Origin of the sequence: Tardisphaera saccharovorans, from assembly GCF_046635845.1 — an archaeon.
Classification (GTDB): domain Archaea; phylum Thermoproteota; class Thermoprotei_A; order Marsarchaeales; family UBA168; genus UBA168.
On sequence record NZ_JAQQXN010000002.1, the window covers coordinates 257,530 to 371,941 of the forward strand.

Annotated in this window: 114 protein-coding genes, 4 tRNA genes and 4 pseudogenes (2 of these 122 running past the window's edge); 86 read left to right on the forward strand and 36 right to left on the reverse strand. The window is 49.6% G+C overall.

Annotated elements, in window-relative coordinates:
• Window positions 1-147, forward strand: the 3' portion of a protein-coding gene (locus tag PRZ02_RS04795; RefSeq protein ID WP_449464697.1) for a class I SAM-dependent methyltransferase. Its footprint begins 627 nt before the window's first position; the window shows 147 of its 774 coding nt (coding positions 628-774); its start codon lies beyond the left edge, outside the window; its stop codon occupies window positions 145-147.
• A 22-nt stretch (window positions 148-169) separates the two neighbouring features.
• On the opposite strand, the pseudogene PRZ02_RS04800 reads toward PRZ02_RS04795, so the two are convergent.
• A pseudogene (locus PRZ02_RS04800) lies at window positions 170-859 on the reverse strand (nucleotidyltransferase family protein); the annotation flags it as partial.
• A 485-nt stretch (window positions 860-1,344) separates the two neighbouring features.
• Window positions 1,345-2,445, reverse strand: a complete 1,101-nt coding sequence (locus PRZ02_RS04805) for an alkaline phosphatase family protein (RefSeq protein WP_449464698.1) — start codon at window positions 2,443-2,445, stop codon at window positions 1,345-1,347.
• Window positions 2,446-3,212: 767 nt separating this feature from the next.
• On the opposite strand from PRZ02_RS04805, the gene pyrH reads away from it, so the two are divergent.
• The 3 genes from pyrH (at window position 3,213) to PRZ02_RS04820 (ending at window position 5,371) form a co-directional block, all read left to right on the forward strand.
• A complete protein-coding gene (gene pyrH, locus PRZ02_RS04810) occupies window positions 3,213-3,890 on the forward strand; it encodes a UMP kinase (RefSeq protein WP_449464699.1) in 678 nt (225 codons plus the stop codon).
• A gap of 54 nt (window positions 3,891-3,944) precedes the next feature.
• A complete protein-coding gene (gene prf1, locus PRZ02_RS04815) occupies window positions 3,945-5,150 on the forward strand; it encodes a peptide chain release factor aRF-1 (protein WP_449464700.1) in 1,206 nt (401 codons plus the stop codon).
• A 148-nt stretch (window positions 5,151-5,298) separates the two neighbouring features.
• Window positions 5,299-5,371: transfer RNA gene (locus PRZ02_RS04820), tRNA-Gln, on the forward strand.
• Window positions 5,372-5,616: 245 nt separating this feature from the next.
• Here PRZ02_RS04820 and PRZ02_RS04825 read toward each other — a convergent pair.
• A tRNA-Leu gene (locus PRZ02_RS04825) sits at window positions 5,617-5,734 on the reverse strand.
• A gap of 54 nt (window positions 5,735-5,788) precedes the next feature.
• Here PRZ02_RS04825 and PRZ02_RS04830 point away from each other — a divergent pair.
• From PRZ02_RS04830 to PRZ02_RS04845, 4 genes are all read left to right on the forward strand, one after another.
• Window positions 5,789-6,907, forward strand: a complete 1,119-nt coding sequence (locus PRZ02_RS04830; protein WP_449464701.1) for a hypothetical protein — start codon at window positions 5,789-5,791, stop codon at window positions 6,905-6,907.
• 45 nt (window positions 6,908-6,952) lie between these two features.
• Window positions 6,953-7,042 (forward strand) — tRNA-Arg (locus tag PRZ02_RS04835).
• A gap of 63 nt (window positions 7,043-7,105) precedes the next feature.
• On the forward strand, window positions 7,106-7,468 hold the full coding sequence (locus PRZ02_RS04840) for a transcriptional regulator (protein ID WP_449464702.1): 363 nt from the start codon (window positions 7,106-7,108) through the stop codon (window positions 7,466-7,468).
• 123 nt (window positions 7,469-7,591) lie between these two features.
• Complete coding sequence (locus tag PRZ02_RS04845) at window positions 7,592-7,867, forward strand: hypothetical protein (protein WP_449461643.1); 276 nt, start codon at window positions 7,592-7,594, stop codon at window positions 7,865-7,867.
• A gap of 1 nt (window position 7,868) precedes the next feature.
• On the opposite strand, the gene PRZ02_RS04850 is transcribed toward PRZ02_RS04845, so the two are convergent.
• Together PRZ02_RS04850 and PRZ02_RS04855 are read right to left on the reverse strand one after the other, a co-directional pair.
• Entirely contained in the window at window positions 7,869-8,168 is a 300-nt protein-coding gene (locus PRZ02_RS04850; protein WP_449464703.1) for a DUF424 family protein, read from the reverse strand.
• A 6-nt stretch (window positions 8,169-8,174) separates the two neighbouring features.
• Window positions 8,175-8,600, reverse strand: coding sequence for a translation initiation factor IF-2 subunit beta (locus tag PRZ02_RS04855; protein ID WP_449464704.1), 426 nt, complete (start codon window positions 8,598-8,600; stop codon window positions 8,175-8,177).
• 78 nt (window positions 8,601-8,678) lie between these two features.
• Here PRZ02_RS04855 and PRZ02_RS04860 point away from each other — a divergent pair, with 78 nt between their 5' ends.
• A complete protein-coding gene (locus PRZ02_RS04860; protein WP_449464705.1) occupies window positions 8,679-9,314 on the forward strand; it encodes a 2,3-bisphosphoglycerate-dependent phosphoglycerate mutase in 636 nt (211 codons plus the stop codon).
• 63 nt (window positions 9,315-9,377) lie between these two features.
• On the opposite strand, the gene PRZ02_RS04865 is transcribed toward PRZ02_RS04860, so the two are convergent.
• From PRZ02_RS04865 to PRZ02_RS04875, 3 genes are all read right to left on the reverse strand, one after another.
• Window positions 9,378-9,453, reverse strand: a tRNA-Arg gene (locus PRZ02_RS04865).
• A gap of 44 nt (window positions 9,454-9,497) precedes the next feature.
• Window positions 9,498-10,697, reverse strand: coding sequence for an FprA family A-type flavoprotein (locus PRZ02_RS04870; protein ID WP_449464706.1), 1,200 nt, complete (start codon window positions 10,695-10,697; stop codon window positions 9,498-9,500).
• 42 nt (window positions 10,698-10,739) lie between these two features.
• A complete protein-coding gene (locus tag PRZ02_RS04875) occupies window positions 10,740-11,933 on the reverse strand; it encodes a nicotinate phosphoribosyltransferase (RefSeq protein WP_449464707.1) in 1,194 nt (397 codons plus the stop codon).
• A 131-nt stretch (window positions 11,934-12,064) separates the two neighbouring features.
• On the opposite strand from PRZ02_RS04875, the gene PRZ02_RS04880 reads away from it, so the two are divergent.
• The 3 genes from PRZ02_RS04880 to rpsJ all read left to right on the forward strand — a co-directional run bounded on the left by PRZ02_RS04880 (window position 12,065) and on the right by rpsJ (window position 14,411).
• Complete coding sequence (locus PRZ02_RS04880) at window positions 12,065-12,688, forward strand: MBL fold metallo-hydrolase (RefSeq protein WP_449464708.1); 624 nt, start codon at window positions 12,065-12,067, stop codon at window positions 12,686-12,688.
• Between the two features lie 89 nt (window positions 12,689-12,777).
• Entirely contained in the window at window positions 12,778-14,103 is a 1,326-nt protein-coding gene (gene tuf / locus PRZ02_RS04885) for a translation elongation factor EF-1 subunit alpha (protein WP_449464709.1), read from the forward strand.
• Complete coding sequence (gene rpsJ, locus PRZ02_RS04890; protein WP_449464710.1) at window positions 14,103-14,411, forward strand: 30S ribosomal protein S10; 309 nt, start codon at window positions 14,103-14,105, stop codon at window positions 14,409-14,411. The genes tuf and rpsJ overlap by 1 nt, the downstream gene beginning before the upstream one ends.
• Before the next feature lie 2 nt (window positions 14,412-14,413).
• On the opposite strand, the gene PRZ02_RS04895 is transcribed toward rpsJ, so the two are convergent.
• Complete coding sequence (locus PRZ02_RS04895; RefSeq protein WP_449464711.1) at window positions 14,414-14,722, reverse strand: hypothetical protein; 309 nt, start codon at window positions 14,720-14,722, stop codon at window positions 14,414-14,416.
• A 77-nt stretch (window positions 14,723-14,799) separates the two neighbouring features.
• Window positions 14,800-16,056 (reverse strand): nickel pincer cofactor biosynthesis protein LarC, encoded by a 1,257-nt coding sequence (larC, locus tag PRZ02_RS04900; RefSeq protein ID WP_449464712.1) that lies wholly within the window; start codon window positions 16,054-16,056, stop codon window positions 14,800-14,802.
• 165 nt (window positions 16,057-16,221) lie between these two features.
• Between larC and larB the strand changes: the two genes are divergently transcribed.
• The 6 genes from larB to PRZ02_RS04930 all read left to right on the forward strand — a co-directional run bounded on the left by larB (window position 16,222) and on the right by PRZ02_RS04930 (window position 23,399).
• Entirely contained in the window at window positions 16,222-16,995 is a 774-nt protein-coding gene (gene larB / locus PRZ02_RS04905) for a nickel pincer cofactor biosynthesis protein LarB (protein ID WP_449464713.1), read from the forward strand.
• 73 nt (window positions 16,996-17,068) lie between these two features.
• Window positions 17,069-18,526, forward strand: a complete 1,458-nt coding sequence (glnA, locus tag PRZ02_RS04910) for a type I glutamate--ammonia ligase (RefSeq protein WP_449464714.1) — start codon at window positions 17,069-17,071, stop codon at window positions 18,524-18,526.
• Window positions 18,527-18,922: 396 nt separating this feature from the next.
• Window positions 18,923-20,113: a cation diffusion facilitator family transporter gene (locus tag PRZ02_RS04915; RefSeq protein ID WP_449464715.1), complete on the forward strand. Its 1,191-nt coding sequence runs from the start codon at window positions 18,923-18,925 to the stop codon at window positions 20,111-20,113.
• A gap of 90 nt (window positions 20,114-20,203) precedes the next feature.
• A complete protein-coding gene (locus PRZ02_RS04920; RefSeq protein WP_449464716.1) occupies window positions 20,204-20,551 on the forward strand; it encodes an Sjogren's syndrome/scleroderma autoantigen 1 family protein in 348 nt (115 codons plus the stop codon).
• A 22-nt stretch (window positions 20,552-20,573) separates the two neighbouring features.
• Window positions 20,574-21,362: a diphthine synthase gene (dph5, locus tag PRZ02_RS04925; RefSeq protein WP_449464717.1), complete on the forward strand. Its 789-nt coding sequence runs from the start codon at window positions 20,574-20,576 to the stop codon at window positions 21,360-21,362.
• 6 nt (window positions 21,363-21,368) lie between these two features.
• Complete coding sequence (locus PRZ02_RS04930; protein ID WP_449464718.1) at window positions 21,369-23,399, forward strand: DEAD/DEAH box helicase; 2,031 nt, start codon at window positions 21,369-21,371, stop codon at window positions 23,397-23,399.
• Between the two features lie 69 nt (window positions 23,400-23,468).
• Here the strand turns inward: PRZ02_RS04930 and rplJ are convergent, their stop codons facing one another.
• The 5 genes from rplJ to PRZ02_RS04955 are packed head-to-tail and all read right to left on the reverse strand — an operon-like array spanning window position 23,469 to window position 26,149.
• Window positions 23,469-24,320: a 50S ribosomal protein L10 gene (gene rplJ, locus PRZ02_RS04935; protein WP_449464719.1), complete on the reverse strand. Its 852-nt coding sequence runs from the start codon at window positions 24,318-24,320 to the stop codon at window positions 23,469-23,471.
• A gap of 2 nt (window positions 24,321-24,322) precedes the next feature.
• Window positions 24,323-24,973 carry a 50S ribosomal protein L1 gene (locus tag PRZ02_RS04940; protein WP_449464720.1) on the reverse strand — a complete coding sequence of 217 codons (651 nt, stop codon included), beginning with the start codon at window positions 24,971-24,973 and terminating at the stop codon, window positions 24,323-24,325.
• Window positions 24,973-25,500 (reverse strand): 50S ribosomal protein L11, encoded by a 528-nt coding sequence (locus PRZ02_RS04945; protein ID WP_449464721.1) that lies wholly within the window; start codon window positions 25,498-25,500, stop codon window positions 24,973-24,975. The genes PRZ02_RS04940 and PRZ02_RS04945 overlap by 1 nt, the downstream gene beginning before the upstream one ends.
• Window positions 25,493-25,981 carry a transcription elongation factor Spt5 gene (locus PRZ02_RS04950; protein ID WP_449464722.1) on the reverse strand — a complete coding sequence of 163 codons (489 nt, stop codon included), beginning with the start codon at window positions 25,979-25,981 and terminating at the stop codon, window positions 25,493-25,495. Before PRZ02_RS04950 ends, PRZ02_RS04945 begins: the two co-directional genes overlap by 8 nt.
• Before the next feature lie 9 nt (window positions 25,982-25,990).
• Window positions 25,991-26,149 (reverse strand): protein translocase SEC61 complex subunit gamma, encoded by a 159-nt coding sequence (locus tag PRZ02_RS04955; protein ID WP_449464723.1) that lies wholly within the window; start codon window positions 26,147-26,149, stop codon window positions 25,991-25,993.
• A gap of 182 nt (window positions 26,150-26,331) precedes the next feature.
• Here PRZ02_RS04955 and PRZ02_RS04960 point away from each other — a divergent pair, with 182 nt between their 5' ends.
• The 3 genes from PRZ02_RS04960 (at window position 26,332) to PRZ02_RS04970 (ending at window position 30,985) form a co-directional block, all read left to right on the forward strand.
• Complete coding sequence (locus PRZ02_RS04960) at window positions 26,332-28,086, forward strand: ATP-dependent DNA ligase (RefSeq protein ID WP_449464724.1); 1,755 nt, start codon at window positions 26,332-26,334, stop codon at window positions 28,084-28,086.
• Between the two features lie 356 nt (window positions 28,087-28,442).
• Complete coding sequence (locus PRZ02_RS04965) at window positions 28,443-29,942, forward strand: type II/IV secretion system ATPase subunit (protein ID WP_449464725.1); 1,500 nt, start codon at window positions 28,443-28,445, stop codon at window positions 29,940-29,942.
• The gene (locus PRZ02_RS04970) at window positions 29,939-30,985 is read left to right on the forward strand and encodes a type II secretion system F family protein (RefSeq protein ID WP_449464726.1); all 1,047 of its coding nucleotides are present in this window, start codon (window positions 29,939-29,941) and stop codon (window positions 30,983-30,985) included. Before PRZ02_RS04965 ends, PRZ02_RS04970 begins: the two co-directional genes overlap by 4 nt.
• Here the strand turns inward: PRZ02_RS04970 and PRZ02_RS04975 are convergent.
• Window positions 30,905-31,585: a hypothetical protein gene (locus PRZ02_RS04975; protein ID WP_449464727.1), complete on the reverse strand. Its 681-nt coding sequence runs from the start codon at window positions 31,583-31,585 to the stop codon at window positions 30,905-30,907. The genes PRZ02_RS04970 and PRZ02_RS04975 overlap by 81 nt on opposite strands.
• 80 nt (window positions 31,586-31,665) lie before the next feature.
• The gene (tmk, locus tag PRZ02_RS04980; RefSeq protein WP_449464728.1) at window positions 31,666-32,289 is read right to left on the reverse strand and encodes a dTMP kinase; all 624 of its coding nucleotides are present in this window, start codon (window positions 32,287-32,289) and stop codon (window positions 31,666-31,668) included.
• 110 nt (window positions 32,290-32,399) lie between these two features.
• On the opposite strand from tmk, the gene PRZ02_RS04985 reads away from it, so the two are divergent.
• The 11 genes from PRZ02_RS04985 to leuS all read left to right on the forward strand — a co-directional run bounded on the left by PRZ02_RS04985 (window position 32,400) and on the right by leuS (window position 45,212).
• Window positions 32,400-32,759, forward strand: a complete 360-nt coding sequence (locus PRZ02_RS04985; protein ID WP_449464729.1) for a hypothetical protein — start codon at window positions 32,400-32,402, stop codon at window positions 32,757-32,759.
• 188 nt (window positions 32,760-32,947) lie between these two features.
• A complete protein-coding gene (rpl12p, locus tag PRZ02_RS04990) occupies window positions 32,948-33,265 on the forward strand; it encodes a 50S ribosomal protein P1 (protein ID WP_449464730.1) in 318 nt (105 codons plus the stop codon).
• A gap of 21 nt (window positions 33,266-33,286) precedes the next feature.
• Entirely contained in the window at window positions 33,287-33,445 is a 159-nt protein-coding gene (rpl39e, locus tag PRZ02_RS04995; protein WP_449464731.1) for a 50S ribosomal protein L39e, read from the forward strand.
• 54 nt (window positions 33,446-33,499) lie between these two features.
• The gene (locus tag PRZ02_RS05000; protein ID WP_449464732.1) at window positions 33,500-34,849 is read left to right on the forward strand and encodes an NfeD family protein; all 1,350 of its coding nucleotides are present in this window, start codon (window positions 33,500-33,502) and stop codon (window positions 34,847-34,849) included.
• Between the two features lie 35 nt (window positions 34,850-34,884).
• Window positions 34,885-35,637, forward strand: a complete 753-nt coding sequence (gene sufC, locus PRZ02_RS05005; RefSeq protein ID WP_449464733.1) for a Fe-S cluster assembly ATPase SufC — start codon at window positions 34,885-34,887, stop codon at window positions 35,635-35,637.
• Entirely contained in the window at window positions 35,600-36,982 is a 1,383-nt protein-coding gene (sufB, locus tag PRZ02_RS05010; RefSeq protein WP_449464734.1) for a Fe-S cluster assembly protein SufB, read from the forward strand. The genes sufC and sufB overlap by 38 nt, the downstream gene beginning before the upstream one ends.
• The gene (locus PRZ02_RS05015) at window positions 36,983-38,101 is read left to right on the forward strand and encodes a SufD family Fe-S cluster assembly protein (RefSeq protein WP_449464735.1); all 1,119 of its coding nucleotides are present in this window, start codon (window positions 36,983-36,985) and stop codon (window positions 38,099-38,101) included.
• On the forward strand, window positions 38,073-39,311 hold the full coding sequence (locus PRZ02_RS05020) for a cysteine desulfurase (protein ID WP_449464736.1): 1,239 nt from the start codon (window positions 38,073-38,075) through the stop codon (window positions 39,309-39,311). Before PRZ02_RS05015 ends, PRZ02_RS05020 begins: the two co-directional genes overlap by 29 nt.
• Window positions 39,304-39,687 (forward strand): Fe-S cluster assembly sulfur transfer protein SufU, encoded by a 384-nt coding sequence (gene sufU / locus PRZ02_RS05025; protein WP_449464737.1) that lies wholly within the window; start codon window positions 39,304-39,306, stop codon window positions 39,685-39,687. The genes PRZ02_RS05020 and sufU overlap by 8 nt, the downstream gene beginning before the upstream one ends.
• 22 nt (window positions 39,688-39,709) lie before the next feature.
• Window positions 39,710-42,406: an alanine--tRNA ligase gene (alaS, locus tag PRZ02_RS05030; RefSeq protein ID WP_449464738.1), complete on the forward strand. Its 2,697-nt coding sequence runs from the start codon at window positions 39,710-39,712 to the stop codon at window positions 42,404-42,406.
• A 16-nt stretch (window positions 42,407-42,422) separates the two neighbouring features.
• Window positions 42,423-45,212, forward strand: a complete 2,790-nt coding sequence (leuS, locus tag PRZ02_RS05035) for a leucine--tRNA ligase (protein WP_449464739.1) — start codon at window positions 42,423-42,425, stop codon at window positions 45,210-45,212.
• A gap of 235 nt (window positions 45,213-45,447) precedes the next feature.
• Here leuS and PRZ02_RS05040 read toward each other — a convergent pair whose 3' ends face one another.
• From PRZ02_RS05040 to PRZ02_RS05050, 3 genes are all read right to left on the reverse strand, one after another.
• On the reverse strand, window positions 45,448-46,131 hold the full coding sequence (locus PRZ02_RS05040) for an HAD family hydrolase (protein ID WP_449464740.1): 684 nt from the start codon (window positions 46,129-46,131) through the stop codon (window positions 45,448-45,450).
• A gap of 42 nt (window positions 46,132-46,173) precedes the next feature.
• Window positions 46,174-46,479 (reverse strand): LSM domain-containing protein, encoded by a 306-nt coding sequence (locus tag PRZ02_RS05045; protein ID WP_449464741.1) that lies wholly within the window; start codon window positions 46,477-46,479, stop codon window positions 46,174-46,176.
• Between the two features lie 82 nt (window positions 46,480-46,561).
• Window positions 46,562-47,254: a DUF357 domain-containing protein gene (locus tag PRZ02_RS05050; RefSeq protein WP_449464742.1), complete on the reverse strand. Its 693-nt coding sequence runs from the start codon at window positions 47,252-47,254 to the stop codon at window positions 46,562-46,564.
• 586 nt (window positions 47,255-47,840) lie between these two features.
• Between PRZ02_RS05050 and PRZ02_RS05055 the strand changes: the two genes are divergently transcribed.
• The 3 genes and pseudogenes from PRZ02_RS05055 to PRZ02_RS05065 form a co-directional block, all read left to right on the forward strand.
• The gene (locus tag PRZ02_RS05055) at window positions 47,841-48,176 is read left to right on the forward strand and encodes a zinc ribbon domain-containing protein (protein WP_449464860.1); all 336 of its coding nucleotides are present in this window, start codon (window positions 47,841-47,843) and stop codon (window positions 48,174-48,176) included.
• A 56-nt stretch (window positions 48,177-48,232) separates the two neighbouring features.
• Window positions 48,233-48,973, forward strand: coding sequence for a type II secretion system F family protein (locus PRZ02_RS05060; protein ID WP_449464743.1), 741 nt, complete (start codon window positions 48,233-48,235; stop codon window positions 48,971-48,973).
• Window positions 48,974-49,035: 62 nt separating this feature from the next.
• A pseudogene (locus PRZ02_RS05065) lies at window positions 49,036-49,302 on the forward strand (UPF0147 family protein); the annotation flags it as partial.
• Between the two features lie 6 nt (window positions 49,303-49,308).
• On the opposite strand, the gene PRZ02_RS05070 reads toward PRZ02_RS05065, so the two are convergent.
• The 4 genes from PRZ02_RS05070 to eno form a co-directional block, all read right to left on the reverse strand.
• The gene (locus PRZ02_RS05070) at window positions 49,309-49,641 is read right to left on the reverse strand and encodes a DNA-binding protein (RefSeq protein ID WP_449464744.1); all 333 of its coding nucleotides are present in this window, start codon (window positions 49,639-49,641) and stop codon (window positions 49,309-49,311) included.
• A gap of 10 nt (window positions 49,642-49,651) precedes the next feature.
• Window positions 49,652-50,119: a 40S ribosomal protein S19 gene (locus tag PRZ02_RS05075; protein ID WP_449464745.1), complete on the reverse strand. Its 468-nt coding sequence runs from the start codon at window positions 50,117-50,119 to the stop codon at window positions 49,652-49,654.
• A gap of 926 nt (window positions 50,120-51,045) precedes the next feature.
• The gene (locus PRZ02_RS05080; RefSeq protein ID WP_449464746.1) at window positions 51,046-51,666 is read right to left on the reverse strand and encodes a hypothetical protein; all 621 of its coding nucleotides are present in this window, start codon (window positions 51,664-51,666) and stop codon (window positions 51,046-51,048) included.
• A gap of 84 nt (window positions 51,667-51,750) precedes the next feature.
• Window positions 51,751-53,031: a phosphopyruvate hydratase gene (gene eno, locus PRZ02_RS05085; protein ID WP_449464747.1), complete on the reverse strand. Its 1,281-nt coding sequence runs from the start codon at window positions 53,029-53,031 to the stop codon at window positions 51,751-51,753.
• A gap of 338 nt (window positions 53,032-53,369) precedes the next feature.
• On the opposite strand from eno, the gene PRZ02_RS05090 reads away from it, so the two are divergent.
• The 3 genes from PRZ02_RS05090 (at window position 53,370) to PRZ02_RS05100 (ending at window position 56,268) form a co-directional block, all read left to right on the forward strand.
• Window positions 53,370-54,434, forward strand: coding sequence for a M24 family metallopeptidase (locus PRZ02_RS05090; RefSeq protein WP_449464748.1), 1,065 nt, complete (start codon window positions 53,370-53,372; stop codon window positions 54,432-54,434).
• An 8-nt stretch (window positions 54,435-54,442) separates the two neighbouring features.
• Entirely contained in the window at window positions 54,443-55,225 is a 783-nt protein-coding gene (gene uppS / locus PRZ02_RS05095) for a polyprenyl diphosphate synthase (RefSeq protein ID WP_449464749.1), read from the forward strand.
• 122 nt (window positions 55,226-55,347) lie between these two features.
• Window positions 55,348-56,268: an SPFH domain-containing protein gene (locus tag PRZ02_RS05100; protein ID WP_449464750.1), complete on the forward strand. Its 921-nt coding sequence runs from the start codon at window positions 55,348-55,350 to the stop codon at window positions 56,266-56,268.
• Here the strand turns inward: PRZ02_RS05100 and PRZ02_RS05105 are convergent.
• On the reverse strand, window positions 56,253-56,711 hold the full coding sequence (locus tag PRZ02_RS05105) for an Lrp/AsnC family transcriptional regulator (protein ID WP_449464751.1): 459 nt from the start codon (window positions 56,709-56,711) through the stop codon (window positions 56,253-56,255). The two genes, PRZ02_RS05100 and PRZ02_RS05105, sit on opposite strands and share 16 nt — an antisense overlap.
• Before the next feature lie 333 nt (window positions 56,712-57,044).
• On the opposite strand from PRZ02_RS05105, the gene PRZ02_RS05110 reads away from it, so the two are divergent.
• The 4 genes from PRZ02_RS05110 (at window position 57,045) to PRZ02_RS05125 (ending at window position 60,835) form a co-directional block, all read left to right on the forward strand.
• Window positions 57,045-57,452, forward strand: a complete 408-nt coding sequence (locus tag PRZ02_RS05110; protein WP_449464752.1) for a hypothetical protein — start codon at window positions 57,045-57,047, stop codon at window positions 57,450-57,452.
• 48 nt (window positions 57,453-57,500) lie between these two features.
• Entirely contained in the window at window positions 57,501-59,213 is a 1,713-nt protein-coding gene (gene glyS, locus PRZ02_RS05115; protein WP_449464753.1) for a glycine--tRNA ligase, read from the forward strand.
• Window positions 59,214-59,252: 39 nt separating this feature from the next.
• The gene (locus PRZ02_RS05120) at window positions 59,253-59,522 is read left to right on the forward strand and encodes a hypothetical protein (RefSeq protein WP_449464754.1); all 270 of its coding nucleotides are present in this window, start codon (window positions 59,253-59,255) and stop codon (window positions 59,520-59,522) included.
• Window positions 59,523-59,611: 89 nt separating this feature from the next.
• Entirely contained in the window at window positions 59,612-60,835 is a 1,224-nt protein-coding gene (locus tag PRZ02_RS05125; RefSeq protein WP_449464755.1) for a phosphoglycerate kinase, read from the forward strand.
• An 88-nt stretch (window positions 60,836-60,923) separates the two neighbouring features.
• On the opposite strand, the gene PRZ02_RS05130 is transcribed toward PRZ02_RS05125, so the two are convergent.
• From PRZ02_RS05130 to PRZ02_RS05145, 4 genes are all read right to left on the reverse strand, one after another.
• Window positions 60,924-61,592, reverse strand: coding sequence for a metallophosphoesterase family protein (locus PRZ02_RS05130; protein ID WP_449464756.1), 669 nt, complete (start codon window positions 61,590-61,592; stop codon window positions 60,924-60,926).
• Window positions 61,593-61,600: 8 nt separating this feature from the next.
• Complete coding sequence (locus tag PRZ02_RS05135; protein WP_449464757.1) at window positions 61,601-61,951, reverse strand: hypothetical protein; 351 nt, start codon at window positions 61,949-61,951, stop codon at window positions 61,601-61,603.
• 99 nt (window positions 61,952-62,050) lie between these two features.
• Complete coding sequence (locus tag PRZ02_RS05140) at window positions 62,051-62,761, reverse strand: HAD family hydrolase (protein WP_449464758.1); 711 nt, start codon at window positions 62,759-62,761, stop codon at window positions 62,051-62,053.
• Window positions 62,758-63,918: a trans-sulfuration enzyme family protein gene (locus PRZ02_RS05145; protein WP_449464759.1), complete on the reverse strand. Its 1,161-nt coding sequence runs from the start codon at window positions 63,916-63,918 to the stop codon at window positions 62,758-62,760. The genes PRZ02_RS05140 and PRZ02_RS05145 overlap by 4 nt, the downstream gene beginning before the upstream one ends.
• Before the next feature lie 345 nt (window positions 63,919-64,263).
• On the opposite strand from PRZ02_RS05145, the gene PRZ02_RS05150 reads away from it, so the two are divergent.
• The 10 genes from PRZ02_RS05150 (at window position 64,264) to PRZ02_RS05195 (ending at window position 75,497) form a co-directional block, all read left to right on the forward strand.
• Window positions 64,264-64,566 (forward strand): translation initiation factor aIF-1A, encoded by a 303-nt coding sequence (locus tag PRZ02_RS05150; protein WP_449464760.1) that lies wholly within the window; start codon window positions 64,264-64,266, stop codon window positions 64,564-64,566.
• Window positions 64,567-64,712: 146 nt separating this feature from the next.
• The gene (locus tag PRZ02_RS05155) at window positions 64,713-64,835 is read left to right on the forward strand and encodes a hypothetical protein (protein ID WP_449464761.1); all 123 of its coding nucleotides are present in this window, start codon (window positions 64,713-64,715) and stop codon (window positions 64,833-64,835) included.
• A gap of 1,074 nt (window positions 64,836-65,909) precedes the next feature.
• Window positions 65,910-66,698, forward strand: coding sequence for a serine protein kinase RIO (locus tag PRZ02_RS05160; protein WP_449464762.1), 789 nt, complete (start codon window positions 65,910-65,912; stop codon window positions 66,696-66,698).
• Window positions 66,677-67,195 carry a KH domain-containing protein gene (locus tag PRZ02_RS05165; protein WP_449464763.1) on the forward strand — a complete coding sequence of 173 codons (519 nt, stop codon included), beginning with the start codon at window positions 66,677-66,679 and terminating at the stop codon, window positions 67,193-67,195. The genes PRZ02_RS05160 and PRZ02_RS05165 overlap by 22 nt, the downstream gene beginning before the upstream one ends.
• Before the next feature lie 40 nt (window positions 67,196-67,235).
• On the forward strand, window positions 67,236-68,825 hold the full coding sequence (locus PRZ02_RS05170; RefSeq protein WP_449464764.1) for a DNA topoisomerase VI subunit B: 1,590 nt from the start codon (window positions 67,236-67,238) through the stop codon (window positions 68,823-68,825).
• Window positions 68,826-68,849: 24 nt separating this feature from the next.
• Window positions 68,850-69,941, forward strand: coding sequence for a DNA topoisomerase IV subunit A (locus PRZ02_RS05175; RefSeq protein ID WP_449464765.1), 1,092 nt, complete (start codon window positions 68,850-68,852; stop codon window positions 69,939-69,941).
• 56 nt (window positions 69,942-69,997) lie between these two features.
• Window positions 69,998-70,615, forward strand: coding sequence for a hypothetical protein (locus PRZ02_RS05180; RefSeq protein ID WP_449464766.1), 618 nt, complete (start codon window positions 69,998-70,000; stop codon window positions 70,613-70,615).
• Between the two features lie 556 nt (window positions 70,616-71,171).
• On the forward strand, window positions 71,172-72,560 hold the full coding sequence (locus PRZ02_RS05185) for an APC family permease (RefSeq protein ID WP_449464767.1): 1,389 nt from the start codon (window positions 71,172-71,174) through the stop codon (window positions 72,558-72,560).
• Complete coding sequence (locus PRZ02_RS05190; RefSeq protein ID WP_449464768.1) at window positions 72,553-73,962, forward strand: amidohydrolase; 1,410 nt, start codon at window positions 72,553-72,555, stop codon at window positions 73,960-73,962. Before PRZ02_RS05185 ends, PRZ02_RS05190 begins: the two co-directional genes overlap by 8 nt.
• Before the next feature lie 128 nt (window positions 73,963-74,090).
• Window positions 74,091-75,497 (forward strand): APC family permease, encoded by a 1,407-nt coding sequence (locus tag PRZ02_RS05195; protein WP_449464769.1) that lies wholly within the window; start codon window positions 74,091-74,093, stop codon window positions 75,495-75,497.
• Between the two features lie 4 nt (window positions 75,498-75,501).
• Here PRZ02_RS05195 and bgaS read toward each other — a convergent pair whose 3' ends face one another.
• A complete protein-coding gene (gene bgaS / locus PRZ02_RS05200) occupies window positions 75,502-76,929 on the reverse strand; it encodes a beta-galactosidase BgaS (RefSeq protein WP_449464861.1) in 1,428 nt (475 codons plus the stop codon).
• A gap of 79 nt (window positions 76,930-77,008) precedes the next feature.
• Here bgaS and PRZ02_RS05205 point away from each other — a divergent pair, with 79 nt between their 5' ends.
• The gene (locus PRZ02_RS05205) at window positions 77,009-77,926 is read left to right on the forward strand and encodes a pyridoxal-phosphate dependent enzyme (RefSeq protein WP_449464770.1); all 918 of its coding nucleotides are present in this window, start codon (window positions 77,009-77,011) and stop codon (window positions 77,924-77,926) included.
• Here the strand turns inward: PRZ02_RS05205 and PRZ02_RS05210 are convergent.
• On the reverse strand, window positions 77,904-78,647 hold the full coding sequence (locus PRZ02_RS05210; RefSeq protein WP_449464771.1) for a DedA family protein: 744 nt from the start codon (window positions 78,645-78,647) through the stop codon (window positions 77,904-77,906). The genes PRZ02_RS05205 and PRZ02_RS05210 overlap by 23 nt on opposite strands.
• 82 nt (window positions 78,648-78,729) lie before the next feature.
• Here PRZ02_RS05210 and PRZ02_RS05215 point away from each other — a divergent pair, with 82 nt between their 5' ends.
• The 5 genes from PRZ02_RS05215 to PRZ02_RS05235 all read left to right on the forward strand — a co-directional run bounded on the left by PRZ02_RS05215 (window position 78,730) and on the right by PRZ02_RS05235 (window position 85,844).
• Window positions 78,730-79,740, forward strand: coding sequence for a hypothetical protein (locus PRZ02_RS05215; RefSeq protein ID WP_449464772.1), 1,011 nt, complete (start codon window positions 78,730-78,732; stop codon window positions 79,738-79,740).
• A gap of 3 nt (window positions 79,741-79,743) precedes the next feature.
• Entirely contained in the window at window positions 79,744-81,288 is a 1,545-nt protein-coding gene (locus PRZ02_RS05220) for an ATP-binding protein (protein WP_449464773.1), read from the forward strand.
• A gap of 714 nt (window positions 81,289-82,002) precedes the next feature.
• Complete coding sequence (locus PRZ02_RS05225) at window positions 82,003-83,229, forward strand: metallophosphoesterase family protein (protein WP_449464774.1); 1,227 nt, start codon at window positions 82,003-82,005, stop codon at window positions 83,227-83,229.
• Window positions 83,226-85,613, forward strand: coding sequence for an AAA family ATPase (locus tag PRZ02_RS05230; protein ID WP_449464775.1), 2,388 nt, complete (start codon window positions 83,226-83,228; stop codon window positions 85,611-85,613). Before PRZ02_RS05225 ends, PRZ02_RS05230 begins: the two co-directional genes overlap by 4 nt.
• A gap of 42 nt (window positions 85,614-85,655) precedes the next feature.
• Entirely contained in the window at window positions 85,656-85,844 is a 189-nt protein-coding gene (locus PRZ02_RS05235) for a hypothetical protein (RefSeq protein WP_449464776.1), read from the forward strand.
• Window positions 85,845-85,903: 59 nt separating this feature from the next.
• On the opposite strand, the gene PRZ02_RS05240 is transcribed toward PRZ02_RS05235, so the two are convergent.
• Together PRZ02_RS05240 and PRZ02_RS05245 are read right to left on the reverse strand one after the other, a co-directional pair.
• Complete coding sequence (locus PRZ02_RS05240) at window positions 85,904-86,659, reverse strand: TatD family hydrolase (RefSeq protein ID WP_449464777.1); 756 nt, start codon at window positions 86,657-86,659, stop codon at window positions 85,904-85,906.
• Window positions 86,656-87,849, reverse strand: coding sequence for a GHMP family kinase ATP-binding protein (locus PRZ02_RS05245; protein WP_449464778.1), 1,194 nt, complete (start codon window positions 87,847-87,849; stop codon window positions 86,656-86,658). The genes PRZ02_RS05240 and PRZ02_RS05245 overlap by 4 nt, the downstream gene beginning before the upstream one ends.
• Window positions 87,850-88,199: 350 nt before the next feature.
• Here PRZ02_RS05245 and ppsA point away from each other — a divergent pair, with 350 nt between their 5' ends.
• The 5 genes from ppsA to PRZ02_RS05270 all read left to right on the forward strand — a co-directional run bounded on the left by ppsA (window position 88,200) and on the right by PRZ02_RS05270 (window position 95,002).
• Window positions 88,200-90,629, forward strand: coding sequence for a phosphoenolpyruvate synthase (gene ppsA, locus PRZ02_RS05250; RefSeq protein WP_449464779.1), 2,430 nt, complete (start codon window positions 88,200-88,202; stop codon window positions 90,627-90,629).
• 93 nt (window positions 90,630-90,722) lie between these two features.
• Window positions 90,723-91,442 carry a hypothetical protein gene (locus tag PRZ02_RS05255; RefSeq protein WP_449464780.1) on the forward strand — a complete coding sequence of 240 codons (720 nt, stop codon included), beginning with the start codon at window positions 90,723-90,725 and terminating at the stop codon, window positions 91,440-91,442.
• Between the two features lie 15 nt (window positions 91,443-91,457).
• Complete coding sequence (locus PRZ02_RS05260) at window positions 91,458-94,190, forward strand: AAA family ATPase (RefSeq protein ID WP_449464781.1); 2,733 nt, start codon at window positions 91,458-91,460, stop codon at window positions 94,188-94,190.
• Window positions 94,187-94,495, forward strand: a complete 309-nt coding sequence (locus PRZ02_RS05265; protein WP_449464782.1) for an acylphosphatase — start codon at window positions 94,187-94,189, stop codon at window positions 94,493-94,495. The genes PRZ02_RS05260 and PRZ02_RS05265 overlap by 4 nt, the downstream gene beginning before the upstream one ends.
• A gap of 105 nt (window positions 94,496-94,600) precedes the next feature.
• Complete coding sequence (locus tag PRZ02_RS05270) at window positions 94,601-95,002, forward strand: GIY-YIG nuclease family protein (protein ID WP_449464783.1); 402 nt, start codon at window positions 94,601-94,603, stop codon at window positions 95,000-95,002.
• On the opposite strand, the gene PRZ02_RS05275 is transcribed toward PRZ02_RS05270, so the two are convergent.
• Together PRZ02_RS05275 and hsp20 are read right to left on the reverse strand one after the other, a co-directional pair.
• The gene (locus tag PRZ02_RS05275) at window positions 94,991-95,386 is read right to left on the reverse strand and encodes an ArsR/SmtB family transcription factor (RefSeq protein ID WP_449464784.1); all 396 of its coding nucleotides are present in this window, start codon (window positions 95,384-95,386) and stop codon (window positions 94,991-94,993) included. The genes PRZ02_RS05270 and PRZ02_RS05275 overlap by 12 nt on opposite strands.
• Window positions 95,387-95,401: 15 nt before the next feature.
• Window positions 95,402-95,938: an archaeal heat shock protein Hsp20 gene (gene hsp20 / locus PRZ02_RS05280; protein ID WP_449464785.1), complete on the reverse strand. Its 537-nt coding sequence runs from the start codon at window positions 95,936-95,938 to the stop codon at window positions 95,402-95,404.
• A gap of 142 nt (window positions 95,939-96,080) precedes the next feature.
• Here hsp20 and PRZ02_RS05285 point away from each other — a divergent pair, with 142 nt between their 5' ends.
• From PRZ02_RS05285 to PRZ02_RS05355, 15 genes and pseudogenes are all read left to right on the forward strand, one after another.
• Entirely contained in the window at window positions 96,081-96,584 is a 504-nt protein-coding gene (locus PRZ02_RS05285) for a hypothetical protein (protein ID WP_449464786.1), read from the forward strand.
• A gap of 249 nt (window positions 96,585-96,833) precedes the next feature.
• Complete coding sequence (locus PRZ02_RS05290) at window positions 96,834-97,337, forward strand: 30S ribosomal protein S13 (protein ID WP_449464787.1); 504 nt, start codon at window positions 96,834-96,836, stop codon at window positions 97,335-97,337.
• Between the two features lie 6 nt (window positions 97,338-97,343).
• Window positions 97,344-97,886 (forward strand): 30S ribosomal protein S4, encoded by a 543-nt coding sequence (locus PRZ02_RS05295; RefSeq protein WP_449464788.1) that lies wholly within the window; start codon window positions 97,344-97,346, stop codon window positions 97,884-97,886.
• Between the two features lie 6 nt (window positions 97,887-97,892).
• The gene (locus PRZ02_RS05300; protein ID WP_449461737.1) at window positions 97,893-98,285 is read left to right on the forward strand and encodes a 30S ribosomal protein S11; all 393 of its coding nucleotides are present in this window, start codon (window positions 97,893-97,895) and stop codon (window positions 98,283-98,285) included.
• Entirely contained in the window at window positions 98,282-99,109 is an 828-nt protein-coding gene (locus PRZ02_RS05305) for a DNA-directed RNA polymerase subunit D (protein ID WP_449464789.1), read from the forward strand. The genes PRZ02_RS05300 and PRZ02_RS05305 overlap by 4 nt, the downstream gene beginning before the upstream one ends.
• The gene (locus PRZ02_RS05310; protein ID WP_449464790.1) at window positions 99,090-99,437 is read left to right on the forward strand and encodes a 50S ribosomal protein L18e; all 348 of its coding nucleotides are present in this window, start codon (window positions 99,090-99,092) and stop codon (window positions 99,435-99,437) included. Before PRZ02_RS05305 ends, PRZ02_RS05310 begins: the two co-directional genes overlap by 20 nt.
• 11 nt (window positions 99,438-99,448) lie before the next feature.
• Window positions 99,449-99,913 carry an uL13 family ribosomal protein gene (locus PRZ02_RS05315; protein ID WP_449464791.1) on the forward strand — a complete coding sequence of 155 codons (465 nt, stop codon included), beginning with the start codon at window positions 99,449-99,451 and terminating at the stop codon, window positions 99,911-99,913.
• A gap of 2 nt (window positions 99,914-99,915) precedes the next feature.
• Window positions 99,916-100,338 carry a 30S ribosomal protein S9 gene (rpsI, locus tag PRZ02_RS05320; RefSeq protein ID WP_449464792.1) on the forward strand — a complete coding sequence of 141 codons (423 nt, stop codon included), beginning with the start codon at window positions 99,916-99,918 and terminating at the stop codon, window positions 100,336-100,338.
• Between the two features lie 9 nt (window positions 100,339-100,347).
• A pseudogene (locus PRZ02_RS05325) lies at window positions 100,348-100,551 on the forward strand (DNA-directed RNA polymerase subunit N); the annotation flags it as partial.
• A gap of 21 nt (window positions 100,552-100,572) precedes the next feature.
• Window positions 100,573-101,223: a 30S ribosomal protein S2 gene (gene rpsB / locus PRZ02_RS05330; RefSeq protein WP_449464793.1), complete on the forward strand. Its 651-nt coding sequence runs from the start codon at window positions 100,573-100,575 to the stop codon at window positions 101,221-101,223.
• On the forward strand, window positions 101,213-102,007 hold the full coding sequence (locus tag PRZ02_RS05335; protein WP_449464794.1) for an isopentenyl phosphate kinase: 795 nt from the start codon (window positions 101,213-101,215) through the stop codon (window positions 102,005-102,007). Before rpsB ends, PRZ02_RS05335 begins: the two co-directional genes overlap by 11 nt.
• Window positions 102,008-102,016: 9 nt before the next feature.
• Window positions 102,017-103,084, forward strand: a complete 1,068-nt coding sequence (gene fni, locus PRZ02_RS05340; RefSeq protein ID WP_449464795.1) for a type 2 isopentenyl-diphosphate Delta-isomerase — start codon at window positions 102,017-102,019, stop codon at window positions 103,082-103,084.
• Between the two features lie 54 nt (window positions 103,085-103,138).
• Window positions 103,139-104,092, forward strand: coding sequence for a polyprenyl synthetase family protein (locus PRZ02_RS05345; protein ID WP_449464796.1), 954 nt, complete (start codon window positions 103,139-103,141; stop codon window positions 104,090-104,092).
• A complete protein-coding gene (locus PRZ02_RS05350) occupies window positions 104,089-105,795 on the forward strand; it encodes a glutamate--tRNA ligase (RefSeq protein ID WP_449464797.1) in 1,707 nt (568 codons plus the stop codon). Before PRZ02_RS05345 ends, PRZ02_RS05350 begins: the two co-directional genes overlap by 4 nt.
• 46 nt (window positions 105,796-105,841) lie before the next feature.
• Window positions 105,842-108,178, forward strand: a complete 2,337-nt coding sequence (locus tag PRZ02_RS05355) for a M1 family metallopeptidase (RefSeq protein ID WP_449464798.1) — start codon at window positions 105,842-105,844, stop codon at window positions 108,176-108,178.
• Here PRZ02_RS05355 and PRZ02_RS05360 read toward each other — a convergent pair.
• A complete protein-coding gene (locus tag PRZ02_RS05360) occupies window positions 108,165-109,262 on the reverse strand; it encodes a hypothetical protein (protein WP_449464799.1) in 1,098 nt (365 codons plus the stop codon). The two genes, PRZ02_RS05355 and PRZ02_RS05360, sit on opposite strands and share 14 nt — an antisense overlap.
• A gap of 115 nt (window positions 109,263-109,377) precedes the next feature.
• Between PRZ02_RS05360 and rpl7ae the strand changes: the two genes are divergently transcribed.
• The 8 genes and pseudogenes from rpl7ae to PRZ02_RS05400 all read left to right on the forward strand — a co-directional run.
• A complete protein-coding gene (gene rpl7ae, locus PRZ02_RS05365) occupies window positions 109,378-109,755 on the forward strand; it encodes a 50S ribosomal protein L7Ae (RefSeq protein ID WP_449464800.1) in 378 nt (125 codons plus the stop codon).
• A gap of 11 nt (window positions 109,756-109,766) precedes the next feature.
• Window positions 109,767-109,982 carry a 30S ribosomal protein S28e gene (locus PRZ02_RS05370; RefSeq protein WP_449461750.1) on the forward strand — a complete coding sequence of 72 codons (216 nt, stop codon included), beginning with the start codon at window positions 109,767-109,769 and terminating at the stop codon, window positions 109,980-109,982.
• Window positions 109,983-109,987: 5 nt separating this feature from the next.
• Window positions 109,988-110,185 carry a 50S ribosomal protein L24e gene (locus PRZ02_RS05375; RefSeq protein WP_449464801.1) on the forward strand — a complete coding sequence of 66 codons (198 nt, stop codon included), beginning with the start codon at window positions 109,988-109,990 and terminating at the stop codon, window positions 110,183-110,185.
• 13 nt (window positions 110,186-110,198) lie between these two features.
• A complete protein-coding gene (gene ndk / locus PRZ02_RS05380) occupies window positions 110,199-110,651 on the forward strand; it encodes a nucleoside-diphosphate kinase (protein WP_449464802.1) in 453 nt (150 codons plus the stop codon).
• Window positions 110,648-112,485 (forward strand): annotated as a pseudogene (gene infB / locus PRZ02_RS05385) (translation initiation factor IF-2). The gene ndk and the pseudogene infB overlap by 4 nt, the downstream one beginning before the upstream one ends.
• Window positions 112,478-112,816 carry a S6e family ribosomal protein gene (locus PRZ02_RS05390; RefSeq protein WP_449464803.1) on the forward strand — a complete coding sequence of 113 codons (339 nt, stop codon included), beginning with the start codon at window positions 112,478-112,480 and terminating at the stop codon, window positions 112,814-112,816. The pseudogene infB and the gene PRZ02_RS05390 overlap by 8 nt, the downstream one beginning before the upstream one ends.
• Before the next feature lie 7 nt (window positions 112,817-112,823).
• The gene (locus PRZ02_RS05395; protein WP_449464804.1) at window positions 112,824-114,065 is read left to right on the forward strand and encodes a translation initiation factor IF-2 subunit gamma; all 1,242 of its coding nucleotides are present in this window, start codon (window positions 112,824-112,826) and stop codon (window positions 114,063-114,065) included.
• A 26-nt stretch (window positions 114,066-114,091) separates the two neighbouring features.
• Window positions 114,092-114,412: the 5' portion of a hypothetical protein gene (locus PRZ02_RS05400; RefSeq protein ID WP_449464805.1), read on the forward strand. The gene runs 27 nt beyond the window's last position; 321 of the gene's 348 nt are visible here — the first part of the coding sequence; it begins with the start codon at window positions 114,092-114,094; the stop codon falls past the right edge of the window.

The following is a 114,412-nucleotide window of genomic DNA, read 5'->3' on the forward strand; positions in this document are numbered from 1 at the left end:
ATTGCCCTGGGGACCGTGTTCAAGTATGTTGGGGTTGTACCGGTTTCGAGTTCGCAGCGGCGATCGCCGCCTTTACGTTATAGCCCTTGGATATTAGGTACGAGATCTCTAGGGCTGTGTGGTATGACTCGGGATTTCCAACGTTGAGCCATACCTCGTCCGGCTCAAGTTCGAACGCAACTACCCTTCCCTCTTTTGCAAGTTTTGAGATGGCGTCAGTTAGCTCGGCCTCACCGGTCCTGCCTGGTTTAACGGAGGATATTACATTCATGGCTTTTCCCGAAAAGGCATATACTGCGGTTAGAACCAGGTTCGAAGGAGGGTTAGGGACCTTTTCCAGCGCTTCGGTGACCTCTATGGTACTACCCGTTCTCCTCCCTATTATCACGCCTCCGCTGCTTGGATGGTCGGTTTCTCTTACTAGCAGCACGGCATCTAATCCCTTGCTTAATTCTTGCCACATAAGTTGGAGAAGGTTTCTTTTGAAAGAGAACGGGACTCCATCATCTGCGTGAACAAAGAAAGGATCGTTCTTGACAAACACGTTGGCTTTTGCTACCGCATCGGCAAATCCCCTTGGCGGATCTTGTTGCACGAAGGTGACTTTTAGTCCCTCGCCTAAAAGATAAGTTATCAGTGGGTCTTTCTTCTCGCCTACCACGATGCAGAGGTCATCTACCCCTGCGGACTGAAGTTGATCTATTATGAGCCTTATTATCGGGACCGCTGAGAGCTTGCCCTCGACGTTCGAAAAAAGCGGTAATAGCCCCTTTGGTATCGCTTTAGTGCTGGGATTCATCCTGCTGCCCTTTCCCGCAGCCGTTATGATTGCCTTCATCTTAATCACTGGAGACTCCATCCTTTAAGGTTGGAGCCAGCAAATGACGTAATCACAATATAAGTATTTTTTGTTTCTCTTTGAAAGTCGAAGCCAAGCCAGTAACGCAAGAAGTCGCAAGCCTAATCGTCATAAAGACGGCCTTTTCCAGGGATACGCGTTGGAGTTTAAACTCGGTGGGAGAAGTGGAACTATCCGTTCCCCTCACGGAAGTGCCACAAACTTGTAAGCTGGAAAGCAGCCCTTACCTTAGCGCTTTTCCACGAAGCGCGAGCAAGGCGCCCGGGAATAATTGCGTCTTCACGCTAGCAAGGTAAGGTACTCATCCCGCAATCCACGTGTGAAAAAAGCTTGCCGATAAACCGGGAAGTTCCATTCGTTAGTACCTGGATAATTCACGCATAAAAGGATAAGGACATGATGGGAAGTCATCAAAAATTCATTATCCATTGCCATAAGGATATCGCAGTTCGTGGGCCATTTACTTGCAGCAAAAACACAATGTTTTATCTTGAGCGAACGAAGAGCGGAACACGCATTTCTTCGGGACTGAGGCCTCCGTGGTGCCCCCGAAAATTGATTGATTCGTTGTTCTCCGTGTATGGGTATATTAACAGCCTCCTTGATTGAGGTAGCACTAACAGGTCCCCTAGCCTTTCCTCGAACTGAGTTTTTTCGCACCCTATAAGCCCCTCTCTTAGAACTTCTTCCTTGGTCATTACGGTGAAGTCAGGAAAGTTTTTATTCAGGTAATCCATTACCTCTTGCGTTTTTCTCGTTTTAAGGAACATTGCCCTCGAATCTCCAAACGGAGGTAACTCTAGGAGTGACATGAGTTCAGCAGGCGGTAGTAGGGCGGGGTCAACCTCCACTTGCCCGTGGTCTGCAGTTCCTAAAACGGTGTAGCCAGAAGTTGAGCCTACTGCCTCGAAAAAGTCAAGCAGATCCTTCACGGCTGAGGCCGTCTCTTGGCTATATGGCCCATAGTGGTGGGATAGCGTATCTACGTAGGGAACGTAAACGTACACGAACTTTCTCTCTTTTTTAGATAGCTGCCTCTGAACCAGCGGGCGCAAATCCCAGAAGTCGTAATAAGGGATAATCGACGAAAATCCGTCATCATCGTAGTTTGACATCGGCGTGTTTGAAACGCTTCTAGGAAGTATGGCAACGGAACTCACGCCTATCTTTGAAAGCTTTCTCCCTAATCTCTCCCCCGGCCCTACGAGCTTCTCATACGACGTTGGGAGTTGCGGCCCGGAGGGATGCGAGAGGCCTAGCATGTTGACAATGCCTCCCATTTCTCTTACAAAAGTTTGAAAGCCTAGCACCCCGTGCTCACACGGTTTTTTTCCCGTGAAAAGCGTTGTGAGTACAGTTGCGGTAGTGGAAGGAAATACCGAGGTTATTTCTTCGTGATCGTTTTTGGCTCCCGCGCTCTCCAGTGTAGATATTCCAAGCGCGTCGAAGAGGAAGAGCACAAGTCCGTCGTTTACCGGTAATTGAAAGTCAAGTGTTTTGCCAGTAGGCGAGTCTCCGAAGAACTCCAGAATCGACTGGCTGAGGTTGTAAAGGCTTCTGCCATCGTATTTCGGTTTGAAAATCATTTTTGAACAGAAGCGCTTGCAATAGCATTTAACGCTATCGGGATTAAGGGAACTCAAGTATTCATTTTGCCGGGGAAGTATTGGTAGCTTCCCTTGTATTTCAATGCTTACGGTAAAATGATCATAACCGCGGTACGCAGATCAGACGGAGCCTATCAGCTTCTCCATATCCAAGCATCTGAAGGCATTTTTATGCCGGCCCTTTAAGGCGGAGATGGCATCTAGAGAAGACATAAGTTGCAAGCTAAGGTCGGGAAGGAAGTTGAATGCGAGACCAATATTAAAAATGGCACCATAAGTGAGACTGTTTACTAACACAACCAAGTTATCAGTATGTTCTTTCCTGAGGGTAACGATGTCCTCTTGCTGCAGATGACAACGGAGGCTATTCGGAAAGAAAATGCATTGAGCTATTAGCGGGACGTTGCGCGACGCTTTGAAGAGGGAGGTCACTTCCCGTTGCGACGGATAAATTCACGAGAACTAGGGGTATATGTTCCCAGCACAGGGGGTTGGGCTAAGTCTGTCGGACGCGGAGCTCACCTACCCTCTTACTCGATTCTTTGTTCGCCAGGGATTTTATCTCAGCCCTCGAGACTTAGAAAGAGGATACATTGTGGAACGCAGGCAGAACGCCTGAGAATACTAACATGTAAATGTAAGCTTATTGAGTAATTCTTTTTCGGCATAGCTGGTTTGGCCCTGCTATGGGGGTCTCTTGTGTGCTTGGGATAGCGTTTTATGCCATAACGCTGATTGGTGTGAAATTGTCCTCTAAGATTGTGCTAAGGCTTGGCGGTTCTATTTTAGCCTCTCCCATAAACGCGCAGTTAGTCAAGAGGTATGCTGAGATAATCAAAGCGCAGCTCTCGCGGGGCGTCTCTATGGGCGTGGTAGTTGGAGGCGGGTCCATGGCTAGGGAATACATTAGGGCAGCAACAGAGCTTGGTCTAGCTAATAGTAAAAAAGACGCCCTTGCCATAAGGATATCCCGTGTTAACGCCGAGCTCTTTAACGACGCACTCGGTGGTAGATTTGGAGTGTCGTTATCTATCAGATCTGCGCTTAGGTCAATATCTAAGCAGGGCTTTGCCGTTATGGGTGGACTCAGGCCTGGAATGACTACCGATTACGTTGCTTTCCTTTTGGCTAAGTCCATGGGAGCAGGCATATTGTTTAAGGCAACCGACCAAGAGGGGATTTACGATGCTGATCCGCGCAAAAATCCAAGCGCGCGCCTAATAAGAAAGATGAGTTATGCTGAGCTAGAAAGTATAGTTGGCAGGGGTTTACACGAGCCGGGCATACACAGCATACTTGACCCGCTTACCGTAAGAGGTCTTCCTGAAACACGCCTTAAGGTGATGGTTTTCAATGGTATGGTGCCTGATAACCTTGATCGTGCTATAAACGGAGAGCCGGTTGGGACCCTTGTTACTCCCTGAGTAAGAGATCTCGCAAGGCTAAAAAACTTCCGGTCTAGAAGAAATAGATGAGAATTGAATAAGGAACAGGTCGAAAGGTATAGGATGCTGAAGTTATTGAGAGACCTCTCCACAAAGGTGGGAAGGGGAACCGAGTTTGTGTCACTTTACATCCCGCCATCGAGGCCGCTTGGTGACGTGTCAGCTAACTTGAGGGAGGAATACGGAACGGCAAATAACATAAAATCGAGGGTCACTAGGAATCACGTGCTAGACGCTTTAGAGAGCATACAGCAAAGGCTAAAGCTGTTTAAGGAAGTCCCACCAAATGGGCTCGTGATATTTTGCGGGGCCGTACCGCAGGGCGAAGCCGCGGGGAGCGAGAAGACCGAGATATTCGTGCTTGAACCTCCTAAGCCGGTTCCGTTCTATTTGTATCGATGTGATAGCAGGTTCTACCTAGACCCGCTTTTGGCCTCGCTAAGCGACGAAAAAAGCTTCGGGCTGATAGCAATAGGAAGGGACGAGGCGGGGCTTGGTGTGGTCAGTGGTAAGGACCTGCGTGTGTTAGACGTGATGACGTCGGGAGTGCCTGGAAAGGTAAGGGTGGGAGGACAATCTGCGAGGAGGTATCAGAGGGTACTTGAGCAGCTTGTGCATGAGTTCTTCGTTCACGTGGCTGAGAGAGCTAACAAGGAGTTCTTAAGCATACCAAACCTGCAAGGCATATTTGTGGGAGGGCCAGGGCCCACAAAGGAGGACTTCATAAAGGAGGGGCTGCTGGATTACAGGTTGAGAGATAAAGTGCTTGAGGTGATAGATTTGGGATACGCTGGAGAAGAGGGGCTGAGAGAGTTGGTCAATAAGATAGCACCAAAGCTTAAGGACGTTGAATACGCGGAGGAAATAGAGGCCTTTGAAGAGCTCAAGCAGATGCTATTTGAGCACCCGGATAAGGTCGCGCTGGGGAAAGACGAAGTTGATAAGGCATTCAAGCAGGGTCTTGTCAAAAAGCTCCTGATCTCTGAGGCGTTTGACGTCCCGTACTTACTTATGAAATGCGATAAGTGCGACTACGAGATATTCGTCAGGGCTTCGGAAAGACCCACCAAGTGCCCGGCGTGCGACGGGGGAATTAGCGTTGTAAAAGAGGAATCTGGGCTAGACCACTATCTGGATTTGGCAATTGAGCAGGGAGCTGAAGTGCAGATCTTCTCCGCGCATAGCGAGAGCGGAGAGCAGTTCCTAAGATCTTATTCTGGTATTGCTGCCTTTCTCTAGCCGGCTAACGTATTGCGGTAATTTGTGAAATAGGTATGGTGACGTTCCTTTGAGAATTATTAGGTTGTTCTCAAAGGGAGGTAGCGAGCATTGGCGTTAATTGATGCAATATGCTTAAAAAAAGCCGTTGGTTTTTGTGTTGCTACATAGCCCGGTGGTGTAGCGGCCAAGCATGGCGGGCTTTGGCCCCGCTGACAGCGGTCCGAATCCGCTCCGGGCTATCCCATTACACGTGCTCCCTTCAACTAATGAATCATTCATCACTTCACGAGGAGCCGAGTTCTCAGCCCGATTTACCTTAAAAAGCTCAGATCGCTGAAGGTCTGGGGACGTTATTAGATCAAGTGAAGTGGAAATGGCTCCATACTCTCCTTAAAACCTATAAAGATTGATAGAGGCGCTTTTAGAATAGGGCGCACTCTAGAACTCGCAGTTTTTTAAGTATCTAAGCCTAAAAAAGTTACGGTGCGGGGAATGGGATTCGAACCCATGTAGGCATAGCCAGTAGGTTACCCATCCAGGCGGATCTTGAGTGTGGGGTTTCGTCCTGCCCACCCCCTTTGACCTGGCTCGGGCATCCCCGCATAATAGGTAACAGAAGTAGGGTAAAACCTTTTTCCTTACCCATTTTCAATACTATGGTAAAAAAAGCAGTTTCGCTTTTAGCTGTCTTGCTGCTTGCAGCAGCCGCGGTAGAGCTGGCATCCGGTTCGGCTCCATCATCAGTCGTAACACCCAATGCGGAGATAACCGCGCTGCACTCTGAGGTAACATTCACGCCCTTTGGAGTTTATGTTAGAGATGGAATATACATAAGGGCCGGTAGCGATGGGCTATCCTATCTTCTTATAGAGGTGCCGAGCGGTACTCACCCGCAGTTTTATGATTTAACCGGATACTTGAAGACCAAGTGGTTAAGCCCAAACATAGCTAACGTGACGCTAAGCTCGACGTTATACGCCAACGAGACGTGGGAGATTTATGCGTCTTACGTTTATTATCCATCTGATCTGCTTTTATCTCCATTCACGTATCACGTTTGGTTGTACAATTCGACGGTCGGCAACCTCACCATCTTTGCTTATTCTCCTGCGTTATCGATAAGCGGAGTTCCGAGTTCTTGGGCTATCGCGAGCTACAAGGGATTGACTCACCAGGAGTTTTACGCCAATGCTAGCGACGTTAATGAGGCTGAGGTCTCATCGCTCGTAATAACTGGCTATGAGAATGACGTTACTGCCTTGGACTTCTTCTTGACTTTCGTAGTTGTGGCGCTTGCCGTAGTTGACGCCTCCCTTTACTACGCATATCGTAGGAGGACCCAGCAAAGCGCCGGACAGGTAGAAGAGCGCCATATAAGCGATAGGACGCGCGACGCCATTTCCTCAATATCGGATCTCGTAAAGGACTTGCTTGAATCAAGGAAGGCCCTTCCGATTAAGAAGGGGGATGTCCAGGCCGTTAACCGTTGGATTAACTCAAGCAAGCAGAAGCTCGAAGCGCTCGATGCCTCATTAGAAAGTCTGCAGGTAAGAGAAAAACGTAAGGGCGACTTAGATGCCATAAAGGAAGCAAGGGACTACCTCCAGATAATAAGCCTTGACCTAAACGGCCTATTTGACCTTGACCTTCGCCTCGCCTCTAAGAAGATATCGCAGCGCACTTACGACGGAATGGAGAAGCAGAGACTTAAGTCCATATACAGGTCGTTGGAAAAGATTAACTCGATTTTGAGCAGAACGGTAGAGGAAGGCTAGCGCCGTTTGTCAGGTAGCTTTTTATGCCTTGACCACGCTAAAAGTGGGCTCGTGGTCTAGTCAGGATATCCGAAAGGTCCTAGAGACGGCGGCCTGCGGAGCCGTTGATCAGGGGTTCAAATCCCCTCGAGCCCGCCTTTAATCGGAGCGGCGTATAACGCTGTAATACTTAAAAAGGAGCGTAATCAATATATTAAGTTGAAAAGCTTGGCGAAGTGTGAGGATTCGGTTAAGTACCTCCTGCCGATAGTGAGGGCTGAGATAGCGAAACAATTGATGCTCAAGTACCTTATGAGCGAAACCGAAGCTGCCAAGCTCCTTGGGGTATCTCAGGCATCCATAAGCCATTACATGAACGGTGAAAGAGGGGGCAAGGAGCACGACATCGTTAAGAAGTGGCGGACAGAAATAGAGAAGTTTGCGTCGAAGGCAGCGGATGACCTAATGGCTCATCACAGCTTAGACGACATATCCGCTGCATACTGCGAGCTTTGCAGGACCGTGGGAATAGGCGAGGCCTTACCGATTGGCGAGACTGAGGAAAAAACTAAGTCCTTTTAACAATGGAGTAGTTTTGTACGCGTAAGAGGAAACGTTTCAACTTAATAAGCTTGATGGGCTTTCTAGACTTGGTTTCTTTCGAAATGCTTATATTATGGGAATATTAGTATCACAGGATAAATCTTGACAAAGATTTTAATAAATGGTAATTGGGTTGACGAGAGCGAAGCTACGAAGCAGATTAAAATACTTACCAAAGGGGAGAGGAAGTTCTTAACTGCGTTGCTTAAAATCGGCGAGCCAAGTACCATAAAGAGGATATCTGAAGTTGCCGGTATGGGTACTGTTTATTGTTACATAGTTTCCAAGAATGTGGAAAAGAAGGGTTTGGTAAAGAGATTTGGAGGAAGAGGAGCCTTATTCGGGCTTACTGAAGAAGGGTATAAAGCAATAACTTAAACTAAGGTTGTGCAATAAGGAGTTGGACATGAAGAATCCCGCAGATGGATCTAGCAGAATCCTTTTTTATTAAGTTCTTAGCTTCGCACGCTTTAACCGCGTCATTACCTAAGATGTTTATTACGTAAGCGGAACGAAATGCGTCTTCGAGCTGGTCTTCGTTGATAAGAGAGCCTCCATAAAACCGGGGGTCCACGAAGAGCGAGGTCTCGCTACAGGAGATTGTTTTTCCCAATATGCTGGCGTCGCATAGCCCTATTACGAGGCCATTCTCCGACTCGTGACGCCCTATGGAGAACAAACGCCATCAGCTCTTCAGTGGGTTCTTAACTGGCGTTTCTGCTCCGCAGGCGAGGCACTTCAAGAAGTAAAGGCGACCTCTTTTCTCCAGTACGGTGTCGGGCCTGCCGCAGACCGGGCAGCGGACGTATTCTTCGTAATATTTCTTTATGAGGGCATCCACCTGTTCCTGGGAAACCTGATTGTTAAGGACAAGCTTGTTTCCCTCGATGGTACCTGCGGCTCCTAACCTCTTGGTGAGATAAAGATAGAGTTGCTGCGGCTCCCTTTGGAACAGATCGCATATTTCCTTGAAGTTCTCGATCTCTGATCTCTTGCGTGTTACAGAAAGTTGAACGTGGGGTACCTCAAACCAATCGCTTTTGGTGCTCTTTTCTGGGAGGTTGTTCATCAATCTCTGCAAAAGCTGCTTGTAGTCGTATTTGTCTACCATAGGTTTAAGCTTGTAGCGGCTTTTAAGCGTGAGCAAGGCCGAAAACCCCATATCCGTGCGATCGATTTTCGTTGAAAAATGGCATATCTATGTTTAATAAGGCATGGAGAATCTCTATGGAACGCTGAAAACAGGTTCACGGGATGGGTTGATGTCCCGCTTACGGACAAGGGCAGAAGTGAGGCCACTCGGGCAGGGGAATTACTAAAAAAAGAAGGAATAAAGTTCGATGTGGCATATACTAGTGTCCTAAGCAGAGCTATTGAGACGCTTGAGCTCTGCCTTAAGAGTATGCAGGTCGATATGCCCATAATAAAGGATGCGCACCTGAATGAGAGGCATTATGGCGATCTGCAGGGATTAAACAAGGCAGAAACGGCAAAGCGGTACGGAGATGAGCAGGTTAGGTTGTGGCGCAGGAGCTACGATGTAGCCCCACCAAACGGTGAAAGTCTAAAGGATACGCAGAAAAGAACTGTGCCTTTCTTTGAGAACTGCATTTTAACCGACATAAAGATGGGCAAAAACGTGTTGGTAGTAGCGCATGGAAACAGCCTAAGATCCATAGTCATGTACTTAGAAAAGATTTCTGAAAAAGACATTCCGCTCCTCGAGATACCAACAGGAGTTCCCATAGTTTACGAGCTGGATTCTGAGGGGAATGTGAAAAGCAAGAAGCTTCTGGAGCGATGGCCTGTACGGTTATCCTCGTAGCGTGAGGGCAGTCTTCTAGGAGTTGCCCCTGTTGACATGGGACTCCCGAAAGGTTAGGGCTCGCGGGCCCGGTGGGATTCGAACCCACTGATACAGGCTTCGAAGGCCTGCGCCCTAATCCATAATGGGCCACGGGCCCGCTTGTAATTTAAACAAAATTTTTATACGTATTGGAAAAGCTACTCACGGTTGCGAGCTTAAAGCTGCAGATATGGAGCTTACTATCCTTTTAAGGTCGTTCTCGGCAATTTTCTCTTTAAAGGTAGCTTGGTCTATAACCTTAAATCCGGCATCCTGCATGGCCTTAAGGTTTCTTTTATCAGCTGTTGAGCTCCATCCGTATGAAGTAAGCAAAACCGTTGGCTTGTTTAGGCCTTTCATCTTCATTGAAAATATGTCAATAAGCTGAGCTATGGAAGGGTGAGGCCCAACCTCATAAGTCGGAGAGGCTATCACTACGACCTTAGCGCCATTAGCTTCGGTCAGCGCGTCCTCTATGTCATCCCTCTTGTTGTCCGTAAAAGCAAACGTTTTGAAGTTCACGCCAGGAAGACTGTCCTTTATCTTTTTTACCACGGACTCTATGGATCCGTACATGGAGGCATAAATGATCACAGCCTTCTTTTCATCTGATTCACCGCGGGCCCATCTCGTGTAAAGCTGTATCACCCTCTCCGGGTTCTTAGACCAGATCAGGCCGTGAGATGGAGCTATGATGGCCGGCTTTATTCCCTCCAGATTTAGCTTTTCTATGTTTTTCAGTAAGTTATCCCTGTAGGATCCTATGACGGTTACCAAGTACTTTTCAGAGTAGCGCTCGTACTCTTTATCCGCTACTTGGTCATCAACTCCGTCAGGAATTGAGTAGGATCCGAACGCGTCGCATGTGAATAGGATCCTTTCCTGCTCGTAATATGTCATCATGGTTTCTGGCCAATGCACCCACGGCGTGTAGATAAATTTGAGCGTTATGTCTGAAAGGGAAAGGCTTTCGTCGTTTTTAAGGGACTTAAACTGGTTTTTAAAGTTGTACTTTGCCCTCAGCAAGCTCTCGGCTATGGGGAACGCTACCACAATCGCGTTTGGGTTTACTTCCGAAAAGGCTTCAAGGGCGCCCGTGTGATCCGGTTCCGCGTGGTTCACCACTACGTAACGGATCTCGGCTGGTTCTACGACCTGCTTCAGCGCCTCCAGGAAAAGATCTGAGTATTTTTGCTTCCATAAATCGATTAGCACCGCGCCATCCTTACTCTTTATAACATACGCGTTGTAGGTGATTCCCTCCGGAATGTGCCAGTTTGCCTCGAAGTACTTGACATCGGTATCGTTAAGCCGTAAAAGGGTCACGGATTTAGAAACGTTCCTTATGATATATGAGGCCATAAATTTACTTCTCATGCGAATAAAAACGTTTATGCTTGCTAGTCATGCGATGAAGCGAACCCTAGGCGCGCCTCTGTTGTGAAGGTCCCTCAAATCCTTGGGCATTGAGAAGAGGGTTTCTATGTTTCTTTTCGTTATGTCGGTAATCGGTTTTTTATCTCTTACTGGTTTTCCATGTAATATGAGTGGCTTTAGTAGTTGCGTCCCTTTAGAAAATTTCGTCCCCTCTGGAACGATATAGTCAATCCACTTCTCGTAGTCCCTGTAAACCTGTTTGGCTCCGCTTATATGGCCGGTTTTCGATATTGGAAAACCATCAACCTCACATATTTTCATGCCGAAGTCTATGGTTGGTGCATCTGTGACGGCGTTGCCAACGCCAAACGCATCAGCATGCTGTGCCAGCTCTTCTAGCTTGTATTCGTTGAGCCCGCCGCTTAGAGTTATCTTTACGTTGAGTCCCATTTGCTTGAGTTCCCAGCGCACTTCTTCAGCTTCCTTGTCCAGATCCCCTGAATCTATGCGGACTCCTTGAAGGTGGCTTCCAAGCGCTTTGGCAGCTATTAGGGCTTCTGCGCGTGGAGTAAAGAACGTATCTATGAGTATGGTGCGAGGGGAATCGGGTGGAGCGTACATGTCGTAAGCGCGAAATGCCTCCTCTTGGTTGAAGGGATGTTCTTTTGTGCTAAAGGCCAGTACCATCGCGTGAGGTATGGTGCCTACGGGTTTTACTCCCAAAAGCCTTGCAGCTAGCACGTTTGAGGTACCGTTGAATCCCCCTTCAAGTGCTGCCTTTTCCTTAGCGAGCGCGGAGGATGGATGCGAGCGCCTTGTCCCAAACGCGAAAAGCGATTTATCTGGCCCGACGGCTAGCCTCATGCGTGCAGCTCTACTTGCCGCGCCCGATGCCTCGCATAGAAAGCCGAGTATTTCTGGTTCGTAGGTCGCAAAGTCGAGGTATCTTCCCTTTATTACCAGTACCGGTTCTTCTGGGAAGAAGACCTCTCCTTCATCTATTGCATAGGCGTCTACTGGGACACCAGTAAGTAGTTCCGTGACATCATCGAGGCCAGACAGAATTCCGAAGTTATAGGGCTCTGGCAGGGCCTTAGTAAAAACTTCCATTGTGACGTAGGGATTTCTTCCAGCACGCCTTAGTACCTGCTCTGTTACCTTGAAGTAGAGATCTGATACCTCGCCTGACTTCAGATCGTTTTCTGTCGGTATGAAAAACATCTTAACTATATATTGATATGATATTTATTTTTTGCGAGGGAAAACGCGTTACTTGCCCCAGCAGCCCTTCTGGCCTTTGGCCCGTTATGTGCAACTAAAAAATTATAAAGCGCGGTGGTAATGAATAACAAATGCAAATAACTTATTTGGGCCATTCCTGCTTCGTCTTACAGAACGCGGGACATAAGCTGATAATAGATCCATATGAAGGAGGAGCCTTTGAGGGATTTAACCTGAGAATAGAGGACTACCCCCAAGCCATAGATGGCGTTGAGGGGGTTGCCGTGACACACCATCATGCCGATCATGATTACGTCAAGCCTTTTTCCGGCGCTAAGGTCTTTGACGGGGTTAAGAGTATAGGGAAGCCGCCCATCGAGCTAATACCGGGATTCACGTTATCCTCTTATCGGACCGACCACGGCCCTGGAAGGGGAGAGTGCTCAGCCATATCTATATTCGTTGAGGGAAAGCGTTTTGTTCACCTTGGAGATACCTCATCATTACCTCCCGAAACGGAAACTCAGGTGAAAGATGCCGACTACCTGATGATTCCTGTTGGAGGGTATTTCACGATGGGGCCTCAAGAAGCAGCTAAGCTCGCTAAGACGCTAAACCCTAGATTTGTGGTGCCAATGCACTATGCCATAAAGGGAAAGAGTTCGCTCGTTCCGCATACGCTGGATGATTTTCTGAAAGCGTCATCGGGGCTAAACGTTTTAATCATAAATCTTGGAGGAAGTAAGACCCTGTGAGAAGTTGGTTTTTTCCATTTGCCATCTTGGATGGAAAACGACTAAGGCTTAAAAGCAGCATCATATAACTTTTGATTGGGTGATAATGTGTGTCTGGGGCCGAATTCCTGAAAAAACCCCACCTTAACTTGGTGGTAATAGGTCATATTGATCACGGCAAATCTACCATAGTGGGAAACCTGCTGTACCTAACCGGGTCGCTGGATCCGAGAGAGATGGCTGAGATCGAGGCTGCAGCGAAAGCCAAAGGAGAAGAGGATAACAAGTTCGCGTGGGTTCTCGACAGGCTTAAGGAAGAAAGGGAACGCGGTATAACGATCGACCTTTCCTTCTGGAGGTTCGAGACTCCGAAGCATTTCTTCACGTTTATTGATGCGCCTGGCCATAGGGATTTCATAAAGAACATGGTGACGGGCACAAGCCAGGCAGATGCCGCAATACTTGTGGTCTCCGCGAAGAAGGGTGAGTACGAGGCCGGAATAGGAGCGACTGGTCAAACCAGGGAGCACGCTTTCTTGGCTAAGACCATGGGAGTTAACCAGATCATCGTTGCCATAAATAAGATGGATGATCCTTCTGTTAACTATTCGCAGCAAAGATATGAGGAAGTAAAGGCCGGCATTAGCAAGCTTCTGTCAATGATAGGTTACAAGATGGATAAGGTGCCGGTGATCCCCGTTTCGGGTTGGAAGGGAGATAACCTTGCGACCAAGAGCACTAATATGCCGTGGTATAATGGTCCAACGCTGGTAGAGGCCCTCGATATGCTTGAGGAGCCACCCAAGCCAATCGACAAGCCACTTAGGCTTCCGATTCAGGACGTTTATACCATTCAGGGCGTTGGGACGGTGCCAGTAGGAAGAGTAGAAACTGGCGTACTTAAGATAGGTGACCGCCTCGTTTTCCTTCCCTCCAACAAGGTGGGTGAGGTCAGAGATATAGAGACCCACCACACAAAGGTAACTCAGGCAATACCTGGTGATAACATAGGCTTTAACGTGAAGGGCCTTAACAGAACCGACATACAAAGGGGAGACGTAGCAGCCAAACTTGACAGCCCAGCTACCGTAGCCAAGGAGTTCACTGCAAGGATATTCGTGCTCTACCACCCCACTTCCTTTGGAGTTGGCTATACACCCGTTGTCCACATTCACACGGCTACCGTTGCTTGCAGGATAGAAGAGATAGTTAACAAGCTGGATCCGAGAACTGGCCAGCCGCTGCCTGAAAAGGCGACGTTCCTAAAGCAGGGCGACAGCGCCATAGTCAGGATGGTGCCGATAAAGCCCATGGTGGTTGAGAAATATCAGGACTTCCCGCCACTAGGAAGGTTCGCTATAAGGGACTCGGGCAGAACCATAGCTGCAGGCATAGTAGTTGACGTGGTACCAGCTCAGATTCAGGTGAAGGCTTGATGGCTCAGAAGGCAAGGGTGAGGCTTTGGAGCGCGAACGTCAGGGACGTGGACTTGGTATGCAACGAGATAAAGGACGTTGCTACCAAGGCAGGCGTTCGCGTTGCGGGCCCCATCTACCTGCCCACTAAATATCTAAAGATAACTACGAGAAGGGCACCAAATGGAGAGGGAACTGATACCTACGATCACTGGGAGATGAGGCTTCACAAGAGGCTAATAGATATAGATGCCGACGAGAGAGTTATGCAAGAAATAATGAGAATCCAAGTGCCTGATTCGGTTTATATAGAGATCCAGTTGACTTGACCTTAACCCTCTTTTGACTTGTTAATAAATAGCTGAACTCCTTTTTGAAGGTCAGGGGTTCCTTTATCGTTGAGCGGCACCTTTGTCATAACGTGAATGTACTTGCCGTCAGCGGTTTCTATGAAGGCCTGCGGGATTTCCACCCCACCAAATTCGTCCTTTTCCCCGTAGTTTGTTAAGAAGTCCCAGTCTTCGTTTAGCTCCTTATATTCGACGTTTAATTGCGTGGCCGCCGTTTGGCATATTTTTTTAGCGTAGGACTTTAGGGCATCCCAATCCGCGGTAACCAATATTATGGCCTTAGGCTCCATTTGAGACAACTAAAGCGGAGGCTTAAAGTCTAGCGTTTTTGAAGGGGCTCAGCTAGGACTTTAGCTCACGAACGTCGCTACCCGGATTCGTCTTCATTGCCCCTTAGGGCTTTGGTCATTACCTCGCTTTGCAGAATTTGAGGCGGTACGCCAAGCTCTGTTGCGATCGTTGCTATCTGATCGAACTCCGGCTTTGCGCTTATCAGTTTGCCCTCCATGTCCCACGCCAGCTTTACGTTTATGTCTTTTCCCCTTAACTTAATGGTTCTCATTGCCCTAGAGGCCACAAACCTATTGACGCCCCAAAACCTAACTCCGAGGGTACCGGTATCGCCCATCAGGGTGAGCGCGAGCTTTCTCTCATCTCCCACCCTTGAGATGGCCCTAATTAGCGTGCCGGGCCTTCCCTTTTTCCTTAAAGAAGGTATCACGTATGCGTCAAGCGCTCCGTTTGCCATCAGGTCGCTTACGGCCTTCCCAACGACCTCGCCGCTTGCGTCATCAATATCGGTCTCCACGATTGACACGCTTTCGGTTTGCGTCGGCGGGTAATCATCTCCTAATATCACGCGCGTGAAAGAAGCCCTGCGGCCCAGGTCCCTCTGGCCAATTCCATAACCCACTTTTTTTGGAGTGAATATAGGGGTCATGCAATTCTTTTCAACCAGCGTTGACAGGATTGCTGCGCCTGTTGGGGTGGTTAGCTCGCCGCTGCCGAAAGGCCCGGGTATGACTGGTAACCCTGTCTGGCTAAGAATGGTTATAGTAGCCGGCGCTGGTGATCCCATTATACCATGCGAAAACTCCATATCTCCTCCTCCCAAAGCTATGGGAGAGGCGCAGTACCTGGTCCCCTCGAACAACTTTAGGTCATCTATGCACATGGCGACGCCTACTATATCTATTATTGTGTCCGCCGAAGAAGCCTCATGAAGTGTGACCTTCTCTCTTAAGCCGTGAACATGAGCTTCCGCGCTTACTAGCTTGTCGAAAGCGGAGAGAGCAAAGGCCTTGGCCTTTTCTCCAAGATTGAACTCCTTGAGGGCCCCGTCTATGGTCTTCCTAAGTATGGCGCTATCTCTTTCCGGGTGTGGAGGTTCTCCTGGCTCATAGACAAGTTCTTCATCAACCGAAACGGTAACCTTTGTACCCATGATCTCCCTGCTACTTGTCTTCTTAACGTCGACTTTTACGGAGCGGACGCCGGGCAGGTTCTTGGAAACGTAGTCAGCCAGCTTTATGATTTTATCTTGGTTAGAGCCAAGATCTAAGAGCGCTCCCAAAAGCATATCGCCTGAGGTTCCAGCTGTAGAGCAATCAAAATACAGTATCATGAACTCAAACGTTTTATTGGCTTTAACGCTTTGCGCATAATTGAGTTGTTGTCGTGCCTGAATTCATGATGCGCCGAGCTCGCATCGTTATGGGGTCACCTGTGTAGGCCATGCAGCCTGACGGATTCAAGCGCATGGCTTTTTAGCGCCTGTCTCACTTTCCAAATGAGAGATATTCTAGAGAGGCTTGCATCAGGGAAGATCGACGTCGATGAGGCCGAAAGGGAAATAAGGCGGCTTTACGTCGATCAGGTGGGAGAAGAGGTAAGGCTAGACCTAGAGCGCGCATGGAGGAGGAAGGTACCCGAAGCCATATTGGCGGAGGGCAAGGATCCAGGGGAAGCAGCAGCCCTTGCCAAGGAGATGGCGAAAGCCGTAGGGTCTGCCATCGTGACAAGGGTAATGGATGAAGATCATCGCAAAGCCATTGAGGGACTAGCTGGCGAATATCAGTTAAAAAAAGGGAAGAGGTGTTTTGTGGTCAGAAGAAGTGGTTACGTCCCTCCAAAAATTGGCCAGAAAATAGGAATATTGGCAGCTGGTACAGCTGATCTTCCTTTGGTTGAGGAAGCCCAGTTCGTTGCTGAGGAAATGGGTTGTGATGTTGAGGTAGCGATTGACGTTGGGATAGCTGGAATTCACAGGCTGTTTGAGCCGCTTAAGAAGATGCTGGATGATGGCGTGGTCGTTCTGATTGTCATAGCGGGAATGGAGGGAGCGCTTCCTGCCGTAGTAGCGTCGCTTGTGGACGTGCCCGTGATAGGGGTGCCTTCGTCCGTGGGATACGGGTACGGCGGTAAGGGGGAGGCAGCTCTGATGTCCATGCTGCAGGCATGTCCCATGGGGGTCTCCGTGGTTAATATAGATGGCGGAGTTGCCGCTGGGGCCTTTGCGGCACTGATTGCAAATAAAATAGCTGAAAAGTGCCGCAACTCATGAAAAATATTCACTAATTAGAGCCAATTTTTGAACCAGTTTCAAAAAAGCTTTTATGCCTTTAATCGCTTACTACATGCCCTATGACGTAAAAGACGGTAGAGTGGTTCCTTTTGTTGCTAGCGTTGATGAAGCGCTTAGATTGGCTAGGTCTGCCAAGTTCGTCGACCTTCAATTTGCCGACATAGCGGGGAGGCTGCAACATGTCACGATTCCCTCCCATGCCCTGAGCGAGGACTCGTTCAGGGTTGGGGTACCCAAGCTTGATGGCTCATCTATAAGGGGCTTTGCGCAAATAGATGAATCAGACATGGTACTTTACCCGGACCCTCAGACCGTTGCGGTCTTGCCTTGGTATCCCCAAGAGCTTTCTACTGTTAGGTTCATATGTGACGTAGGACTTGGCGGCGGCGCTGGTGCGTTTGAAGATGCCCCCAGAAACGTTGCCAAACGCGCGGTTTCATATCTAAGGGATAATGGCTTTACGTCGTACTGGGGGCCCGAGGTCGAGTTCTTCGTGTTTGATCGCGTGACTTGGGATACGCTGCAGCCCTACAGGGGGCAATCTTATGAGATCATTTCGCGCGAAGCACCGTGGTCATCGCAGGGAAGTGGCTATCCCATAAGGTTCAAGGAAGGTTACTACCCTGCGCCGCCGCAAGACACGCTTTACGAGCTCAGAAGCACCGCCGTCTCTTACCTGGAAGACAGGTTTCACGTAGTATGCGATGCACACCACCACGAAGTCTCTACGGCAGGTCAAGGTGAGATAAACATATTTCGTGACGACCTAGTCCCTTCGGCAGACGCTGTGATCAGCATAAAATACGTGGTCAAGAACGTAGCTAAGAACATGGGCATGGTGGCCACGTTTATGCCTAAACCCGTGTTTGGTGACAACGCCTCTGGGATGCACGTCCACATGTCGCTTTGGACCGGAGGCGTCAACGCGTTTTACGACGCGTCTGATAAGTATGCCGAGCTTAGCCAGATTGGTAGATACGCCGTAGGCGGTTTGCTTGAACACGCGAGGTCGTTAGCCGCGATCGTAGCACCAACTACGTCATCCTATAAGAGGCTGGTACCGGGATATGAAGCTCCAGTTTACATGGCATGGAGCAAGTCAAATAGATCAGCCGCCGTTAGGATACCAATTTATCACAACGGAGTCGATCACAGCGGCGAGAAAAGGCTAGAGTTCAGGCCTCCAGATCCATCCTCGAATCCGTATTTTGTGTTTGCGGCAATGGCCGCTGCGGCGATGGATGGCATAAAGAGGAAGATAGATCCAGGAGATCCCGTTGATAAGAACATATACGAGCTCACGGAAGATGAGAGGCGTGAAAAAGGTATTGGCGTGTTACCAGGCAGCCTCAAGGAGGCGGTAGAAGCGTTGCAATCGGACAGCGACTACCTTCTGTCAATATTTGGCAGGAGCCTTATCGATAAGATCATTTACTATGAGCTCAAAGACTATCAGGAAGTGAGCATGAGACCTCATCCGCTTGAGTTTCAGATGTACTTTGATGTGTAAGGCCCGCACTGGCACCTGAGTTTTTTAAACGCAATAAAACTTTTGTCTCGATGATAGTCGATGGGGCGAAAGCCCCCCTTTTAAAGAGCGTAACAGGTCTACTGGAAAGCGGCGCGTTGTCGGATAGCATCTTCCTGCGAAGTGCGACTAAGGCGCTCGCGGCGGCAAGGCGAACAGCCCTTTTGACCGCTGGAGGAGCTGGGAAGCCGAAACCATTAGCTGGGTAGTTCGCACATGTTCTTAGGATCGGGAAAAATGTTTGCGCTTTTAGCTAATTCGTGATACTTGGTGGCGCTTGTTTTTATCGGTATCCTGCTGAAGCATTTGAGAAGCAACTCAATGTCGCATATCTCAGTGTTTAGCTAAACTTATATCGGTAAACCGAAAACACTTGAGTTGTTCGAAGAAGCGAGGAAAAGGACGCTCGTGTCTGCGGTGGTGTTTGCCGCCCTAGCGACAGCCAAATTTGAGAGCGGCGTCTTATTCCACAGCGTGATAATGATTGGCGATGGGATTCATTCATTTTCTGACGTGTTTATGACGATCATGGTTTACCTAGGGTTGCGGGTGGCCGAGCGGCCGGCCTCGGAAAAGTTTCCCTTTGGGTTGTATAAGCTAGAAAACATGGTCTCTTTGGTGGTGGCCGCAGCTATAGGTTTTGCCGCTGTGGAGATAGCAAGGGATTCTTTGAGTTTTATTCATATATCCCAGCCAGCTGTACCCATAATTGTGGAGATAATCTCTGCTGCAGCCAGCTACTCGATAATGGTTTACTTGAATAGAACACCTGGTATAGCATTACCGTCGATGAAAGCTCAGGGCCTTCACGCCTATCAGGATGTCCTATCATCGCTAATAGTTGTGGTAGGGGTCGTCGCGGAGTGGTTATCGATGGTTTTGATTGCTGAAGTCGTCGGAATACTCATAGGAGCTTACATAATGTTTGAGGCCTACAGGATAGCTAAGGACGCCGTTTACACGCTGCTTGATGTTGGGAATGAGGAGATAACCGAGAAAATAAGGGGCGTCGTGTCAGGGATCGAGGGCGTAGTGGGGGTACATGAGATAAGGGTAAGGCAAAGTGGCCCGTTTTACTTTGTAGAGATGCACCTTGAAGCGCCTGCCAATTACTCGGTTCAGGAGGCAGACGCACTAGCCGATAAGGTCGAGGGTGAAATAAAGAGGAGCATTCCCTTGGTTGTTCACGTCAGTATACATGTTGAGCCAGGGTCTTTCCAGGGCAAGTGGATCGTGGCGATTCCCGAGCAACCCGATGGTTCCTTGAGGGGGCATATGGCCACGGTCCCTCTCATAAAGATCGTGGATACCAAGAGCGGCAAGGTGGACGTAATCGACAACCCAGCTTTAGCTGAGACTAGGAGAAAGGGCGTGAGGCTCGCAAAGGAGCTTAAGAACAGGGGTGTCGAAGTGGTGTTGGTTAGGGAAATAGGTGAAGGCATGCTGTCGTCGCTTAAAGGTGAGGGCATGATGGTGCTGTACTCTCCTACATCTAATGAGGCTGAGGCCCTCACTATGTTCAAAAGGGGCGAATTGAAGCCCGCAGAAGCATCTCCAGAGCCAGATTGAATCGTATTATTACATATCTTGGTGAATAGGGAAGGCTAAAGCCATGCTAAGGTCACTGATGCCTTTTTATCTGAGGTGCCTTACTTACATATGGTCAACGACGAAGACATAAAGAGGATGGCGAACCTTCTGAAGTCAGGGGCGACCATGTTAGCCGATACGTGTCCTGTCTGCGGTTCCCCTTTGTTTAGGCTTAGGGATGGGCAAGTGATATGCCCGCACTGCAACAAGCCCGTGGTCTTCGTAAAAGCCGGGCAACAGGAAGCGTCGGCTATGGAACCTTACATCATCGAGAGGGTGAAGGAGGTCCTGCTCAAGAGGCTAAGCGAGGTCTCCGCGGCCCTTGACTCTGATTCAGATAACATGCCCTCTTACGTTTCACTTATCTCGACAATTCTGGACTCTCTTAAGAAGATCAAGGAGTTGGAGGCCTCGTGAGCGGGCGCGTGGGGGTGGCACCATGTTAGTTATAGGTGGCATGGGAGTAGGGGGTCCTGGTAACCTGACCCTATCGTTGCTAGATGCTGTCAGGTCATCTGACCAGGTATTTGCAGAGGCATACACCGATCCAGAGGACATGCTTACCATAAAAAAAGTGGAGGAGCTAACTGGCAAAAAAGTGATAGTGCTCAGCAGAAAGGACCTCGAGGAAGGACAGGGTGACCAGGTATTGGAACCAGCCAAAAAATCCTCAATTTCCCTTCTCGTCTTCGGGGACCCTTTTATATTTACAACGCACCTTGCCCTGAAGCGTAGGGCAGAGCAAATGGGAATTGAGGTCAAAGTAGTTCATGGTATTTCCGTATTATCGCTTGCGCCTTCATGCTCAGGGCTTGATCCTTACCGCTTTGGCCCCCCCGTTACCGTGGTGTATCCCGATGAAAGATACGGCTATTTTCCAGAGACTCCATATGAGGTAATAGCGGATAATCTTTCTCGCGATCTTCACACGCTGGTTCTTCTTGATGTTAAGTACGAGGAGGGCAGGTACATGGGTTTTTCGGAGGCCTTAGGAATTCTTGAGAAGCTGGAAGAAAAGTTAAGTAAGGGAGCTCTGAGAAAGGGAAGGCCGTTGATACTTCTATCGGCCCTTGGGTCGCCAAGAGAAATTGTAAACTGGGTTCGGCTTGGAGACGTTGTTGACGATAAAATTTACAATCTGCCCAAGTCCATAATAGTGCCTGCGAGCATCAAGTTTTACGAGCAAGTGCCTCCAGATTTTCAGCGAATGCTGCATCGAAATGGCTAAAAGCTCATGATCTTAGAGGTCAACGTGGAAGGAGCCGCCAAGCTGCCAGCCTACATAAAGAAGGGTTCGCTTGTACCCAGGGAGTACCAGCTGAACATATACTTGAGCGCCTTACAGGGCAATACCCTTGTGGTCTTGCCCACTGGACTGGGAAAAACGATTATTGCTGCACTTGTAGCGGCTAAGCGCTTTGAACAATATCCCGATGAGAAGATCGTGGTGCTAGCGCCCACGCGCCCCTTGGCCGAGCAACACGCATCAACCTTTGGGAGCCTAATAGAGGCTGATGAGTTGAGGGTACTTACTGGAGAAACGAGCCCTGATGCCAGAAAGTGGCACTGGAATCACTCTCAGTTCATATTCATGACACCGCAAGCGCTCGAGAACGACCTCAGAGATGATAGGTACGATTTAACTGATGTGTCTTTTATGGTTTTTGACGAAGCCCACCACGCAGTTGGCGATTACCCGTATGTGTACATAGCTTCAAGGTACGTCCATGAGGCTAGGCATCCTTTGATTCTTGGACTAACTGCATCTCCTGGATATAACAAGGAGCACCTAGAGGAAATCCTTTCTAATTTACACATAAAAAAAGTGGAAGCCAGAGACGAAAGGAGTGCTGACGTCGCAGCTTACGTCAAGGGGATAACCGAGAAAAGGGTTGTGCTGGAATTGCCGGCCGAGATCTTGCAGGTGGGCAGATTACTAGATCAGATCTCTGAGAAATACATCGAAAGGCTATCGGCGCTTGGCATAAGGTTCAGGGTAAGCAACGTTCCCATAAAGTACCTTTTGGACATTCAAGATAAACTGAGGAAAAAGATAGAGTCGGGTAGCGCGGATTCCACTGACTTTCAGGCATATGGCCTGTTAAATAATATCATCAGGGTGAAGCATGCCAAGTTGCTGGTTGAGGTGGAGGGCGTAAGCAGCGCACTAAGCTATATGGACGAGATGGAAGATGCGGTCGCACAGGTTGGTTCTACTCGCTCGTTGAAGATGCTCGTCAGCGATTGGAACGAAGCGAAGAATAAGCTATTGGAGTTGCGGCGGTCTGGCCTTGAGCACCCAAAGGTTCCAGCGTTGCTCTCTGTGGTATCGGAGGAGCTCTCGAACGCGGGCTCTAAGGTTTTGGTTTTTACCCATTATAGGGAGACTGCAAGGGTGCTTTCCTCGATTCTGGGGAGCGTTAAGGGTGCAAGGCCAGCGCCCTTTCTGGGGCAGGCGAGGAAGGGCGTAGAGAAGGGAATGAGTCAGCGCGATCAGATGCGCGTTTTAGACGACTTCAGAAGTGGTCTAATCAACGTATTGGTGGCCACCCAGGTCGCTGAAGAAGGTCTCGATATAGAAAATTGCGACCTCGTAGTGTTTTATGATAACGTGCCAAGCGCCATAAGGCTAATACAGAGAAGGGGCAGGACCGGCAGAAAAAAAGAGGGTAAAATCGTTATACTAATGGCCAAGGGTACCGCTGACGAGACATATCACTGGATATCCCTAAAGAGGAAAGGAACGATGGGTAGGTTGATATCGGCCAGCGATGGGGAACTGATGATTTCGGAAGGAGGCTCTCAGGCTCCCTTTGCACCGGATGACGGTAAAAAAACAAAAATAAATAAGGGTCTGCTCGATTTTACGGAGGAAATGTCTTCTGGGACAGTGATACTGGATCATCGTCTAGAGGGATCAAGGCTTTCGCAGGCGTTAAAAGGTCTGGGAGTAACTTATTCTCTCAAAGATCTTGGTGGTAATTACGTGAAAGTCAAGGATGTTGTGGTCAGGGTTATGGCTTGTTCAGAGGTCGCTGATTTGCTTTCTTCTGGAGGCCTATTTGAGGAGGCAATATTCATGAAGACGCTTGGAAAACCCATATTCATTGTGGAAGGTATTCCCCCTCTATTGAACAGCGATGAGCCCGGCCCAAGAAGCTCATTGCTTTCGATTGCTGTTAAGTACGGTGTGCCGTTTCTGCCAAGCTCAGGGCCTCAGGATTCTGCCTCTTATATAGCTGCGTGGGCTATGAGAAACGAATAGGATGGTCGCGTAAGCGCACTAAGCCGGAAGAATAAAATAAGACCCAATAATGGGTCTGACCATGAAAAATCAAAGTTTAGCTGAAGTCTTTAAAACCGCTGCTGATGCTGCCGCACGCCTGATGGCTACTTCCATTTCCTTCGGAGAGAAGAACGCACCCGTGCCAGCGAGCGCATATGCCTGTACTGCGGCTTTCTGAAGTATGAGCGGAGCCGTCTCGTCGTTCATTATTTCCGCCTCGACAGCCACTGCTAACGCGTTGAGCTTTGCGCTTACGAGGTCTTTTTCGTACTGCTCGATGCTTATATGGAGTTGTTCTCCTGGTATGAACACTCCATCCCACGCTCCCTTTATTTGGAAGCTTAGAGGTATCGGCTTTATATCGAGGGCCATCAAGAGAGAGGCAGCTGCGGCGCTGGGCTTCTCTTTCACGTGGATTAGCGTGAAGTCCTCGTCGAGTCTTATCATACCCTTGACTATCTTTATCTTTGCTCCCATGTCGGTTAACACGCTTGCAGGCCCTCCAGGCGGTAGGCCGAGGTCACCAGCGGGTATCACGACATCGATTGGCGATGGCATTCCTGGCTTTATCCAATCTGAATCTCTTATCTCATCAATTATCGTTGAAAGGATAAACGGAGATGTGTTGGAAATTATTAAGGCATTAGTTCCCGTCGCAAGGGCTGCCAGCTTCTCTATATCGGGTCTATCGTTTTTGAGAGAAGTGAGGGCCCTTACTACAGTGCTGTTTTTGGCAACTTTTACTTCTGCCAAGCCTCTTAGGCGTGACCTCAATTCTGCGAGCATCTTATCGTTTGCTCCCTGTATCCCTATTATCATGACCGAGTTGTATTTCCTTATTTTTTCTGCTAACTCGGATGCTATTTTTTGCTTTTTAAGTAAGATTTGTTGTGATGGCATTTTTAACCACTTAAGCTTATGGGCTTACCCATGGTAAGCTTTATTATAACAGATCCGATCTCAACCGAGGGGTTCTTGAATTCCCTTCCTACCTCGTTTAAGACCGCAAGGGCGTTTTCCGCGACGTCCTTATCGCTTAGGTCCTCTTCACCTATCTTAACGGAGAAATATGGCTGTTCTCTCATGCGTACCTTGGCCGTCCTTTTTGCTCTCTCTATTAGGTTTGTCATATCTGCATTCGGGGGTATTGGATCCGGCATTTTCCCTCTAGGGCCGAGGAACGGGCCAAGCACTCTACCGACCAGAGGCATGAGTTCGGGCTCGGCAAGGTAATAATCATAGCTTTTCGCAACTTTTCTCGCGGCTTTTTTGTCAGACGCCAAAGCTGCAAGCTCATCCCTTCCCATGGTGAAGGCGGCGCCTGCTTTTTCGGCCATAGCGCGCCTTTCCCCAACCGCGAAGACCGCGACCTCAGTAGACTTAAGTGGATGAGGAAGAATTACCGATTTATTCTGCTTGTACTCTGGCTTTCTGGAATCGAAGTGAGGTAATTTAACGACAAGCTCAAAGCTTTGCTTGAAGTTTCTTGGCTTAGACTCCGCTCTTGCCTTCTTGACGGCCTCAGTAAGTTCCTCTAAAGTAGGTATAGGCATCACCACTTCGCCCTCTCTGCTTCAAGCTCTATCTCGCCTTTGCTTAAAAGCTGATCATATTTGCCAGAGTCAAGATCTGAAATTATCTCCTTTGGTTTCTTTCCCTCGACGGTGAGGCCTACGGACGCGGCTACCCCTAAAACGGTCTTTACCGCAGCTTTGAAGCTCGAAGCGGTGAGCGACTTCGCCTTTTGCTCAGCGATTTTAACAATTGCCTCCATACTTATGTCACCTGCCGTTGCTTCCCCTGCTACTCCGGGCTTCCCAACGCCACTGCTCTTGCCTATCTCGTGAAGCAGAAGGGATGATACCGATGGCTGCCCTACTTCTACTTCAAAGTCCTTGGTACTCATATCTATTATCACTTTGACTGGAACCTTCATCCCGCTGTACTGCTTGGTCAACTCATTGATCTTCGCTACGACCTGTGGTGTTTTTACGCCGGTCGGTCCCAACGCCTGCCCTATGGGAGGGCCTGGAGTTGCCTTTCCCGCGTCGACTCTGAACTTGAAAACCTTCTTAGCCATTTTGAACACCCTCGCTTTCCTTTACAGCCTCAGATGAGATTACCTTTAAGGAATCCGCGGAAACCACGACTGGCATCACATTTGGGGTGCCAATCAAGCTGATTCCAACCTCGCCCTTTGCCTTGTTTATGAATTCAATTTTTCCCCTCATACCCTTGAGAAGACCACCGGTTACCTCAACGAGATATCCCTCCTTGATTTGATCGATTACGGGGGCAGGAACTAGCATCTTTTGCAGCTCATCATCTTTCACGAGACCTTTGATTCTTCCTCTTACGTATCTACTTCCATCAATGAGTCTATCTACAGCGGCGAAGTTAACGGCCTCGACAATAAGATATCCCCTTAAAGATGGGATGCTTGTTATGGATTGAATTTGCGATGCTTCAGTGGAGTTCATCTCCTTGGCTTTTTGGGCGAGTTCGTCTACTGCCTCATCTTCTTTGCCGCGGGCTACCTTAATCGCGTAATTAAACGGCATTAACATCACCTAAAGTGGAAGCGCGGCCATAAGGATGTGAATTAAGAAAGCCAAAACTCCGATTGCAAGAAGTCCTATGAACGTTATTCTCGTGGATAACCAGAACTCCTTGCGAGTAGGCTTTCTTACCAGCTTCATGGTCGTGACTATGTCTTTCCATAGAGACATTCTCTTTTAGACTTGGACGGGCACAATTAAGCTTAGCGAGTGAAAAGCATCGCAAAGGACGAATAAGCCTCAAGGTGCTCAATGGATTTCATTCCCACGTTTTGCTTCTTGATTAGGCCTGCAAAAGGGAAGGGGGATGCCATCCCCATAAGGTTAAAAGTCTATGTCGCAATTAACGCGCGATGCTGTACTCAGAAGTGGCGAGTTTTTACTCGAAGATCGAGTCAACCACTAAAAGGCTTGAGATAACCTCCATTTTGGTTGACATGCTCAAGAGGGCCAGCAAGGATGAGGTTGGTCCGTTGGCTTATCTAACGCTGGGAAAGTTGTATCCCGACTTCGTCGGAATCGAGATAGGACTTGGTGAGAAACTTGTTGAGAGGGCGTTGGCCAAGTCCGTCGGAGTACCTCTGAAAGAAGTTGAGACGCTTTACAAGAAGACCGGAGATCTTGGGCTGGTAGCTGAGCAGATCTTTAAGGCAAAGGCAATACAGCAGCTCGTTCAACCGCAGCCGCCTACAGTAAAAGACGTGTACTTAACGCTGGATAAAATAGCTCGCTCAGCTGGCGGCGGCTCACAGGATGAGAAAATGGGATGGCTTTCGGGTATTTTTGGTGGTCTCACTCCTGTAGGGGCCAAATACTTGGTCAGAACGGTCATGGGAAAGCTGAGGCTTGGAGTTGCGGATATGACCATCTTGGATGCGCTTGCGGAGATCTATGCTGGAGGAGATAGGTCCCTTATAGAAAGGGCGTATAACTTGACCAGTGACATAGGACAGGTGGCCGAGAGCCTTGCTGAGAGCGGATTGGAAGGCATCAAGATGATAAAGCCCACGCCCGGAAAGCCGATTCGGCCAATGCTCGCTGAACGCCTTAAGAGCCCAGAAGAGGTTCTTGCGAAGCTCGGTGGAAAGGCCGCGCTTGAGTATAAGTACGACGGGGAGAGATGCCAGGCGCACATAACCCATGGGAACGTCGAGTTATTTAGCCGCAGGCTGGAGAAGATCACTTCTCAGTTTCCCGACGTTATCTCCTCCATCGCGAAGCATGTTAAGGCATCGGAGGCGATAGTCGAAGGCGAGATAGTTGGCGTTGATCCCAACACTGGAGAATTGATGCCGTTTCAATTACTTATGCACAGAAGAAGGAAGTACGGTGTTGAGGAGGCACTGGAGGAGATCCCTACTAACATATTTCTCTTTGATGTCATGTACTTAAATGGCAATGACCTCACACAGGTTCCATACGTTCAGCGCAGGAAGGCACTTGAGAGTGTGGTCGATACGTCTGGGTCAGTAAAGCTGGCAACGAGGACTTTGGTATCCGATCTTAGTACATTTGAGTCTTTTTTTGAAGAGGCGATAAGCGATGGATGCGAAGGGGTTATGGCTAAGGATATCAGCGATGCATCGGTATACCAAGCTGGCGCCAGAGGGTGGCTTTGGATAAAGTACAAGCGCGATTACAAGAGCGAGCTGGCAGATACGGTAGACTTGGTGATAGTTGGCGCGTTCAATGGGAGGGGAAAGCGCGCAGGGACTTATGGAGCGCTGTTACTTGCAGCATATGATAAGGCCAAGGACGAATTCTGCACTGTCTGCAAGCTGGGCAGCGGCTTTTCGGATGAGGAACTTTTCTCGTTGCCCCAGAAGCTCGGTGATGCAAGGGTAGAACGCAAGCCGGCGCGCGTCGAAAGCCTGCTTCAGCCTGATGTTTGGTTTGAGCCAAAGTACGTCATAGAGGTAAAGGGGGCCGAGATAACGCTTAGTCCAATCCATACTGCCGCTTATGGAAGGATCAAGGAAGGAGCGGGGCTCGCAATAAGGTTTCCGCGCACTACGGGAAAGTGGAGAACAGATAAAGCTCCTGAGGATGCAACCACGACCGATGAGCTGGTGGAAATGTACCAAAGCCAGCTGAAAAAAATCTCATAGTAATAGTTACTTTGTTTTACGTTTTATTGTTCACGAACGGTCCGGGTACCTATATGACGTTGGTTTCCGTTTCTTCGATAGGTAAGGCTAGGCCTTACATGGAGGCCAATTCTTTGTTTAAGGCAAGAGCTCTTGGCGTCTATAGATCCATCCAACGAAGCCACGATGCGTAGCGCGCATTGATTCTTTTGGATAAGGGCCTGGATGTGGTCCTTATATGCCGCTCAATTCTTAATCATCTAGGAGAAGATATGACCATTTGGTGAGACGAAATAGTTCCTTATCGCATGATTCCTGTGGTCTTGTTTGAAAGTATTTGAGCCATAATTTAAATACTACTGCATAATATGCACCGTATGTCTGCTACGGCCTCCAAGAGTTATATCGAGATGTATCCTGTCGAGGCCCCTTACTGTTACGCTGGGATACGCAGAGAGACCTCAACAAACGCCCTGGTTTATGAGGTTGTTGAACCTAGGCTGAGCGAGGAAGACGTGAAAAAGATAGGCATAATAAAGCAGTATCTTCTGGAGGAGTGGGTTGTTCCGCTTGAAGCAATAAGCCTAGATAGAGAGAAAGCAGTTGAACTGCTGAAGACTGCTGTACTGCACGTTATAAAGCGCAACAAGATCAGCGTGCCTGGCAACGTTCTTCAAAAGTATTACTACTACCTAACCAGAGATCTTATAGATTATGGAAAGATAACGCCATTGATCAGGGATGTTAACGTCGAGGATGTAGTTTGCAACGGGACAGCGATTCCCGTCTTCGTGGTTCACAGGAGATATGGGGAGCTTGAAACAAATGTCATATTTAATTCAGAAGAGGAGTTGGATGCCATGGTTGAAAGGCTTGCCTTTATGGCGAACAGGGATATCTCCTTGGCTAAGCCGATAGTGGATGGTATCTTGCCGAATGGCAGTAGGGTGCTAATAACATACAAGAAGGAGGTATCTGGAAGCGGTTCTACTTTCACCATAAGGAACTTTAGGCCAGAGCCTCTTACCATAATTGACCTTATATCGAATAAAGTCCTCGAGCCCAAGGAAGCGGCCTACATATGGGAGCTACTGGAATCAAAGAAATCCGTCGTTGTGATAGGGTCTACGGGGGCCGGAAAAACCACGCTCTTGAATGCCATAATAGACTTAATCGACCCACAGGAAAGGATAGTTACCATAGAGGAGACACCGGAGCTCAGGCTTGAAAGGGAGAACTGGGTATCTCTGCACAGCAAGGGCATAGAGGGAGAGCAATCAAGCATAACCCTTTTTGAGTTGCTTAAGGCGAGCTTAAGGCAGAGACCCGACTACATAGTCGTTGGCGAGATAAGGGGGGAGGAGGCCGTTGTGTTCTTCCAGTCTATAATGACCGGTCACGGTGGGCTAACCACAATTCACGCCGACAGCGTGGATTCTATGATAAACAGGTTGATAAGTCCCCCCATATCAGTGTCTCCATCGCTTATCCCTGCCGTGTCCGCTGTAGTGCACATAAGCCGCATATCGACCCACTCTGGCTTCGTTAGAAGGGTAAGTTCCATAGACGAGATAACAAGCTATGACTTGGCAACAAACAGAGTTCTTTATCAGAACTACGCGACCTGGAATCCGTCTAAGGATATAGTCGAGTATGGTAACAGCGTGGTAATGGAATCTATATCTTCGTCTACTAAGAGGCCGTTAAAGGAGATTTACCTCGAGGTAGATGACAAGGCTGAGATACTCAAGTGGATGGCTAGGACCCACAGAAATACCAGAATGGATGTCATATCGGTTATGCGCGATTATTATGCAAACAAAAAGGAAATAGTCATCAAGGCAAGGTTATCGAATCAATCGGGGCGTTCCCAGTGAAACTTAAAGACTTATTCAAAAAGAAGGTTAACGTTACAATTCAGATAGGAGAGGTTCGCACCCCATCTGAGGCGTCTTCAGGCAAGGTCCCTCCGGACGAGGCCGAGCGGCTAGAAGGAGGTTCCTTGGAAGAGGAGCCTACCCGTGAGGAAATTATCATAAAGAACAAGTCCTTAGTGAGCGCTGGCGCTTGGAGCAGGCGGAACATGGGTTTTCTCTCGATCTTATCGTCGTTGGTGCGTGAGTACGTGCCCGAGCTCAAGAAGGCCGGTATTTACGTTGATGAGCAGGATTTCATGGCCTTTTGGTCGGTACTTATGTTCGTTGGAACCGTGGGAGGTTTCTTCACGGGCTTCGCGGTCTTCTTTTCAATCACCCGTAATTTGGTCAGCGCTTTGGTGCTTGGGACGTCGACAGGGCTTATAGGATTCTCGCTGGGACTCGGAGCTCCCCTTTATTACGTATCGTCTAAGAAATCGTCAAGAAAAGTAGAGTTGGAGGCAGTGCTGCCCTTCATTGTGGAGAGGTTCGCGAGCTACATAGAAGCAGGGGCACCGTTGAAAGAGCTCATAAATTCCTTTAAGGACAGGCACATATATGGCATATGGATAGACGAGATTAACGAGATAAGGAAAGAGATAGACCTCCTAGGAATATCCCCATCTGATGCAATAATGAACGCAGCCAAAAGAAGCCCATCAGACGAGCTTTCCAATTTCTTATCTAGCTTTGTGCTGAGCATGAAGAGCAGTGTGGATCTCAGGCCCTTCATAAATCACGAAAGGGAGAACATAATGAACCAGAAGCGCCTTACGATCGATAAGTTCCTTGAAAACCTAGGAGCGTTGACTGAAAGCGTGATATCCCTGTTCGTCATACTTCCGATTACGATATTGACTATGGGCATGATCGCGGCAACTATCGGCGGAGGGTTCTTTGGACTTAATCCAACGGCGCTTATTTTAGTTACGAGCTTTGTGATAATGCCGCTGATGTTCCTGGTAGCTATGGAAAGCGTGAGCTCGATTACCCCTCGGATGTGAAGGTCGGCGGTTTTCCTTTTCCATCATTCTTGCGATGGTCCAGCGTATCGTGGATATGATCTCCCTTGTTCTTCTCTGATCGTTTATGTTTTTGATTTTTATCTGCGTTATGTTGTTCTCGTTATCGGTGAGTACCTCGTAAGTTAAAGCGCCTCCAGCAGGTAGTTGTCCCTCCTGTTCTCTTTGCTTATCCCTCTTCTCGTAGTCCCCCAGAACTTTATCCAGGAAGAACGACTTAAAAGGAGGGATATCGGGCTTAAGGGCTACCAACAGATCTATCTTCATTTCGTTATCGTGCTGGAATATGGCCGCAACCTTCCTGTCGCCTATGGATATTTGTGCCGTTGGTACCTCGCTGACCTCTTCTTTCGCAGGTTGCGGCACGGGTTCTGGCCTCGCTTCCTTGGGAGGTGTTTTTTCGCTGACTTCGACCGAGCCTTGCTTGGGCTCCTCGGTCTCCACTTGGACGCCTTCTGCTTTCGGGGTCCTGTTGCTTTCCATTACGCTCACCAGTGCTTTAAGCGCCGCTAATTCCTCGTCGAGCTCCTCAATTCTTTTCTTTATCCATGATAACGCCTTCTCCTGGTCGCTGTTTTCCATACGCTATCAACAGTACCCTGGACATAAAAAAGTTGCGTAAGCTCAGTTGATAATACAGGTTAAGCAAGTGCTGCACGACTTCAAGGAGCAGACCTTTCATAGTGAACGTGCCTTTCAGAGAGCTTTTCGGATACAAGGGCCCATATTTTCCGTTGGACGTCCGCGCGGTTTCCCTCTGCATCTATGGGGATTAGCTCACCTTCGCGACAGAGTTGCTCGTATTTTTGCTGAACGCGAGTCTGAAGGGTTTCCTGCTCGGTATATTGAACATGTTTTCTTTTGGTTACGCGTGCCGTTGCCGTCTTAGCGCTAATCCTAAGGAGTATGGCTAGGTCAGGCTTTAGAGCGAAGTCGTTGATGCACTTCACGTAGGCCTCGTCGACCCCCATGGAGCTCTGATATGCTATGCTTGAGTGATAGTAGCGGTCGCATATCACTATTTTGCCTGACTGTAGCGCTGGTCTTATGAGCTTTTCAACGTGATCATAGCGGTCCGCAGCGAAGAGCAGCGCTAGGAGCTTCGCTGGAACTTCCCCTTGTCCTTTGAGCAGTTTTTGTATCAGCCTCCCTATCTGGCCATCTGTTGGTTCATGTGTTAGTATTGTATCGATTCCGTCGCGAAGTAACCTCTTATGAAGTAGTCTCGCCTGCGTGGTCTTTCCGCAGCCGTCAATGCCCTCGATAGTAACAAATAGACCCCTCAACCCATAGTAAGGCCTCCTCGCATAAATGCGTGTTGGTGTGAGCTGCCTCGACTAGCTCCTAAGGGAGCTGACAACTAACCTTTAAAGAGAGTTGCCATCACTTTTTGACGATGGGCAAAAAAGAGGCTGAAGTCCTAAGCGTTGTCACCTATTACCTGAGCTTGGCAGAAAAAAATGCAAAAAAGCCCAATTCTAAGGAGTACGCTCAGAAGGCCTTGCTGCTCTGTGATAGGTTCAACATTCAAAGGCCATATTATCTTAGGCGCGAAGTGTGCCCTGAGTGCGGCTCCGTCTTGGTTCCCTCTGTTACATCGCGGGTAAGGTTAAGACGTGGGAGGGCCGTTACGACCTGTTTATCATGCGGCTACCGCGTGAGCAGAAGCTACCCAAAATTAAGGAAGGAAAAAGATGAGGATGGCATGCGGGCCTTGCCGCGGCGATGCCCACATGCGATGATTTTGATGCAATGATTAAGTGCGTTGTGCCGGATTACCAGCCAAGTGCGATGTCTTAATCTTGTTCTTTGTGCTCTCTTGGTTAGTGTTCCGCGTGAAAGGTTACCTGATAAAGGCCTGTTTTCCATCATGATTTGGGATGACGTCCATAGCTGTATCCATTAAACTTTAATAGTGACGTCCTATTTTCCAGTGACTTAACCATGGAGTATGTATATGCGTCTCTATTGATCCATCAGGCAGGTAAGGAGGTTACCGAGGACAATTTGAAAAAGGTGCTGGAAGCGGCTGGCATACAGGCTGACGACGTAAGGGTTAAGGCGACAGTTGCAGCCCTTAAAAATATAAACATCGATGAAGCGCTCAAGAATGCCACTGCGGTTGCAGCAGCACCAGCTGCAGTTGCGCCACAACCTAAAGTTGAAGAGGCAGCTAAGCCAGCGGAGAAGAAGGAAGAGCCAAAGGAAGAAGAGAAGGAAGAGGAAGAGGCTGCAGAGGGATTAGGGGCCCTCTTTGGATAAGCGCTGGTCGTGGTGAGCCCTTTGGCGAAGAGCAAACCCTTCTCCAGGAAGGCAAGGCTGGCCAAGGCTAACAGGAGAGCCGAACCAGTGCCCATATGGGTCGTGCAAAAAACTGCAGGAAAAGTGAGGCGCACGAGAAGGATGCGGAGCTGGAGGAGGAGCCCTCGCCTAAAGCTGTGATTTTAAGCGTCTGATTTCCAGAAAATCCGTTTAAACGCGCGCGTTTTTACAATTGTGAAGATCGTTTTTGTTTTGGCGATGATGCTCTTATTCGGCGTGTTTTGCTTTGCCGCCTCGGCTATGAGCGTGGGGCAGCAGGTGTATGGTATTAGCATGAACATGGAAATAAACCCTGCATCTCAGGACTACCTTATTAACAACATCAATGTTGCTGAGGCTAGCGGCTACCGCTACTTCATCCTTGAGATCACGACCCCAGGTGGTGATTCATCTAACATGCTTAACATGATTAGTGCCATTGATAACTACGAGAGTAACTATAATGGCACTTTCATAGTTTATGGAATTTCCCCAGGGGTTTTTAGCGCTGGCTCCCTGATATCGGAAGCGGCTAACTACATATATCTTCAAAATGGGTCAAGCTTTGGGGGAGCTTCTCCGATCTTTTCCACGCCGGAGCCAACCTACGTTGTTCAGAAGATAATGGGGGCCTATTCTGAAATGGTGTCATCAGAGGCCGCGCTGCATGGCCGCAATGGAACGGCCGCAGGGATGATGGTTTCGGCTAACGTCAACAAAACAGAAGGCGGGTTGACGTACACATGGCAGCAAGCAATATCCTTACATGTTGTGAATGGCTACGCTAGCAACTTAACTCAGCTGATATCGATGCTGAAATCCGAGGGGATAATTCCCCCGCAGGCAAGCGTTAACATAGTGGGACCTAGCCTAGCGGATCAGTTCAGATACGATCTGAGTAACAGCACGCTTGATGCGTTGCTCCTCGACTTGGGTTTCTTCGCGATACTTATTGATCTTTATCATCCCACCGGAATATTGACGGTAGTAGGTCTCGTTTCATTGGCCCTAGGTCTTTATGGCATGGGGATAGTTGGCGCGTCACCCATAGCCATAATTCTTTTTGCTATAGCGGGAGCTTTCATGTTTCTGGAGCTCAAAGCTGGGCATGGGTTATTTGCGGCATCAGGCGTCATAATATCGTTGGCTGCCCTCCTCATGCTATATGGCGAGGTTGTGATCCCTTCAGTACACGAATCTCCTTCAGCACCCGGGTACTTCTCAAGTCAGCCGGCGTTTACCGTCGTAACGGGAGTGGAGTTTGGGTTTTTAGCGGCCGCGCTGGGGTTTGCCGTTTTCTACCTCGATAAGGTTAGGCAAGCGTTGAGGGCTAAGCCTAAACTCATCGACAATGAGAGACTGATCGGGCTCACGGGAAGGGCTTCAGAGGACTTCCGGGATGGAAAGGGCACGGTGATCGTTAGCTCAGAGGAGTGGTCTGCGATTTCCTCTGACGTTATAAAAAAAGGCGATCGGGTAAGGGTGACTGGTGTAAACGGCATAATCCTTAGGGTGGAAAAGTTAGCGGAGGATTCTGGCGGATAACAGCGTTATACTTAATAGCGTGAGTTATACCTTGAATGATTGAAATGACCCTTGATGTTGAAGACCTTTCCGTCTCAGCAAAAAATGGCAAGGACATACTCAATGGGGTAACTTTCTCTTTACCGGACGGCGGAGTTCACGTTATAATGGGGCCAAACGGATCGGGCAAGTCTACTCTTGCACTGACCTTAGCTGGTTCCCCTGACTTCGTGGTGAAATCTGGAAAAATCGAGTTCGACGGGGTTGACCTACTTTCTTTAGGGGCTGACGAGAGAGCGAAGAAGGGCCTTTTCTTGGCATTTCAGAAGCAGGTGGAGATACCTGGGGTCCCGTTAAAGGATATGATATGGGAGGCGTATAGGGTTCGCTGGAGTGGTCCTGGTAGGCCGTCCATAATAGATTTCAGGAAGAAGTTGTCCGCAACAGCCAGCATGTTGTCATTCCCTGAGACTTTTTTGGAGCGTGGGGTCAATGAGGGATTTTCAGGGGGAGAGGGAAAGAAATCCGAGGTGCTGCAGATGCTCATGCTTCAGCCGAAGCTCGCCATACTCGACGAGGTGGATTCAGGCCTTGACGTTGATTCTTTAAGGGTGGTAGCGGATGCCATAAAGAGGTTTGTGGAAGACGGGCATTCTGCTTTGATAATCACGCATCACTTTGATCTGCTAAATTACATCGAACCCGACGTCGTTTACGTCATGAAAGGCGGGAAAATAGTTGACGAGGGCGATATTACCTTGGCCAGGATAATTGAAAGAGAAGGATATTCGAGATGGGGAGGCGAGTAGGCTGGAAGGGATCACTGAGCTAAAGCACATTAACGAGGAAGTAGTTACGGCTCTCTCTAGAGAAAAAGGAGAGCCGGATTGGATGTTGAAGAAGAGGCTTTACTCCCTTTCGGTATTTGAGAGCAAGCCTATGCCGACCTGGGGTGTCGATCTCAGTGGGCTGGAGCTTGATGACCTCGCCTATTACGTTAAGCCCAGCGTGGAAAAAGCCAGCAGCTTAAGCGATCTTCCCGCTGACCTCAAGAAAACGTTTGATGCCTTAGGCATACCCGAGGCCGAGAGGAACTTCTTGGCTGGAAACGGCATAATGTACCAATCAGAGGTGATCTACGAGCGGATGAAAGATCAGGCGGCAAAGCAGGGCGTTATCTTCATGAGTATGGACGAGGCGGTTAAGAGGTATCCTGACATTATCCAAAAGTACTTCATGACGCGCTGCGTTCCTCCTACTTATCACAAGTTCGCCGCGCTCAACGGAGCCATATGGAGCGGCGGCACCTTCCTCTACGTCCCCAAGGGAGTTAAGGTGAGCATGCCAGTGCAGGTATATTACTTGGTCGATCACCCCTCCATGGGCCAGTTCGAGCACACGATCATAATCGCCGAGGACGATGCCTCCGTGGAGTACATAGAGGGATGTTCTGCGCCAATGTACGTCAAAGGAGGTCTTCACGCGGGAGTTGTCGAGGTATTTGTGGGAAGGAATGCCCGCGTAAGGGTAACTACGATACAGAACTGGAGCAAGAACATGTATAATTTGGGTACCAAGAGGGCCATTGTGGAAGAGGGGGGAAAGATGGAGTGGGTCGAGGCATCTTTGGGGAGCAGGGTCACAATGCTCTATCCAGCGAGCGTGCTAGCTGGAAGGGGAGCAAGGGCAGAGCACTTCTACGTTTCCATGGCCGGAAGTGGACAGGTCCTTGAGGCGGGGGCAAAAGTGGCTCATGCCGCTCCTGACACGTCTGCCTACGTCCTATCTCGCAGCATAAGCAAGGGAAGCGGAAGGGCGATATACCGGGGAGAGGTAAAGGTTAACCCAGGTGCGATGGGTAGTCGTAACTCGGTAAAATGCGATTCGCTCCTCATAAGCGATGATAGCTCTACGGCCACTTTCCCGACCGAAGAGGTCTACGAATCTGATGCAGACGTTTCCCATGAGGCAACCGCGGGAAGGATAGCCGAAGAACAGCTCTTCTACCTCATGAGCAGGGGCTTCTCAGAGGAGGAGGCAAGGGGATTGATAGTCAGGGGATTCATGGAGCCTGTGACCAAGAAGATACCTTTAGAATACGCCGTTGAGTTCAATAAGATAGTCGAAACGGAAGTTAAAAATGAGGTGGCGTGATTGACTGAATATGATGGATTTAGGCTCATGGCGGAAGATCGCTACAGGTCCCTATCTCCCTTGAAGTGGAAGGAGATGAAGGATGGCAGGCTAATATACAGGGAAGAACTAAAATACTCTGATTTCGGTATGGATTTTCCGGAGGGATTTGAGACTCCCGATGAGGGGGGATTTCAGGTAAAGGGAGAAGGTGATTTTGAGGCGGCGCCGCTCTTAAGCAGGGTCCATGATGGTTGGGTAGCCCAACAGCTTCAACGCTTATCCGAAGACAAGGTTGAACTGCTTTCGCTGGCTGGATGGAAACACGGTTACGTCATTGACGTCAAGAACGGTGAGTCAGCTGTTCTTAAGATATCTTTAGTTGACAGGCTGCCATTCAGGCTTGTTTTCAAGGTGGGAAAGGGCTCATCGCTTAGCGCTACGGTAGTCACCCCTTTGGGTATCCTGCACGAAAAAAGCACGAAGCTTGTGGCATCCCGCATCGATGTTGTGTGTGAGCCCGGATCTACTGTGGACCTTGCCTACAAGGCAGGCTCATCACCAGTTGAGTTTACAGGTTTCAGCGCAGATCTCGGGGCTAGTTCATCGTTAAAGCTGGATGCCCTGCACTTAGCTGGGAGTTACGGCAGGCACTTTGGTGAGGTGGTCGTTGGAGAGGGTGCTAGTTTAAGCGCGAGGGTCGCGGAGCTCATTCCTAAATCATCTTTTGGAGATTCCATGTTTAACGTCAGGCATGCCTCTCGGTCAGAAAGCGAAGTTGACATGAGGGCCGCGGTACTTGGCAAAGGGGTGATAAGGGGGCTGACCAGCATACCTAAGGACGCCATTGGGAGCAAAGCAAACTTGCAGGAAAGGGTGATAATGATAGGCAAGGAGGCCAAAGCCATAACTTCTCCCTCGCTTGACATATACGAAAAAGAAGTGCAAGCAAGGCATGGCTCTTGGTCTGGAAGAATCGGAGATAAGGAACTGTTTTACCTTGAGAGCAGAGGACTAAGCGAAAAAGAGGCCGTCTCGCTTTTGATAAGGGGTTTCCTATCGCCCTTCGAAAGGATCGTGCCTCTTGAAGAGGTTTTGGAGGAGATCGTACTTGGTCGAGAGTTCGGAGCTTGTACATAGGATAAGGCACGATTTTCCAATTCTTTCGAGGCTTGAAAACGGGAAGAGGCTTGTTTACCTTGACAGCGCTGCTACTAGCCAGCGCCTGGTGCAGGTGATAAATGCCGTGAAGCACTTTTACGAACAGATGAACTCAAACGTACATAGGGGCCTTTACGAGATGAGCGAGGAGGCAACGCAGGCATACGAGGATGCCAGGTCAAATATAGCCTCTTTTGTTGGTGCCAAACCCGAAGAGCTGGTTTTCACCAGAAACGCTACCGAAGCCCTGAACTTGGTTGCTTATTCGTGGGGAAGGGCCAACGTAAGGGAGGGTGACGTCATAGTAACGACGGAAATGGAACATCATAGCAACTTCTTGCCCTGGAAGTTGCTGGCCACGGAGAAGAACGCTAAGTTGGAAGTGGTGAGGATTACCGATGAAGGCCTGTTGGACAAGGGTTGCCTGGAGGAGAAGCTCAAGCTGGGGCCAAAGATCGTCGCCATAACACATGCCTCTAATGTTCTCGGAACCATCAATGACGCGAAGGCCATAGCCAGAAAGGCAAAGGACGCAGGTGCCGTCTGCGTTTTGGATGGGGCGCAGAGCGTTCCTCATATGCCAGTTAACGTTAAAGAGATTGGCTGCGATTTTATGGCCTTTTCAGGGCATAAGATGCTGGGGCCGATGGGAATAGGCGGCCTTTACGGTAGATATGAGTTACTTGAAGATATGCCTCCGTTTTTGACGGGAGGCGAGATGATCAAAGAGGTTCACATAGGAGAAGTTAACTGGAACGACGTCCCATATAAATTTGAGGCAGGTACACCAAACGTCGAGGGGGCCATAGGGCTATCGGAGGCCGTTAACTACTTGAGAAACCTGGGCATGAACTGGGTTAGGTCTCACGAGAAAGAGCTGACGGCCTACGCTCTTTCCCTTATGGCAAATGAGAGCTCAGTTCACGTTTATGGTCCTCTTGACGCAGAAAAACGGGGAGGCGTTATCTCGTTTAACATCGACAGCGTGCACGCTCATGACGTTGCTCAAATACTTGACACCGAGGGAATTACCATAAGGTCGGGCCATCACTGTGCAATGCCCATCATGGATAGGTACGGCATACCGGCTGCTGCCAGGGCCAGCTTCTACATCTATAACGACAAAGAGGATGTTGAAGCCTTGATTCAGGGTATAAAGAAAGTAAAGAGGGTGTTCTCCGTTGAGTGATGACCTCTATAGAGAGCTCATACTTGACCACTACAGGCATCCAAGTAACTTTGGGCATCTTAAGGACGCGACGGGAAAGTACCGTGATTCAAACAGCAATTGCGGCGACGTAATACAGATGGAGGTTCGCGTTAAGGACGGAAAGATCGATGACGTCATGTTTACAGGAGTAGGATGTGCAGTTTGCATAGCGTCGGCGTCACTTTTAACGGAAAACGTGAAGGGAAAAACCGTAGAAAAGGTTCTTGAGATGGGCGAGCCGGATGTGCTTGGACTTTTAGGCCTTAAGAGCATAACACCGGAAAGGGGAAAGTGTGCGATGTTACCGCTTAAGGTGCTTAAGATGAGCTTGCTCCAGGGACAAAAGCAAGCTTAAGGGTTGCCATCTCTTTAGGGTTATGGACGCCATAGATCCCTCTGAGTTTGAGCTTAGGACGCTTAAGGAAAGGGGTTTCGTTAGGAAGAAGTGCAAGGTTTGTGGGACGTATTTCTGGACAAAGGATCCGAAAAGGGAAACGTGTGGCGAGGCCCCTTGCGATCCTTACACTTTCATGGGGGGTAACAAGTTCAACAGGTCCATGAACGTCAGGGAAATGAGGCAATATTTTTTGAAGTTTTTTGAAGATAGGGGGCACACGATCATAGCCCCTAGGCCTGTAGTTGCCCGCTGGCGGGACGACCTTTACCTAACCAGCGCTAGCATAGTCCTTTTTCAACCATACGTCACAACAGGTCTTATACCTCCTCCTGCGAATCCGCTTGTTGTCTCTCAACCATGCATAAGGTTTGTGGACGTCGATCGTGTTGGGTTGACCGCTGGTAGGCACCTTACAATTTTCGAGATGGGAGGAGCGCACGCTTTCAACCGCCAGGATGACTGGAAATACTGGAAGGATGAAACCGTAGCATATGGTCTGGACTTCTTAGAATCTCTGGGAGTTAGCGAAGATGAAATAACGCTTAAGGAGGACTTCTGGGAAGGCGGAGGAAACGCGGGTCCTGCTTTCGAGGTGATTTACGGCGGTCTTGAGCTGGAGACACTGGTCTTCATGAAGTTCGTGGAGTCTAACGGGAAGTACGTTGAGATGCCTATGAAGATAGTTGATACGGGATATGGAATAGAGCGGTTCTCTTGGGTATCTCAGGGTACGCCCACGGCATTTGAGGCGATATTCCCCAACCTGATAGGGGTGTTTGCCGATAAAGCTGGCCTTACGTTGCCATCAAGCGAAACGCTCGCGATGATGACACGGGCTTCGATTTACGGGTTAGGCGATCCTTCGGTAGCTGACTCGCTTATGGCCAAGGCCATGGGCATGAGTAGCGAAGACTACGCTAAGCAGATAAAACCCTACCAATACCTAGGTGGGCTTTTGGATCACACGAAGACCATAGCTTTCCTGCTGGCTGACGGCGTCATTCCATCAAATGCTGGGGAGGGATACCTTGCTCGGCTAATATTGAGAAGGGCGCTAAGGCTGAAGATGTTGTTATCGATGAAGGTCCCTCTGGAGGAGCTCGTAGCATTGCAGATCAAGGAGTGGTCACCGGACTTCCCGAACCTTCTGAATGAACAGGACCGCGTGCTCGAGCTAGTTAGCATGGAGGAAGAGAAGTACGACGACACGCTAAAGAAGGGACTGGGCGTGCTTGAGAGAAAGATCGCAAGCGTTGGCACGGTAAACGAGGACACGTTGATGAAGCTATATGATTCATACGGTGTGCCGATTGAGTTGATAACCAAGGCGCTTTCAGAAAAGGGGATGCAGGTAAGCGTGCCTGCGGATTTTTACTCAAGACTTGCCGCGCTTCACGCCTCCGCTCCAAGGGGAAGGCTTGGCGAGAAAAGTAGGAGGACGGTGCCGCACGAAGATGCTTTCGTGGGCATGCCAGAAACAAGACCCCTATATTACGAGCGGGATGCTCCCGAGTTCAGCGGCAGGGTTCAGCGTTATGAGAAATTTCCCGACGGAGAGTACATCGTTCTCGATCAAACGGCCTTCTATCCAGAAGGGGGTGGCCAGCCCTCGGATACAGGAGAACTTCTGTGGGACGGAGGAAAGGCCAGAGTGAACAGGGTCTACAAGACGTCCTCCGGGACCATAGTACATGAGGTGACGATAAATGGGAGCCCTCCAACGCCAGGCATTTTAGCCAAAGGGCTCGTAGATTGGGAGAGGAGAAAACAGCTTATGCGCGGGCACACCGGTACTCATCTCCTTCTCGCTGCCGCAAGAAAAGTGCTGGGCGATCATATATGGCAGATGGGAGCTCAAAAAGGAGAAGAAATTAACAGGCTTGACCTCTTGCATTATAAGCCCATATCGAGGGAGCAGATAAGGGAAGTAGAGCGCTTAGCTAACGGCTGGATAATGGATAACTTATCTGTGGAGAAACTTGAGCTTGAGCGGGACATAGCGGAGGCAGCCTATGGATATCAGATATACCAAGGCGGGGTTGTCCCCGGCAAAAGGTTAAGGATCGTGAGGATTGATGACGTTGACGCGGAAGCATGTGGAGGGACGCACGTCAAGAGAACGGGAGACATAGGACTGCTTAAGATCCGCTCCGTTAACAGGATACAGGAATCGGTTTTCAGGTTCGAGTTTTCAGTTGGGTTTGCAGCGCTTAAGTACGTTCAGGATAATGATGAAGCGTTATCAAGGGCAGCTCAGATGGTTGAGGGCAATACCGAAACCCTGTTTGAGAAGCTGGGCAAGCTCACTGAAGAGCTGCATAACAATAGAAAGCAAATAGAATCACTGAAAAATTCATTGGCGAGGGAATATGCGAGCGGGGCTCAGGAACTTAGCGCGCATGGTTTTAGGGCCAAACTCATAAAGTTAAAAGACGATCTTGAACCAAGGGACGTGGCAGTGGAGGCAACAAACCAGTCCGAAGTGGCCATAGTGCTGAGTTCGGACCGCAGGAGGGTGGCCTTGGCCGCTAAGCTCGGAAGCCCTGCATCGGTTGACTTCGCCCTAGAGCCCCTTAAGAAGGCAGGAGGAAAAGGAGGAGGGAGCGCAAAGCTTTTGGAGTTCGTCTTCGAAAAGCCGATCGACGATGAGCTTTTACGCTCCATAGTCGAGAGCTAGTACCGGTGCTTGAATTATGGCTGTGCCAGATTACGAGATCAAGTGGTCTCAGCGCTTCGTCAGCGAGCATGTTTATGAAGCAGATCCCGACGAAAGGCGGAAGTTTTTTGTTACTTTTCCTTTTCCTTATATGGATGGGCCGCTTCATGTGGGGCATGGCTATACCGTGGGTAGGCTAGACGCGCTTGCGAGGTACAAACGGGCTCGTGGGTACAACGTTCTCTTCCCATGGGCTTGGCATTGGACCGGACAGCCCATAGCCGGAGAAGCAAAGAGAATAGCTGAAGGCGACCCCAAGGCGATAAACCCACTGGTTGAAATAGCTGGCGTGAGCATGGATGAGGTTAAGAAGTTTACTGACCCCGTCTATTTGGCAAGGTACTTCACGAAACAGGGCAAGGACACCCTGATAAAGTACGGGGTTTCAATAGATTGGAGAAGGGAGTTCTTCACGACTTCGCATAATCCCGGCTTTAACGCCTTCGTGACTTGGCAATATGACAGGCTTAGGAAGTTGGGCTACGTTGTAAAGGGAACGCATCCCGTGGTTTGGTGCCCTCGGGACCTCAGCCCTGTGGGAGATCACGATAGGCTGCAGGGAGAGGGAGTATCCCCTGAGGAAATGACCGCGATTAAGTTTGAGCTGGTCTCAGGTAAATTCAAGGGAGCGTATCTGGTCGCGGTCACGTTCCGCCCCGAAACGCTTTACGGCGTAACGAACGTTTGGCTTTCGCCAAACGTCGACTACGCTGAACTGGAAGTGCTAGGAGAACGCTGGATTGTGGGTAAAGGCGCAGTTCAGAAGCTCCTTGATCAGGGCTTCTCCGTGGCAGTTTCGGCGACGATACGGGGCGATCAGCTGATAGGCGAGAGCGTGAAGGTGCCGCTGACGGCAAGCGTGGTTCCCGTTCTTCCAGCTACGTTCATTGATCCAGAGTTCGGAACTGCCGTTGTGTTTAGCGTTCCTGCACATGCACCCTTTGACTATCTTGCGCTTAAGGACCTGGGAATGCCGCGGCAGCCAATCTCGGTGATAAAGGTCGAGGGATACGGTGATTATCCTGCGATAGAAGAGTGTGAGAAGGAGGGCATAAGGAGCCAATCGGACCCCCGGGCTGAGGACGCAACAAAAAAAATCTACTCCATTGAGCTCAGAAAGGGAGTAATGGTCGTAGGCGACCTCGCTGGAATGAAGGTTTCAGATGCGCGTAGGGTGGTGTCAGAGAGGCTGAAAAGCGCGAGCCTTGGATTCGCGTTCTACGAGCTTCCCGAGAAGGTGGTGTGCAGGTGCGGTACTACCTGCGACGTTAAAATCCTCCAGGATCAGTGGTTCCTCAAGTACTCGGATCCCGAGCTAAAGGCAAGGGCTCGTAAGGCAATAGAAAACATGAAGTTTTATCCGCCAGCAGCAAGACAGGCCTTTCTAGATGTTCTTGACTGGGTAGGCGATAAACCATGTGCTAGGAGGAGCGGCCTTGGCACTCCTTTGCCTTGGGATTCGGACTGGCTCGTTGAAACCCTAAGCGACTCAACGATTTACATGGCCTACTACACCATATCGAAGTACGTCAACGCGGGGCTTGTCAAGCCCGAGTCCATGACTACTGAGTTTTTTGACTACGTTCTTCTTGGCGAAGGGAACGCCTCCAAAGTTTCTTCGATTACTGGTGTGCCTGTCTCGTTACTAGATCAGATAAGGCATGAGTTTGACTACTGGTATCCCGTAGATATTAGGGCTTCTGGCAAGGACCTGGTGTCTAATCACCTGATTTTCTTCATACTTCAACATGTGGCCATATTTCCGGAAGACAAGTGGCCCAGGGCAATTGCCGTAAACGGCTTTGCATCCATTGAGGGCAACAAGATGTCGAAGTCAAAGGGACTCTTCGTTACGCTTGAAAAAGCAATTGAGAGAAGGGGAAGCGACGCGTTAAGGCTAGCCCTTATAAATTCAGCTGAAGGCATGGATGACCCGGACTTCAAATGGGCTGATGTGGATGCCATGGCAGAGAAGGTCGAGTCATTTCTGAGCTTGGTCAAGCAGGTAATGTCGGATCATGATGGAATGCCTGATGATATGGACCTTTGGATTAAGGCAAAATTCAACAAGACGTTGGAGCAAGTTGCCTCGGCCATGGAAGAGTACAGGACCAGGACAGCCCTTAACTACGCTCTGTTCGAGTTCTGGCTCGACTTCAGATGGTATGCGAGGAGAAGGGTCAGCAAGGGATTATCATCGTACTCAGAGGCAGCGCTTGAGGTCCTGAAGAATTGGACGAGGCTTCTTGAACCGTTCATGCCTTATGCCTCGGAGGAAGCTTGGGAAACGATGGGTGAAAGAGAGCACATAAGCACCCAGCCTTGGCCTCAGTCATTTGCGGTTCCTGATGAGCCAATGGTGTTGGGCAAAGAGGAGTACGTGCAGCGTCTCTTTGAAAGCGCTAAAGAAGTGATGAGCCTATGGGCCAAAAGAGGCAGCAAGGCCAGGTCTTTGGTTATACATCAGAGCGAGACGACGAGGCCCATGCTAGATATAATGACAGGGCGGCTAGGAGCGGAGGCGCTTCCTAAGGAGCAACGTTCGCTTTATAAGAAGCTAATTAATGCCGCATCGCAGCTTGGTCCTAACGAGAAGACCGTGATGGAAAAACTGGCGGCGCAAGAGGATGTGTTGATGAACGAGGCCGCGGCGTTTCTTTCATCGGAACTAGGGATTCCCGTGGTGGTAGGTCGGAAGGGTAAGTTCAGGGTTGGTGATAAGGAATACGTTCCCATTCCCCTAAGGCCGCTTTTTGAGGTGGTTTGATTCAAAGGGTAGTGGAGTTTTTCCCTTATAACTGGAGACCATGTTCGAAGCGTGCCTTATGCCATTACTCAGGCATTCTGCCTATGCATCTTCGGGAGGTTCACGGGGAGGAGCGCGAATATGCGAGTTCATCACACTAATTTGGGATTGAAATGTCGCGTGAGGGTGGCGATGGGATGGCAATAGGCCAAGAGACGCTTGCTTACAAGCCAAATATAAGGGTGTAAGGCGTGGTCTATGATGACGAGGAAGTTATCATATTACATACCCATTCAATTGATGGGGCTATTACGTCTGGATGCTCAGATTCTATAGCTGTAATATCGGATAGTCCAGTCAGGACAGCAATTGATGGTATTGATGCTGCGCGTGCAGCCCTCACGTCTATATCCATATCACCGACGTAGATCGTGCTATCAGGCTTGCAATCCAGTTGCTTCATTAGCTTCAAAAGCATATCGGGATAGGGCTTTTTTCTTTCGACATCATCACCCGAAACCCCGATTATACCCATTTGCTCAAACTCGTACTTGCTCATGAAATACTCTAGTATGATCTTCGGCGCGTTTGTGGCAACGCCGACCTTGAACCCTTGCGCCTTTAGCCGTCTAATGCATCTGAGCGCGCCAGGAAACAGCCTGGCGAACTTGTTTATGTAGTAGAACCTGTAGCTGTAATTCATCCAATCGATCCACTGCTTTTCCTGTTCGGCATCCACGCCATCAAAAACCTCTTGGAATATGTCATGGTAGTTCTTTCCTACGAGTTTTGTTATGCTTGTCTTGTTGACGCCATTTACGTGGTGTATGGTGAAAAAGTCTTCGAGTTGTTTTATGAAAGCAGACTTTGAATCGAGAAGGGTTCCATCCATATCAAATATTATTGCCTTGAAGCCGCCAGCACCTGAGTTTTCGCGCAAGGGGAATTAATCTCCCTTGCGGCAAACATAAGCGTTACGCGTTTATTTCGCGGCTTTGTTAGTTGAGTCCCCCACAATTATGTAAAGTATGTTGTTTCCCCTTATGAGTATTTTACCGAAGGATACCAGCGCGTTACCGTTTTCATCTACTTGAGTGGACTCATCCAGTACGATGTTCATGGTAGGGTCATAATTGTTAAGTATACCCTTGTACTCTTCACCGTCCTTTAGCTTAACGGTAACGGGCGCGTTGAGCGCCTTCTTCAATAGCCTAAGCGGCGTTTCGACATTATTGCGATTTTGTTGATTCCTTTCAGGTTCCTCTTCCCTTATCCTTCTGGATATCAAGCATTACACCTTTTTAATTAAAAGTGGGGAGTTTATAAACATATCAGCGGCCGAGATTGAAACGGTTCATCACCTCAAGGTTTCATGAAACGATTCCCGAGTCATTGCGCGCCCTTATCACTTCCACGATCTTACTTGTGCTTGTTATGAGTCCTGGTGATGTGAAACGCTGGTTGAATCTTATCACTTTCGTGTTGCAACCATAGCTTTTGAGCTTCTGCTCGAGCTCACGTTCATCGTACGGTTGGTCGGGCCCTAGCACAAAGAAGTCCGGCTTAAGATCAGCCACGGTCTTGACGGGATCACCATTCAGCGATCCCAAAATGGCCCTCTTGACTGGTTTTAAGGCGGATACCACGGCAAGCCTTTGTTGCTCTGGTAACATGGGAGTGTGGCCTTTTGCCTTCGTGGCGTTTTTGTCTCTCGAAACTATGACGGTTAGGTCGCCCAAGGATGCAGCAAACTCAAGGAGCTTTATGTGACCTGGATGTATGATATCCCAAGTGCCAGCGGCTGCTACGCTCTTCTCTTGAAGCAGATCTGTCTTCCAGCTTGCGCTAACTGTACCGTTTTCCCTTAGTCCATCTATGATTCCTTCGGCATACGATGAGCATACTATTGAAGATACGTAGTCACCCTTGGCCAGGTAATACTCGGAATCGCTGAGGTACTGTTTTGCCAGCTCAATTGGTTTAATTGGCTCTAGGCCAGGAATTATACCCTTTAAGTTCCTTATGTACCTCTCAGCTCTTTCCCTGACGGCTTCCTCGTCCATACGACTTGGTTGGGAGGGCTATTTAGCCTAACGGGCTGACTGAAGCCTAGCAGTTGTTGAGTGGCGTTTCTCTGTATTGTGGGTTCACTTAAGAGATAAGCTTGGCGTAAACTTTCACTTAACCATTTTAGAAAAGGGACAAAATCCTCGTTCCGTTAGGAAAAAAATGGATATCTTTTGGAGAGATTTTTATAATGAGGCCATTATCATTTATAACGCGATAGGTGCCGTCAAAGTAAAGATCTATCCTGGCAGGGTCCAGAAGGCTTACTTGAAAGGCAACTCAGCGTTGGCGTGGTGGTTGGCGCGCCGAATCCATAAAGAGGGTCGAGAAGAGGCTGAAAAGTACCGCAGAAGTGGTTATTGGTCAGGATAAGATAGGGATAAAAACCCGAGAAAGGACGTAAGAGGGCTCCGAAGAAGCCATGAAGGGTTGCGCAATAAGCGCGAGCTGCTCGATGACGCATTTGGCGCGATAGGCTAGCAGCACGATACCATCAATAGCTGAAGACCTCGACGTTCAGGGAATTGCGCGGAACCATTACCCATCGAAGGCGGTAGGAGATGCCTCATGACATACCTTCAAATGGAAGCTGAACGAAAAGCGAGAAAGCGCAGAAAGGACTTGGTAAAGATGAGCAGGCTTGATCCCTCTTCAAAGGCGTGTTCAAGGTGCGGGCTATCGGGCACTACCCGAAGCTCTCTGACCGCAAGCACAACGCTATGTTTACACTGCGTCTACGGTCTTATGATAGATCGCGACTTGAGTGGCTTGAAGGTGGTCACCTACATCATGAAAAATGAGTGCGACAAAAGTAGGGCGGGCGTGGTCCGAAATCGCTTTACAAAGATGCGACTTTGGAGCTGCGTAGGCTTTACCTGTGCAGGGAGATGCTGGTGGTTCAATAGGTGGTCTTTCTGAAAGGGCAGCGCAGTTCATGGCAAGCTTTATACGGCTGTGAGTCGAAATTTAACGAGATGCTGGCTGCGGTGCTATCAGAAAACTTCGAACTTCTACTTGGCGCGGTGATATTTGCCGTATCGTTTCCTCTTGGAGTGCTTTTCACGCTTATGGATAGGAAAAGGATGTTAATGGATTTTTACTTTTCTACTTATCTCTTTAACGTTGCGCGGGCCATCAGAGGTGGCTCTCCGCTTGTCAAGGCATTCGTAGTAGCTTCAGAGGGTGAGTATGGTCCCTTGAAGCCGGTACTTAAGGCTTTCGTCTCAAGGCTTACCCTTGGTGTTCCACTGCAACATGCCCTTATCTCTTTGTCCTCCGCGCTGAAGAGCAGAATATCGAACTACTCCATAGCATCCATAAAGGATCTTTTGAACTTAACACCGGAAATGCATACGTTTCTTGACGAGCTCGGCACATTTCAGGCTCAATACGTTGAGCTTCAGAGGAGGAGAGAGTCTGAGACTAGGATTCACGTTATAATAACATATGTGGCATTCTTTACGTTTCTGCTTGCAATCGGGGCAACTATAAAGATAACCCCTTATACTACGAGTACTATCCCACTTTTTTCTGAAAAGTCTAGCCTCTCCCCATCGCTTTTTAGGAGCGTGAGCTATTACGTTGCCCTTTCTGAAAGCGTGTTTCTGGGTTTGCTAGCCGGAGAAATAAATAAGGGGAAAGCCACATCCGGTCTTTTGCATGTAGCCGTCATGACGTTGGTGCTCATAGTTTTCTCATACATGTTTCTGTTCTAAAAAAGGGCTAGGGCCGGTGCTATGCTTTTATTCTATGTCTTCTAATCAAAATGTGATGTGGTATGTCCGTCCCTCTGAATGCAGCAGATGCGATTAAGTTATCTATAAAGATTTTGCAGGATATAAGTAATGATATTCATGTCCCGAAGAACATTAGGCGCGCTGTTTTAGATGCAATTGAATATTTGCAGGATACGTCAGTAAGCCCGGGTGTGAGGGCGGCCAACGCTCTTAGTATCCTTGACGAAATATCTCAGGATCCCAACATGCCTACAAGAACCAGGGTGCAGTTTTGGAACGTTGCAAGCATGCTTGAGAAAGTTAAGGACCGATGTTTACTTTTCTTCTATGTGAATAGTGGTGTTTTTTTGTCTAGAAGACAAGTTGTAAAGTAGGGCTTTGAGTTGCTCGTCGCTTACGCGACTTATCCTTCCTTGCTGGTAGAGGGCTATGAGTTGGTTCTCAATAAGTTCCGTGAAGTCAGGTCTAACTATTCTCAGGTTATCAAGCCTGGCTCTTGCATCAGGTTCAAGTATCTCCCTTAGTATGTTGCGCCTCTCTTCCTCTATTTGCTTTTCCTGCGCCTTCTTGCTATAGTAGGAAGAACTCAGGTCTTGAAGCCTCCTTCTTTTGAGTTCGTTTAGTTCCTCGTCATCATCCTCAGCCACGGTTATCACCTCAGAAGGCCCAGTTGTATATTTCCAACCTTGGCTCTTCCTTCTTCATTTTTTCCACGACTCCCCTAGCTACATCGTTTAGCAGGGCTTCCGCGGTGGGTGTGAGAACCTTGGCGTTGCCACTTATGGCTATTAGGCCTGCTTGTTCGAGCTGATCTATTATGATCCTTATGGTCTTTCTGGACCCTCTTGCGACATGGTGGGGTTTTGCCCTGCTTATGATCCTGCCCCCGTACGTGCTTGAGAGCCGGCTGACGCCTAAGGTCGGTTCTTGCGATAGCTTAACGAGCACAGACGCCACGCGCTTATACCACCAGTCTGGGTCCTGTGGCAGTGATTGCTTAAAGGTTGCAGTTTTAGCGTAGTTCGCCCATGCTGGCTGCGTTATTTGCTCAAATGACTTCAGCCTTGTGGCTAGAGGCCCCACCAAATATTGGGATGATACTGCCCTATAGTTCAGCTTCTCCAATCTATTTCAATAAGGTGCTTTGCTTTTAACTTTGTCGTTACGCGTGAAGGTCTTGGTCTTGTGGGTCTTGATTGGAAAGTGAACGATGGGTCCAGTGTTTGGTCTCGGCGTGCCTGCTGGGTATAGTAAAGAATCACGAATTCGTATTTCGCATATATTCATGGCTATGTGCAGTTTGGTGCGCGGCCGTCTACACCAGGGGTTACCGTCGTGAAGGGGGTCAAGTAAGCATTATATCGTGCCAGCTCTTAGATTAAACCTATCAGAAATCTTTCGTAATCATCTTACCGTAAAAGTAAGCTAAGCCCTTAAAAATGGCTTTCGCCTCGGAGGCGGTAAGTCTTGGCATATCGGAGCAAGTGCTTTCATCGTGCGAACCATCTCACAGTTTTCCTTGGCCTAGGAAGCAGCCGAAAATACTTAATTTTTGATTAAGAGCAACGCCCAACATTTTTCAGGTACCCTCGTGCCAGACCATTGCCTGTACTTCTTTTCATGGCGTGGATTATATCTCCGGTCTATTGCAAGTCAGTTCTAACAACCCACGCTGATGCTGTTCATTCGGTGTTTTTCGCCGCTATGGACCTTGTCCTCATTCTTTCCTTCAGCATACCTCCTTCATTAATATTAATAAGCGGTTACGAATAAATATAAATGCTTTGCAAAGATCCTGTTAATAGCTATTATAGTCTGTGTTTCCTTGAGTTATGGGCTTAGACTATTTTAAGCTAAAGGCCTTGAGAAGATCTATCCCGGATATTTGATGCTTCTTGCCTCATCTAAATCTTGCGGGTCATCTCAATCCTGAACAAAGCGCATAATCTAACCCCGAAACTTGACCACATAGCGAAACTTAAACGTAACAGTCCGTTGTTGCTCCGATAATATTGCTTGCAATTACCCAGTAATGCGCCTTGAAGCAAAGCTTAACAGAGGATTGCTGGATTAAACATCCCCAATGATGAGCGTCGGAAAACAGGAATTCGTGACTTATCAGAGTTAGTCTGAGGGGATTTCGAACGATAGATGTAAGCCCTCCCCCTCTTGCCCACGACCGTTATGATCCCTGCGTGCCTCAGTATGTAACATGCTCTTGATCCGGTAGCCGGCGTCATGGAATTGGTCCTCGATAGTTGGAAGCTGGTGAAGTCGCCAGATGGAAGCACAAGAAGTCTCAGTAGGTCCTCACGCGTTTTCAGGGAAACGGTTTTTATGATCTCCGAGGGGATTGTGTCTCTCTTGAATTTTCCCCTTGGCATTACGTATCTTCTTCCTCTTTTTACTCTCGACCAAGTCCTTTTTTCTTTGAGATACATGAGAAGGACTTCAAGGCCATCAGCTGGGAAAAGCCCTGCAAGTCCAGCTAGTTCCCTGAAGATCTTAGCCGTCTGTTTTTTGTAAATGGTTCCGCTTGGCGTTTCCAGTACCGCCTGTATCGGTATTACCAGCTTTACCATGTAGCCCATACCTAGTAGGGCCCTTATCTTCGTCTTCAGCTTATAGGCTTCGCTAAGCTGTATCTCTATTGCTTCGTTCCCCCTTAGCACGTCTATGCGGAAGCTCCCTACACACGCTTCCTTTATGCCCCCTTCTCTCGAAAAAAATTTTGAAGCGATTCGTGAAGGGTGCTCTTAGCTTTTTGATGCAATCGAAGGTCCCGCGTATGGAATTCCAACATCATCCTCTATCTTGAGTAGCCTGTTATACTTTGCTACCCTTTCTCCTCTGGCCGGCGCCCCAGTTTTTATCTGCCCAGTGCCCAGACCCACAGCTAAATCGGCAATGAAATCGTCCGTGGTCTCACCGCTTCTGTGGCTTACCATCACGGAGTAACCGGACTTAATTGCGAGCAGGCCCGCGTTAATTGCCTCCGTTAGTGATCCCACCTGATTGACCTTTAGCAACAGGGCGTTGCACGCTCCTGCATCTATGCCCCTCTTGAGGCGAGCGATTTGTGTGACAAATATGTCATCGCCGACAACCTGAACTGGTTTCACTTGAGCAGTGAACTTGGCGGTAGTTTCAAAGTCGTTTTGCTCAAACGGATCCTCGATGCTCATTATCTTATGTGCTGCTATTACCTGTTTCCAGTAATCCATGAGCTCTTCTTTAGTTAGGAGCCTTCCGTCAATTTTGTACTTTCCGTTGATAAAGAAAGTGCTCGATGCCGCGTCCATGGCAAGCCTTATTTCCTTTCCGTTTGAGTAACCGGCGTCCGCGATTGCGCTTTCCAGCGCGGACAGGGCCTCTTGGGTGTTACCCATAGGCGGCGCAACTCCTCCTTCATCTCCGACGTTCTTGGCTACAGCCCCATACCTCTTTGTTACATACGATCTAAGCGAAACGTAGATTTCGCTGACCGCCTGTAGCGCCTCATGAAATGTCTTAAGCCCAACGGGTACCACCATGAACTCCTGTATCGAGAGATCATTTCCAGCATGCTCTCCACCATTGAGAACATTTGAGAACGGCACCGGTAACAGCGGCTTTCTATCGTAAAGTTTGGATATCCACTCGTGCAATTGCATCCCTTGGGCAAGGGCCGCTGCCCTTGCAACGGCAAGCGAAACTGAGAGTACGGCATTAGCGCCCAGCTTGGATTTGTTGGGCGTGCCGTCTAACGCGATCATGGTATCATCTATTTGCTTTTGCTCCCTGACATCCATGCCCTTTACCTTGGGCCCTATGATCGAGTTCACGTTATCTACGGCTTTTTTAACGCCTAATCCATGAAATGCCGATCCTCCATCTCTGAGTTCGAGCGCTTCGAACTCTCCTTTGGAAGCACCACTGGGCACAGCGGCCACGGCCACAGTACCTCCTTCAGTTCTGACCTCCGTTTCCACGGTTGGATTTGCGCGAGAGTCGAGGATCCATCTGGCTTTAACATCAGCTATAGCGTATTTAGTCATACCTCTTAACCAGCGGCGGTAATTATGCTTTTCTCACGGACAATGGCGACGCCCTGCTTCTGGTGCGATGGTCCCTATGATCGTTGCCAAGGACAGCTAGGCTTAAACGTGGCCGCTCGTAACTCTCATAGGATGAAGGAGACCATTAAGCTTGACATAAATAGTTTGCCTCCATGTTTTACATGCCCGTTCACGATGGAGTGCGAAGAAGGTACAATTCACTCGCCTGAAACATGCACGGTTTTAACTATGTGGCTTTCTAGATCAGAAAAACAAGCTGTTGTCCGCTAACTGGTGGTGTTCGGCCAACGCTTATAAGCGTTGTTCGCTGTAAAGACATGATAGATTTTAAGAAGCGCATTCAAGCGCTGTTCAAAGGAGCTTCTATTGAGTACGCCCTGATCAGTTCTTACGAATCGTTAAGGTATTTTTCAGGCTTTAAGGGGCTTGGCGGAGCCTATCTCCTCCTCAGTGCTGACGGCAGGAGTAGGCTTTACGTGACAGAGCTGGAGGCTCCGGATGCTCAAGACGCTAAGTACGACGAGTTGGTGGTGGTGGAGAAAACCAAGAACTTCCAAGACGAAGTGTTGAGGTCGGTTGGCCAGGAGGCCTCGAAGGGGGTACTAGGCCTAGAAGATGAGAGCGTGACCCTTTCTTTTTATGAGCATATAAGGAAGTACAACGACAAGTGGGCAGGTATTTCACAGGTCATAGAACAACTCAGGTCCATAAAGGACGAAGACGAGCTTAGAAGGATAAGAGGAGCTATAAGCGTGGCCGAAGAGTCATTTAAGGAAGTGCTAGAAGAGGTCAAGCCTGGCGTTACGGAGAATCACGTAGCAGCTGAACTCGAGAAAGCAATGAAGGAACGCGGAGCTGAAGGGGTTGCTTTTCCCACAATAGTTGCCAGTGGCGAGAGGGCAGCTAATCCACATGCAACGTCAAGCAGCAAGAAAATAAGAGATGGCGAGGTAGTGGTCATAGACTTTGGAGCGCAATATGAGGGTTATGACAGCGACTTAACTAGGACGGTCTTCATGGGAGACGTGGGCCAGATGATGAAAAGGTGCTTTGAGGCCGTCCGGGAAACGCAAAACACGTGCTATAACTCGTTGAAAGTGGGGCAGCCTCTCTCAGAAGTTGCCAAGTTAGCCATAACCAATCTGGCGAAATATGGGCTTGACAAGTACTACATACACTCATTGGGCCACGGTATAGGGCTTGACGTTCATGAGTATCCTTACCTCAGCGTAACGTCAAAAGATCACCTCTCGCCTGGCCACGTCTTCACTATAGAGCCCGGGGTTTACATACCGGGCGTGGGAGGTATAAGGATAGAGGACGATTTTTTGGCTGAGGAGAAAGAGGTGAGGCGGTTATCGTCTCTGCCCGTCGTGCCTTAGGTCTTTTTTTGCAGCGTGTCATTACTGGCGTCTTGAGGCCGGTTTACGCGGTATATGAAGACGTTCTCTGGAGAGAGATAAGAGACGGAGCTATGCCGACATCGATCGCCGTCATCCTTGATGGTAATAGGAGATGGGCGACGCTTTTCGGTTTTCCGCCTAATTACGGTCACGAGGCCGGATACAATAAGCTAAAGGAAGCGTTGAACTGGTTTTGGGAAGTTGGCGTAAAGGAGGTCACGATTTACGCGTTGTCAACTGAGAACATATCCAGGAGGCCCAAAGATGAGGTCTCACACCTTTTATCTCTATCCGCCAAGGGGCTTGCGGAGCTGGCAGAAAGTAGAGATGTATTTGAAAAAAGGGTAAAGGTCAAGGTGATAGGTGACTTTTCCTTATTTTCTGAGGATTTATTAAATGCCATAAGGCTTGTTGAGCAGAGGACGGCAAACAACGATGATCGGCTGTTGCAAATAGCCTTGGGGTACGGCGGAAGGGATGAGATCGTCAAAGCTGTGAGGAGTATCGCCTCAAGGGTAGCTAGGGGAGAGTTGTCTCCCGACGATATAGATGAGGAGGTTGTATCCTCCTCGCTTTACACCGCCGGCTCTCACGATCCGGACATGATAATAAGAACTGGAGGCGAGGAGAGGTTGAGCAACTTCCTGCTCTGGCAATCATCTTATTCTGAGCTCGTTTTCTTGGATACCTATTGGCCTCAGTTTCGGAAAATAGACCTCTACAGGGCCATTCGCACGTTTCAAAGGCGCAAGAGGAGGTTTGGTTCGTAGCGTTCTTACAGTTAAGCGAAACTCCATGGTAACCTCTTCAGGGGGATTTTACGTAAGAATCCTGATTCTTACAAACGTTAGGCTTTCAGGAAGCCTTATAATTGCGCGCGAGATTAGCAATTATGATATTTTTTGAACAGGTTGCGGTAGCCTCAGCCTCCGTTATAGCCGCAATAGTCGTTCTGATAATAATTATAATATTTCTTGCTTACTCCATAAGGATAGTTAGGGAGTACGAGAGGTTGGTCGTTTTCAGGTTTGGGAGAGTCATAGGTGAGAAAGGACCTGGCATAGTTTTCATAATACCTTTCGTAGACGTGCCCAAGAAGGTGGACCTCAGGGAACGTTACATAACCGTCCCTCATCAGACATGCATAACGAAAGATAACGCGCCAGTGGACATAGACTTTCTAATATACACGAAAGTGTTTAATGCCACGGATTCTGTGGTTCAAGTGCAAAATTTCGAAGGCGCAGCTACGGGAATAGCCACGACGACCCTTAGGGCTGTCATCGGTGACATCCAGCTGGACGAAATATTGGCGAAAAGAGATACCATAAATGCCATACTGCGGAGCAAGCTGGACGAGGTCACTGCGAGATGGGGAGTTAAGGTATCGAGCGTTGAGATAAGGGAGATAATACCCCCTAAGGATGTTCAGGACGCCATGATCAAGCAGATGTCTGCCGAGAGGAACAGAAGGGCGATAGTCATCGAGGCAGATGGAAAGAAGACGGCAACGATCACCGTAGCTGAAGGCGACAAGCAATCCGAAATATTAAGAGCTGAAGGAGACAAGCAAGCAGCGATACTAAGGGCGGAGGGCCTTGCCACCGCGCTGAAAACGATTTCTGAAGCCGCGAAGACCATCGACGCGAAGACGATGACGCTTCAGTACTTTGACGCACTTAAGCAGCTGGGATCAAGCCCTTCAACTAAGTACATATTCCCGATGGAGTTCGTGACAATGCTTAAGCCCATATCTGACTTCGTGAAGGCCTATACCGAAGAAGGCGAAAAAAGAGATCAATCGTCGACTTGAATGGGAAGCGCTGGCTCTTCCTTGACCACGTTGAGCACCAAGTTCGTCGTGGTCCTTTCAACTCCTTGGAGGGCTAGTACTTTCTTGACGAACTTGTTCAGAGAATTTCTGTCTTTGAATTTCGCTCCTACCATTATGTCAAATTCTCCTGTTATGTCGTAAACTAGGGATACTTCGGGCATGGAAGCCAGCTCTTTTTCGATGTCGACTATACGGGGGCCATTTGCCCTTATCATGATCACCGCGGTGATCTCGTAACCTAGGCTATCCGGGTTAAGGATTGCTGTATATTTCCTTATTATCCCGTTAGTTTCTAAAGACCGAACCCTGTTAAAGATCGTGCTGGCATTTGTGTTTAATTTTTCGGCCATTTCTCTGTAACCCATTTTTCCATTTTCCTGAAGTAGCTCCAGAATTTTTAGGTCGAGCTCATCTACTTCCATACGTGTTACGCAGTCACTCTCTTTTAAGTTTGGCTAAGCTCTCCAAGAGAATGCAACTTGGGCTAGGTAGGAATTCGCGCGCAACTTTGTACGTCAGGGCTTTCCAGAAAGGGAAAACTTTTGAGCGCTCCAAATGCTTACATTATGTCGGATCAGGAGAAAAGGTATTGTCCTTACTGTGGGCATGAACTGCCTCCCGGGCAAATATGGTACTGCCCTTATTGTGGATCATCTTTAAAAAACGCCAAGCTTACTACAGGTTCAGCAACCACAGGTTCACTGATTTCAGGTTTCGATGCAACCCCACGCAGCACAAGAAAAAGGCCTATCGGTGTGCTCGTTATAGGCGTCTTATCGATTTTGACGGGCGTAGTGCTGCTATTCCTCGGCGCGGTTATGCTTGCCATGAGAGTCATGTTAACGCCCTCGTTACTTAACCAGCTTAACTCGCAAGTCCTCTCAACTTACGGTATAACGGTCACCTATTCTGAGATAATGTCGTACTCGCTTTACATGGGTGTCGCGTCTCTGGCGATGTCGGTCTTGATGTTCATGTCGGCCGCAGGGCTACTTACCATGAAGAGATGGGGGCTTGTGCTTTCAATCATAATAGCTGGTTTTATGACCCTGTCCTCACTTCTTTACGTGGTAGTGCTTCTTGATTTTGTCTTTGCTTTCATCTTTTTGGCATCATTAGCGATTCTAGTCTACCTGGTAAGAAGTCGCGCGGTGTTTAGATGATGCTGAGCGCGAGATAAGCATAATTGCGACCGCTTAATTTCAAGAAGGTTGGCGCAACAGGAAGACCTAGATGAGCTTGCTAGAAGGAGAGGCTTCTTTTGGCCGAGTTACGAGATATACGGAGGGGTTGGTGGGCTTTATGATCTTGGACCTAACGGCACTAGCGTGAAGAATCGCATCATTCAGCTCTGGAGAGATCACTTCATAAGGTCGTCGCAGTATCCGATGGTGGAAATAGAGACACCCATGGTAACACCTTATGAGGTCCTAGAGGCCAGTGGGCATGTTGAGTCCTTTACAGACCCGCTCACCATATGTCCAAAGTGCCACAGGGTCTATAGGGCGGATCAGTTAGCGGAGCTTCAGCTCGGTATTAAAACGGAGGGCATGACGATTGAGCAGCTAAACGAGCTTTACTCCAAGGAAACCGTAAAGTGCGAGGCATGCGGGACGAGGCTTGAAAGCGTTCAGTCGTTTAACCTACTGTTTCAGACGTGGATTGGACCGTTTAATTCTGAAAGGGCTTTCCTAAGGCCAGAAACAGCTCAGGGTATATTTACGGCTTTTAAGCGCACGTTTGAGACGGCTCGCAGGAAGCTTCCACTAGGGGTGGCTCAAGTAGGCCGCGTTGCGAGGAACGAGATATCTCCCAGGCAGAGCCTCATAAGAATGAGGGAGTTCACCATAATGGAGTTTGAGTTCTTCTTCGATCCAGAGGATGGCATGGCGCTGCCCAAAGAAGTTGCCGATATCGAGCTCAGGATCAAGCTTTCGTCCGGTCAGCTCTACGTTGGCGCGCTTGGAGATGCCCTAAAAAACGGTTACGTGGCAAACGCTTGGATCGCTTACTTCATGTATCGCACCCTGACCTTTATGAGCGCTCTCGGTTTTTCTACCGGCGAGGTGTTATTCCTCGAGAAAGGCGAAAAAGAGAGAGCACACTACAGCTCGCAGACGTTCGACGTTATGGTCCCCACCAAGGGGTGGGGAGACGTAGAGGTCGCTGGCATAGCGTACAGGACCGATTACGACCTTAGGCATCATTCTCAGAAAAGCGGCGAGGACCTTTCAGTGTCGGTTGCCATTTCTCAGCCATATACGCGCACCGTGGTTCGCGCAAAGGTGGACAGGGCAGCTATAGGCAAGAGGTTTGGAGAGAGGTCAAAGGAGGTCATAGACGCCATAAACCAGCTGGCGGCTTCTGGAATGCCCCATGGAAAGGTCATCCTTAACTTGTCATTTGGCTCGGTGGAGCTCGACGAGGGAATGGTGAAGTTTGAAGAGGTGAGCGAGCGGGTCACCACTCGGAAGTTTTATCCTCATGTCGTTGAGCCGTCCTTTGGAGCCGATCGCCTTCTTTACGCGGTTCTAGATCACTCGATAACAGAAAGGGAAGGGAGGAAGATCCTATCGTTACCCCCAATTCTGGCCCCTTATGACGTAGCGGTTTTCCCGCTAATAGACGACGAAGCAATGAAGACTAAGGCTTTAGGCTTGGTGTCGGCGTTAAGGTCCAGTGGATTTTACGTGTTTTATGACGATGATGGGACCATAGGTAGGAGGTATGCAAGGGTGGACGAGGTTGGCGTGCCTTGGGCCATAACTGTGGACGACAGATCACTGAAAGGAGAGGGCGTAACCATAAGGGATAGAGATAGCTGGCAACAGTGGAGAGTTGCCGACGATCAAGTTCTATCGGTACTCGGTAGGCTGAGGTCTGGCGAAAAGCTCTATCAGATGGACTTGCCAAAGGAGCGGTAGCGCGAAAACTGATAAGCGTCCGTTCTAAATAATAATGCTATGGAACACAGGATAGAGAGGAGGATGAGGGTGAAGAAAAACGACTCGGTCAAGGAGGGCCAGGCGAAGATTAATCCCCAAACTGCGACGCAGCTAAAGATAGTGGATTCCCTTGAAGTCGTGGTTGCTGGCAAGAGAAAGCTTGTACTTAAGGCATTGGCAGGAGCAGATGTTCCAGCAAGTGAGATATGGGCATGTCCAGATGACATGACCAAGTCTGGCGTCGCGGATAACAGCATTGCAACGATCAGGGCTTATTCTGGGAGCTGATCGCGGGCCGGGCTTAGGATGTTATGATTTTATTTTCATATGCGGATTTTTCCCGACAATTTTATAAACGCGTGCATGCTTATGCACAAATGGAGATTTCAGATTTCACCACGCTGGATCAAGTGGAGGTTAAAGGAAAAAAAGTGCTGGTTAGGGTTGACTTCAACTCGCCCATAAATCCTACCGATGGCTCGATAATGGATATGTCGAGGATAAGGGAACACGGAAAAACTATAGGAGAGCTTGCCTCGAAGGGCGCCAAGGTGGTAGTCATGGCCCACCAGGGACGGCCTGGAGATGAGGATTTTACATCGCTAGAGGCGCATGCCAAGGCTTTGTCGAGCGTGCTCAACAAAGATGTTAAGTTTGTAGATGAGATATTTGGTCAAGGTGCTAGGGAGGCAATTGAAGGCCTTAAGGAAGGAGATGTGCTTGTGCTGGAGAACGTTAGGTTCTATTCGGAAGAGATGATCGAGAAGGACGCCGATTTGCAGGCGAAGACCATAATGGTGAGGAAGCTTGCCCCTCTTTTCGACCTTTACGTTGGAGACGCGTTCAGCGTTGCGCATAGACCTCATGTATCGATGATGGGTTTTCCGGTCGTGCTGAAAAAGGCCATAGGCCGTGTTATGCAGGCCGAGCTCGAGGCGCTTACCAAGGCGCTAAGCCACCCAGAGCACCCAGCCATTTACGTGCTTGGAGGAGCTAAGCCGACGGATTCCCTTAAGGTCGCAAGCCGGGTTCTTAAGGAGGGATTGGCGGACCTCGTGCTGGCCACGGGAATGCTTGGCCAGCTCATACTGGTGGCGGAGGGCTACAATATAGGCCAGGCGAACTTAAATGCCCTTAAGAAGAAGGGCGCCACGGATGACGTTATAGCACAGGCTAAATCCTTGCTCAAGGCCTATCCGGGTAAGCTAAGGGGACCCGTTGATGTTGCGGTGGATAGGGGAGGGAAGCGCGTGGATGTCCCTGCCTCTGACTTGCCTACGGATGACCCCATAAAGGACATTGGTGAGGCGACAGCTAAGTCCTACGCGAAAGTGCTGGACGATGCCAAAACCGTGGTCATAAACGGCCCGGCGGGAGTCTATGAAGAAAGCCAATTCCTAACGGGAACGAAGGTCATATTCGAGAGCGTCGCCAACAGCAAGAGCTTCTCAATACTGGGCGGTGGGCATACCATATCCGTGGTTGACGAGCTTGGCCTACAAGGCAAGTTCTCGCATATAAGTACTGCCGGCAAGGCCATGATAGACTTCATTGCCGGAGAAAAACTTCCGGGCATAGAGATCCTAAAGAACAAGCCATAATTTCAAGAAGCATTTCCTTTCTTTCCTTTTAACCGGTGCGTTGTGCGACTTAGCGTGCTGGTCGATATGTTCGTTTTTTGCTGATAAGTTAAATTCCCATGATCAGCCTTTGCGCTAAGAAGCTGGGATATCCAGCTTCTAGAACCTTTCTAGCGGTGCCGGCAACGTCATACTTCACCCTGATCATCTCTACTGAAACCGTGTCATCGATCTTAACCACGCAGTAAGCGGCTCTGGGATCGCCATCCCTTGGCTGCCCAACGCTTCCAGGGTTAATCACAGTGGTCTTCGTGAGCTTTTTTTCGTATTGGACGTGAGTATGGCCTAAGGCGATTACATCATAATTCGAGTCCAGCTTGTAGGCGTCCTCTGGATACACGTACTCAAAAAGAGGGTTAGAGGGAGATCCGTGTGTCATAAGTATGTGCATGGAACCCAGCGTAAGGTCCATCTTGGGCCTTAGCGATTTAAGATAACTGAGGCAGCTAGAGCTTAGGGATTTTGCGTTCATAGAATCTGCTATTACGGCTAAATCGTTGTAGCCCGCGAAGTCATTACTAATTATGGAATAGTCGTGGTTTCCCATTATGGCGTAATCGAAGAGCGATGAGCCAATATCGCAGACTTCGTTGGGCCATGGATAATATCCAACTAGGTCTCCCAGAAAAGCCACGTAGTCAATGCGCCTGCCCTCCATGGATTTTATCACGGCCTTTAGCGCGGGCAGGTTCGAGTGAATGTCTGATAAAAATGCCATGTAGTAACTCAAATTCGCTTGGGGCTCGGGGTTGAGGCCTCTTCATCAGTTACTAACTGGACTATAACCCTTGCCTTGTACTCCTTGGCCTCAAGCGGAGGCATGGGGCCTAAGTCCACCGCAAAGGAGACCTGGTTGCCAAGCCCGTCAGTGAACCTGATCTCCGCAACCCATTTCTTCTTTGGTTCCGCTGTTGACAGCTTTGCTATGCTGTCCATTATTCTCGTTAGCGCCATTTGGAGCGAAGTCGGGCTTGCCAAGTCTTGGGGTGTGAGGGTCAGGGCTTGCATCCCTCCCATCACCTGTCCGATTTTTGCCGTCCCACTAAATATAGCTATGGGCTGGTTCTCGTTTTCCATTTCAAGATTAGTGGTAATGGTCGCTTATAACTTAAGCGCTTTTGGTCGCGTTAAGCTTTTTAGCGGTTGAGCATTGAGTTGTGGCGCCAAGCGAGAGGTTCAAAAATTCCTCATTTTGCATGGCGCGGCCCCTCGCAAGAGGGGCCCAGGCTTGCATGCGAATTGACCTTGGATGATCGAGCTCAATAGCTTCTTAACTCCTTTTCCATCATCTTCATCTAATACTACATCGCATTCCGATTTGACCTTTTCAGAAGCGTTTCTTACAGCTACCGAACAATCCGCCCAGCGCACCAGATCTAAATCGTTTAGTTCATCTCCAACGAAAAGCGTTGGTCCGCTTTCATTCATCTTGCTCATAGCTTCCATTACAGAGGAAAGCTTATTGATGCCCTTTGGCGTTAAAAAGTACCAGTTCTTGTAAGGCTGCAATTCATACTCGGCCCCCATCTCTTTGGCTTTGCTTAGCAGAGGCCCTAGGGATAAATCATCTGTTATGATTAGAACGTTGCCCGTAGCGTACGTTAAGCCTTGAGGTAAAGAGCTAATATAGGCCTGCCATGTGTCGTTGGTCCTCAGCACCTCTCTGTTGCTAGTTAAAATCACGCCCCCCTCTTCCAGTACCAAAGCATCCGTGCTTTTGACGAGCTTTTCCAGGTCAGGTAAGGAGTTCTTAGGTCTTCCCGTGGCCACAATGATCCTCACTCCCTTAAGCCTGACCTGTTGCATGAGTGATACTAGCTCATCATCGATGGCGTTTCCATTGGAAAGCGTTCCATCGTAATCCATTATGAGGTATTTTGGATTCATGGTTTGACTACCTTATCTAGTGCCTGTTGGATGTCCCATAAGAGGTCCTCAGCGTCCTCGAGACCTACAGAAAGCCTTACCAGCGACTCTGAGATCCCTGCCATTTTGAGCTCCTCCTTACTCATGGAGCCGCCAAAGGCAGATGCGGGATGCATTACCAAGCTTTCCGCCCCTCCGAGGCTTGGAGCTACCTTTATTAACTTGAGTTCACGCATAAAACTTAACGCCTCTCTTTCCCCTCCATTTATTTCGAAAGAGAGAACAGCTCCATATCCCCTTAAAATGCGTTTTGCTACATCGTGGGTTGGATGAGACGGAAGCCCGGGATAGAGGACCTTGCTGATCCTTTTATCACCCTCAAGCTCCCTAGCTATCTTAAGTGCAGATGCTTGCTCTGCCTCAACCCTTACCTTTAGGGTCTTTACTCCCCTGTGCACGAGGTATGCTGCGTGAGGGTCCAGTATCCCTCCAAGCATCCTCCTCCAGTTCCAAACGTCACTTATGTCCAATCCCACCACCGTTCCGGCGCTGACGTCATTGTGGCCAGCCAAAAACTTGGTCGCGCTGTTGATTGACGCACGTGCTCCGCTTTCAAGTGGCTTAAAATTCACAGGGGTGGTGAACGTGTTATCAAGCGCTAAAAATGCGTTAAAACGCGTGCATTTTTCCGCCAGTGCTGGTACGTCGATGACGTTTAGCGTGGGATTTGACATAACTTCGGCGAAAACCATGGTTGTATCGCTTGTAACAGAGTCTATAAGTTGGTTTCCTCTGACTACATTGACCTTGACGCCGTATTTTGCTAAGTTATTTGCGAGGGAAAGTGTTAAGCTATAGACCTCGGAAGATAGGAGCAGCGTGGATCCAGGCTTTAATTTAGAAAAGAAGAGGGAGGATATGCCTGCCATTCCCGACGAAAAAGCGTATGAATCCGCCTTTTCGTCATCGGTTTCCAAGGCTTTGATGACGTTTTCGAGCGCAAGCACTGTAGGATTATCCTCTCTAGAGTACCTCAGAGGGTGTCCGTGGACAAGAGGCGCTTCATCTGTTGGATATGGAAAAATGGCGGTTTGATAAATGGGGGGAATTATGCTGCGCGGGTTGATTTGGTTTGCTTCATCAATGGCCTTCGTTGAAAAACCGGTCTTCCTTTGCATAGGCGGCGTTTAACCGCACTTATAAACTTGTATGGTTTTGCGGACGGTGACTTTCATGAAGCCGGCAATTTTGTTTGATTAAGCAGCGTTTCTTCGAATTCATTGGCCACGGGTTACCGCTTAAAATTAGTCACAGCTTAGAGTTAACTTGCATTAAGGTGGTGAGCGATTGCGCGCGAATAAGGCGCTTTTGGCATCTGCTAGACGATGACCTGTTATCTGCGGTGACCCAGATTCTATTTCAACGCGACCGTTCACCATCAACTCAGAAAGGATTAAATAATATGGGATTAATCAATAGATGTCGATGTTAGCTATGTCAGACTTAATTCAGGTGATTCCGTGATGTCAAAGGTACCGCCAACGGTCAGAACCCCGGCAGAAGGTGAGTTGATTGGAGTTGTGGTGCAGTTGCTTGGATTTGACAGGATCCGGGTAAAGTGCACCGATGGGAAGACCCGTATGTGCAGGATCCCCGGCAAGATGAAGAAGAAGAGCTGGATTCACGAAGGGGATTACGTGCTGGTTACGCCATGGGATTTCCAGCCTGATACTAGGGGGGACATAGTATCGGTTTACACAAAAGAGGAGGTAAAGCAACTGCAGGCAGCTGGAATAATACCCGCATCGCTTTCATCCTCTACTTAGTTTTCGTAATTTCCCTCTTGTCTCGCTCACCACGGATTCCGTCTGCAGATGGCATTCAGTTAAACATACGGTTTTAACTTTGCAAAATGGGGATGTTTCCTGAAAGCTGAGGTAAAGCTGGCGGCGCAGGAAAAGATGTCCTCTTCTTGAACGGGGAAAAGAGGTACAAGCTCAACGCAGTGCTGGGGCTGCATACACGCGCGGTAAAGTTCTTCTCATCTTTCCGCGTAGCTGACGGGAGGGTTCTGCAGGACCTGGCGCATTACTAAGCCGGGGTTAGGTTTCCGCTATCCTCGGCGCTCGCGGAAACGATCAGGGGCAAGGTAATCGAGCTGGCAAAAGCGAGTTTAGCTCTTAAGAAGGAATTCCGCGTCAAGAGGGCCTCGCTCAGAGTCAACCACCGTGCTTTCAAGCTGGGCCGAGCGGCATACGAAATCCATTCCCTATTGTCTGCACCTTAAGCTAGACGGTACATGGAAAGGAGGATGGTGCCCGATCCAGTTCGGCGAAAGGCAGAAGGACTAATGGATTGTGCATTAACCGGTAACGGCTCTCTCGGACAAGTGGAGCTGACGAAGAGAGGGGCGAGTGGTACTCCCGCTTCACCGTGGAGAGGCTTTCAGATTACAAGCCCCAAATCCCAATTGGAGTAGATCTGGCAGAAAAAACCTGGCGTGCCTAATCGCCTTGGTAGGTGATAAACTGGTTAAGGGCACTCTCTTCAAGGGATCCGCGATCAAGGAGATCGGGCAGAATTGCTTTAAGGCAAGGAAGACCATTCAAGAGAGGAGGACCTGAACGCGGTAAGGAAGCTTGGCGATATGGCCGCGGTTATGGTACGTTTTTGAGGTGTTCTTAGAATTAAAATAGGCCGCCTTTATCTCGTTGGCCTTTGCCTTGTGCTCCTAATTTGCTACAGCTCCCTGAAAGGCAGAAAGTGAAACCTGCTGTTCAATTTCTTGCCCCCGTCGAAGCGGTTCCTTATGCCCGTTAACCATTCTAACGGTTACGGGAAATTGAAGCGCGCGCTTTACGGCTTTCCTAGATGTGGCGCGAGGGCCATGCTCGACCTTTCTTTCCTCCCTTCTGCCGAGCTTTGCGGAAGGGAGTTGACGTGCCCCAGCTGCGGTTTAACCCACAACCGCGACCTCAACTTGGCTCAGCTCGGCCCGTGCCTTAACGAAACGCGCGGCCGCGCTGCCCGAATCCTGAAGCCCTGCCCGCAAGGATGAGGTAGTTTATCTAGAAAGTAAGCCAAGAAAACTTAAATCTGAAGACTGCCTCAACTTATATGTTAAATTTAAGACCGTTCAAGACTTTAAAAATGGTTAAAATGCAAGGAGGTGACCTTAGTGGAGTGGTCTGAAGAGGGTGGCTTTGCCACTAAGGCAGACAGAGAGAAGCTCATAAAGGATAGCGAATTAAGGGAGTCGCTCGAAGGAGTTTTTGACTCGATAACGCTTAGGTACACTTATGAGCTCATAAGAAGGGGAGTCATAAAGAGGTTCATAACGAACATATCGCAGGGGAAGGAGGCTAGGGTTTACGTGGCTGAGGGTGCAGACGGATATGTAGCCGTGAAAATATACTTCACGTCGGCCTCGGAGTACTACAAGACCATGCCGATCTACATAGAGGGGGATCCGCGTTTCAGCCATTTGAAGAGAGGCGACCGGAGGGAAATCGTGGAAACGTGGGCTAGAAAGGAATACGCGAACCTTTCCGAGGCATATTCGGCTGGCGTCCATGTGCCAAAGCCTATCTCTATAAGGGGAAACGTCCTGGTGATGCAGTTGGTGGGAGGCTCCGAGCCTGCTCCTTTGCTTAAAGATGTGGATTTAACGCCCTTGAGCTGGAAAAGGGCATACAATCAAATAATGAATGACCTTGAAAGGCTTGTGGTTAACGCTGGTCTCGTTCACGGCGACCTCAGTGAGTACAACGTGTTATATTATCGCCGTCCATATTTGATTGACATGGGTCAGTCAGTTATGACTAGCCATCCTCGCGCCCAGGAGTTCCTTTTCAGGGATGTAAAGAACCTCAACCTTTTTTTCAGGAAAAAAGGGATAGGGTTAAAGGATCTCGTAAAAGATGACTTGATAACGAAATGGCTAGCCTCTCGCCGGTAATCTACGTCCCTCTCGACTCAAGCCTTCTGGGAAGGGTCTACGACATGTACGCGCTAACCGAGAAGGGAAAGCAACAGGGCGTCAAACTTACTATGGATAAGGATAGGGGCCTGATAATCATGGAAGCCACGTCACAGGCTGCGGTGCCTCTTTTGCAGAGGTACAAGGACGCAGTGACCCTTCTCTCGTTCGGTGCCCCATTTCAGGCGGCGGAAAAAATCATAGGAGACGAAAGCGTGGTGCTTCAGATAGACCTTGAAGATCCTATACTTCCCAGCGGGAACATCAAGCGGATCCTCTCGAGGTTGATAGGAAAAAAAGGCTCCGTAAAACAGAGGATTGAAGCGGCAACTAATACATCAATTTTCATAAAGGAACCCAAGGTCGTAATAGTCGGGAGCTTTGAAGCGGTCGAAAAAGCAAGGGAGGCGATCAGGCGTATAGCAAGCGGTCAGCCAATCCCCGCTGTCTATAAATACCTAGCTAATCTAAAATGAGAGTGAATTTTTTGGTTGCGTTTGGCGAGGGTGAGATATGTTGAGCGAGCAGTTCCAAGAGCTTAATGTAGCTGACTTCTTCTACAAAAACAAGGATTTAGTCGGTTTCGACAGTCCTCATAAAGCTACTTACATGATAGTTAGGGAGCTCGTGGAGAACTCGCTTGATGCTTGTGACGGTCACAGGATTTTACCCGACGTAAGGGTTACGCTATCAAGGGTTGAGGGGGAGGGAGGACAAGAGCGTTATCACATAAAGATAGTTGACAATGGTATCGGTGTTCCTTTGGAGGCCGTGCCTTACGCCTTTGGAAAGGTGCTTTTCGGTTCGAAGTACTCCATGAGGCAGAACCGGGGAACCTTTGGCTTAGGCGGAAAGATGTCCATGCTTTACGGTCAGATAACAGCTAACTCAAGAGTAACGATCACAACAAGCCAGGGAGGAAACAAGATATACACCTTTGAACTCAGCACGGACATCAGGACGAATACGCCTATAATCTACCGGCGTGATGAGGCCGATAACAAATCTCATTTTAGGGGCGTAAAAATAGAGTTTGACTTTGAAGGAGATTACGGAAAAGCCAGGGATAAAATCATTGAGTATTTCTACGAAACCGCCATGATATTACCTTATGCCCAACTCACTTTTATAGACCCTAACGGCACTCTGCTGTTTTATCCAAGGATAACTGAAAAAATGCCCAACCCGCCAGTTGAAACACAACCACATCCCCATGGCGTGGACTTGGAGCTCCTTAAACGCATGATGGCCGCAAACCCCCACACTAGCCTTCAGGTATTTCTCTCTAAGAACTTCCAGCGGGTGGGTGAGCGCACGGCAAAGGCTTTTCTCAAATCGAACGGTTTCGATCCTCACATGGAGGTCTCTCAGCTTAGCACGAAGCAGCTCACCAAGCTGGTAACGGCCCTAAGGGAATATCCCGATTTCCTTCCGCCTGATCCATCATGCCTTTCGCCCATAGGGGAAGAGCTCTTGAGGGAGGGCATAAAGCGGCTTCTATCACCTGAGCACGTTGTGGTTACCACCAGGCCCGCCCGGGCTTACGAAGGCAATCCGTTCATAGTTGAGGTCGGAATAGCGTATGGTGGCGCCATAATGCCGCCCGACAAGCCAGGCAAAGTCCAGCTTTACAGGTTTGCCAATAAGATACCGCTTCTTTACGATGAGTACAGCGACGTTTCCATGGCCGTGATACAGAGCATAAACTGGAACCAATACAAGGTGAAGCTTGATGAGGCACCAATAGCCTTCATAACTCACATATGCTCAACAAAGGTTCCATATAAGACCGCGGGAAAGGAGTACGTGGCGGCCAGGCCCGAAGTAGAAAAAGAGATCGACCTTGCGATAAAGCAGGCCGCTAGAGAGCTGAGAGTCCAGCTCTCGCGCATGGAGAAGGCCGAGTACAGGGAAAGGAGGACCGAGGTACTTAGAAAGTACCTTTCCATGATGGCAAGCTTTTCCACTTTCTTAGCCGAAAAGACGAAGGAACCCGACATCGACTCGCTGCTTAGGGAAGGAGGTGTTAAGAAGCGGAGAAAGGGTGCGGTTCAACTTGTTGATGATCCTCCAGAAGACGAATTCAAAGAGAAAGGGAAAGCTTGAAAATCGCGAGATGGTGAGAGAAAAATGGAAAGAAACACCGATAGGAGCGAGTTCGCGAGGAAAGCGCTAAAGGATCTGGGTATATCGATTTACAACCAGATGGAGGAGGGGCGCTTTCCAGAGGTCATGATTCCAAGCCGCCAAACGAACAACATATATTACGATCCTAAGCTCGAGCAATACGTTCTGGGAGATAAGAGGGTCGTGAGGAGCGCTGACAACGTTAAGCACGTGAAGCCTTTGGCCCAGCTCTTATGGGTGGCAAGGATAGGAAAAGAACTCATCGATTATGATAGGGTATCAACTCTCCGTGACTTGTTTTATATGTCAAAAAACATAGACATAAACTTCGCAACTCAACAGGAGTCAGATGAAGCCGTCTATGACTTAGAGGCCCTCCTTTCGATGCCTAGGGAAAGCTTTAACATATTTCCTCATGACAGGGGAGCCATATTCGGTGATCTAACAGTTAGGTATAGGGTAAAAGGTTTCAAGGATAGCCTCATAAACCTCACCGATAATCCCGATGGGGTAAACATAGGTCCGGCTCTGGACAACGCGGAACTCGTGAAAACAACCGCCGACAAGGTAATAGCTATTGAGAAGGGAGCTATATTTATACAGATGATAAGGGAGAAGGTGCATGAGAAGTTCAACGCCATATTGATAGATACGACTGGTCAAGCCTCGCGCAGCGCTAGGTTGCTCATAAGGAGGCTTAATGAAGAGCTTGGGCTTCCCGTATACATACTTACCGATTGCGATGTGTGGGGAGCTCACATAAGTATGGTTATAATAAGCGGGTCTGTTAATAGCGCGCACATAACTGGTCTGAACACGCCTTCCGCTAAGTGGCTAGGATTCTGGCCTACTGACATAAACAGGTATAAAGTTCCAACCATGAAGATGAAGGAACTGGACTGGAAGAGACTCGCTGAGCTTAAGGCCGATCCCCGTTACAAAGAGAAGTTCTGGAAAGAACAACTTGACGCTTTTGAGAGGCTCGGCCTCAAGGCGGAGTTGGAGGCCTTCAGTAGCAAGAACAAGTCAGTGAGTCAGACTTTCCTGGTGGAGACCTACATACCGGAAAAGCTGAAGGAGCTGGGAGCCATATAAACTTCCCTACCCATGAAATACCTTTTTTTATAACCGCCTATCTTTAAGCGATAAAGATGCCTGGGGGAAGCAAAAAACTGGTGCCAGTGAGGCAAGACCTCGTTGATGCCGTATACGACATAGCAAGGGAAGAAGGAAAGGCCCCCTACGATTTGATAAATGACATATTTAACCAGACGTTAAGAGTACATAAGATGGGCAAGGACCTTCGCGAGATTGTTGACGCATACGAGCTCATAGAGACAGAAAAAGGTTCTGGTTCTGTCATTATAGGCTCCGACATACTTTATTACATGATAAACAAGCTCTATCCTACGGAGATGGATAAGATAGGTAAGATGTATTTTGAGAGAGGGAGATGGTACGGGAATTACCTCTTCGCCAAGTTCTTCGGTTCTGAAACTTCTGACGATCCATTGGAGCCTATAGTCAATATGCTTAGGTTTTCTCTGTGGGACGTTTCCACGATTGACTTCAAGAGGAAGGGTGATGAAATAACGCTTTCGTGCATAGCTCCCCATCTATCTGAGGAGGGTACCGAGGTGCTTACGCAATACCTAAAAGGCGTTTTCAGTGCGCTGGGGTATGAGGCTAAAGCAGAAAACATCAATAAGGGAATAATAATGATAACTTTTAACTCGGTAGGAGTTCAGGGGGAACGGAAGTCCCCTTAAGGAAACGGGAGCCCCCCTCACGGAAGTTCCACGAACCTCTAACCTGAGAGGGGCCCGTTGCGGTGGCGCCCTCCAGCGATCAAGCCGCTCGCGCGTGCGGGCGGCAAGGCGAGCGTCCCCTGCGGTTGCCAAGCGATGTGAAGCGCCCATGCATCGGGATGTAGCTTACGTCGCAATTAAAGATAAGTAAAAGCCCAGGGGAGCCGCGGCAGAAGAGACTTAACGGATTTGAGTTCACGGTTTTCTTTGCTTCTCGCCGCCATGGGGTTATTTCATCTGGCTTAACGCGTATAAGACCAGCTCTTTCCAGGGTGGTCAAGTACCTGTAGGTTGTTTGAGGAGAGACGCCGAACTTCTGCTTGCAAAAAGCTATTGCATCATCCTCTGAAACGCTGCCCTTAGATCTTATGAACTCCAGTAACTCTTCCATTTTGTTTTCGGCGGAAATCTTTTTCCTCATGGATTGAAGCATATCTTGACGGAAAAGGTTTTCGCGCTTTCGGGTTTTGATCTATTTTGATCGAAATCCATATAAGGTCGACTTTTTCGACCTAAAATGGCTGAACATGATCTTAAATCGGAATCTGTAGGTCTATGGGAACTTGTCTTTCAGAGCATGGGCCAGATTACGCCAATAACCATACTATCGGGGCTTATATTGAGCATAGTGGGCTTTTCTATGGGGGCAGCGCCACTGGTAATGCTGGTCTCCATGCTAGCTGTGCTTTTATCTGCAAACACTATATACCAGTTTTCGAATAGGATTGCTCATGCAGGAGGTTACTATGCGTACGTTGCCGATGGCATGGGTAGTAGGGCAGGCGTTTTCACTGGACTTCAGTACTTGCTGTACCAGGTTAGCAATTTGGCTCTGGAGTATCTCATAGTTGCATGGGGTTTCTCGAAGTCCCTTAGCTACGCCTTCGGCCTTCAGCTGCCCATCTGGACGGGAGTCGTATGGATATCGCTCATGACGGCTTTGTCCTACGTGCTGATGATAAGAGGCGTTAAGCCATCGCTGAAGCTTGCCCTTATATTGGGAGGGGTTCAAATCCTGTTTATATTTGCCCTGTCTGGTTTCGTCATTGCTAGGGCTCCTGACGTCTCCTTCGCTCCCTTTATTCCCTCTTCAAGCCCCAATGGATGGCAAGGCGTTTTCACGGGGTTCATAGCGGGAGGGTACCTTGCGTTTGCGGGATATGGCTCCGTTGTGCCTATGGGTGAGGAGGCAAAAGCACCCAAGGAGACCATAAGGAAGGCCGTGCTTTACGCCGTTCTGCTGGCAGGAGTTACGTTCGTGGTTGGTTCCTATGCTATGGTTGTTGGGTACGGCATGTCGAACCTCTCTACGTTTACCTCACAGGTTATACCGGGTCTCATTGTAGCGAAAAGATTTACGGGAGCTTTGGGTGCATATGCCTTCATATTAGTAGGGACATTTCTTTCTACTTACGGTACGGTTGTTGGCATGGGCACGCCTTTAAGTAGAGTGATATTCTCTCTAGCACGCGATGGGGTAATTCCTAGGTCTCTTTCCAAGGTAAGGTCGGGAAGCCCAGTAGCGGCCATAAACGCAACGTATGTGATTTCCGTCTCTGCGGCGCTCTTGGCGGGTTTGACGTTTTACAAGCTCTTCGGGTTTTACACTGGCATATACTACGCTTGGGCTATATTCGGTATATTGGCAACGCTTGCCAACCTGTTAATCCACATCCTTTCAAACGCATCGCTTTCGACGCTTTCCGTAAGAAACAGAAAGAGGTGGCTAGTTTGGCTTGTTGCACCTACTGCCACCACGGTAATAATGATCATCGCGTTTTACTTCTCGCTTTTGGGCCTGGGTTGGCCCTTCTTGCTGGCCCCAGTGATCTTCGTAGCGTGGAGCGCCATATCAGCGATATGGGCCTTGAGGAGTAAGCAGGCATCGGTGGTGCAAAATGCTTGATCTGCTGCTGCGGAATGGTAGGGTGTTTCACCAGGGAAATTTTGAGGAGGAAGACGTTGGAATTAAGGGAAATAGAATAGTTAAAATCGGGGTTATAGCGGAGCAAGCATCTAAGGAGGTTGACCTGGAGGGCAGGACGGTGCTACCGGGCTTTATAGATAGTCACACTCATATGCTCCATCTTGGCCTTCAGAAGCTGAGGCTCGATCTCTCGGAGTGCAAAACCAGAGAAGAGGTGATAGAAAAGGTAAGAAACCGCGCGAACGACCCAGGGACTAAGGTCATCGTAGGGTACGGATGGGATGAATCCGCGTGGGGTGAAACAGATTACCTCAGAAAGGATGAACTCGATTTTATTGAAAAGCCCGTCGTCATGTATCGTCGTGATGGCCACATGGCGACGCTCAATTCTGCCGCCTTGAGAAAGCTTGGGCTTGAAAGCCGGGACGGTATATTGAAGGAAGGGGACCTTGACCTTTTGGGCGCGTTGGTTTCTCCAGACCCAGCAGAGATCACCGCAGCGTTGGAAGTTGCCTTCAATGTGGCCCTAAGGGAGGGCGTGACCGCGGTGAGGGACTACGTGGATCGGGCCACAGCCCTTGTGTATTCATCGCTTAATCCCCCTATCAGGGTGTACAGATCAATTTATGCCGATGAGTACTTTGAGGGCTTTCAGGGAGAATCGAGTTGGGGGGTCAAGGCTTTTCTCGATGGGTCTATAGGTGCGAGAACGGCAGCGCATGAAGGATGGCCAGACTCAAATCTCAAGATGGACGATGCTCAGTTCGCGAAACTCGCGACCTCTTTTTGGGAACGCGGGATGCCCGTTGCAGTGCATGCCATAGGCGACAGAGCCGTATCAGTTGCCCTCAGGGTTTTTCAGAACGCGCCCCTTCGCAACTCCGTCGAGCACTTCGAGCTCGTAAACAATGAAATGCTTGACGAGGTAGGCAATACCTTCATATCGGCGCAGCCCAACTTCCTGCAGTGGGCCTTGCCAGGAGGCCTTTACGAAAGCAGGCTGGGGAAGGGATGGCTTGAGCAAAACAACCCATTTCACGAAATCCTTGCGCGGGACCTCGACCTGGCTTTTGGCTCTGACTGCATGCCCTTTGGGCCTAGTTACGGCATATATTACGCGATATCATCTCCGTATTCAAAGCAGCGCATAACACTCGAGCAGGCCATCGAATGCTACACAAAGGCAGGGGCGAAGCTACTTGGAGCTCCCTTGCTTGGTACAATTAGCGAGGGGAGTTACGCAGACATAGCGGTCTTTGGAGCGGATTACGGAAAGAACGTTGAGGCCTTAAGAAGTGAGAGGTCTCAAATGACTATAGTTAACGGCAGGATAGCTTACGTTAGAAGTGCGGATGGCTTTTCGGTCAATGAATCGGGTTAATCGCAAGCTCGGAGCTATTTTCACATGAAATTGCTCATCGTTAGTTTAAAGTTGAAAATAAGCTTAATAGCAAGCGGCATTTTTGCACTAAAATGGACTACATGATCTCAGAGGTGACGGTTTTTTAAATGGAGCAGAAGGCAATGCTACGTAAGGACTCGTTGTCCTTATGGCATGTCGTCGCGCAGGGTCTGATCTCGAACGGCCCACTTTCTGCGGCGGCGGTTGCCCTTACGGTGGCTGCCTCGTACGCCATGGGTGCCACGCCGCTGGCGTACACGTTAGGAATAAGTCTCGTTTTACTTTGGATAAACACGCCCTATCAGTTCAGCAAGTACTTCGCGAGCGCTGCAGGGGTGCACTACTACGTTCATAAGTCGATGGGAGCCGGTGCAGGTTATTTAGCTGGGCTTAGCTACGCGGCGTATTATACTGCCCTACTTCCGGCAAACGCGCTATTCATAAGCGTTCTAATAAACACTGTTCTGTCGCAGTTCGGTTACTCATTGCCATATTACGCATGGATACCCATATTCCTGCTTTACCTATTACCTCCGGCGCTTATGAACTACCTTGGCATAAGGCCTTCTCTTAACTACGGGATAGTGACGGCCTTTGTGGAGATAATAACGCTGATAATAGTGAGCGTTCTCATAATAGATAAGGCAGGACCCGCCAACACGTTGGCGGTTTTCAATTACAAGCTCGCCTCAGGAGGACTTAGCGGTTTTGCCGTGGGAATGCTAGTGGCAGGCTTTGGGATGTCTGGAACTACGGCCACGGTCTACCTGGGTGCTGAGGCAAAAGCCCCACATACCACAATAAAGAAGGGACTGCTTGTATCGACGCTTATGATCGTCTTCCTCTACATATTGGTCTCCTATGCGATGACAATTGGATGGGGGTACAATGATATGTCATCGTTTGCATCGTCTGGTGCCCCCCTCTTCGTTGAGCTTTACAAGTACGCGGGCGTGTGGCCTGAGCTTATAATAGCCGCCCTAACAGTTAACAGCCTAATAGGACTTGTGACAGCCTCAATAATAGTGTCCAGCAGGCTTTTCATGACCTTTGGTAATCAAGGGTTACTGCCAAAAGGCCTATCGAAGGTCGATAAAGCGCATGGAACTCCTGGTATGGCAATACTTTTCACGACCATCGTAGGCGTGATTACGGGGATAGCCTTAGGTCTGGCATGGGGCGTAATTTCGGCCTACTTCTTCTTTATACTGCTTGCGACCATAGCCGAGTTTACGGGCCACGCAATAGGAAATATCGGCCTTTCGTTCTTCTCATGGAGAAATCACATCAAGAATTTCCTCATGTACTACTTGCTACCGATTGCTTCGCTGATTACCGTCGTCTTTGGCGTGTTCTACACGTTCTACCCGGTATCTTATCCAACGGTTTATGCACCCGTCGCCATGGCGATCATACTGGTCGCCGGCTATATTGAGTACGCACTGATCTCCAGAAAGGGAGGAAAAAGCCAGCTTAGCCAAGGAATAGAGGAACTATCCTCTGAAGTAAAATAATTTTTTATTTATGCAGTGCCCTTATGGGAGGTACCGAGTTGAGGTGCTCGATCTTATCCGTTATGCCGTGATTGGTGGCTATTTCCTTGTAAACGAAGGCGCTTGGTCTCCAGTAAAGCTTTTTCGTAGCGTAATCGACCTTTATGAGGCCAAACTTCTGGCCGAATCCAGAGGCCCACTCGTAGTTGTCTGCAAGAGACCAGTGGAGGTAACCCTTTACGTTTGCTCCTTCCTCCAAAGCCCTCTGAACGCTGGCCACGTGCGATACTAAGTAGTAGGGTCTCTGGTAGTCGGCCTCATCCGCTATGCCGTTTTCTGTCACGTAAATGGGCAGGGAGTACCTCTTCCAATACTTTACCAGCAAGTCTTGGAGCCCTTCGGGATAGAACTCCCAGCCGAAATCACTCGTCGGCCTTCCTGCCAAGCTGATCGAATTCCTCTCGCATGCGAATCCGTAACCGGGTATCACCCTGTAGCGGGACCCTGCGGCTTGCACCATAAGTCTGGTGTAGTAATTAACGCCTATCCAATCCAGCCTGCCCTTGAGGTCATCTCTGCTCTCACCATCCAATTTTCCCCTTATTATGGCATCGAAGAAAGACCACCTTTCATCCGTTTCTATGGCCTCAACGGCTTTTTGATCGTAGTCGGTTAAGGGGGTAAATGCCGAGTTCGCGTATATTATACCCACTGGCTTCTTTGACAGCTTTTTTATGGCATCATAAGCGCGGGCATGGGCCTCTATTATGTTTTGCCTTGCTATGGCCAGATGCGTAAAGCTGAGGTAGCCCGGGGGAAAGCCTGACTTGGTTTGCCCGAATCCTTGCTCATATACTACGTTTGGTTCGTTCATGGTGGAGTACTCGTCAGCCAGGTCGTCGAACTTCCACGCGATAAAGGCCGCGTACCTGGCGAACTCCTCCACGTGATCGTGGTTCAGCCAGCCCGTGTTTTTGGCGTTTAGCTGACCCCTCCTCACCGCTATGGGGTCGTGAACCCATAGCGGAAGCGGCCAGTGGTACAGGTTTAATATTAGGTATATTCCCCTCTTCTTTAAATCGGAGAACATCTCCCTGTAGTGAGCTATGGCCTCCTTGTTGGCCACGGCATCAAGTTGCTTGAGGTCTTCCTCGCTTCCCGCTCCTTTTGACTTCGGAGGCGGGTTGGGAAATATCCTGGACCACTCCGTGTTGAGCCTTGCTATGGTCAGTCCCATGGATTGTGCTGCGTCGTGAAATGCCTTGTAGTTGCCCCAGTACCCAGGGCCGTTCTCTGGAAGGTCACCGCTCACGAGGCCTGCGGCCATGTTTTCTGGGTCGTGCACCCAGGCGTACCAGTCGCTGTTCTTGTCCTCTGAGCCCGGGGTTCCCATCTCTGATTGAAATCCTGCCTGCGACCATCCGAACCTAAAATCCTTTGGGAATTTCATAATTGAAACCCGCGCTAGCTTAAAGTTCTTACCGTTGGGACAGATCAGTAAACTTTTATATAACGGCGTGATTTATGATGAAATGGACATCAAAGTTGGAGATACGCGCCTTGTCAGGCTTAGATCTTTTGGAGACAAGCCTGAGATTTACGCCAAGCTTGAGTGGGAAAACCCTTTTGGTTCGGTCAAAGACAGGGCTGCGTACTTCATGCTCAGTAGGGCAGTGGCCGAGGGGCGTCTCTCATCGAAAAAAGTGATGGAAGCTACAAGCGGGAACACTGGGGTGGCCTTGGCTGGTATGTGCAGGCTTTTGGGCCTTGACTTCACCGCCGTTGTACCGGAAAGGGTCTCTCCAAACGTCAAAGCCAAGATAGAGGGATTGGGGGGTCACATAATAGTCGTCAAGGAGGGCACGTATCCTGATGAGGGAGAGGGGACCTCTCAGGCCGTAAGGTACGTGAAGGAGAACTCCAAGAATTATTTCGTTCCAAACCAGTTTGAAAACGAAGCCAACTTCGAGGCCCATTACGCGGGCACTGGGCCCGAGATATGGCGCGATGTTGAGGTGAACTACCTTGTAGCCGGCATGGGCACCGGGGGGACGATAACTGGTGCCGGAAAGTACCTTAGCGAGAGAGGGGCTGAGGTGATAGGAGTAGAACCGAAGAGGTCGTTTAGGGTACCTGGGCTGAGAAATGTGGAGGCTAACGGCATGTCCCCTCTTCTCGAGAGGCACTTCGACGTGGTGGACTACGTGGTGAAGGTTGACTCTGACGCCATAAACCTTGTAAGGGAGGTTCTCGAAAGGGAGGGTCTCTTCATAGGCATGTCCTCTGCGGCTGCCCTTGCGGGAGCGCTGAAGCTCTTAAAGGGAAAGCCGAAAAGAGCCGCCGTTATCTTTCCGGACTCCGGATGGAACTACATAACGACTTACGAGAAGATGGGCATAAATGTAAACGGTTATTCGACTGAACCACTTAAGGTTGCCCCGTTGCGCTGATGGGGTTTTGATGAAAAGCATGCGAGCGCCGCTTGAACAACTTAACGCCAACGTACAAGATGATAGCGGCGATCACGACGATGGAGATCGGTATGAGGTACTTGTTAACCCAGGCCGAAACGATCTCCCAGCGCGAGCCCAGCGTAAGGCCGGCGTAGATCAGCGAGGCGTTCCATATGGCCGACCCCGCAAGCGTATACGCGAGGAACTTCTTCTTACTCATGGCAAACATGCCTGCAGGGATCGATATGAGGGCGCGTAGCCCTATAACGAACCTAGCTAAGAGCACTACTATTGGCCCGCGTCTCTGAAACCAGTCCGTAGCGGTTTTCAACGACCTTTCGTTAATTAGGGGAAGCTTTGTCACTGACTTGCCGAGTTTCAGACCTAAGGCGTAATCTACGGCGGAGCCAATAATGGAGCCTGCTAACGAAGCGACAAAAGCTAGCCAGAAATCCGTCCTTCCTTGGTAAACGAGATAGCCCTCCAGCGGCAGTATGACCTCGCTGGGTACTGGCAACGAGGCGCTTTCCATAGTCATGAGGACAATAAGGCCAATGTAGCCTCCAGCTTCGACCGCTTGGACTACCCATCCGAGGCTGACAATGCCAGAAATAGATGGCAAGTAGTCATCAAGATCGTAAAAGTAAAAGACGGCGTACCCAAGTGCCAGAATGAGCACAAGCAAGAGAATCAAGTAGCCTTTCTTTAATGTTTCCAACGTTTAAGTTTCAACTGATAGCTTAAATGCGTTACGAGGCAAGTGCGCCGCCGACCTTAAGCGTCGTTGTCTTGGTAATTATATGTACGATGCTGAAGCCTTTAAGAGCGCCATAAGGGCGTTTGAGTCCGAGCTCGTGAGGCTTAATGCCTCCAAGAGAAGCGTGCCCGGCTACGAAATATGTGAAGATCTTAATTTCGTGGAGCCTAAGCCAGCGTATGACTTTGACCTGGCTTTCTGCGATGGCGGCAATTACCCCATATTCACTAGCAGCTACTTCATATTTCAGTTAAATCGCGTTTTCGCGTCCTCGTGGAAGGGGAGGAAGAGGACCGCTTACGTTTCAGTTGATTTCCTTACGTTAACCAGAAGGACGAACGAGGGATTTTCGAGCGCGGTATACCCTCTTAAGGCAACATCCGATATCGCTGTTGGCGACGTCCTTCCAAGCGAGCCTGAGACCGTCGTGGACTACAGGGAGCTTATGGGACTCGATGCCTTAACCGCAGCCTCGCAACTCCCTAGGAGAATAGCCGAGAAGAAGCTGGCACGGACGCTCATAGGAGATCACGTGGTGGTCCTTGACGGGTTATTGCAACCTGAATGCCAGGCCGAGTGGAACACCATAAATGAGCTACGCTCCTTATCGCAGGCAGGCAACCACTTAGTGGCAGGGCTTGCGAAAACGGCGGCCCTTTTGGATCCCGCCCTTGTGCCCACAACCCTTTTAGATAGGGAAGGGGAGTGGTACGTCCGCATAGCAAGGGTGACGCCCAGAGGAAGCGATCTATATGCGGCAAAGTTTCACAGGGCAGCGATCGCGCCTTACTTCGTTGAGGTGGTCGAGGGCGATGAGCGTTCGATCGAGGACCTTTTCGATGCCCTTTTCTCCGATTCCCTTGATCCTCACCTACCAGGCTATCCACATGGGTTAATCGACGCTGATAAAAATGCCAGAGTTGGTATGCGTGAGGCAGAGCGCCTCAGGGAAGAGATCCTGCGGGTGATAGAGCCAGAGCTGGCCAAGGGCATAGTGCGTGGTGAAAGGACGCTTGGAACGCACGACCTTTTAAATGCTCTAAATTCAATGTAAGTCATGGATGACGAAGTCGGAGTTATAGCTGGAGGGGCTTTCGGGGAGATAGTGCTTCGCAAGGACAGCGATAAGGATTTGGAGCTGGGGCAGCTGCTCGTCTACGAGAAGGGCAATAAGAAGCTCATATTGAAGGTCGTGGATCTAGTCCACGGCTCCACGCTGCCTCAGAGCTCGGTCGACATGGCACAGGGTTACGCGAGAGAAGAGGGAATGCCACCTCTGTCGGTATACGAATCAGACGAAAAGGTATCTTACTTCACGAAAGCGATAATGAAGCCGCTTGTTGAGATAAGGAGAGAAGGCACCACGCAAACGGTCATAGCTCCTAAGAGTCTACCAGAATGGTGGGAAGCGGTGAGGATCGCTAGGACAGAGGACCTCGACTTTTTGCAAGAAGAGGGAGTGTTCTTGGGGTACCTGAGGAACGGCTCAAGGGTGATGAACATCGAAGTCAGGATCCCTCCGGAAAAGCTAATAGCGCATCACGTTATCATAGCGGCCAGCACCGGAAAGGGCAAGAGCAACTTGGTCAAGGTCGTGCTCAGCTCTTTAGCGCAAGAAGGATGCTGTGGCGCATTTGTCATAGATCCTCATGGCGAGTACTGGGGATTTCATGAGGAAGGGCTGAAGGGCCTCGGCGAAAAGGTGGTGCTGCTCTCTCCGGACCCGCCTCCAGGAGGTATAACCCTGAGGATCCACGTGGATTCGCTGCTTCCAGAGCACTTCTCCGGGATAACGAACTTAAGCCCCGCACAGGAGGAGGCGCTCCAGATGCTTTGGAAGCAAAAACATGGCAAGGGGTGGCTTTCCACGTTTCTTGGTTCTGATGTATTACCTAATATGAATACTCAGGGAGTTCGTGAATCAACGCTTGAAGTCCTCAGGCGCAAGCTCAGGCTCATACTTTCATGGGAAGACGATCAAGGGATTTTCACGATAAGTGGAGGCGAGAAGACGGTAAATCAGATCGTGGACTTTCTTGAGGATAGGAAAACGGTGATAGTGGACACGTCATCGCTGGCTGAAGGCGCGGAGCTTTTGATATCGAACGTGGTGGCGAGTGAGGTGCTGAGGAGGCACGAGCGCGCTAAGGCTAGGGGAACTTTGGATCAGCTACCACCCGTTGGAATAGTCCTTGAGGAGGCCGCCAGGGTTCTCGGAGAGGGGATTGAGCCTAACGTGCTAGAGAGGATAGCAAGAGAGGGACGTAAGTTCAAGGTTGGTCTCATAGCCGTTACGCAACTTCCCTCGCTTATACAGAAGGAACTGATAGCGAACATGAACACCAAGATAATACTTGGAAATGAGGCGAGGACCGAAAGGGATGCCCTCATAAATTCATCGCCTCAAGACCTTTCTAATGAAGATGAAGAAATAGCGCAGCTGGACGTGGGAGAGGGCATAGTCGCAAGTTCATTTCTCAAGATGGCTGTCCCCATAAAGGTACCTCTATTTGAAGGTATAAGAAAAAGCGAGAATAAGGATAGGCCGAAACTGGCGTTAAGTGCTAGGCCAGAGAGGCGAGCGCTTTATAAACTCGAATAGACCCTTGGGATATTAAATCGTTGAGATCACGATAAAAACGTCGAATTACGCGATTTATGTCCAAGGTCATTTGGTTTAGACAGTTTTACTCTAATGAGGTTAAGGGGGAGGGGAACGGAAGTCCCCTTAAGGAAACGAGAGCCCCCTCACGGAAGTTCCACGAACCTCTAACCGTAGAGGGGCCCGTTGCGGTGGCGCCCTCCCACCATGAAGGCGCTCGCGCGTGCGGGCGGCAAGGCGAGCGTCCCCTGCGGTTGCCAAGCGATGTGAAGCGCCGTCCTTTATGGCTAAATAGTTCACAAGGTATAGCACATCTACATCATAATAACAGAAGCGTTGTCTTGTGAGATCTGATTGGATTCATAGTTACATTTCTCTTTAATGCCAATGCACGCGGGCGTACACAAGACCATATTTGTTGGAACGTTTGCGTTTGCTAATTCATTTTGTTGTAACTTCACCTATAACTGTTCTACAAAAATAAGTGGTAGCGGAGGCAAGTAGGGGTAACAACCAACATCGTAAGGAGATGGCTAAGTAAAGCGACGTTTTCGAGGGAAATTATTATAACGCTAAAGCTGGTAGTCGTAACTTTCGTGTTAAAGGTTAGCTTTGTACTGGATAATTGAATTATGTGAATTTTTGAGTTGCTATATCGAGTCCTGTATTATGCGCCTTCTCGGCAGGCTTTTAGCCGTACCACGCACTTGCTGCATGGAGGAAGCGCTTTTCGCTCATGCCGCTGACGCTCATCTGGGCTCACAAGACAGGATCTTCATGAAGGAGGGCGAGCGCACCGCGTTCAAAGAGCTCATTGATACCTGCATAAGGGAACACGCCGATTTCTTGCTCTTCAGCGGCGATCTTTTCGATAGCAATGTCCCTTCCATGAATGTTGCTAGCTTCGCGGCACAAGAACTAAAGAGGCTTCAGGAGCATAGCATTCCGGCCTATGAGATACATGGAAGCCACGACAACTCGCCCACGCACTCTTCTATGATCGAGGTACTGGAGAACGCAGGCCTGCTGATAAACGCTAGCAGGATAGTTCAAAATGGCGACTTGATAACCCTTGAGCCAATAGTTGATAGAACCGGCGTAAAGATTTACGGAATGCCAGGACTAAGAGAAGGGCGCGAAAAGGAGTTTTATGAGATCCTGGACAGGGAGAAACTAGAAAATGAACAGGGCAGGAAGGTCTTCATGTTTCATAGCGCCATAAGTGAGCTCAGGACGGGAAGATTTGCTAAGATTGAGGCAATTCCTCTTTCCTATCTTCCGCGCAACTTCTCTTATTACGCTGGTGGCCATGTACATGCTAGGTCTATCAACGATCTGCCTGGATTTGGAAAGCTGGTTTATCCTGGGCCTCTTTTCGCTGGGTGGGGCATCGAGGATATAACCGATTACTCGAGAAACGGAGGAGGGTTTTTCCTTGTCCACATGAGCGACGACGTCAAGCTCGACTTCGTTAAAGAAGAGCCGGTGAAGGTCGTTGTCATCGATAAAAGTGCTGACGGTCTTTCATCTCAGGAATACTCGAAGGAGCTCGAGCCCAGCGAAGACTACTCCGGAACCATGGTGGTCCTTAAGCTCCATGGTAAGCTGAAGTCCGGGAGGGTAGCTGATATATCCTCGGAATACCTTAGGGCTGCATACGCTAAGGCTGGAGCGAAGGACGTCATGGTAAGCAGAGGGGAGCTCAGTGGCCCCGAGCAGAAGATTGTGAGAGTGGGTACCGTGTCCCAGCTTGAGGAAACCTTGATGGCCGAAAACGTGAAACCTCCATATAAGCCGGAGCTTGCAAGGACCCTGCTTGAGGTCCTCTCGCGGGAGAAGTTGGAAGGGGAGACGGATTCTGATTACGAGGAAAGGCTCGTGGGCGAGGCCGAGCGCATAATCGAGGACTTCCTTTCGGAGAAAAAGGGGAAAAAGAAGTGATAATCGAATCGCTTGAGATGGAGAACATAAGAAGCCACCGCTCGACCAGCGTTCGCTTTGAGGAAGGGGTAACGCTCATAGAGGGAGACGTGGGCAGCGGAAAGAGCTCCATGCTTAAGGCGATACAGTTTGCGCTCTTCGGGAGCGGGGATCCTAGTAGCCTTCTCAGCTATGGCAAAGACGAGGGAAAAGTAACGCTTAGTTTCCGCGTGGCTGGCAGGCGCTACGTGGTTACTAGATCACTCCGCAGGGTTGGGGACAAGGTGCGCACCACCAAGGGATATTGGCAGGACGATACGAGTGTAGTCCCCATGTCAGCCTCTCAGTTAAACGAGAAGGTCATGGAAGTGCTCGGAATAAAGGGATCTGAGAGGGCAAGAAGGTTGCCCATTTGGGAGTATGCCTTCTATACTCCTCAGGAGAGGCTTAAGGCGATACTCTCTGACAGGGATATTAGGTCTAACGCCATAAGCGCTGCCTTCAATACTCAGAAGTACAAGAGGGCGGCTGCCAACGCGCAAAGGCTTACCGCTTATCTCTCAAATGAAGTGCTCAAGTATGAGAGCTATTCATCTGATCTAGAGGCGAAAGAACGGGAGCTGAAGGGGTTACAGGAGCAAGCCGCTGATATTGAACATGAACTGAAAAAAGCTGAGGCGGAGCTGGAGGCCGCCCGCGCGGATAGGGATAGGGCGAAAGCCGATCACGATTTAGCGGACAAGGCTTTCAATCAAGCCGCGCTTGCGGCCTCGGAGCTTCAGCACAAGGTTGACGTCGTTGGTTCTGAGGTGAGGAGCGATGCGGCGACAATACAAGAGATTGGGCATCGCATAGAGGAGAACAAAACAAAGCTTGCCCGGATCGTTTCAGAGCTATCTAAACCGATGCCGGGTTTTAGGCCTTCATCGGAAGTAAGGAAAGAAATGGATGAACTCCAAGGGCAGGTATATGGCGAACAGCTTAAGATCACACAGATGAAGGGGCGCTTAGAGGATTACAAAAAGGCGCTTCGGCAGCTTCCCGAAAATCCCCCCCGTCCGAGTCGCTCGTTACAAGATATCGAACGTGACATTGATGTATTGCAGGATCAGCTTAATGAGCTGAAAAGTGCCGACATGGAGTTAAGGCGGTTTGACCAGAGTTATGACGAGATGGCGCAGGAGGGAAGATGTCCTTGTTGCGGTAGGGAAATCGACCGGGATTTGGCCATTAAGCTGAAGGAGGACGCCAGCCGCAAGCGCGACGAGATAAAGAGGCAGCTTCTGCAGCTGAATGAGAGGATAATCGGGTTGAGAACAGAGCGCGATGCCGTGGCTGATCTGCAACGCGAGCTTGACCTATACGAAAGTCAGAAGAACAGAGTCAAGGAGCTGGAACAGGAGCTTGTAAAAATGCTCAGCGATGAGGGCTTGCAAGAACAAGGGGACATCGCAGCAGCGGTTCAAGAGGCGATCGAGGGAATAAATAAAAGGATAGAGTACATGCGTTCTCAGCTCAAGGACCTTAATGATGAGCTACTTAGGGCGATCGAATTGGAGAAGGAGTTGAGCCTGAGGCGCCGTCTTGAAAGTGAAAGGAATGAGATCGAGAGAAGCATTGAGGATGACGCTGAAAGGGTCGCAAAGCTGAAGGACGACATAAAAAAGAAGGAGGAGGAGCTAAAAGCCCTCAAGGAGCGGCTTGATGATGCCCTTTCAAAAAGGGATTTTGCATTGGAAGCCGCGGACCTTGCAAAAAAAGCTTACGAGGTGGCAGAGGAGAGGCTGGGTGAAAAGTTAAGCGCTTATCGCTCGCTTAGCGCCAAGCGGGCTGACTTAGAGGATAGGATTGTCTCGTTGAGTAGGGAGGTAGACGATAAAAGGGACGCTAGGGCGCGTGCCGCGGAGGCCAAGGAGGTTGTCGATTGGCTTAAAGGTTTGTTCATACCTCTGGTAGTCGAGATAGAGCAGGAAGTGCTGGCTAGGCTTAACCAGGAATTTCAAGAGAAGTTTTCGGCCTTCTTCTCAACTCTCATAGGTGATCCCCAGAAAAAGGTTTACATCGATGAGGAGTTCTCGCCAAAGATGGAACATGGCGGTATTGAGATGGATCTAGATGAGGGACCAAGCGGTGGTGAAAGGAGCTCTATGGCATTGGCGTACAGGCTTGCCCTTAACGAAGTGGCAAGGGAGGTCGCTGGGCTTTCAGTCGACCTGATAATCCTTGATGAGCCTACAGATGGCTTCAGCTCGGAACAATTATCAAGGTTTAGGGAGCTTATAGATGCCCTTAACGCCAGACAAGTCATAGTGGTGTCTCACGAAAAAGAGCTCGAAAGCGCGGCGGACAGGATAATCGTGACCTCGAAGGAGGGGGAAGCATCTACTGTACAGTTGTTACAATAGGTCCAGAGAACGGCTTATATCTTTTTGCGAAATAATAATGGTGTGATTTCGCGATTGGATGAGGAAATGAAAAAAGACCAATACAAGGAGGTCGAAGTGATAGAGAAGGGATGGTTGGAGCACCACGAGGGTGCGCTTCGCTATAAGCAAAGGATAACGCTTTACAAGGTATCTGACGAGGGAGACGCCATACCGTACAAAAGCTACATTGTGGAAAGACAGGTAATTTAACATCGAAGGGGTTTAGGGGAGCGAATAAACAGAACGCCACCCTTTTGAGTAGTTCGCGCTTACAGGCGCCCCAAGAAGAAGGAAACGGAGTTTTTATATGTTGAATCCGCGACCTCCTGCGCGCTTAGTTTTTTTTCATGGGCTATGGTCTTCAAAGTTATAATTAAGTTGGAGGGCACGTTTCTCCTGTCGGGCTCTGGGCCAAGCGCGGGGGCATCTGACTCCAGCATTAGGGATGTAAGGGGAAGCCTTTTAACGAGCGCCCTCTTCTGCTCGCTCCGGATTAGCGAGGGCGGTATGGAAAACATTATGCCTTTTTTGCTGGCCTCAAAGGCTGCTGACGCTCTTCCGTCGAAGGCGTGCATATCTATGGGGACGTTAGGCCTTTCGTCTAAAAGTAGCTCTATGGCCTCCCTACCAGCACCTCTGCTGTGAACTACAAGAGGCAATCTATTGGAATCGGCAAGGCGCACGCATTCCCTGAAGAACTTCTTCTGCAGCGTTATGTCCCCTCCTTCACGACCCCGGTCGAGCCCTACCTCTCCTAAGGCCACAACGCCGTTGCGTTTCAGAGTCTCTTCGATCTTAACCAGAAGATCGCGGTAGTTTCCATCGCTTACTGATTGAGGTTGTGCTCCTACAGAAAGCTTTGCACATGGGTGCCTTGAGGTTATTTCGAAAGCCCTTTCGACACCCACGTCAACTAGCGCTGATATGACGAACTTCTCTACACCCCTCGCCTTAGCATCACGTATGACATCTTCTAGGTCTGTCTCGAACGAGAAATCGTCTAGATGGCAGTGAACGTCTATCATGCGGTAAGCCTCCAATCTCGCTGCCCCTTGGATATCTCTCCTCCAGCTACGGGTGATACCCACCCTCTGACCGCGCCAGCATGAAGGGCTTCCCTTATGACGGCTTTCCCGTCTTCGGGGCGCCTGATCAGACCTATTATGGCTCCTCCCATTCCGGAACCCGAGATCTTTACTCCAAGACAGCCTGCTTCCTTCATGGCTTCCCTTATCGTTTCTACTTCTGGAGTGCTCACGTCATAGTAGTCCCTTAGAAGGGCGTGCTGATAGTCCATGATTTCGGCTATCTGAATGGGTTTGTCTCCCGAAGAGAGCTTTAGTCCAAAGGGCATCTTCGCTTCTGAAGTCGGCTTTCCTCTTAGAATTGCTATAGCTATCTCTGTGGACTGTTGCATCCTCAGGGTAAAAAGCACCCTTTTTTGCGAGATGTTGTCCAAGGAACTATATTGGGCGCTTACGGAACTCTCATCTAGTTCTTCCCACCTGACTTCATCGTACTTGTTCGGTATGGAGAGCCCGGCCTCTCTGAGCTGCTCAACGGCCCTTTGCATCTCTGCTTGTCTTATCGGATGTATTGAAGACGTGGCGTGCTTTATTCCAGAATCGATGACCACGAAGAACAGCCCCTGCCCGCTTAGTACCTCTGTACGATAGGGAGGCCGGTTCTCGATTACTGTTAGCCCTCCGAGAGCGCTTCCGTATTGGTCAAGACGCCCGCATGGTATTCCCATAATTTCTCTCTCTGCCTTATATGAGGCTTCGGCGATGTCGCGCCTGTTTAGACCAAGAGCAAAGGCTCTATTCAACAGTGAAGCGAAAGCTACTTCGAGTGCGGCACTGCTCGCCAGACCGGAAGATATGGGTACCTCTGACCTTATCTCTGCCTGTAACCCTAAAGACTGGGAGTGAAAGCGAGGAGAAAGTATGGCCTGAGTTACGGCCCTTACATAATCTCCAAACCAATTTCCTCTCTTTAGCTCAATCGGCTCGCCTACATCGGGAACCCTAAACTCGTCCTCTTGCCCTAAGGATTCGGACTTAACCCTTATGAGTCCAGGAGCGTTCTCCCGCGCGTAAATCCTTGTCCTTAGGTTAAGCGCGGCTGAGATCACGGGTAGGCCCTTGTAATCTTGATGCGTGTTAAACAGGTCAGCCCTGCCAGGGGCTGAGGCCATCCAATTCAACTTGTTCATAGAAATGCCACAAGCTATTAACTTTTCTGACTTTCTCCTGTATTATTGGAGGCTTCGTTAGTTGTGGTAGAAGATAAAATAATGATATGAGTCGACGCAAAAAGCGTTTTGTTGATGCCTCCCAAAATCCGAAAGCGCCCTGGCAGCGCGGGATCACGACCTCAACTTGGCTCAGCTCGGCCCGTGCCTTAACGAAACGCGCGGCCGCGCTGCGCAAGCATGAAAATATGAAGGCGCGTCGCGCTGCCCGAATCCTTAAGCCCTGCCCGCAAGGATTAGGTAGTTTACTTATAAGCAGCGCAGCTCTAAGATAACCTTTTATGCGCTGGACCACTTAACACCGATCAGTAATGGCAGACAAGAAGGAGGCTCTTCTCCTTTGGTTTGATGAGCTAGGCAGAGAAGACGTAAGCATAGTAGGAGGCAAGTCAGCTAACTTGGGAGAGATGACAAGGGAACTTCAAAAGGCGGGCGTGCCAGTTCCCTATGGCTTCTCGACCACGGCTAAGGCTTACCGTTATTTCCTAGAATACAATCATCTGAATGAGAAAATAGATCAGGTTATGGCGGAGCTTAAGGATCCTAATGACACCGATACATTACAGAAGGTCGGTGCTACCATAAGGAGCCTTATAGTAAATGCGCAGCTTCCGCCTGACTTGGCCTCTCAAGTCACTGAGGCTTACAAGAAGCTCAGCCAGATGAGTGGGGCTGATGAGGCTTATGTGGCGGTGAGGTCTTCCGCAACGGCAGAGGACCTCCCGGATGCTAGCTTTGCTGGCCAGCAGGAAACTTACCTTAACGTCAAGGGAGAGCAGGAAGTCCTCCAGAAGCTTAAGGAGTGCTACGCAAGCCTCTTCACCGATCGTGCCATATTCTACAGAGCTCAGAAGGGCTTCTCCCAGAGTGCCGTTTCGTTGGCGGCTGCGATACAGCTGATGGTATTCTCTAAGGCCTCTGGCGTCATGTTCACGCTTGATGTGAGCAATGGGGATACCTCCGTCGTGCTTATCGAGGCCTCTTATGGTCTTGGAGAGTACGTAGTTCAGGGAACCGTAACTCCTGATGAGTATTACGTGAGGAAGACCGACCTCGAGATAATCAAGAAGAACATAAACAAGAAGACAAAGCAACTCGTGAGATTGCCGAACGGTGGAACCGTGGAGCAGGAGGTTCCAGCGGAGCTTCAGGACAAACCGGCGCTTACAGACGATCAAATAAAGACTCTGGCCTCTTATGGCATTGCAATTGAGAAGCACTACGGCAGACCTATGGACACGGAGTGGGCGCTTGACGAGAGAACCAACAAGCTCTTCATAGTTCAAGCTAGGCCTGAGACCGTTTGGTCGGCCAAGGGAGCTGCCAAAGAGCAGGCTGCCGCCGAGCAGAAGGTCTCTGCGACCGCGGAGAGGAAGGTCCTGGTGAGCGGGCTTCCGGCTTCGCCCGGCTTGGCCGCAGGAAAGGCGCACGTCATACTTGACGTTAAGCACATCGACGAGTTCCAGGATGGAGAGATTCTCGTCACCGAGATGACCGCTCCTGACTGGGTTCCTGCCATGAAGAAGGCAAAGGCCATAGTAACCAACAGCGGTGGGATGACCTGCCACGCCGCCATAGTGTCGAGGGAGCTCGGCATACCCTGCATAGTGGGCACGGCGAGCAGGGGAGCCGCAGCGACTGAGGCTCTAAAAACGGGTCAAGATATAACCGTTGACGCTACCAACGGCGTTGTGTATGAGGGAATCCTTGAAGAGGCAACAAAGCAGGCTCCAGCCGCGACGGCTGCCGAAGGAGGAGCAGTTGTGACAGCAGTTGAGAGCTATCCCATAACCGGTACTAAGATCTACGTCAACCTCGGGGAGCCTGACCTTGCAGACAAGGTCTCCAAGCTTCCAGCTGATGGCGTTGGTCTCATGAGGGAGGAGTTCATATGGGCATCTTATATTGGCGAGCACCCGCTTTACCTCATAAAGGTGGGGCATCCCGAGAAGGTCGTGAATGGGCTTGCGGAGGGCTTCAGGAAGGTTGCTCAGGCCTTCAACCCCAGGCCGGTCGTGCTGAGGTTCTCGGACTTCAAGACTTCCGAGTACAGGGACCTCAAGGGGGGAGAAGAGTTCGAGCCTCAGGAACCTTCCCCGTTGCTCGGTTGGAGAGGAGCCAGCAGATACTATGATCCCAAGTACATAGAGGGCTTCAAACTTGAAGTCCAGGCAGTGAAGAAAGTGAGGGAGGAATACGGGCTTAAGAACCTCTGGGTTATGATACCTTTCACCAGAACTGTGGACGAGCTCAGAAAGGTCGTTGAAATCATGGACGAGCAAGGGCTGAGACGTGGGCCCGACTTTAAGGTATGGCTCATGGCGGAGATCCCAAGCAATATCATACTGGCGGACAAGTTCGCTCAGTACGTAGATGGTTTCAGCGTTGGCTCTAACGACCTCACCATGCTTATATTGGGAACTGACAGGGACAACGGAACCGTTGGGCACATATTCGATGAAAGGAACTTGGCTGTCCTTAGAGCTGTGAAGCAGCTAATAAAGGTGGCTCACCACTATGGCAAGACGGTCAGCGTTTGCGGGCAAGCCCCGAGCGTATATCCGGAGTTCACTAAGTTCCTAGTCGAGCAGGGTATCGATAGCGTCTCAGTTAACCCAGACGCCGTTATATCTACTAGGAAGAACGTGGCCGCCTACGAGCAGAGGATACTGCTGGACGGGATAACGAAGAAGGGCATGGTTGAAGACCCCGACCTCAGGTGGGATCCTTTCCCTGAGTGAGGGGCAGCATAAGCTTAAGTAAGATTTTTTTATTATACATGATTAAAGACGAAGGCAAGAGCGCTTTCAATAATGCTTCTAGTGGCGCTCGCCGTGAGCTCACAAGCAGCGGCAGCGCTTTCAACTACCAATGCTGCATCTATCTTTAAAGTTAAGAATAGCATAAACATAAATTTCGCGAGCGTGAAGTTAAACTACGGCGATTACGTGGCGATGTTCCTCACTCCTCCTGTTTACGACTTGCAGGCAACTGTGATGCCTTATAACCTAAGCGAAACTTATGACCTTCACCTAATATCGAACTACACGCAGCTCAATAGTGCGGGAAGCAGCCTGGTCGTCATGATTCCGAGCGGCCCAGGCACCTATAATTTGTCTGTTACATTCATATCTAAAGCTCCCTTCGTCCTTCAGTACGGTATAGTCACTCAGAACTACACGGCCTATCCGCACCTGGCTGGCGAACCCGTGGTGCTCGCCACCGGTGTTTGGTTCCTTCCCATAGTTACCGAGAGTTATCAAAGCAATTACACGGCTTACACGTTCACAACTAGCGTTACAGAGCTGTCAGATGCCAAGCCTGTGCCCTCTGTGTTTTCGTTTAAGTTTCCCTCGGTTGTATCGCTGACCATATTTCTGGTCATATCTGCTTTACTTATTTACGTTGATGCTTTTGTCGTAAGCGACACCTACTGGAAAGAGAAGTCGCAGGAGGCGAGCAGAAAGAGGTGGATAGGGGTTATATTGCTTGTGGCGTTCACGTTACTGATAATTTACTGGAGCATGGGTTTGCTCGGGGTGAAGTTCACGTGACATGGGTGATCTTAGGTGAGCACCGAAGATTACGATGATGAACAGGAATTTGAGAACCTCTGGTGGTACAAGAGGAAATGGGCAAGAACGATCTTTGCCCCAATGCTTTATATGACTTCATGGCAGTACAGGTTCTACAGGTTCCTGCAGAAGAGCCCCGAGGAAAGGAAGAAAATGGTGGAAGCCAGGGCTAAAAAGATAAGAAAGAGGCCAGACTTTCCCACGGTTAGGGGCGAAGACGTCATAGGGAGAGAATCGGAGCTAGCCAAGGTCATGGTAGGGGTTCACTATCACGTGTTCAGGAGCAAGGAGCTGAGGAAGGCCTCTCCCATACCTCCTCCTAAGATATTCATTATAAAGGGCGAGAGCGGCTCCGGCAAGAGCTACTTCTGTGAGGCCGTTCAGAGAGAGGCTTTTGAAGAGGGACTCAAAGAGGGTCTTATCATAAATTACCCAACGCTGAGGCCACAGGAGGTTTACAGCATGTGGTATGGGAGCAGCGCTCAGAGGTTAAGTCAGTTCTTTGACGCCGCTTTCCTGCAGGCAAGCGTCGTGTTTATAGATGAGTTTCAGGCATTTGGTAAGAAGTTCCAATCCTCCTCAGAAGTTGGCATGGAGGAGACCAGGGTTCAGACGGTGCTTCTGGAGAAGTTCGACGAGCTCCAGAAGAGAAACTACAGGACGGTCGTCTTGATAGCTACCAATGAGTATGAAAGCCTTACGGAGACGCTGAGGAGAAGGGGAATAGTCGGCGTGATAGATCTCGACACGTCTATGAGTAAGGACGTGCTGACGAAGATAGCTAGCAGGGAGTGCGAGCGCTATGGCATATCGATATCTCCGGCGGCCATAATAAATGCCCTAGAGGAATCGCTAAGGGCCCTGGGGGTTAGTACCATAACTCCGGCTGATGTCGTCAATGCCTTTCAGGTGGTCGTCAACTCCAAGTCGGCACCAATTCAGGAGGGCTTCCTGCAGAAGCTTAAAGGAGATGGGCCTAAGGAGCTTCCCTCTCTTTCCTCGCTTATAACTCTTGAGGACTTTAGGGCAGCCGCGAGGAAGATAAAGTCCTATACCGCTGGCGAGAAGACCGAAGCGGCCAAGAAGGCCGTCATTAAGGTCAGGCCTAAGGAAAGGTACAAGGACGTGGGCGGCCTTCACGGGGTGAAAGACGAGATAATGAAGGAGATAGGGCTGGCCCTTAACCCGGACCTAGCACTCAAGGCTAACTACATACCTCCAAAGGGCTACCTCTTCTATGGGCCGCCAGGCACCGGTAAGACCCTCATGGCGAAAGCGCTGGCCGGTGAAAATGACGTTTGGTTCTACAACATAAGCGGTCCATCTATTATTCAGGGGATGTATGGGGATCCCGAGAAGACCATAAGGGATATATTCGATGACGCCAGAAAGAACGCTCCATCCATAATATTCTTTGACGAGATGGACTCGGTAGCTCCGAAGAGAGGTACACATGACCCGGTGATGGACAGAATAGTTTCGCAATTGCTAACGGAGATGGACGGATTCGTCCCCCTTACGGGCGTCGTGGTGATTGGAACTACAAATAGGATGGATGTCCTTGACCCAGCGCTTTTGGAGAGGTTCACTAAGCACTTCGAGTTCCCATATCCCAAAAACAGGGAGGAGAAGAGGGAAATAATCGAGATACATCTTAGGGAGTATAAGGATGCGCTGGCCCCCGGCCTGACGGTGGACCAGATACTTGACGTCTTTGACAAGAAGACGCTTTCGCCCAGGAAGATCGAGGATACAATTAATGACGCCAACAGGCTGCGGGCCAAGGAGTTGGAGGCTATAAGTGAATTAGTAGCTGCTGCAAAGAGGGGTGATGAGGAAGCGCTCAATAACGTGAAGAACATATTCGGCCCCGATTTAAAACGCGCTTCAGAGCTGCTTGGCTTTGAGGTAAGCGAAAGGGAAATAAGCAGGCTTGAATCCATAACGCCATCGAGCTACCCGCTTAGGATATACCATTTTGAGAAGGCCCTTGAGAACGCGCAGGAGGAAGGAATTGAAGAGGCAAGGCAGATGATAGAGTCCACTGTAAGGGCCGAGAAGCCGGAGATCGGAAGGTCTTATGGTCTTGTGGCCTTAGGAGAAAGCGCTCAGAGCGGGCTTGTGAGCGTCATAGAGGTCCTCGTTAATCCCAACGGTAGCGGCAAGGTTTACGTGGTAGGAAGCGAAGCGGGGGAAAGCATTAGGGCGAGTGCTGAGGACGCGTTTATATACATAAATTCAATCTCTTCTTGGAAGTACAAGAGTTACGACGTCTACGTTGAGCTCGTGACCCCCGCCAAGGGTATGGAGAAACAACCCATAGGTTTTGGCGCTACGGTGCCGCCGGTTTCAGGCCCCTCGGCGGGCTTAGCCATAGGCATAGCTATGGTTTCAGCGCTGATAAATGTCCCAGTGGATCCAAGCGTTGTGATAACCGGAGCGGTGACCGCAAAGGGAGAGGTCTGGCCCGTTGGTGGGCTTGACTATAGGGGGAGTGGAAAAATTGAGGCAGCCCTTCAGGATAAGTATGCCAAAAAACTCATAATACCTGAGTACAACTATGAGCACTTTGGAGACGTCGGCATACAGGAAGTACTTGAGAAAAGGAAGATCAAGGTGATCCCAGTGAGGACGCTTCTGGAGGGGGTTAAGCAGGCCCTTGTGGGAGAACCAGATGAAGAAAATATATTATCGGCTTTGGGCGGAGAATTGGTGGAAAAAGCATGAAGGCTGCAGCGACCATAAGGGTATATGGGGTCGTGCAAGGGGTAGGTTTTCGCTTTTTTGCGCAAAGGGTGGCATCGACCCTTTCTTTGATGGGTTTTGCCAGAAATGAAGAAGACGGATCCGTTACAATATTTGTCGAAGGGGAGCGTGAAGACATAGCCAAGTTCGTTGATGAGGTCAATAGAGGGCCTAGGCTGGCACGCGTATCCAGGGTCGACGTTTCGTGGAAGCCATATGCAGGGGCCTACCACGACTTCTCCATAGAACGATTTCGTCATTACGATTTCGATTTTTGGTGCATGTAATTCCTTTGGAGTACACGCTTAGAAGATCTTTCTGATCCCTCTGAAAATGAAAATGGTGCTTTTTCGTTCTGTTTATAGGTATAAGTGCATGCTTTAATCGTCGAATTGCCTCAATTAGCGTCCACATATTTGCTCATTTTTTCGCTTGGAGAAGGGCTTCAAGTTGTTACAAGGGGAAAAAAGGTGTTTAAATTGGATCCGGGCAGTTACGTTTACGTTGGTTCTGCACGCGGAAGGATTAAAAGCAGGATAATTAGGCACTTCTCGCCTCATAAAACCCCATTTTGGAACATTGATTACCTAACAATTAAGATCAGCCCTGCGATCTCCTTGGCGTTATCTCCCGAATATACAGAGGGATATACCGCGACGCTGTTATCTAGGGTGTTTCACGGGGTGAAGGGTTTCGGCGCGGCCGACGATCCATTGAATAACACGCACCTATTTCACTGCGACTGCGATTTGAAAACGCTTTTCGATAAGCTGCAGGAGGCCCTAGCGGTTTAGGGCTTCGAGTAGCCTATTTATGTGTCTCTCTAATTTTTTTAACCTCTCCAGCTCGCGCTTAAGCGCATCTGGCCCAGTCAAGCAGTCGCGTAAAAAAATTGAGAAAAGATCGTCTTCTAGCTCTTCTTGATTTAGTTCCCTTAAGAACGCGAAACTATCGGAGATGGAGTAGTAACGCCTGGCAGGTCCGTTTGGGCTTTGTTCCGTCCATGACGTTACCATCCCTAGTTCTTCGAGCACCCTCAAGTGCCTTACGACTGCCTGTTCTCTAATTCCCAGCTCCCTTACGATCTGCGTTTGGTACATGGAATGCTGTAGCAGCATTTCAATTATTTTGCGCCTTGTGCGATTGTTGAAGGCTTCCATGACGTTTTCTTTGCTCACTTTTGCAGTTTATGTTCACTGTATCTTTATTTCGTTACCGCTCTTTTGAAGCGGCTGCTTAGGCTTGAGGGTTACCTCAAGCACGCCGTTATTGTAAGTGGCGGAGGCGCTTGAAACGTCAACCTCGCGGTCAAGTGGTATATCCGCTTCATACTCTTTGTGTTCTCCCTTTGCGGTTACGTGGAGTTCTGCATCATCTGCATACAGGTGTATTTGGTCCTTGGAAACCCCTGGCATCTCGATGTATACCTTTATTTGGTTATTCTTCTGGTCTTCCATTATGTCGTAGTAAGGCTCTATGGCCTTGGTTTCAAGTAGGCCTCTTCTGCTTGGCTTTACGTTACCCCATTGCTTGAAGACTGGCTTGCCATCGGGACCGACGCTGACCGAGAAGCCGTATATGTAAGGGCCGAACGTGTAGTCCTCTCTCCTGATCCGCCCTTTGGCGTCATTAAAGATGCTATCGATAATTTCGTCGGTTTCCTCGGAGATCCTTTCGAACTCGTCCATCAATTCGTCAAACCAATCCTTATCCCTTCTCCTCTCGGACATTTCCGGTCTATCACTATATGTGATATAGACTTATAAGCATTTCGGTGCCTGAATGCCTTTAAGCCCGCATAAGTTTTGCGTAGAATTGTTCCGAATTGGGCTTAGCTGTTAAAAGTTTTTATGGCACCATAACATTTACAATATGTGGAAATTTGTCTCGTCCAAGTTCTCGGGTAGAGAGGAGAAGATGGCTGTTGCTAAGCTTCTGATTCAATATGGGTTAAGCGTCAAGAACGGAAGGGTGTATTGTGGAGAGATAGAGATTCCCGTGGCGAAGATAGCCGCTGTAGCACACGTTGACAGAAGGACCGTGTCGTCTACCGTTAAGATGATAGAAAGCGACCCAGTTCTTGGGAAGATCTTCTCTCAGCTGGAGCCAAGCGGAAGCAGCTTAAAGAAGGTGGCCAAGAACCTAGGGTGGAGCGTGGTTGAGATTACGCCTTCAGATGCCACAAAACCCGGAATACTTGCAGGAGTCGCTTCGATAATTGCTTCCCGTAACCTTAGCATAAGGCAGGCGATCGTCGACGACGTTGACCTCAACCCGGATCCCAAGCTTACCATAGTTGTGGAAGGCCAAATACCGCCTGACCTCATTTACGAGATAAAGAAGGTGAACGGAGTAAGCAGTTTAAGCCTGATCTAGGTCACCAGCGCTTCAAGCTTTTTCAAGCGAATCAAGCTGTAAAAGCGGTTTTTTATATCGCGTTTACTTAACTCAGTGGGAGCTCAAGGGGTGACGTAAGTCTCCATCCGCTTCGTGGGAACGGATAATCGCCGTAAAACAATTGGCCGGCGAGGTGCAGCCTCATGTCAGAGAGTGCGCTAACAGTTCGCGAATTCTTATATATGGCCATTCTGTATCTTCTAGGATGCTTTCAAAGGTGTTAACAGCTTGAGCGAGGCGTCTTTCAAGCACGTAGTGAGAATGGTGGGCTTCGACCTGCCTGGTGACGTGAAAGTACCATATGCCATATCTCGCATCAGGGGTGTGGGAGTTAATCTGGCTATGGCATTGAGCAAGCAGCTGGGCATAGATCCTTCCTTAAGGTTGGGAGAGGTCGAAGATGAGAAGCTTGAATCTTTAGAAAGGGTCCTGAGGGATAAGAAGCACGCGTCACTGCCGCTCTGGTTTAAGAACAGAAGATCAGATGTTTTGGAAAGCGAGGACATGCACCTGATCGGATCAGACCTTTTGATGGGCGTTAGGGGAGACGTGGAACTGCTGAAAAGGATAAAGTGCTGGAGAGGGGTCAGGCATTCGCTCGGCTTGAAAGTTAGGGGACAACGTACTAGGGTGACCGGCAGGTTTGGACGCTCAGTAGGCGTCTCGAAGGGTAAGTTAAAGCAAGCTGCCGCAGCGGCCCCTGCCGCGCAGGGCTCGCAGCAAGTTGCGTGATCTTAGATGGGAGATATAAAAAGGCCGAGAAAGAAGTGGAAGGGACCCACGAATCCTTGGCTGCTTAGCTCTTTGCAGAGCGAGATGCAGCTAATGGGAAAGTATGGCCTTAGAAATAAGAAGGAACTTTATGTGGCGGAAGCCGTCGCAAGGAAGTACAGGAGGATGGAGAGGGAATTCTTTGCGTTGCCTCCTGAAGACAGGGCAGCAAGGGAATCTGAACTCATAAAGAGGCTCTACGCACTTGGGTTCTTGGACTCGCCGGAGGGAACGTCAGATAGCGTGCTGTCTATGGGTGTGGAGGCAATCCTGAATAGGCGGCTGCAATCTCTTGTTGCGCAGAAAGGTGGCATATCATATCATGCCGCAAGGCAGCTTATAACCCACGGTCATGTGAAAATTTTTGGACGGGCTGTGAGGTCACCCGGTGCCCTTATAGATAGGGAAGAAGAGAAAGGAATAGAGCTGCCGGTTATGGCAGCTCAGAAGCAGGGAGTAAGTGGAGATAACCCTAAAGGGTCCGGTTCATCAGAAGAAGGTAGTCCGTGATCGACTATGACCGAAAACTTGAACTGGGGGATAGCTTGGATCTATAGTTCGTTTAGTAACACCCTAATATACATAACCGACATTACGGGAAGGGAGCTTATAGCAAAGAAGTCAGGTGGAGAAGTGGTAAAGGCGGACAGGGAGAAACCATCGCCTTACGCTGCAACTCAGGCGGCCATAGCCGCGGCACGCGAGGCTAAAGAAAAAGGGATTAACGCTTTGAAGGTTTACGTTCGTGCCCCAGGAGGACATGGGAGTAAGACGCCAGGTCCGGGGGCTCAGGCGGCGATTAGGGCTCTCTCGAGAGAGGGCTTCTTCATAGGCGTAACGGAAGACATAACGCCGTTGCCTCATGACACTACAAGAAGGCCCGGCGGAAGGCGGGGTAGGAGAGTATGACGGCAAGCGCGGGCCAGAAGGCCCCGTCTCTATCTGTTATCTCGAAGCAAGGTACCGAATATAAGCTCTTAATAGACGGGGTTAGCGTGGCCCTCGCCAACAGTATAAGGAGGGCGCTTGTGGCTTATGTCCCAACTCTGGCAATAGACGAGGCGCTTTTTGCAGAGAACAATACCTCTTTTTATAGGGAATACATAGCTCACAGGCTTTCGCTTATACCCATAAAGACGGACTTGAGCTACGAGGAATTGGCAGATAACTTCTTTGAACCCAAGAGGGAAGTGAGCATGGTACTTGACGTCAAGTCGGATGGTAATATGACGGTATATGCTTCGGAGCTGAAGTTTCCTGACGGCCAGGTGGCTACAACCCATCCAAAAATTCCCATAATTTCCATGGTGAAGGGCCAGAGCCTTAGGGCAGAGCTGACGGCTAGGATGGGAACAGGCAGGCAGCATGCCAAATGGCAGCCGGTCAGCGCGGCGACTTCGATTAACTACCCCATGATAAATATAATGAACGAAAGCTGTGGCGATTGTAAAAAATGCGTTGACGCATGCCCTACCGGCGCCCTGGGGCTGGTAGATGGCAAGCTTAAGGTTATTGACCCGCTGGCATGCACGTTATGTGAGGCCTGCGAGGAGGCATGCCCAGGAGTACTTGAGGTAAAGAGTTACCCTGACAGATTTGTGTTGTCTTTTGAAGTCAACGGCCAACTGGACGCTCGTACAGCGTTAATGGCCGCTTTAGAAATTCTCAATAGGGGGTTAAGGAGTATATTGTCACAATTAGAGGTGCTTGCGTATGAAAAGAAGTCCGACTAACCCGGAAGTGCTTTTGACGATCAGTGCGCTCTACAAGGGTCAGAAGCCCATGATGAAGGAGCTTGCTCAGGAGTTGGAAAATGGATCAGCTACTCGCATTAGCGTAAACGTAGGCAAGTTGTCGAAGCTGGCCAAGTCAGTTAAGGGGATTGCGGTCCCCGGCAAAGTGCTGGGCTGGGGTACGGTTGACGCTCCCATGATAGTAGCCGCGGTGTCATTTTCGAAGTCCGCAAAGCAAAAAATAGAGGGGGCTGGCGGGAAGTGCATAAGCCTCTATGAGTTTGCCTCGCTCCCTGACGCTCCTTCTGGATGGGTGTTGGCAAAGTAGGTGATGACTAAATGGAAAAATTTGTTCCAGATTTGGTCTATGATGCAGCTGGGGCGGTGGAAGGTCGGCTTGCATCAATCACGGCAAAAGCGCTCATGGAGGGAAAAAAGGTCGCTGTAGTGAACGTGGAAAAGGCAGTCATATCAAAGCCCATAGATGCTGTTGTGAAGTGGTTACAGCCTTGGTATGGTATACATTCTTGGATAAATCCAAGGAGGTATAGCCCGAGGAAGTACATGACGCCAGAAGGCTACTTCAGGACGTCCGTCAGGAACATGTTACCCGTAGACAAGCCCAAGGGCAGAGAGGCCTATTCGAGGTTGCGCGTTTATGTTGGGTTTCCCTCAGAGCTCTCGAGTTTTCCAGTCCAGAAACTGGAAGGCGTGATGTGGAAGGGCAAGGAAGGAAATTCCACAACCCTTCTGGAGCTCGGACTTTACTACGGAAGAGTTAAGAGAAAGGAGGTTAGAAGATGAAATTGAGCGAAAGCAGTCTAGAAAATAAGGTGGTCGTTTCCTCTGGGAAAAGGAAAAAAGCGGTTGCGCGTGCCATAATAAGGCCTGGGGCTGGCCGCTTCCTGATAAATGGCTACCCAATGGAACTTCATCCCAATATGCAGGTTAGATCCCAGCTCAAGGTGCTTTATGAGGCGCTTAAGCCTTACAGTGACAAGGTTGACGTTGAGGTGAGCTCCAGTGGTGGCGGCTACATGGGGCAGTATCAGGCCAGCGTGTACGCCATTTCGAGAGGCATATACCAGTACTTCAACAACGATGACCGCGTGAAGCAGGTACTGCTGGAGTTCGACCCGCACGCCTTGAGCGGAGACCCGAGAGAAAAAGAGCCTAAGAAGTTCGGAGGTAAGGGAGCCCGCAGGAGGTTCCAGAAGTCATATAGGTGATGCACGACGCTTTTCCCAGTTAGATGTTTTACCTGCGGCGCGGTCATAGGAGACAAGTGGGAGGATTACCAGAAGGCTGTCGCCAGCGGCGAAGAGCCAGCAAAGGTTCTGGACGAGCTCGGAATCAAGAGGTATTGTTGCAGGCGCATGTTTCTGACGTACTATGATCTGGCCGATCAGGTACTGGAGTACTCCAGAGGAGGAGAGCCTTAAAGCTGAATAGGTGAAAGACATATGTCTTCTGATGAAACCGAGAGGCAAAGCATCGAAGGTGAGCTTTTGGTGCCTCAGGAAACGTACATGCTAAGCGGAATACACATAGGGACCGAGGCGGAGATCAAGGCAATGCGCGAGTTCATATATAAGGTTAGAAATGACGGTATACACATATTCGACCTAAAGAAGATTGACGAGAGGATCAGGATAGCTGCTAGGATGCTGTCGCATTACGAGCCGGGAGGGATTTTGGCGGTCGCGGCTTCTCGCTTCGCGGTTAGGCCAGTGCAGCGCTTTTCGCAGTTCACTGGAGCGTCGGCCTTTGTGGAGCGCTTTACTCCTGGTTTGCTTACAAATCCTAACCTTCCCGGATACATGGAGCCTCAGGTCATACTTCTATCGAACACGGAAGGAGGTAGTCAGGTAGTCTCGGAGGCGGCGCTTGCGGGGATCCCGCTGATAGCTTTCTGCGATAGCAATAGCCCAATAGATTACGTCGACCTCATAATCCCCATGAACAACAGAAGCCGTAAGTCCTTGGCGCTTGCATACTGGCTTCTTGCCAGACAGCTTTTGAGGGAAAGAGGGCAACTGGGCACTCAAGAAGACCTTCCCGTGAAGCCAGAGGACTTTGAGATGGAATCAGAGGAAGGAGGGATTGAGCGATAGCCGCCCGCTAGTCATCATAAAGCTTGGCGGTAGTGCCATAACCATTAAGGATAGTTATTTTGCGTTAAGAAAAGAGGTAATAAGCGGGATTTCGGATGAGATTAGGGACTTTTTTCCTGAGCGGAGGATGATAATAGTCCACGGAGGGGGAAGCTTCGGTCATCCCGTTGCCGCGCTTTACTCGCTTCAGAACGGAAAGGCTTCCAACGCGCCTTCTATGGCGCTTTCAGACGTGGAGGATGCCATGATGCGCCTTAACCGGAGTATCATCGAAGCCCTGCGCGCCGTCAAGCTTCCCGCATTTCCTGTTCAAACAGCAGCGGTATCTAGGGCCAAGGAAGGGCGGTTAGAAGCGGTGAACTCGGCGTTTTTTTCCGAGTTATTGTCTTGGGGGTTGCTTCCGGTTTGCTATGGGTCTTTGGTTTTTGATAACACCATGGGTTACTCCATAGTGTCGGGTGATAACATCTCAGTTGCGCTGGCCTTGAAGCTGAAGGCTTCCTCCATTATATTTGTCAGCGATGTGGATGGCATATACGATAGCGACCCAAAAGTTCATCCTGGGGCCAAGCTCATAAGGGTTTATCATGCCCTTGGGTCCTCGCTTAAGGAAGATCGGGTCCCGAGCGGGAAGGACGTAACGGGAGGCATAGCCAATAAGATCAGATCTGTTGTCCCCGCGCTTAGCGCCGGTATTGAAGTTAGGATCGTGAATGGGCTTAAAAGAGGGCAGCTTTCCTCAGCGCTTAAAGGCGAAGACGTGGGGACGAAAGTAGTGATTTAGGCGATCAAAGTGCCAGACGTCGAAGGAACAGAAGCGAGAAAAAAAGATCACATAAGGATTGCGTTGACGTCAAACGTAGTCCCAGAGAGATTTAAAAATCAATTCGATGAAGTGGTGCTTGTTCATGAGGCGCTCCCTGCTATTGGTATCGATGACGTTAGCACGTCAACGCTTGTATTTGGTAAGAAGTTAGAGGCCCCGATCATAGTCGGTGCCATGACAGGAGGCGCCCCTGGCACTGACGTGATAAACGGCAACATAGCCGAAGCCGTTGAGGAAGCGGGGCTTGGCATGGGAGTGGGGAGCCAAAGAGCTGCTCTGATGGAAAGCTCTCTTGAGTATACGTTTAGAGTTATAAGGCGGAAGGCACCAAACGCTCTCGTGTTAGCGAATTTGGGGGCTTCTAACGTAAGAAAGATGAGCTCTGCTGACCTTAAGAGGGCCGTCGAAATGGTGGAAGCCGATGCGCTTGAAATACACCTGAACATGCTTCAAGAGCTGCTGCAGCCAGAGGGTGAACCGGATTTCGAAGGACTTGAGGAGATGTTGGATGGTATATGTGATGAGGTGGGTGTTCCCGTTCTCATAAAGGAGACCGGCTCCGGGATCTCCAGGGATACCGCTTTGAGGTTAAATAGCAAGAGATTGGCGGGTTTCGACGTCGGCGGCGCTGGTGGAACGTCATTTGCGCTAATAGAGGGAAAGAGGAGGACTGATAGTATGGCTGACGCTTTTTCCGACTGGGGTATACCCACCGTGGCCTCAATAATGGAGATACGTTCGGTCAGCGACAAGCTTATAGTAGCTAGTGGAGGGCTGAGGAATGGCGTTGACGCGGCCAAGTCCATAGCCATAGGGGCGAACTTGGTGTCTTTTGCGAGGCCCCTTCTGCGCCCTGCGGCCAAGTCTTCTCAGGACGTAAAAGGGTTTTTGGACCAGGTTAAGCTACAGTTAAGGATGACCATGGTGCTTACCAATTCAAGGGACATAAAGGCATTAATGAAGACACCTTATGTGCTTTTTGGAAACATGAAGGCTTGGGCAGAGCAAAGGGGATTAGTGCCAAGAACGCGATAACTTGGTAAACCCTATATGCGAGGGTAAGGTAACCGTGCTTCCCTGGTGAGACGTTTGGCTAGCGTTGCCGATGTGGAGCTTGAGATGAAGAGGATCCTTTCCCGGGACCCCTCAGAGCTTTTTCAGGCGGCATGGTACCTAATATCAACTGGAGGAAAGAGGCTGAGGCCCAGGCTTTTATTATCTTTTAATGAGGTTTTCGGTGGGGATTCAGAAAGGGCCATAAGGGCTGCGGCCTCCGTGGAATTACTTCATAACTTCACACTCATACACGATGATATAATGGACAAAGATGAGACTCGGCATGGTGTTCCCACGACGCACGTAAAGTTTGGCGAGCCCATAGCGATACTGGCTGGGGACGTGCTTCAATCCGAATCGCAGCATGAGATGGCGCGCGCTGTCGAGGGGCTGCCCATGAGGCGGGCGATGGCCATTCTGGAAAGTCATGCGGCGATCACCACCGACATAGCCAGAGGGCAGACGCTCGACATGCGGTCTGAGGTCATGGATTATCGCGAAGTGGGCCTGAGATTTTACTATGGCATGATAAAATTGAAGACGGCCGTGCTCTTTGCCCATGCTTGTTGGACTGGGGCTTACCTAGCGGGGGCCAGCGGCAAGCCTGCAAGCGCTGCTAGGTCTTTTGGACTTAACCTTGGAATGGCATTTCAGATGGCAGACGACATACTGGGTTTGGTTGGGGATCCCCAGATAACTGGTAAGCCCGTTGGAAGCGACGTTAGGAATGGTAAGAAGACCTTGCCCATATTGATCGCCATAAAAAACCTAAGCGGTTCCGATCGCGTATCGCTTCTGGAGAAGTTGAAAGCACGTGATCCCTCGGCGGTTGACCTGATAGTCAAGGGAGGAGGGATCGAGCAAACTAGGAGCTTTATGCTTAAGTTCAAAACGCAGGCGGAGAGCGCGCTCCGGTCAATGCCCAACGGTCCTGCGCTCGAGGAAGTTAGGGCACTTCTGTCTTCGGCGGTGGTAAGAGAAAAATGAGCTTGGATGACGAGATTTTGTTCTTTGCAGTGGAGAATGCCCTTCAGCACGGCAAGGCCCTTCCTTCTCCAGTTATGAACGCGATGCTCTCCGCACATCCTGAACTCAGGGGCGAGGCCAAGTCCCTCTATCAGAAGGTCAACGAGGTCGTTCGGCAGGTCAATGGTAAGGACAGCGCTGAGCTCGCGGAGCTTGAGAAGAAACTGCTTTTGAGTAACCCGAGCTTAGCGATCAAAAAGAAGGAGGAAACTCCCCAGGAGCGGACGTTACCACCTCTGGAAGGGGCCTCTAAAGGTGCCGTGGTTACTCGTTTTGCTCCAAACCCAGACGCGCCGATACACCTCGGAAATGCGAGAGCGCTCGTTTTATCAGCGGAATACGCTAGGCTTTACGAGGGAAGGTTTGTGCTGCGGTTTGAAGACACCGACCCTCACGTTAAGCCTCCCATGCCGGAGGCCTACGATTGGATAAGGGAAGACGTGAAATGGCTTGGGTACAAATGGGACCTTGAGTGGATTCAGTCCCAGCACCTGTCAAATTATTACGATGTGGTAAGAGAACTCATAAGAAGGGAAAAAGCGTACGTTTGTACGTGCTCCGCCGAACACTTCCAAGAACTCAGAAGATTGGGCGAGAGTTGTCCTCACAGAGGTGAAAAAGTGGATGAGGCGCTAGAACTTTTTGAGCGCATGGTCGCGGGGGAGTTCAAGGAGGGCGAGGCCGTGGTGAGGATGAGAACTGATATGAGGCATCCGAACCCTGCCCTCAGGGACTTCCCATTGATGAGGGTTGTTGATCCCAATTTGCACCCTCACCCCATGCTTAAGAATCCCACGTGGGCCTTTCCGCTTTACAACCTTTCAGCTGCGGTTGACGATCACCTGCTAGGTATAACTCACGTTCTGAGGGGAAAGGAGCACCTTACGAACGAGGAGGCGCAGGCTTATATATACGATGCCATGGGTTGGAAACGCCCGATTTCCGTACAGCACGGCAGGCTGATGCTTGAAGGAATTCCGCTAAGCAAGAGCCAGGTGAAGAAAGCGCTGAGCGGTGGTGCTTACAATGGGTGGGATGATCCACGGCTGGGAACGCTGATGGCTTTGCGGAGAAGGGGATTCTCTCCGAGGGCCATTATCGATCTTATACTTGAGGTTGGGCCAAAACCGACGGATGCGACCGTGAGTTGGGATAACCTGTACGCCATGAACAGGAAGTACCTTGAGCCGATATCTCACAGGTACTTTGTAGTGCGCAACCCCATCGAAATAGCTGTAGAGGGACTTGGTGAGAGAGTTGTGACCTTGCCGCTTCATCCAGATCACCCGGAGATGGGTAGCAGGAATATAGCGGTGACCTGCGGGAAAGTCTTTGTTCAATCGGATGACGTGAAGGAGGGACAGACGGTTAGGCTGATGGAGCTTGCAACTATCACGTATCTTGGCTCGGGACGCGCTAAGCTTGAGGACATATCTCCTGAAAAATCAGTTGAAGAAGGTATAAAAAGGGTTCAATGGGTACCAGAGGAGTTCATGAAGGTGAGCGTGGTTTCGCCGGAAGGGACATTCGAGGCGTTAGCAGAACATAATCTGTCTTTGGAACCAGTTAATGCCACGATCCAAATGGTAAGATGGGGGTTTGCAAGAGTGGATGCCTATTCAAGCGATAGAAGAAGCGCTGTGCTGTACTTCGCACATAAGTAGCTCAAATGGGAAAACGTTTTAATGCGGCGAACCCAACTAACGAAAATTGGGTTACCCTACTTATGAGTTGCTTTTGGATATTGACTGGAAAGGCGCCAAGTACAGGGGAAGCGAAAGGATAACGCTAGACAGGGAAAGAGGTCTTAACCTAAATGTGGTTGGTATGAAGGTTTTAAAGGTCGAAGTAGACGGAAGAAGCGCCTCTTTCTCGCATTCTAATGGGGTACTTAGGATCGACGATCCTGGGAGCGAATTCCACGTGGAGTTTGAGAGGGATATACCCGAATCGCTCATGGGTTTTTACAAGGCTCCATATGAAGGAGGATACGTTTTTACCACGCACTTCGAGCCAAACGGCGCCAGAACGATGTTCCCTTGCGAGGACGTACCAGCGAAGAAAGCTAGGTTCAGGCTTTCGGTGCTAGTTGACGAGGGGCTTGACGTTATATCGAACATGCCGCAACTCAGCGAGGAGAAACAAGAGTCAAAGAAGTTGGTTAGGTTTCAGGAAACGCCTCCCATGTCTACTTACCTCCTGTATTTGGGCATAGGAAAATTTGATAGTATTGAGGATCATTGGAACGGAAAGAAGATATACGTCTCATCATATGGAGGAAAATCTAAGCAGGGCGTTTTTGCCATCGATGTCGCGAAGAGGGCTCTTTCTGTTTACGAAGACTACTTTGGTATACCTTATGAACTGCCCAAGCTTCACCTCATTGCCGTTCCCGAGTTTGCCATGGGAGCGATGGAGAATTGGGGAGCCATTACTTTTCGCGATACCTCTCTTCTGGCCGATGAAAAAGTTGCCCAGACGACCCTAAGGAGGATTGCCACAACGGTGGTTCATGAGCTTGCCCATCAGTGGTTTGGTGACCTAGTGACCATGAAGTGGTGGGACGACCTTTGGCTCAACGAGAGCTTTGCGACGTACCTTAGCTACAAGGTTGTGGATAGGATATTCCCGGAATGGGAGATTTGGACTGATTTCTTGATTTCCGAAACCGATGGTTCGTTAATGGTTGATTCTCTCAGCGCTACACATCCCATACATGTTGAGGTTAAAAGCGAGGACGAGATAGAGCAGCTGTTTGACAACATAAGTTATGGGAAAGGAGCAAGCGTTCTTCGCATGATTGAGAAGTACATGGGAGAGGAAAGCTTCAGGAAGGGGCTTTCAAATTTCTTGCGGAAGTACTCCTATTCGAACGCTGGTTCAGAGGACCTCTGGAGGTCACTTGAGGATGCATCAGACAAGCCCATATCTCGTGTGGTTCCAGATTGGGTGAAAAAGGCGGGCCATCCGGTAATAAAGGTGCGTTTTGATGGATCGGTTTCAATTACTCAAGAGGGCTTCAGGTTTTTGGGCAATTGGAAGGAGGCTTGGCCGATTCCACTGACGTATTACGAAGGTGCTAAGCAGGAATCGCTGCTTATGGGAGAAGAGGCCAGGTTGAATCTCGCCCGTCCATACAAGCTGAACGCGGACGGCGCTGGTTACTATAGGGTCCTCTACGAGGACTGGGACGGCGCGTTGCAGGCCTGCAGGAGTGCCTATGATCGCTGGAACGTCTTTTCCGACCTGTACGCCCAGTTGCTTCAAGGGAACGTGAGCTTAAGGCAGTACTTGGATTACGTAAATAGCTACGGCGATCGCGCGGAGTACCTGCTTAGTTTTGAGCTTTCATCGCAGTTGGCAAACCTCTATGCCATAGCGCCTAACGCAGTCAGAACCTGGAGCGCGGCGTATCACTCCAAACAGGTATCTTACTGGGAGAAAAAGGGCCCTAACGGCGATAACCTGATGGCATACCTCTCCAGAAGGCTGGCCATGGTTGACGAGGTCTATGGAAAACGGCTGGCCCGGATGGACTACTTCGAAGTGAGTCCTGACTTAAGGACGGCGGCTGCCGTGGCGCGCGCGCTTTACGAAAGGGATGCCTTCGCAGAACTTAGCCAGCTTTACGACAGCGCATCTCAGGAGGACAAGGTCAAATTGCTGTCGGGTATGATGGTCATTAGGGACAAATCCCAGTTTGGCCAAGCCCTTGAGTTTCTGCTTTCACCCCGCGTCAGAAGGCAGGACGTGACTCAGTTGATCGGCGCCGCAAGTAACGTCTACAACAGGGAAATGGCCTGGCGGTGGTTCAAGGATAATTTCGATAAGTTAAGGAGGATATACGCCTCAAGTGGCGTGCTGCCGATAATCATATCCGAGTTCATCCCCTACGTTGGTCTTGGTAATGAAGATGACGTGGAGGCTTTTTTTGCGAGCAATTCGGTACCGGAGGCCAGCATGGGCATAAAGGTGGGCCTTGAGCTGCTGAGGGTTTACTCTCGCTTCGCGCAGCGCGCGCGGGGGCGAGGATTCATAGCTGTTTAAGGTGCTCCAGCAACCTATCGGCATCGAATGCCCAGTGACTACCGTTGTACTTGGAGGCAAGTATTGAAATTGAGTCCGGCTTTTTGAAAGTCTCGCTCTCAAACCAAGAAATCAGCATGAACGCAGAATCCACACCCCCTTGCGATAGGACAAGTTTCTCAAGGGCGCTTTGGAGACGATAAAAAGCGCTAAGGGGAAAAGTGAAAAGGCCAGCGAGGGCTTTGACACCAAAATTTGCCGCCGAGAGATAGGGGTTTGTTAGGAGGCTTTCCTCGAGGGAGGAAAGGCTGTTATCGGTCGACCTGCAGAGCAGGTCGATCATGGCGGTCGATGGCGCTAAGAATCCGGCCTCGAAGAAATCCAAGTAGACCGATGTTATGAATTTTTCCTTGCGTAGCCTGTTTATACGTTGGGCTACCTCATCAGCATCCGAACCGCTGAGGCCCACGGATAACGCTAAGGCCTCCGGCGTCTGGGCCGCGGTTTTCCTGAGTTGAAGCAGTATCCTGAGGTCTAGAGCGTCGAAGTTACCTTTTGTTGTGGGGGTTTCTTTCAGTCTCCTTGCAGCGTTTACTTGTCCAGCTCCCGATTTCCAGTTCCCAGTTCTGAAATCGAAAACGGAGGGATCTGGGCTGAAGTACTGAAAAGAGGTCTCGGTCTCAAACCACTGGTAATCCCTGAGCTTCCCGAAGCTCACGGCGGAATCGAATACCTTCCGATAATCGCTCAAGAATGCCCTTGGAACGGCGTTTATGGTACGGTAATTGCTGAGGCCGATTGACTTGCCCCAAGATATAAGGTACCCGTCCTCGGTCAGTAGGCTAAGCAACTGTTCAGCCTTGCCAGTACTTGATGGAGATAGGGTTATATCGACGCGTACGTCAACTAGGCCGAGGCGATTAACGTTTATCACGGCCCTTGGGATAAGGCCCTTTCCGAACACGAAGTTCCTAATCACCGATCTGGCCTCCGACTCGGTATAGCCGCGAGCGGAAAGGGCGCTAACGACGCGATCTTCATCGAAAGGTACTGAATCTTCGATCAATTCTATGGCATTGCGCATCAGGCCGTCAAAGCTAATCATGAGGATTGCTATGAAATTGAAATTTACGTTTTGCCCTGATCGCGATTCAGGGTCATCCCTTTTTAGGGCAAATCACGCTTATAAGCTTGGATTCAATTGAAATGGGTGGATGATCGTGAGTAAACCCGTTTACGTGAAGTTCGAGACACCGGCAGAATTGTCGGATAGGGCTTTAGAAGCTCTTAGAAAAGCCAGAGATAAAGGCAAGATAAAAAAAGGAACCAATGAGGTAACCAAGACCGTAGAAAGAGGGAAGGCCCTCTTAGTGGTCATAGCGGAGGACGTACAGCCTCCAGAAGTCGTTGCGCACCTTCCCCTGCTATGCGATGAGAAGAAAGTACCTTATGTTTACGTCGGGTCTAAGAAGTCGCTTGGGGAGGCCGTTGGGCTTGAGGTGGCTACGGCCGCTGCAGCAATAGTTGACGCTGGTGATGCGTCTTCTATTGTCCAGGAAGTTGCCGAGAAGGCTGCTTCCCTTAAAGCGCAGAAGTAAAGGTGTGACCTTTGAGCGAAGAGGCCCCTACTCCTGCAGTCGTGGTCCAGATAATGGGAAGAACCGGATTTACCGGAGAGGTAACCCAGGTTAGAATGAGGGTGCTTGAGGGCCGCGACAAGGGAAGAGTTCTCACGAGAAACATATTGGGTCCCGTGAGGCTTGGGGATATACTTCTCCTTAAGGATACGGAGAAGGAAGCAAGGAAACTTACTGCCAAGAAGTGATTTTTTTGAGAACTTACAATTGTTCCTTTTGTGGGAGGGAGATAGCTCCTGGTACAGGACTCATATACGTTAGAAACGATGGAACGGTTCTCCGCTTTTGCTCGTCAAAATGCAAGAAAAACATGCTTCAGTTGCACAGGGCCCCGAAGAAGACCAACTGGGTTGTCAAGAGAACAGAAAAAGCAACTGCCAGTTCTTCCTGAGATGGTGGTCTAAGTGAGTGAAAACTCCTCTGAGCAGGAGCTAACGTTCGTTATGGTAAAGCCTGACGGTGTGAGGCGTGGCCTCACGGGTGAGGTAATATTAAGGCTTGAAAGGAAGGGCTTGGAAATAGTGCGCATGGAGAAGATACTTATGAAGCCTGAGCAAGCAGCTACGCTTTACTCCCCCCACTTTGGAAAGCCATTTTATGAAAGCCTAGTGGGTTTCATTACGTCCGGGCCCGTCGTTGTTATGGGGGTAAAGGGAAGGAAGGCTGTATCGGTCGTCAGGAAGCTTATCGGTTCTACGGACGCAGCCGAAGCTCAGCCCGGTACGGTAAGAGGGGACTTCAGTACCGCTGTCCAAGAAAACGTAGTGCATGCCTCTTCATCTCCGGAAGATGCCCGTAGAGAGCTGTCCATTTTCTTTCCTGAGCTGGTGGGAGAAAAGGAGGGAGGTGGTCTTTGAGACAACCCATAATAGTGGTCTTGGGTCACGTGGACTCAGGTAAGACAACGCTCCTAGATAAGATAAGGGGCACCGCGTTGCAGCTTCGTGAGGCTGGGGGCATGATTTCAAGTAAAGCTTGAAATGCCAGACCCAGCACATAGGCGCCAGCTTCATACCCAGCGCGGTCATAGCCCGCATAGCGGGAGAGTTGATGAAGCGGTACAGGTTCTCGCTCGAGTTCCCCGGCTTACTGTTTATAGACACTCCTGGTCATGAGGTGTTTATGAATCTTAGGAAGAGGGGTGGTTCCATAGCGGATTTCGCGGTGCTAGTTGTGGATGCGGTAAAGGGTTTTGAGCCGCAGACAGACGAGGCCGTTGACATCTTGGTTGAGAGAAAGACCCCATTCTTGGTTGCGCTGAACAAAATAGACCGCGTTCCAGGTTGGGTCAGCAAAACCCAAGATGACGTTCCGCCGACTTACGAGGCGTCATACGCTCGTCAGCAGGAGGTTGTTAAGCGGAGGCTTGACTCCATAGTGTACTCGGTTTCGGGTTCGCTGGGAAAGCACGGTATCTCGGCCGATCTCTTCTCCAGGATAAGTGATTTCTCGCGTACGGTTGCCATAGTGCCAGTTAGCGCGCTCACTGGGGAGGGGCTTCCGGAGTTGCTGGTGCTAACCGCTGGCCTTACTCAGCGCTACATGAGTAAAAAGTTGACCGCTGCTCCCAAGGAAAGCGAGAAGGGAAGGGGGTCCATACTGGAGGTCAAGGAGGAGAAGGGACTTGGCACGGTTCTGGATGTTCTCCTGTATGAGGGAGAGATGGCTAAAGGAGATTCCGCGCTTGCGAGCGGTATAGAAGGACCGCTGGTGGGTAAGATCAGGAACATATTAATTCCCGCGCCCTTAACCGATACGCGCTTTCAGATTAGCCTCGTGGAAGCGGAGCGGGTTGAAGCAGCTACAGGGGTTAGGGTAGTCCCTGACGAGCCCCTCAAGGGAGCTCTGCCCGGTTCTCCACTTATAATTATTAAGAATGGCGCTGACGAAGCCTCTGTTAAGGCGGCTCTCTCGGAGCTCAAGGAGGAGACCAGCGTTACCATATCATCAGACGTAAACGGCGTGGTGGTGAAGGCCGATACGTTCGGTTCTCTGGAGGCGGTTATATCAGCTATGAAGAAGCGCGGCATACCGGTGAGGATGGCCAACTTGGGAATGGTTTCGAAGAAAGACGTGGTAGAGGCCTCAGTCGTAAAGGATAAGGATTACGTTCACGGGTTTGTCGCGGCGTTCAACGTCCGCGTTAATCCCGATGCTGAGTCGGAGGCTGAGACAAGAGGCATATCCATAGTGAAGGCCGACCTCATTTACCAGCTTTTGGACCTAGTTGACGAGGAAATAAAGAAGAGGACTGAGGAGTTGAGGCTATCGGAACTCAGGGGAATTAACAGGCCCGTGGAGATAAAGCTGCTTCCTGAGTACGTGTTCAGGAGGGCCTCACCCATTATAGTTGGCATAAGGGTTGTGGGCGGCACGCTTAAACCACAGAGGACTTTAATAGATGAAAACGGTGAAAAAGTGGGGGAGGTGCTCCAATTACAAGATAAAGGTAAGGTGTTAGATGGCGCTTCTGAGGGCTCTGAGGTCGCAATGTCTTTAAAAACATCGTACACGCTTGGAAGGCAGATAAAGGAAAACGCAACGCTTTTTGGCGACATGGCTGAAGATGAAGCAGTGAAGCTTTACACTAAATATAGGTCTGATTTGAGTCAGGGTGAGGTCAATGCCCTGCTTGACCTAGTTAAGGTGAAGAGAAGAAAAGATCCGAGCTGGGGGATGTTAATTGCCTGAGTTCAAGGTCAACATATCCGACGGCAAGGGAAAAACCACAACGGTAGAGGCAAAAGGACCAGCTGCTAATACGCTTATCGGCATGAAGATTGGAGATGAATTGGCGGGCGACCTCTTTGGGCTTCCAAAGCAAGTGCTCAAGATAACCGGGGGAAGCGACAAGAGCGGCTTTCCCATGATTCCTTGGCTTCAAGGTGGCGTTAAAAAGCAGATCTACATAAAGAGGAAGGGTGGAAGGGAAAAGAAGTGGGTCAGGGGCAATACCATAACCGAGGATGTGGTTCAGGTAAACATGGCGGTTGTGGCGGAACAGGAGCCCAAAAAGTCTTGAGCGATCGGTGGTAGAGTTGAAGAAATCGCTGGTGGAGGCCCCAATTATTAACGTCGGTGTGGTTGGCCACGTCGACCACGGAAAGACTACCCTTGTTCAAGCGCTTACTGGGGTGTGGACCGGTAAGCACAGCGAGGAGATGAAGAGGGGCATGACCATCAAGCTGGGCTACGCAAATATGAGGATAATGAAGTGCCCGCATTGCCCGGCTCCCCTCTCTTTTTCCACCAGCGATATCTGTCCTCACTGCGGCTCGAAAACGGAGCTCGTTAGGAAGATCTCCATAATCGACGCGCCCGGCCATGAGGTATTGATGGCAACTATGCTAAGCGGAGCAGCGGTTATGAACGCGGCTCTGTTGGTTGTTGCGGCAAACGAGGACTGCCCTCAGCCGCAAACGGTCGAGCACTTTGCGGCCCTTACCATCATGGGCGTAAGGCAGCTGATAGTCGTTCAAACTAAGGTTGATGTTGTAACGGAGGAGCAGGCCTTAAAGAACTACAATCAGATAAGGGCGTTTCTGAAGGGGAGCTGGGCCGAAAACGCCCCGATCATACCCGTTTCCGCCGTAGATAATCTGAACATAGACGTACTTCTTGAGGCCATGTACGAGTTGTTTAAGCCCCCTCTTGTAGATGTCGATGCGCCTCCAAAGTTTTACGTTACGAGGTCTTTTGATATAAATAAACCCGGGTCAGACATATCATCACTTAAGGGGGCAACCGTAGGGGGCTCGCTTGTGAGTGGGAAGCTATCAGTAGGAGATGAGCTTGTGATAATGCCAGGCGTGAAAGACAGTAAGGGTAACTACAAACCTTTGGAAACCGTGGCGGTTTCCATGCAGATGGATACCGATGTGAAGGAAGCCATGCCAGGGGGCCTTCTTGCAATATCCACCGACTTGGATCCCTCGTACTCGAAGGCCGATAGGTTGGTGGGCCAGGTGGTGTTTAGAAAGGGGCAAGAAGAGAAAGCCGTTACAAAAGCCGTTATGACCTTGAAGCTTTTTGAAACGGTTCTGGGTACGAGCGAGCCGCTCAAGGTTACCCCCATAGTTCCCTCAGAGGAAGTGCTGGTTGAGGTTGGGCCTGCGCTGGTGCTGGCGAACTTTAGGCAGACATCAAAAGGAGCTTATGAAGCGGAGTTCAAGAGGCCGGTTATCCTTGAAAAAGGGCAGACGGTTGCCATAAGCAGGAGGGTCAAGAACAGGTGGAGGCTCTCAGGATACGGGACGGTGGAACGCTTTTAACGACGAGCAATTCCAAGAAAAGGGTCTTGTTTGACACGAGCTTTCTAATAAACTCGCTTGGTATGCGTTCTGACTTGGACTTCATGATCGAGAGCCTCGTGGGTCCTTACAAGGGATACGTTCCCGAACCTGTAATAAGGGAGTTGAAGAGGTTCCCAAAGGACATTTCCGTACCCGCGCTCCTTCTGGCCTCTAGGTATGCGGTCATCCCGTCTGAGGATGCCTATGCCGATAACTTCATGATAAGGGAAGCTAGGCTTGGAAAATGGATACTTGCCTCAGATGACCTATCGCTTTCGCGGGCCGTTAGGACATATGGGATTGCAGTCATTTCCCATGCTGGAAGG

Excerpts from the sequence above, each read along its gene's own strand:
- PRZ02_RS04805 (WP_449464698.1), bottom strand. The coding sequence starts at position 2,445 with ATGATTTTCAAACCGAAATACGATGGCAGAAGCCTTTACAACCTCAGC.
- PRZ02_RS04830 (WP_449464701.1), top strand. The coding sequence starts at position 5,789 with ATGGTAAAAAAAGCAGTTTCGCTTTTAGCTGTCTTGCTGCTTGCAGCA.
- PRZ02_RS04855 (WP_449464704.1), bottom strand. The coding sequence starts at position 8,600 with ATGGTAGACAAATACGACTACAAGCAGCTTTTGCAGAGATTGATGAAC.
- PRZ02_RS04860 (WP_449464705.1), top strand. The coding sequence starts at position 8,679 with ATGGCATATCTATGTTTAATAAGGCATGGAGAATCTCTATGGAACGCT.
- PRZ02_RS04870 (WP_449464706.1), bottom strand. The coding sequence starts at position 10,697 with ATGGCCTCATATATCATAAGGAACGTTTCTAAATCCGTGACCCTTTTA.
- PRZ02_RS04875 (WP_449464707.1), bottom strand. The coding sequence starts at position 11,933 with ATGTTTTTCATACCGACAGAAAACGATCTGAAGTCAGGCGAGGTATCA.
- PRZ02_RS04880 (WP_449464708.1), top strand. The coding sequence starts at position 12,065 with ATGCAAATAACTTATTTGGGCCATTCCTGCTTCGTCTTACAGAACGCG.
- rpsJ (WP_449464710.1), top strand. The coding sequence starts at position 14,103 with ATGGCTCAGAAGGCAAGGGTGAGGCTTTGGAGCGCGAACGTCAGGGAC.
- PRZ02_RS04895 (WP_449464711.1), bottom strand. The coding sequence starts at position 14,722 with ATGGAGCCTAAGGCCATAATATTGGTTACCGCGGATTGGGATGCCCTA.
- larC (WP_449464712.1), bottom strand. The coding sequence starts at position 16,056 with ATGATACTGTATTTTGATTGCTCTACAGCTGGAACCTCAGGCGATATG.
- larB (WP_449464713.1), top strand. The coding sequence starts at position 16,222 with ATGAGAGATATTCTAGAGAGGCTTGCATCAGGGAAGATCGACGTCGAT.
- glnA (WP_449464714.1), top strand. The coding sequence starts at position 17,069 with ATGCCCTATGACGTAAAAGACGGTAGAGTGGTTCCTTTTGTTGCTAGC.
- PRZ02_RS04920 (WP_449464716.1), top strand. The coding sequence starts at position 20,204 with ATGGTCAACGACGAAGACATAAAGAGGATGGCGAACCTTCTGAAGTCA.
- dph5 (WP_449464717.1), top strand. The coding sequence starts at position 20,574 with ATGTTAGTTATAGGTGGCATGGGAGTAGGGGGTCCTGGTAACCTGACC.
- PRZ02_RS04930 (WP_449464718.1), top strand. The coding sequence starts at position 21,369 with ATGATCTTAGAGGTCAACGTGGAAGGAGCCGCCAAGCTGCCAGCCTAC.
- rplJ (WP_449464719.1), bottom strand. The coding sequence starts at position 24,320 with ATGCCATCACAACAAATCTTACTTAAAAAGCAAAAAATAGCATCCGAG.
- PRZ02_RS04940 (WP_449464720.1), bottom strand. The coding sequence starts at position 24,973 with ATGCCTATACCTACTTTAGAGGAACTTACTGAGGCCGTCAAGAAGGCA.
- PRZ02_RS04945 (WP_449464721.1), bottom strand. The coding sequence starts at position 25,500 with ATGGCTAAGAAGGTTTTCAAGTTCAGAGTCGACGCGGGAAAGGCAACT.
- PRZ02_RS04950 (WP_449464722.1), bottom strand. The coding sequence starts at position 25,981 with ATGCCGTTTAATTACGCGATTAAGGTAGCCCGCGGCAAAGAAGATGAG.
- PRZ02_RS04955 (WP_449464723.1), bottom strand. The coding sequence starts at position 26,149 with ATGTCTCTATGGAAAGACATAGTCACGACCATGAAGCTGGTAAGAAAG.
- PRZ02_RS04960 (WP_449464724.1), top strand. The coding sequence starts at position 26,332 with ATGCTGTACTCAGAAGTGGCGAGTTTTTACTCGAAGATCGAGTCAACC.
- PRZ02_RS04965 (WP_449464725.1), top strand. The coding sequence starts at position 28,443 with ATGTCTGCTACGGCCTCCAAGAGTTATATCGAGATGTATCCTGTCGAG.
- PRZ02_RS04975 (WP_449464727.1), bottom strand. The coding sequence starts at position 31,585 with ATGGAAAACAGCGACCAGGAGAAGGCGTTATCATGGATAAAGAAAAGA.
- PRZ02_RS04985 (WP_449464729.1), top strand. The coding sequence starts at position 32,400 with ATGGGCAAAAAAGAGGCTGAAGTCCTAAGCGTTGTCACCTATTACCTG.
- rpl12p (WP_449464730.1), top strand. The coding sequence starts at position 32,948 with ATGGAGTATGTATATGCGTCTCTATTGATCCATCAGGCAGGTAAGGAG.
- sufC (WP_449464733.1), top strand. The coding sequence starts at position 34,885 with ATGATTGAAATGACCCTTGATGTTGAAGACCTTTCCGTCTCAGCAAAA.
- alaS (WP_449464738.1), top strand. The coding sequence starts at position 39,710 with ATGGACGCCATAGATCCCTCTGAGTTTGAGCTTAGGACGCTTAAGGAA.
- leuS (WP_449464739.1), top strand. The coding sequence starts at position 42,423 with ATGGCTGTGCCAGATTACGAGATCAAGTGGTCTCAGCGCTTCGTCAGC.
- PRZ02_RS05050 (WP_449464742.1), bottom strand. The coding sequence starts at position 47,254 with ATGGACGAGGAAGCCGTCAGGGAAAGAGCTGAGAGGTACATAAGGAAC.
- PRZ02_RS05055 (WP_449464860.1), top strand. The coding sequence starts at position 47,841 with ATGGAAGCTGAACGAAAAGCGAGAAAGCGCAGAAAGGACTTGGTAAAG.
- PRZ02_RS05060 (WP_449464743.1), top strand. The coding sequence starts at position 48,233 with ATGCTGGCTGCGGTGCTATCAGAAAACTTCGAACTTCTACTTGGCGCG.
- eno (WP_449464747.1), bottom strand. The coding sequence starts at position 53,031 with ATGACTAAATACGCTATAGCTGATGTTAAAGCCAGATGGATCCTCGAC.
- PRZ02_RS05090 (WP_449464748.1), top strand. The coding sequence starts at position 53,370 with ATGATAGATTTTAAGAAGCGCATTCAAGCGCTGTTCAAAGGAGCTTCT.
- PRZ02_RS05100 (WP_449464750.1), top strand. The coding sequence starts at position 55,348 with ATGATATTTTTTGAACAGGTTGCGGTAGCCTCAGCCTCCGTTATAGCC.
- PRZ02_RS05105 (WP_449464751.1), bottom strand. The coding sequence starts at position 56,711 with ATGGAAGTAGATGAGCTCGACCTAAAAATTCTGGAGCTACTTCAGGAA.
- PRZ02_RS05120 (WP_449464754.1), top strand. The coding sequence starts at position 59,253 with ATGGAACACAGGATAGAGAGGAGGATGAGGGTGAAGAAAAACGACTCG.
- PRZ02_RS05125 (WP_449464755.1), top strand. The coding sequence starts at position 59,612 with ATGGAGATTTCAGATTTCACCACGCTGGATCAAGTGGAGGTTAAAGGA.
- PRZ02_RS05130 (WP_449464756.1), bottom strand. The coding sequence starts at position 61,592 with ATGGCATTTTTATCAGACATTCACTCGAACCTGCCCGCGCTAAAGGCC.
- PRZ02_RS05135 (WP_449464757.1), bottom strand. The coding sequence starts at position 61,951 with ATGGAAAACGAGAACCAGCCCATAGCTATATTTAGTGGGACGGCAAAA.
- PRZ02_RS05140 (WP_449464758.1), bottom strand. The coding sequence starts at position 62,761 with ATGAATCCAAAATACCTCATAATGGATTACGATGGAACGCTTTCCAAT.
- PRZ02_RS05145 (WP_449464759.1), bottom strand. The coding sequence starts at position 63,918 with ATGCAAAGGAAGACCGGTTTTTCAACGAAGGCCATTGATGAAGCAAAC.
- PRZ02_RS05150 (WP_449464760.1), top strand. The coding sequence starts at position 64,264 with ATGTCAAAGGTACCGCCAACGGTCAGAACCCCGGCAGAAGGTGAGTTG.
- PRZ02_RS05165 (WP_449464763.1), top strand. The coding sequence starts at position 66,677 with ATGGCTAGCCTCTCGCCGGTAATCTACGTCCCTCTCGACTCAAGCCTT.
- PRZ02_RS05175 (WP_449464765.1), top strand. The coding sequence starts at position 68,850 with ATGGAAAGAAACACCGATAGGAGCGAGTTCGCGAGGAAAGCGCTAAAG.
- PRZ02_RS05180 (WP_449464766.1), top strand. The coding sequence starts at position 69,998 with ATGCCTGGGGGAAGCAAAAAACTGGTGCCAGTGAGGCAAGACCTCGTT.
- PRZ02_RS05185 (WP_449464767.1), top strand. The coding sequence starts at position 71,172 with ATGGCTGAACATGATCTTAAATCGGAATCTGTAGGTCTATGGGAACTT.
- PRZ02_RS05190 (WP_449464768.1), top strand. The coding sequence starts at position 72,553 with ATGCTTGATCTGCTGCTGCGGAATGGTAGGGTGTTTCACCAGGGAAAT.
- PRZ02_RS05195 (WP_449464769.1), top strand. The coding sequence starts at position 74,091 with ATGGAGCAGAAGGCAATGCTACGTAAGGACTCGTTGTCCTTATGGCAT.
- PRZ02_RS05205 (WP_449464770.1), top strand. The coding sequence starts at position 77,009 with ATGGACATCAAAGTTGGAGATACGCGCCTTGTCAGGCTTAGATCTTTT.
- PRZ02_RS05215 (WP_449464772.1), top strand. The coding sequence starts at position 78,730 with ATGTACGATGCTGAAGCCTTTAAGAGCGCCATAAGGGCGTTTGAGTCC.
- PRZ02_RS05220 (WP_449464773.1), top strand. The coding sequence starts at position 79,744 with ATGGATGACGAAGTCGGAGTTATAGCTGGAGGGGCTTTCGGGGAGATA.
- PRZ02_RS05225 (WP_449464774.1), top strand. The coding sequence starts at position 82,003 with ATGGAGGAAGCGCTTTTCGCTCATGCCGCTGACGCTCATCTGGGCTCA.
- PRZ02_RS05240 (WP_449464777.1), bottom strand. The coding sequence starts at position 86,659 with ATGATAGACGTTCACTGCCATCTAGACGATTTCTCGTTCGAGACAGAC.
- PRZ02_RS05245 (WP_449464778.1), bottom strand. The coding sequence starts at position 87,849 with ATGAACAAGTTGAATTGGATGGCCTCAGCCCCTGGCAGGGCTGACCTG.
- ppsA (WP_449464779.1), top strand. The coding sequence starts at position 88,200 with ATGGCAGACAAGAAGGAGGCTCTTCTCCTTTGGTTTGATGAGCTAGGC.
- PRZ02_RS05265 (WP_449464782.1), top strand. The coding sequence starts at position 94,187 with ATGAAGGCTGCAGCGACCATAAGGGTATATGGGGTCGTGCAAGGGGTA.
- hsp20 (WP_449464785.1), bottom strand. The coding sequence starts at position 95,938 with ATGTCCGAGAGGAGAAGGGATAAGGATTGGTTTGACGAATTGATGGAC.
- PRZ02_RS05285 (WP_449464786.1), top strand. The coding sequence starts at position 96,081 with ATGTGGAAATTTGTCTCGTCCAAGTTCTCGGGTAGAGAGGAGAAGATG.
- PRZ02_RS05295 (WP_449464788.1), top strand. The coding sequence starts at position 97,344 with ATGGGAGATATAAAAAGGCCGAGAAAGAAGTGGAAGGGACCCACGAAT.
- PRZ02_RS05300 (WP_449461737.1), top strand. The coding sequence starts at position 97,893 with ATGACCGAAAACTTGAACTGGGGGATAGCTTGGATCTATAGTTCGTTT.
- PRZ02_RS05305 (WP_449464789.1), top strand. The coding sequence starts at position 98,282 with ATGACGGCAAGCGCGGGCCAGAAGGCCCCGTCTCTATCTGTTATCTCG.
- PRZ02_RS05310 (WP_449464790.1), top strand. The coding sequence starts at position 99,090 with ATGAAAAGAAGTCCGACTAACCCGGAAGTGCTTTTGACGATCAGTGCG.
- PRZ02_RS05315 (WP_449464791.1), top strand. The coding sequence starts at position 99,449 with ATGGAAAAATTTGTTCCAGATTTGGTCTATGATGCAGCTGGGGCGGTG.
- rpsB (WP_449464793.1), top strand. The coding sequence starts at position 100,573 with ATGTCTTCTGATGAAACCGAGAGGCAAAGCATCGAAGGTGAGCTTTTG.
- PRZ02_RS05350 (WP_449464797.1), top strand. The coding sequence starts at position 104,089 with ATGAGCTTGGATGACGAGATTTTGTTCTTTGCAGTGGAGAATGCCCTT.
- PRZ02_RS05360 (WP_449464799.1), bottom strand. The coding sequence starts at position 109,262 with ATGATTAGCTTTGACGGCCTGATGCGCAATGCCATAGAATTGATCGAA.